Source organism: Halorussus marinus (genome assembly GCF_004521895.1).
GTDB lineage: Archaea > Halobacteriota > Halobacteria > Halobacteriales > Haladaptataceae > Halorussus > Halorussus marinus.
Window position 1 is genome coordinate 1 of the sequence record NZ_SBIR01000009.1, and the last position, 110,967, is coordinate 110,967.

Annotated in this window: 122 protein-coding genes, 1 tRNA gene and 2 pseudogenes (1 of these 125 only partly in view); 74 read left to right on the forward strand and 51 right to left on the reverse strand. The window is 58.5% G+C overall.

Features of this window, described 5'->3' with window-relative positions; genetic code table 11:
- Positions 1-455: pseudogene (locus tag EPL04_RS12200) on the forward strand (site-specific integrase); the annotation flags it as partial.
- 33 nt (positions 456-488) lie between these two features.
- Here the strand turns inward: EPL04_RS12200 and EPL04_RS12205 are convergent.
- The 3 genes from EPL04_RS12205 to EPL04_RS12215 are packed head-to-tail and all read right to left on the reverse strand — an operon-like array spanning position 489 to position 3,310.
- Positions 489-1,142, reverse strand: coding sequence for a hypothetical protein (locus tag EPL04_RS12205; RefSeq protein ID WP_004594625.1), 654 nt, complete (start codon positions 1,140-1,142; stop codon positions 489-491).
- 28 nt (positions 1,143-1,170) lie between these two features.
- On the reverse strand, positions 1,171-3,090 hold the full coding sequence (locus EPL04_RS12210; protein ID WP_004594624.1) for a heavy metal translocating P-type ATPase: 1,920 nt from the start codon (positions 3,088-3,090) through the stop codon (positions 1,171-1,173).
- 4 nt (positions 3,091-3,094) lie between these two features.
- Positions 3,095-3,310 carry a heavy-metal-associated domain-containing protein gene (locus EPL04_RS12215; RefSeq protein WP_004594622.1) on the reverse strand — a complete coding sequence of 72 codons (216 nt, stop codon included), beginning with the start codon at positions 3,308-3,310 and terminating at the stop codon, positions 3,095-3,097.
- Between the two features lie 201 nt (positions 3,311-3,511).
- Between EPL04_RS12215 and EPL04_RS12220 the strand changes: the two genes are divergently transcribed.
- Positions 3,512-4,036, forward strand: coding sequence for an ArsR/SmtB family transcription factor (locus tag EPL04_RS12220; protein ID WP_004048660.1), 525 nt, complete (start codon positions 3,512-3,514; stop codon positions 4,034-4,036).
- Between the two features lie 29 nt (positions 4,037-4,065).
- Here the strand turns inward: EPL04_RS12220 and EPL04_RS12225 are convergent, their stop codons facing one another.
- Entirely contained in the window at positions 4,066-5,532 is a 1,467-nt protein-coding gene (locus EPL04_RS12225) for an amidohydrolase family protein (protein WP_134671632.1), read from the reverse strand.
- A 328-nt stretch (positions 5,533-5,860) separates the two neighbouring features.
- On the opposite strand from EPL04_RS12225, the gene EPL04_RS12230 reads away from it, so the two are divergent.
- From EPL04_RS12230 to EPL04_RS12265, 8 genes are all read left to right on the forward strand, one after another.
- Positions 5,861-7,255 (forward strand): permease, encoded by a 1,395-nt coding sequence (locus EPL04_RS12230; RefSeq protein WP_004594620.1) that lies wholly within the window; start codon positions 5,861-5,863, stop codon positions 7,253-7,255.
- Between the two features lie 125 nt (positions 7,256-7,380).
- Positions 7,381-7,980, forward strand: coding sequence for a helix-turn-helix transcriptional regulator (locus EPL04_RS12235; RefSeq protein WP_011222408.1), 600 nt, complete (start codon positions 7,381-7,383; stop codon positions 7,978-7,980).
- Between the two features lie 168 nt (positions 7,981-8,148).
- A complete protein-coding gene (locus tag EPL04_RS12240; RefSeq protein WP_004594618.1) occupies positions 8,149-8,469 on the forward strand; it encodes a hypothetical protein in 321 nt (106 codons plus the stop codon).
- A gap of 57 nt (positions 8,470-8,526) precedes the next feature.
- Complete coding sequence (locus tag EPL04_RS12245; RefSeq protein WP_004594617.1) at positions 8,527-8,880, forward strand: SHOCT domain-containing protein; 354 nt, start codon at positions 8,527-8,529, stop codon at positions 8,878-8,880.
- 95 nt (positions 8,881-8,975) lie between these two features.
- A complete protein-coding gene (locus EPL04_RS12250; RefSeq protein WP_004594616.1) occupies positions 8,976-9,392 on the forward strand; it encodes a DUF302 domain-containing protein in 417 nt (138 codons plus the stop codon).
- Positions 9,393-9,395: 3 nt separating this feature from the next.
- Entirely contained in the window at positions 9,396-9,749 is a 354-nt protein-coding gene (locus EPL04_RS12255) for an SHOCT domain-containing protein (protein WP_004594615.1), read from the forward strand.
- A 123-nt stretch (positions 9,750-9,872) separates the two neighbouring features.
- On the forward strand, positions 9,873-10,181 hold the full coding sequence (locus EPL04_RS12260; RefSeq protein WP_004594614.1) for a thioredoxin family protein: 309 nt from the start codon (positions 9,873-9,875) through the stop codon (positions 10,179-10,181).
- A 19-nt stretch (positions 10,182-10,200) separates the two neighbouring features.
- Positions 10,201-10,947, forward strand: coding sequence for a plastocyanin/azurin family copper-binding protein (locus EPL04_RS12265; protein ID WP_004594613.1), 747 nt, complete (start codon positions 10,201-10,203; stop codon positions 10,945-10,947).
- Between the two features lie 284 nt (positions 10,948-11,231).
- Here EPL04_RS12265 and EPL04_RS12270 read toward each other — a convergent pair whose 3' ends face one another.
- From EPL04_RS12270 to EPL04_RS12290, 5 genes are all read right to left on the reverse strand, one after another.
- On the reverse strand, positions 11,232-11,984 hold the full coding sequence (locus tag EPL04_RS12270) for an ABC transporter permease (RefSeq protein ID WP_004594612.1): 753 nt from the start codon (positions 11,982-11,984) through the stop codon (positions 11,232-11,234).
- Positions 11,981-12,583 carry an ABC transporter permease gene (locus EPL04_RS12275; protein WP_004594611.1) on the reverse strand — a complete coding sequence of 201 codons (603 nt, stop codon included), beginning with the start codon at positions 12,581-12,583 and terminating at the stop codon, positions 11,981-11,983. Before EPL04_RS12275 ends, EPL04_RS12270 begins: the two co-directional genes overlap by 4 nt.
- A 127-nt stretch (positions 12,584-12,710) precedes the next feature.
- Positions 12,711-13,334: an ABC transporter ATP-binding protein gene (locus EPL04_RS12280; protein WP_004594610.1), complete on the reverse strand. Its 624-nt coding sequence runs from the start codon at positions 13,332-13,334 to the stop codon at positions 12,711-12,713.
- A gap of 216 nt (positions 13,335-13,550) precedes the next feature.
- Positions 13,551-14,153: an AsnC family transcriptional regulator gene (locus tag EPL04_RS12285; RefSeq protein ID WP_004594609.1), complete on the reverse strand. Its 603-nt coding sequence runs from the start codon at positions 14,151-14,153 to the stop codon at positions 13,551-13,553.
- Positions 14,154-14,212: 59 nt separating this feature from the next.
- Positions 14,213-14,353 (reverse strand): YHS domain-containing protein, encoded by a 141-nt coding sequence (locus tag EPL04_RS12290; protein WP_011222411.1) that lies wholly within the window; start codon positions 14,351-14,353, stop codon positions 14,213-14,215.
- Positions 14,354-14,647: 294 nt separating this feature from the next.
- Here EPL04_RS12290 and EPL04_RS12295 point away from each other — a divergent pair, with 294 nt between their 5' ends.
- A complete protein-coding gene (locus EPL04_RS12295) occupies positions 14,648-15,187 on the forward strand; it encodes a universal stress protein (RefSeq protein WP_227262465.1) in 540 nt (179 codons plus the stop codon).
- 264 nt (positions 15,188-15,451) lie between these two features.
- Here the strand turns inward: EPL04_RS12295 and EPL04_RS12300 are convergent, their stop codons facing one another.
- The 7 genes from EPL04_RS12300 to EPL04_RS12330 form a co-directional block, all read right to left on the reverse strand.
- The gene (locus EPL04_RS12300) at positions 15,452-15,739 is read right to left on the reverse strand and encodes a hypothetical protein (protein ID WP_004594603.1); all 288 of its coding nucleotides are present in this window, start codon (positions 15,737-15,739) and stop codon (positions 15,452-15,454) included.
- A 6-nt stretch (positions 15,740-15,745) separates the two neighbouring features.
- Positions 15,746-16,279: a DoxX family protein gene (locus EPL04_RS12305; protein WP_004594602.1), complete on the reverse strand. Its 534-nt coding sequence runs from the start codon at positions 16,277-16,279 to the stop codon at positions 15,746-15,748.
- A gap of 319 nt (positions 16,280-16,598) precedes the next feature.
- A complete protein-coding gene (locus EPL04_RS12310) occupies positions 16,599-17,774 on the reverse strand; it encodes an NAD(P)/FAD-dependent oxidoreductase (protein ID WP_011222414.1) in 1,176 nt (391 codons plus the stop codon).
- 28 nt (positions 17,775-17,802) lie between these two features.
- Positions 17,803-18,804: a DUF63 family protein gene (locus tag EPL04_RS12315; RefSeq protein WP_004594600.1), complete on the reverse strand. Its 1,002-nt coding sequence runs from the start codon at positions 18,802-18,804 to the stop codon at positions 17,803-17,805.
- Positions 18,801-19,025: a DUF7123 family protein gene (locus EPL04_RS19520; protein ID WP_004594599.1), complete on the reverse strand. Its 225-nt coding sequence runs from the start codon at positions 19,023-19,025 to the stop codon at positions 18,801-18,803. Before EPL04_RS19520 ends, EPL04_RS12315 begins: the two co-directional genes overlap by 4 nt.
- A gap of 17 nt (positions 19,026-19,042) precedes the next feature.
- Positions 19,043-21,649 carry a heavy metal translocating P-type ATPase gene (locus tag EPL04_RS12325; RefSeq protein WP_004594598.1) on the reverse strand — a complete coding sequence of 869 codons (2,607 nt, stop codon included), beginning with the start codon at positions 21,647-21,649 and terminating at the stop codon, positions 19,043-19,045.
- Positions 21,650-21,743: 94 nt separating this feature from the next.
- Complete coding sequence (locus EPL04_RS12330; RefSeq protein WP_049938493.1) at positions 21,744-22,334, reverse strand: AsnC family transcriptional regulator; 591 nt, start codon at positions 22,332-22,334, stop codon at positions 21,744-21,746.
- Between the two features lie 134 nt (positions 22,335-22,468).
- Between EPL04_RS12330 and EPL04_RS12335 the strand changes: the two genes are divergently transcribed.
- The gene (locus EPL04_RS12335; RefSeq protein ID WP_049938510.1) at positions 22,469-22,666 is read left to right on the forward strand and encodes a heavy-metal-associated domain-containing protein; all 198 of its coding nucleotides are present in this window, start codon (positions 22,469-22,471) and stop codon (positions 22,664-22,666) included.
- Positions 22,667-22,737: 71 nt separating this feature from the next.
- Complete coding sequence (gene acnA / locus EPL04_RS12340; protein WP_011222418.1) at positions 22,738-25,521, forward strand: aconitate hydratase AcnA; 2,784 nt, start codon at positions 22,738-22,740, stop codon at positions 25,519-25,521.
- An 11-nt stretch (positions 25,522-25,532) separates the two neighbouring features.
- On the opposite strand, the gene EPL04_RS12345 is transcribed toward acnA, so the two are convergent.
- Both EPL04_RS12345 and EPL04_RS12350 read right to left on the reverse strand, forming a co-directional pair.
- Positions 25,533-25,931: an SHOCT domain-containing protein gene (locus EPL04_RS12345; protein ID WP_134671633.1), complete on the reverse strand. Its 399-nt coding sequence runs from the start codon at positions 25,929-25,931 to the stop codon at positions 25,533-25,535.
- A 28-nt stretch (positions 25,932-25,959) separates the two neighbouring features.
- The gene (locus tag EPL04_RS12350; protein ID WP_011222420.1) at positions 25,960-26,520 is read right to left on the reverse strand and encodes a DoxX family protein; all 561 of its coding nucleotides are present in this window, start codon (positions 26,518-26,520) and stop codon (positions 25,960-25,962) included.
- Positions 26,521-26,634: 114 nt separating this feature from the next.
- Here EPL04_RS12350 and EPL04_RS12355 point away from each other — a divergent pair, with 114 nt between their 5' ends.
- From EPL04_RS12355 to EPL04_RS12370, 4 genes are all read left to right on the forward strand, one after another.
- On the forward strand, positions 26,635-26,985 hold the full coding sequence (locus EPL04_RS12355) for an ArsR/SmtB family transcription factor (protein WP_049938495.1): 351 nt from the start codon (positions 26,635-26,637) through the stop codon (positions 26,983-26,985).
- 3 nt (positions 26,986-26,988) lie between these two features.
- Positions 26,989-27,264, forward strand: coding sequence for a DUF7521 family protein (locus tag EPL04_RS12360; RefSeq protein ID WP_004515576.1), 276 nt, complete (start codon positions 26,989-26,991; stop codon positions 27,262-27,264).
- A 137-nt stretch (positions 27,265-27,401) separates the two neighbouring features.
- On the forward strand, positions 27,402-27,797 hold the full coding sequence (locus EPL04_RS12365) for a hypothetical protein (RefSeq protein WP_004594583.1): 396 nt from the start codon (positions 27,402-27,404) through the stop codon (positions 27,795-27,797).
- Between the two features lie 146 nt (positions 27,798-27,943).
- Positions 27,944-28,141 (forward strand): heavy-metal-associated domain-containing protein, encoded by a 198-nt coding sequence (locus EPL04_RS12370; protein WP_134671634.1) that lies wholly within the window; start codon positions 27,944-27,946, stop codon positions 28,139-28,141.
- A 173-nt stretch (positions 28,142-28,314) separates the two neighbouring features.
- Here EPL04_RS12370 and EPL04_RS19190 read toward each other — a convergent pair whose 3' ends face one another.
- Positions 28,315-28,908 carry an ArsR family transcriptional regulator gene (locus EPL04_RS19190; protein ID WP_167599472.1) on the reverse strand — a complete coding sequence of 198 codons (594 nt, stop codon included), beginning with the start codon at positions 28,906-28,908 and terminating at the stop codon, positions 28,315-28,317.
- Positions 28,909-28,914: 6 nt separating this feature from the next.
- On the reverse strand, positions 28,915-29,217 hold the full coding sequence (locus tag EPL04_RS12380; protein WP_134671635.1) for a hypothetical protein: 303 nt from the start codon (positions 29,215-29,217) through the stop codon (positions 28,915-28,917).
- A 295-nt stretch (positions 29,218-29,512) separates the two neighbouring features.
- On the opposite strand from EPL04_RS12380, the gene EPL04_RS19195 reads away from it, so the two are divergent.
- The 5 genes from EPL04_RS19195 to EPL04_RS12405 all read left to right on the forward strand — a co-directional run bounded on the left by EPL04_RS19195 (position 29,513) and on the right by EPL04_RS12405 (position 33,895).
- On the forward strand, positions 29,513-29,860 hold the full coding sequence (locus tag EPL04_RS19195) for a four-helix bundle copper-binding protein (RefSeq protein WP_134671636.1): 348 nt from the start codon (positions 29,513-29,515) through the stop codon (positions 29,858-29,860).
- Positions 29,861-29,903: 43 nt separating this feature from the next.
- Positions 29,904-30,281: an SPW repeat domain-containing protein gene (locus tag EPL04_RS12390; RefSeq protein ID WP_134671637.1), complete on the forward strand. Its 378-nt coding sequence runs from the start codon at positions 29,904-29,906 to the stop codon at positions 30,279-30,281.
- 91 nt (positions 30,282-30,372) lie between these two features.
- Complete coding sequence (locus EPL04_RS12395) at positions 30,373-32,160, forward strand: DUF4396 domain-containing protein (RefSeq protein ID WP_134671638.1); 1,788 nt, start codon at positions 30,373-30,375, stop codon at positions 32,158-32,160.
- Positions 32,157-33,392, forward strand: a complete 1,236-nt coding sequence (locus EPL04_RS12400; protein ID WP_134671639.1) for a cell wall-binding repeat-containing protein — start codon at positions 32,157-32,159, stop codon at positions 33,390-33,392. Before EPL04_RS12395 ends, EPL04_RS12400 begins: the two co-directional genes overlap by 4 nt.
- On the forward strand, positions 33,389-33,895 hold the full coding sequence (locus tag EPL04_RS12405) for a hypothetical protein (RefSeq protein WP_134671640.1): 507 nt from the start codon (positions 33,389-33,391) through the stop codon (positions 33,893-33,895). Before EPL04_RS12400 ends, EPL04_RS12405 begins: the two co-directional genes overlap by 4 nt.
- A gap of 52 nt (positions 33,896-33,947) precedes the next feature.
- On the opposite strand, the gene EPL04_RS12410 is transcribed toward EPL04_RS12405, so the two are convergent.
- The 3 genes from EPL04_RS12410 to EPL04_RS12420 form a co-directional block, all read right to left on the reverse strand.
- Positions 33,948-34,826, reverse strand: a complete 879-nt coding sequence (locus EPL04_RS12410) for a DNA-3-methyladenine glycosylase family protein (RefSeq protein WP_134671641.1) — start codon at positions 34,824-34,826, stop codon at positions 33,948-33,950.
- A 66-nt stretch (positions 34,827-34,892) separates the two neighbouring features.
- Entirely contained in the window at positions 34,893-35,198 is a 306-nt protein-coding gene (locus EPL04_RS12415) for a hypothetical protein (RefSeq protein WP_134671642.1), read from the reverse strand.
- A 37-nt stretch (positions 35,199-35,235) separates the two neighbouring features.
- Positions 35,236-36,780: an FAD-dependent oxidoreductase gene (locus EPL04_RS12420; protein WP_134671643.1), complete on the reverse strand. Its 1,545-nt coding sequence runs from the start codon at positions 36,778-36,780 to the stop codon at positions 35,236-35,238.
- Between the two features lie 105 nt (positions 36,781-36,885).
- On the opposite strand from EPL04_RS12420, the gene EPL04_RS12425 reads away from it, so the two are divergent.
- The 5 genes from EPL04_RS12425 (at position 36,886) to EPL04_RS12445 (ending at position 43,236) form a co-directional block, all read left to right on the forward strand.
- Positions 36,886-37,173: a cupredoxin domain-containing protein gene (locus EPL04_RS12425; protein ID WP_134671644.1), complete on the forward strand. Its 288-nt coding sequence runs from the start codon at positions 36,886-36,888 to the stop codon at positions 37,171-37,173.
- 93 nt (positions 37,174-37,266) lie between these two features.
- Positions 37,267-38,619 (forward strand): MmgE/PrpD family protein, encoded by a 1,353-nt coding sequence (locus EPL04_RS12430; RefSeq protein WP_134671645.1) that lies wholly within the window; start codon positions 37,267-37,269, stop codon positions 38,617-38,619.
- Between the two features lie 135 nt (positions 38,620-38,754).
- Positions 38,755-39,588 (forward strand): phosphosulfolactate synthase, encoded by an 834-nt coding sequence (locus EPL04_RS12435; RefSeq protein ID WP_134671646.1) that lies wholly within the window; start codon positions 38,755-38,757, stop codon positions 39,586-39,588.
- Between the two features lie 265 nt (positions 39,589-39,853).
- Positions 39,854-40,855, forward strand: coding sequence for a potassium channel family protein (locus EPL04_RS12440; protein WP_134671647.1), 1,002 nt, complete (start codon positions 39,854-39,856; stop codon positions 40,853-40,855).
- 365 nt (positions 40,856-41,220) lie between these two features.
- Positions 41,221-43,236 carry a copper-translocating P-type ATPase gene (locus tag EPL04_RS12445; protein WP_134671677.1) on the forward strand — a complete coding sequence of 672 codons (2,016 nt, stop codon included), beginning with the start codon at positions 41,221-41,223 and terminating at the stop codon, positions 43,234-43,236.
- A gap of 321 nt (positions 43,237-43,557) precedes the next feature.
- Here the strand turns inward: EPL04_RS12445 and EPL04_RS12450 are convergent, their stop codons facing one another.
- Both EPL04_RS12450 and EPL04_RS12455 read right to left on the reverse strand, forming a co-directional pair.
- Positions 43,558-44,445: a hypothetical protein gene (locus EPL04_RS12450; RefSeq protein WP_134671648.1), complete on the reverse strand. Its 888-nt coding sequence runs from the start codon at positions 44,443-44,445 to the stop codon at positions 43,558-43,560.
- A 68-nt stretch (positions 44,446-44,513) separates the two neighbouring features.
- Positions 44,514-44,810 (reverse strand): PadR family transcriptional regulator, encoded by a 297-nt coding sequence (locus EPL04_RS12455; RefSeq protein ID WP_004594579.1) that lies wholly within the window; start codon positions 44,808-44,810, stop codon positions 44,514-44,516.
- 362 nt (positions 44,811-45,172) lie between these two features.
- Here EPL04_RS12455 and EPL04_RS12460 point away from each other — a divergent pair, with 362 nt between their 5' ends.
- Positions 45,173-47,545: a heavy metal translocating P-type ATPase gene (locus tag EPL04_RS12460; RefSeq protein ID WP_004594578.1), complete on the forward strand. Its 2,373-nt coding sequence runs from the start codon at positions 45,173-45,175 to the stop codon at positions 47,543-47,545.
- Between the two features lie 63 nt (positions 47,546-47,608).
- Here EPL04_RS12460 and EPL04_RS12465 read toward each other — a convergent pair whose 3' ends face one another.
- From EPL04_RS12465 to EPL04_RS12480, 4 genes are all read right to left on the reverse strand, one after another.
- Positions 47,609-47,791 carry a hypothetical protein gene (locus EPL04_RS12465; RefSeq protein ID WP_225935282.1) on the reverse strand — a complete coding sequence of 61 codons (183 nt, stop codon included), beginning with the start codon at positions 47,789-47,791 and terminating at the stop codon, positions 47,609-47,611.
- 54 nt (positions 47,792-47,845) lie between these two features.
- The gene (locus tag EPL04_RS12470; protein WP_011222425.1) at positions 47,846-49,057 is read right to left on the reverse strand and encodes a hypothetical protein; all 1,212 of its coding nucleotides are present in this window, start codon (positions 49,055-49,057) and stop codon (positions 47,846-47,848) included.
- 128 nt (positions 49,058-49,185) lie between these two features.
- Complete coding sequence (locus EPL04_RS12475; RefSeq protein ID WP_011222426.1) at positions 49,186-49,605, reverse strand: hypothetical protein; 420 nt, start codon at positions 49,603-49,605, stop codon at positions 49,186-49,188.
- A gap of 40 nt (positions 49,606-49,645) precedes the next feature.
- Positions 49,646-49,720: transfer RNA gene (locus tag EPL04_RS12480), tRNA-Glu, on the reverse strand.
- Positions 49,721-49,818: 98 nt separating this feature from the next.
- Here EPL04_RS12480 and EPL04_RS12485 point away from each other — a divergent pair.
- From EPL04_RS12485 to EPL04_RS12495, 3 genes are all read left to right on the forward strand, one after another.
- Positions 49,819-50,382 carry a plastocyanin/azurin family copper-binding protein gene (locus tag EPL04_RS12485; RefSeq protein WP_011222427.1) on the forward strand — a complete coding sequence of 188 codons (564 nt, stop codon included), beginning with the start codon at positions 49,819-49,821 and terminating at the stop codon, positions 50,380-50,382.
- A 103-nt stretch (positions 50,383-50,485) separates the two neighbouring features.
- On the forward strand, positions 50,486-51,238 hold the full coding sequence (locus EPL04_RS12490; RefSeq protein WP_011222428.1) for a DUF7260 family protein: 753 nt from the start codon (positions 50,486-50,488) through the stop codon (positions 51,236-51,238).
- 283 nt (positions 51,239-51,521) lie between these two features.
- Positions 51,522-51,707, forward strand: a complete 186-nt coding sequence (locus EPL04_RS12495; protein WP_011222429.1) for a DUF7333 family protein — start codon at positions 51,522-51,524, stop codon at positions 51,705-51,707.
- Between the two features lie 204 nt (positions 51,708-51,911).
- Here the strand turns inward: EPL04_RS12495 and EPL04_RS12500 are convergent, their stop codons facing one another.
- From EPL04_RS12500 to EPL04_RS19435, 5 genes are all read right to left on the reverse strand, one after another.
- Positions 51,912-53,066, reverse strand: coding sequence for a multicopper oxidase domain-containing protein (locus EPL04_RS12500; RefSeq protein WP_004594571.1), 1,155 nt, complete (start codon positions 53,064-53,066; stop codon positions 51,912-51,914).
- 168 nt (positions 53,067-53,234) lie between these two features.
- Entirely contained in the window at positions 53,235-53,807 is a 573-nt protein-coding gene (locus EPL04_RS12505; RefSeq protein ID WP_225935283.1) for a CPBP family intramembrane glutamic endopeptidase, read from the reverse strand.
- A gap of 251 nt (positions 53,808-54,058) precedes the next feature.
- Positions 54,059-54,475 carry a disulfide bond formation protein B gene (locus EPL04_RS12510; protein WP_049909643.1) on the reverse strand — a complete coding sequence of 139 codons (417 nt, stop codon included), beginning with the start codon at positions 54,473-54,475 and terminating at the stop codon, positions 54,059-54,061.
- Between the two features lie 7 nt (positions 54,476-54,482).
- A complete protein-coding gene (locus EPL04_RS12515) occupies positions 54,483-55,469 on the reverse strand; it encodes a thioredoxin domain-containing protein (protein ID WP_004594568.1) in 987 nt (328 codons plus the stop codon).
- A gap of 104 nt (positions 55,470-55,573) precedes the next feature.
- Entirely contained in the window at positions 55,574-56,191 is a 618-nt protein-coding gene (locus tag EPL04_RS19435) for a COX15/CtaA family protein (RefSeq protein WP_011222430.1), read from the reverse strand.
- Positions 56,192-56,261: 70 nt separating this feature from the next.
- Here EPL04_RS19435 and EPL04_RS12525 point away from each other — a divergent pair, with 70 nt between their 5' ends.
- The 5 genes from EPL04_RS12525 to EPL04_RS12545 all read left to right on the forward strand — a co-directional run bounded on the left by EPL04_RS12525 (position 56,262) and on the right by EPL04_RS12545 (position 59,624).
- Complete coding sequence (locus EPL04_RS12525; RefSeq protein WP_004594566.1) at positions 56,262-57,224, forward strand: transcription initiation factor IIB; 963 nt, start codon at positions 56,262-56,264, stop codon at positions 57,222-57,224.
- A gap of 60 nt (positions 57,225-57,284) precedes the next feature.
- Positions 57,285-57,512: a hypothetical protein gene (locus tag EPL04_RS12530; RefSeq protein ID WP_004594565.1), complete on the forward strand. Its 228-nt coding sequence runs from the start codon at positions 57,285-57,287 to the stop codon at positions 57,510-57,512.
- A 140-nt stretch (positions 57,513-57,652) separates the two neighbouring features.
- Positions 57,653-58,030, forward strand: a complete 378-nt coding sequence (locus EPL04_RS12535) for a winged helix-turn-helix domain-containing protein (RefSeq protein ID WP_004594564.1) — start codon at positions 57,653-57,655, stop codon at positions 58,028-58,030.
- A complete protein-coding gene (locus tag EPL04_RS12540; RefSeq protein WP_004594563.1) occupies positions 58,027-58,305 on the forward strand; it encodes a DUF7521 family protein in 279 nt (92 codons plus the stop codon). Before EPL04_RS12535 ends, EPL04_RS12540 begins: the two co-directional genes overlap by 4 nt.
- Complete coding sequence (locus EPL04_RS12545) at positions 58,302-59,624, forward strand: arylsulfotransferase family protein (protein WP_004594562.1); 1,323 nt, start codon at positions 58,302-58,304, stop codon at positions 59,622-59,624. Before EPL04_RS12540 ends, EPL04_RS12545 begins: the two co-directional genes overlap by 4 nt.
- Here the strand turns inward: EPL04_RS12545 and EPL04_RS12550 are convergent.
- The 6 genes from EPL04_RS12550 to EPL04_RS12575 form a co-directional block, all read right to left on the reverse strand.
- The gene (locus tag EPL04_RS12550; protein ID WP_004594561.1) at positions 59,621-60,004 is read right to left on the reverse strand and encodes a SpoIIAA family protein; all 384 of its coding nucleotides are present in this window, start codon (positions 60,002-60,004) and stop codon (positions 59,621-59,623) included. The two genes, EPL04_RS12545 and EPL04_RS12550, sit on opposite strands and share 4 nt — an antisense overlap.
- Positions 60,005-60,030: 26 nt before the next feature.
- Positions 60,031-60,966 (reverse strand): cation diffusion facilitator family transporter, encoded by a 936-nt coding sequence (locus EPL04_RS12555; RefSeq protein ID WP_004594560.1) that lies wholly within the window; start codon positions 60,964-60,966, stop codon positions 60,031-60,033.
- 21 nt (positions 60,967-60,987) lie between these two features.
- Entirely contained in the window at positions 60,988-61,425 is a 438-nt protein-coding gene (locus EPL04_RS12560; protein WP_004594559.1) for a hypothetical protein, read from the reverse strand.
- A gap of 1 nt (position 61,426) precedes the next feature.
- Positions 61,427-64,111 carry a heavy metal translocating P-type ATPase gene (locus EPL04_RS12565; protein WP_004594558.1) on the reverse strand — a complete coding sequence of 895 codons (2,685 nt, stop codon included), beginning with the start codon at positions 64,109-64,111 and terminating at the stop codon, positions 61,427-61,429.
- Between the two features lie 126 nt (positions 64,112-64,237).
- Entirely contained in the window at positions 64,238-64,426 is a 189-nt protein-coding gene (locus EPL04_RS19525) for a DUF7333 family protein (RefSeq protein ID WP_004594557.1), read from the reverse strand.
- 20 nt (positions 64,427-64,446) lie between these two features.
- Complete coding sequence (locus tag EPL04_RS12575; protein ID WP_004594556.1) at positions 64,447-64,851, reverse strand: DUF7541 family protein; 405 nt, start codon at positions 64,849-64,851, stop codon at positions 64,447-64,449.
- Between the two features lie 481 nt (positions 64,852-65,332).
- On the opposite strand from EPL04_RS12575, the gene EPL04_RS12580 reads away from it, so the two are divergent.
- Together EPL04_RS12580 and EPL04_RS12585 are read left to right on the forward strand one after the other, a co-directional pair.
- The gene (locus EPL04_RS12580) at positions 65,333-65,599 is read left to right on the forward strand and encodes a hypothetical protein (protein ID WP_004594555.1); all 267 of its coding nucleotides are present in this window, start codon (positions 65,333-65,335) and stop codon (positions 65,597-65,599) included.
- A complete protein-coding gene (locus tag EPL04_RS12585; RefSeq protein ID WP_004594554.1) occupies positions 65,583-67,094 on the forward strand; it encodes a hypothetical protein in 1,512 nt (503 codons plus the stop codon). Before EPL04_RS12580 ends, EPL04_RS12585 begins: the two co-directional genes overlap by 17 nt.
- A gap of 60 nt (positions 67,095-67,154) precedes the next feature.
- Here the strand turns inward: EPL04_RS12585 and EPL04_RS12590 are convergent, their stop codons facing one another.
- From EPL04_RS12590 to EPL04_RS12605, 4 genes are all read right to left on the reverse strand, one after another.
- Complete coding sequence (locus EPL04_RS12590) at positions 67,155-68,225, reverse strand: iron transporter (RefSeq protein ID WP_011222433.1); 1,071 nt, start codon at positions 68,223-68,225, stop codon at positions 67,155-67,157.
- A 229-nt stretch (positions 68,226-68,454) separates the two neighbouring features.
- Positions 68,455-69,516, reverse strand: a complete 1,062-nt coding sequence (locus tag EPL04_RS12595; protein WP_004594552.1) for an iron transporter — start codon at positions 69,514-69,516, stop codon at positions 68,455-68,457.
- Complete coding sequence (locus tag EPL04_RS12600) at positions 69,503-70,810, reverse strand: twin-arginine translocation signal domain-containing protein (RefSeq protein WP_011222434.1); 1,308 nt, start codon at positions 70,808-70,810, stop codon at positions 69,503-69,505. Before EPL04_RS12600 ends, EPL04_RS12595 begins: the two co-directional genes overlap by 14 nt.
- A gap of 76 nt (positions 70,811-70,886) precedes the next feature.
- Positions 70,887-71,474: a methyltransferase family protein gene (locus EPL04_RS12605; protein WP_004594550.1), complete on the reverse strand. Its 588-nt coding sequence runs from the start codon at positions 71,472-71,474 to the stop codon at positions 70,887-70,889.
- Between the two features lie 230 nt (positions 71,475-71,704).
- Here EPL04_RS12605 and EPL04_RS12610 point away from each other — a divergent pair, with 230 nt between their 5' ends.
- Both EPL04_RS12610 and EPL04_RS12615 read left to right on the forward strand, forming a co-directional pair.
- The gene (locus EPL04_RS12610; RefSeq protein WP_225935279.1) at positions 71,705-71,983 is read left to right on the forward strand and encodes a DUF7471 family protein; all 279 of its coding nucleotides are present in this window, start codon (positions 71,705-71,707) and stop codon (positions 71,981-71,983) included.
- Entirely contained in the window at positions 71,980-72,498 is a 519-nt protein-coding gene (locus tag EPL04_RS12615) for a winged helix-turn-helix transcriptional regulator (RefSeq protein WP_004594548.1), read from the forward strand. The genes EPL04_RS12610 and EPL04_RS12615 overlap by 4 nt, the downstream gene beginning before the upstream one ends.
- A 71-nt stretch (positions 72,499-72,569) precedes the next feature.
- Here the strand turns inward: EPL04_RS12615 and EPL04_RS12620 are convergent, their stop codons facing one another.
- Positions 72,570-72,863 carry a PadR family transcriptional regulator gene (locus tag EPL04_RS12620; RefSeq protein ID WP_004594547.1) on the reverse strand — a complete coding sequence of 98 codons (294 nt, stop codon included), beginning with the start codon at positions 72,861-72,863 and terminating at the stop codon, positions 72,570-72,572.
- A gap of 133 nt (positions 72,864-72,996) precedes the next feature.
- Between EPL04_RS12620 and EPL04_RS12625 the strand changes: the two genes are divergently transcribed.
- The 4 genes from EPL04_RS12625 (at position 72,997) to EPL04_RS12645 (ending at position 75,408) form a co-directional block, all read left to right on the forward strand.
- Positions 72,997-73,164, forward strand: coding sequence for a DNA-binding protein (locus EPL04_RS12625; protein WP_004594546.1), 168 nt, complete (start codon positions 72,997-72,999; stop codon positions 73,162-73,164).
- 75 nt (positions 73,165-73,239) lie between these two features.
- A complete protein-coding gene (gene xseA, locus EPL04_RS12630) occupies positions 73,240-74,292 on the forward strand; it encodes an exodeoxyribonuclease VII large subunit (RefSeq protein ID WP_004594545.1) in 1,053 nt (350 codons plus the stop codon).
- Positions 74,293-74,295: 3 nt separating this feature from the next.
- Complete coding sequence (xseB, locus tag EPL04_RS12635; RefSeq protein WP_011222436.1) at positions 74,296-74,478, forward strand: exodeoxyribonuclease VII small subunit; 183 nt, start codon at positions 74,296-74,298, stop codon at positions 74,476-74,478.
- A 705-nt stretch (positions 74,479-75,183) separates the two neighbouring features.
- Positions 75,184-75,408 carry a hypothetical protein gene (locus EPL04_RS12645; protein WP_199242302.1) on the forward strand — a complete coding sequence of 75 codons (225 nt, stop codon included), beginning with the start codon at positions 75,184-75,186 and terminating at the stop codon, positions 75,406-75,408.
- A 20-nt stretch (positions 75,409-75,428) separates the two neighbouring features.
- On the opposite strand, the gene EPL04_RS12650 is transcribed toward EPL04_RS12645, so the two are convergent.
- Positions 75,429-75,632, reverse strand: a complete 204-nt coding sequence (locus tag EPL04_RS12650; RefSeq protein WP_004594541.1) for a hypothetical protein — start codon at positions 75,630-75,632, stop codon at positions 75,429-75,431.
- A 139-nt stretch (positions 75,633-75,771) separates the two neighbouring features.
- Here EPL04_RS12650 and EPL04_RS12655 point away from each other — a divergent pair, with 139 nt between their 5' ends.
- From EPL04_RS12655 to EPL04_RS12690, 8 genes are all read left to right on the forward strand, one after another.
- Entirely contained in the window at positions 75,772-76,194 is a 423-nt protein-coding gene (locus tag EPL04_RS12655) for a hypothetical protein (protein ID WP_004594540.1), read from the forward strand.
- Positions 76,195-76,219: 25 nt separating this feature from the next.
- Positions 76,220-77,875, forward strand: coding sequence for a hypothetical protein (locus EPL04_RS12660; protein WP_011222438.1), 1,656 nt, complete (start codon positions 76,220-76,222; stop codon positions 77,873-77,875).
- A 224-nt stretch (positions 77,876-78,099) separates the two neighbouring features.
- The gene (locus EPL04_RS12665) at positions 78,100-78,777 is read left to right on the forward strand and encodes a hypothetical protein (RefSeq protein WP_232508509.1); all 678 of its coding nucleotides are present in this window, start codon (positions 78,100-78,102) and stop codon (positions 78,775-78,777) included.
- Positions 78,770-80,143 carry a hypothetical protein gene (locus tag EPL04_RS12670; RefSeq protein WP_004594537.1) on the forward strand — a complete coding sequence of 458 codons (1,374 nt, stop codon included), beginning with the start codon at positions 78,770-78,772 and terminating at the stop codon, positions 80,141-80,143. Before EPL04_RS12665 ends, EPL04_RS12670 begins: the two co-directional genes overlap by 8 nt.
- 6 nt (positions 80,144-80,149) lie before the next feature.
- Positions 80,150-81,163 (forward strand): hypothetical protein, encoded by a 1,014-nt coding sequence (locus tag EPL04_RS12675; RefSeq protein ID WP_004594536.1) that lies wholly within the window; start codon positions 80,150-80,152, stop codon positions 81,161-81,163.
- On the forward strand, positions 81,160-83,244 hold the full coding sequence (locus EPL04_RS12680) for a VirB4 family type IV secretion system protein (protein ID WP_004594535.1): 2,085 nt from the start codon (positions 81,160-81,162) through the stop codon (positions 83,242-83,244). Before EPL04_RS12675 ends, EPL04_RS12680 begins: the two co-directional genes overlap by 4 nt.
- Positions 83,237-87,607, forward strand: coding sequence for a type IV secretory system conjugative DNA transfer family protein (locus tag EPL04_RS12685; RefSeq protein ID WP_134671649.1), 4,371 nt, complete (start codon positions 83,237-83,239; stop codon positions 87,605-87,607). The genes EPL04_RS12680 and EPL04_RS12685 overlap by 8 nt, the downstream gene beginning before the upstream one ends.
- Positions 87,608-87,646: 39 nt before the next feature.
- The gene (locus EPL04_RS12690; protein WP_134671650.1) at positions 87,647-89,662 is read left to right on the forward strand and encodes a hypothetical protein; all 2,016 of its coding nucleotides are present in this window, start codon (positions 87,647-87,649) and stop codon (positions 89,660-89,662) included.
- A 43-nt stretch (positions 89,663-89,705) separates the two neighbouring features.
- Here the strand turns inward: EPL04_RS12690 and EPL04_RS12695 are convergent, their stop codons facing one another.
- Positions 89,706-91,685, reverse strand: a complete 1,980-nt coding sequence (locus tag EPL04_RS12695; protein WP_004594522.1) for a hypothetical protein — start codon at positions 91,683-91,685, stop codon at positions 89,706-89,708.
- Positions 91,686-92,210: 525 nt separating this feature from the next.
- On the opposite strand from EPL04_RS12695, the gene EPL04_RS12700 reads away from it, so the two are divergent.
- The 7 genes from EPL04_RS12700 (at position 92,211) to EPL04_RS12730 (ending at position 97,029) form a co-directional block, all read left to right on the forward strand.
- Positions 92,211-92,501 (forward strand): hypothetical protein, encoded by a 291-nt coding sequence (locus tag EPL04_RS12700; RefSeq protein ID WP_004594521.1) that lies wholly within the window; start codon positions 92,211-92,213, stop codon positions 92,499-92,501.
- Positions 92,501-92,827: a DUF7558 family protein gene (locus tag EPL04_RS12705; protein ID WP_011222441.1), complete on the forward strand. Its 327-nt coding sequence runs from the start codon at positions 92,501-92,503 to the stop codon at positions 92,825-92,827. The genes EPL04_RS12700 and EPL04_RS12705 overlap by 1 nt, the downstream gene beginning before the upstream one ends.
- Before the next feature lie 156 nt (positions 92,828-92,983).
- A complete protein-coding gene (locus tag EPL04_RS12710; protein WP_004594520.1) occupies positions 92,984-93,334 on the forward strand; it encodes a hypothetical protein in 351 nt (116 codons plus the stop codon).
- Between the two features lie 6 nt (positions 93,335-93,340).
- On the forward strand, positions 93,341-93,670 hold the full coding sequence (locus EPL04_RS12715) for a hypothetical protein (protein WP_004594519.1): 330 nt from the start codon (positions 93,341-93,343) through the stop codon (positions 93,668-93,670).
- Positions 93,671-93,754: 84 nt separating this feature from the next.
- A complete protein-coding gene (locus EPL04_RS12720; RefSeq protein ID WP_004594518.1) occupies positions 93,755-94,012 on the forward strand; it encodes a HalOD1 output domain-containing protein in 258 nt (85 codons plus the stop codon).
- Between the two features lie 587 nt (positions 94,013-94,599).
- Entirely contained in the window at positions 94,600-95,460 is an 861-nt protein-coding gene (locus tag EPL04_RS12725; protein ID WP_004594516.1) for a hypothetical protein, read from the forward strand.
- Between the two features lie 231 nt (positions 95,461-95,691).
- Positions 95,692-97,029 (forward strand): AlbA family DNA-binding domain-containing protein, encoded by a 1,338-nt coding sequence (locus EPL04_RS12730; RefSeq protein WP_011222445.1) that lies wholly within the window; start codon positions 95,692-95,694, stop codon positions 97,027-97,029.
- A gap of 5 nt (positions 97,030-97,034) precedes the next feature.
- Here EPL04_RS12730 and EPL04_RS12735 read toward each other — a convergent pair whose 3' ends face one another.
- Positions 97,035-97,784 carry a hypothetical protein gene (locus tag EPL04_RS12735; RefSeq protein ID WP_011222446.1) on the reverse strand — a complete coding sequence of 250 codons (750 nt, stop codon included), beginning with the start codon at positions 97,782-97,784 and terminating at the stop codon, positions 97,035-97,037.
- A 221-nt stretch (positions 97,785-98,005) separates the two neighbouring features.
- Here EPL04_RS12735 and EPL04_RS12740 point away from each other — a divergent pair, with 221 nt between their 5' ends.
- From EPL04_RS12740 to EPL04_RS19200, 3 genes and pseudogenes are all read left to right on the forward strand, one after another.
- Positions 98,006-98,926 (forward strand): transcription initiation factor IIB, encoded by a 921-nt coding sequence (locus EPL04_RS12740; protein ID WP_049938512.1) that lies wholly within the window; start codon positions 98,006-98,008, stop codon positions 98,924-98,926.
- Between the two features lie 263 nt (positions 98,927-99,189).
- Entirely contained in the window at positions 99,190-100,059 is an 870-nt protein-coding gene (locus EPL04_RS12745; protein ID WP_011222448.1) for a biosurfactant protein 1, read from the forward strand.
- A 93-nt stretch (positions 100,060-100,152) separates the two neighbouring features.
- Positions 100,153-100,313: pseudogene (locus EPL04_RS19200) on the forward strand (transcription initiation factor IIB family protein); the annotation flags it as partial.
- Here EPL04_RS19200 and EPL04_RS19445 read toward each other — a convergent pair.
- Both EPL04_RS19445 and EPL04_RS12760 read right to left on the reverse strand, forming a co-directional pair.
- Positions 100,310-100,798 (reverse strand): hypothetical protein, encoded by a 489-nt coding sequence (locus tag EPL04_RS19445; RefSeq protein ID WP_011222449.1) that lies wholly within the window; start codon positions 100,796-100,798, stop codon positions 100,310-100,312. The pseudogene EPL04_RS19200 and the gene EPL04_RS19445 overlap by 4 nt on opposite strands.
- 17 nt (positions 100,799-100,815) lie before the next feature.
- Positions 100,816-101,367 carry a DUF7342 family protein gene (locus tag EPL04_RS12760; RefSeq protein WP_049938513.1) on the reverse strand — a complete coding sequence of 184 codons (552 nt, stop codon included), beginning with the start codon at positions 101,365-101,367 and terminating at the stop codon, positions 100,816-100,818.
- A 335-nt stretch (positions 101,368-101,702) separates the two neighbouring features.
- Here EPL04_RS12760 and EPL04_RS12765 point away from each other — a divergent pair, with 335 nt between their 5' ends.
- From EPL04_RS12765 to EPL04_RS12815, 11 genes are all read left to right on the forward strand, one after another.
- Positions 101,703-101,891, forward strand: a complete 189-nt coding sequence (locus EPL04_RS12765; RefSeq protein ID WP_004594506.1) for a hypothetical protein — start codon at positions 101,703-101,705, stop codon at positions 101,889-101,891.
- An 86-nt stretch (positions 101,892-101,977) separates the two neighbouring features.
- On the forward strand, positions 101,978-102,358 hold the full coding sequence (locus EPL04_RS12770; protein WP_004594505.1) for a hypothetical protein: 381 nt from the start codon (positions 101,978-101,980) through the stop codon (positions 102,356-102,358).
- 67 nt (positions 102,359-102,425) lie between these two features.
- Positions 102,426-103,088, forward strand: a complete 663-nt coding sequence (locus EPL04_RS12775) for a DUF6735 family protein (protein ID WP_134671651.1) — start codon at positions 102,426-102,428, stop codon at positions 103,086-103,088.
- A gap of 37 nt (positions 103,089-103,125) precedes the next feature.
- Positions 103,126-103,410, forward strand: coding sequence for a hypothetical protein (locus tag EPL04_RS12780; protein WP_004594503.1), 285 nt, complete (start codon positions 103,126-103,128; stop codon positions 103,408-103,410).
- A gap of 61 nt (positions 103,411-103,471) precedes the next feature.
- Positions 103,472-104,221 carry a helix-turn-helix domain-containing protein gene (locus EPL04_RS12785; RefSeq protein WP_004594502.1) on the forward strand — a complete coding sequence of 250 codons (750 nt, stop codon included), beginning with the start codon at positions 103,472-103,474 and terminating at the stop codon, positions 104,219-104,221.
- A gap of 59 nt (positions 104,222-104,280) precedes the next feature.
- Positions 104,281-106,644, forward strand: coding sequence for a heavy metal translocating P-type ATPase (locus EPL04_RS12790; RefSeq protein WP_011222451.1), 2,364 nt, complete (start codon positions 104,281-104,283; stop codon positions 106,642-106,644).
- 120 nt (positions 106,645-106,764) lie between these two features.
- The gene (locus EPL04_RS12795) at positions 106,765-107,187 is read left to right on the forward strand and encodes a hypothetical protein (protein ID WP_011222452.1); all 423 of its coding nucleotides are present in this window, start codon (positions 106,765-106,767) and stop codon (positions 107,185-107,187) included.
- 108 nt (positions 107,188-107,295) lie between these two features.
- The gene (locus EPL04_RS12800; protein ID WP_011222453.1) at positions 107,296-107,796 is read left to right on the forward strand and encodes a hypothetical protein; all 501 of its coding nucleotides are present in this window, start codon (positions 107,296-107,298) and stop codon (positions 107,794-107,796) included.
- Positions 107,797-107,802: 6 nt separating this feature from the next.
- On the forward strand, positions 107,803-108,168 hold the full coding sequence (locus tag EPL04_RS12805; protein ID WP_011222454.1) for a DUF7568 family protein: 366 nt from the start codon (positions 107,803-107,805) through the stop codon (positions 108,166-108,168).
- Positions 108,169-108,240: 72 nt separating this feature from the next.
- Positions 108,241-108,636, forward strand: a complete 396-nt coding sequence (locus EPL04_RS12810) for a DUF7567 family protein (protein ID WP_011222455.1) — start codon at positions 108,241-108,243, stop codon at positions 108,634-108,636.
- A gap of 82 nt (positions 108,637-108,718) precedes the next feature.
- A complete protein-coding gene (locus tag EPL04_RS12815) occupies positions 108,719-109,294 on the forward strand; it encodes a hypothetical protein (protein ID WP_128904646.1) in 576 nt (191 codons plus the stop codon).
- Between the two features lie 13 nt (positions 109,295-109,307).
- Here the strand turns inward: EPL04_RS12815 and EPL04_RS12820 are convergent, their stop codons facing one another.
- Positions 109,308-110,672 (reverse strand): restriction endonuclease, encoded by a 1,365-nt coding sequence (locus EPL04_RS12820; protein ID WP_128904647.1) that lies wholly within the window; start codon positions 110,670-110,672, stop codon positions 109,308-109,310.
- Positions 110,673-110,794: 122 nt separating this feature from the next.
- Here EPL04_RS12820 and EPL04_RS12825 point away from each other — a divergent pair, with 122 nt between their 5' ends.
- Positions 110,795-110,967, forward strand: the beginning of a protein-coding gene (locus EPL04_RS12825; RefSeq protein ID WP_128904648.1) for a DUF6166 domain-containing protein. The gene runs 232 nt beyond the window's last position; 173 of the gene's 405 nt are visible here — the first part of the coding sequence; it begins with the start codon at positions 110,795-110,797; the stop codon falls past the right edge of the window.

Below are 110,967 nucleotides of genomic sequence, written 5' to 3' on the forward strand. Positions count from 1 at the left end.
TGATGGACCCACCAACGGAGCGCTGGCCGGTGTTTCCGACGTTCGACCAACGGACGCTCGCAGGGCTCGTCCGGGAAAACCTCGCCGAACGAGGGGAACGCCCAGAAGCAATCATTGAACGCCGTGCGGAGTACGCTCGCGACCTGCTGCTGGCGCTCGATGTGGACATTCGGCCGCCGTCGATCACGACGGACGGCGCACGGTCGATTCTCCAACGACTCTCGGAGGCCGCGGAGATCGACATCGACCATCCGAAACACGATTATCTTGCTCCGCACGGTGGCCGTCGTGGCATGGGCGAGGTTCTGGTCCGGGCATTCGGATATACTGTGGCGGCCCGATATCTCGATAATTCTGAGGAGATGGTTCGTGAGCGGTACTCGCATATCGAGGCTGGTGAGTTAGGTGATGTCGCTACTGAGGCCCTTGAGGAGATCGATAGTGTACCGCAGTAACTTATTTCGAGTGAGAGGGGTAGACCGTCGCGTTCACACCGCGTCGACGGTGAACAGCGAGTCGTCGCTGAGGACGACCTGTACCCGGCGGTGCCAGGCGTCAGCGAAAGCCTCTCGTTGCTGGTCAGTTGCCGATTCGTCGAGAATCCCTTGGAGGTTCCCGATTGCGGGTCCACCGTCAGGAACGTCGCTGACGTGGTAGGTCACTTCGACGGTCTCGTCCGTGTCGGTTCGCCGGAACCGGAACGTCGGGTCCGCCGTGTCCGGGTCGAACGCGTCGAAGCGCAGGAGGTCGCGGCGGCCGCCATAGCCGCCGGCGAGCCCGCTGAATCCGTCATCGCCGGTCGCGCCAGTCACGTACGAGATGATGCGGCTCATCACGCCGTACGCGGCATCGTCCTGCGGGCCGGCCGTCTGGACCTCGATTTCGCTCCGGACTGGATAGTCGTCGGGATACAGGGCGTCGAGCCCGAGCTGGACGATCCGATAGGCACCCGAGGCTGTCGGACAGGAGTGTCCGGCTTCTTTCACCGCGTCCCGGTAGGTGACGACGAACGGCTCGCCCGGTTCGAGGACGCCGAGGGCCTCCGCGACGGGGTCGCGGATTTCGATCGGGTCGGCGTCGTAGTCGACCTGCCAATTGGTTCTCGTCTGGGTCGTGTCAGTCGCAGTCGAATTCGATGTCATGAGTTGTGGTTGTGATCGTGTCTCGTGGTCAGTAGCGGAGCAGTCGCATCCCGTTGAGGATGACGAGGAGGACGCTGGCCTCGTGGACCAGCATTCCCGACGCGAGGGTGACGTAGCTGGTGAGCACGCCCGCGAGGAGGACGGTCACGGTCAGCACCGCGAGCCCGACGTTCTCGAGGACGTTCCAGCGCGTCGCCTTGCTGAGTTTGACCGCGTACGGGATGCGTTCGAGGTCGTCGGCCATCAACGCCATGTCAGCCGTTTCGATAGCGGTGTCCGTTCCCGCAGCACCCATCGCGATGCCGACATCGGCAGTGGCCAGCGATGGCGCGTCGTTGATGCCGTCGCCGACCATCGCGACGACGTGGCCGTCGGCCTGGTAGCCCTCGATGACGGACTGCTTGTCCTCGGGGAGGAGTTCGGCACGGTACTCGTCGATACCGACCTCCTCGGCAACGGCAGCGGCCGTCCGCTCGTTGTCGCCGGTGAGCATCACCGTCTCGATGCCAGCGTCTTGGAGCGCCGCGACGACCCCAGGAGCGGCCTCCCGGAGCTCGTCCCGCATCGCAATCGCGCCGATGATGTCCCCGTCCCGAACGACGTGGACGACTGTCTCGCCGCGCCCCTCACGCTCGCGGACGTAGTCGGCGACCCGATCGGGGACATCGACGTCGCGGTCGTCCAGCAGCGCGCGGTTGCCGACGACGACTTCCTGGCCATCGGCATGGGCGATGACGCCCTTGCCGGCGACCACGTCGAAGTCGTCGGGATCGGGGACCGACCTGCGCCCCACGTCCGTATCGTCCGCTTGGGCGACCGTCGCTCCACCGTCCGTCGCAGCCGTCTGGCGTTCGCGGGCCATGTCGACGATGGCGTCCGCGAGGTGGTGTTCGCTCTTCTTCTCGGCGGTCGCTGCGAGCGAGAGGACGTCGGCGGCGGCGACGCCGAACCCCTCGATACCGGAGACGGTGGTCTCGCCCTTCGTGAGCGTCCCCGTCTTGTCGAAGGCGACGAGATCGATCTTGCCGGCGCGTTCGAGGTGTTCGCCGCCCTTCATCAGCACGCCCGACCGGGCGGCGTTACCGATGGCCGAGACGATGCTGACCGGTGGCCCGATGACCAGCGCGCCCGGACAGCCGATGACCAGCAGCGTCAGCGACAGGATCGCGTTCTGCGTGACCGCGTACGCGCCGATAGCCAGGGCAATGACGGCCGGCGTGTAGTACTTCGCGAACCGGTCGATGAGACTCTCCGTGGGCGACTGAGCCTCCTGGGCCTCCTCGACGCGACGGATGATCCGTTCGAGAGTCGTATCCGATCCCGCTCCCGTCGTCCGGATTTCTAGCGCGCCCTCCTGGTTGACCGTCCCGGCGTACACCTCGTCGCTGTCGGCCTTGTGGACGGGCGCGCTCTCGCCGGTGACCGGCGCCTGGTTGACTGCGCTCTCGCCGTCGACGACGGTTCCGTCGACCGGGATCTTCCCGCCCGGCTTTACGACGACGACTTCGCCCTCTTCGACATCGCGGGCGGAGACCTTTTGGAGTGTCCCGTCGCGACGGACGGTCGCCGTGTCGGGCGTCATCTCCAGTAGCTCCTGAAGTGCCGTCCGGGTCTTCCGCATCGTCCGGCCTTCGAGGTAGCTGCCAAGGCTGAACAGGAAGACGACGGCGGCGGCTTCCCAGTACTCCCCGATGACGATAGCACCGATGGCGGCCAGCGTCACCAGCGTCTTGATGCCGAGCGTCCGGTTGGTGACCTCGTGGTAAGCGGTCTTGGCGATGTCGTAGCCACCCACGACCGTCGCGAGGACGAGGATGGCGGCGCTTGCCATCTCGAAACTCGTGAGGTAGCCGAGACTCCAGCCACCGCCGTACAGCAGGCCGCTTGTCGCCGTGACGATGGCCTTCCGGTGGTTCCGGTAGTACTGCGTGATCGATTGTTTGTTCATAGTGTTAGGCGGGCTGGGGAGTGTACCCCTGGTTTTCGATGGTCTCTGCGAAGGCGTCGGGGTCAGCGACGCTGTCGTCGTACTCGATCTCGACGCGGCCGGTCGCGTAGTGGACTTCGACGTGCTGGACGCCGTCGACGTTCGACAGGGCGCGTTCGACGGTACTCGCGCAGGTCGGGCAGTCGAAGTCGAGGACGCGGAATTGGGTTGTGTCGCTCATTACAGTTTGAGATAGTGCCCGTACCTCAATAAGTATTTTTTATATGATATGTTTGAATTCGGATACGAGTCGTTGGAACAGTCAAACGGGTCGTCTAGGGCTTTCGCTATCGCGGGTCCATCCTGTACTGGATACCTCGACAGACACCTACCCGACTCCTGCCCCGCTACCTTTTCCCGCGTGCTCGCGCTCAGTCCTCGTATGAGTGATTCCGATACCGACCACCGTCTCGACGACATCGCGGTGCGAGACACTCGGATTTCGGACGCCATCGACGAGCCGATGCGGGCGATGGTCCTCGACATTCTGTCCGAGGAAGCCCTAACTGCGACCGAGGTCCACGAACGCCTCGACGATCGCGGCATCGACCGGACGGAGAACACGGTCCGCCATCACATCAACGAGCTCCGGGATGCGGGCCTCGTCGACGTCGTTCGCTTCGAGGAGGGGCGTGGTGGGACGACGAAGTACTACCACGCGAACACGATCGTCCTCTCGTACTCACTACCAGATTCGGCCGACGCCGCCGTCGAGGAGATGATCGACGCTGCCCAGCCCCAGATCACGGACGCGCTCACTACGCTCACCGACGAGTACGACGACGCTATTGAGGAGATCGTCGAGGATATGCAGCCCTGCGAGCACTGCCAGACCCAGAAGTACGAGACGTACGTTCTTCTGACCGTCCTGCGACGTGCGTTCGTTCGCGCCCACAGAAATTCCTGAGGGGGAACCACCCCTACGCTGGCAGGGTCTTAGAAGGAGAACCGATCACGCGCGGATTGCATCGCGAGGCGAGTCAGGAGTCGCGCAGGGCCACGCTTTGGGAGGTCCCGTACAGTCTCGATGCTGGTCGGCGGTTCACTACCACCAATGTCTAACTCCCAGCCTGTCTCGTCCATGAAGCGTTCGACAGCCTGATTTACTCGCTGTCGCACGTCGTCCGAGTCCATTGTCTCGGGCACACCATTCCGGAGGACGACGTCGCCGTCAACGATCACTGTCTCGACGTCGGCCGGGACCGCGTTGTTCACGACGTGTGCGGGAACGTTGGTCAGTGGCGTGAACTTCGGTTTGTCGACGTCGAGGAGGATAATATCCGCGCGCTTTCCCGCTTCGATACTGCCGATCTCGTCGCCCATCCCCAGCGCGCGTGCGCCCTCGATAGTGAGCATTCGTATCAGTTCCATCGAGTCGAACTGCCCGGCTGAACGCTTGAGATTTGCCGCCAGCCGAGCTTGCCGCGCTTCACCGAACATGCTGTACGAGTCGTGCCAGTAGTGGTCGTCAATCCCTACTCCGACGTCGACGCCGGCGGCTCGAAGCTCGGGAACGGGCGTCCACTGCGTCTCCCCGTCCGGATTCCAGTAACAGAAGACGGACGGGCAGTGCGCAACAGCCGCGTCCGCCTCGGCGGTTCGCTGGATGTCCTCTTCGTCGCCGAGGCGGAAGTGAGCAGCGACCAGTCGGTCGTCCAGGAGTCCAACGTCGTCGAGCAATCCTACCGAGTCCTCGCCACCGTTCGCTCGTGCCATCGTGTTACTCTCCTCGAGTTCGAGCAAGTGCGTGTGGACGAGCAGGTCCGGGTACTCTGCGGCGAGGGACGCGGTCCGTTCCCACAGCTGCCTGGTACACGACCAGTCGTCGTGCGGGCAGATCGTCGCCCTGATTCGGCCCTCGTACGTGTCGTGGTACGTTTCGACGAACTCGCGAGCACGGGAGAACTGCTGATCGACTGGTTGGTCCCAGAAGAGGTCCGAGATCGCCGGGCCGAAAAATCCGCGGAGCCCTGCTTCCCCGAACGCCTCTGCACCTGCGGCAGGCCGTGCGTCCATCGAGTTCACGGTCGTGACACCGCCCAAGAGGAAATTGAGCGCTGCGAGCTCGACGCCTGCCTCGACGAGGTACTCGAATTCGCCGTTCCCTAATCTGTTAAACAAGGCCGTCCCACTCCCAAGCATCTCCGTCAGCTCGAGTTCGCTAAACGCACCGATGAGCGGTGTCATCTCCAAGTGCGTGTGGGCGTTCACCAACCCCGGCATCACCAGTTTCCCGTTCCCGTCGATAACGGTGGACGCTTCTAATTCTCCGTCTCCTGCACGTGATGGTCGGACTTCTTCGATACAGCCATCGGTGATGCATACTGTGCCGCGCTCGTACAGGCGGTTCCGTTCGTCGGCTGTGAGAACGAGTGCATCATGGATTGCCAGATCGACAGCCATCGTAAATTAGGAAGTGGATGTGACAGTTACCGTACTGGACAACCGAGCAGGCCGGCGAAGGCTGTTCTTCCAGGTGGTGTTCCCCTCATTTGGGATATCATCGGTCTCTACTGGTCCCATTAGCCTCTAATACGTCGGCGTGATTTAATCAGATTCCCCTTTTGAATCTGAAGTCGGATTCCGTGGAGCTTGTGGAGGTTTGCAATGTTTTCCCCTCTTCACGATAGATCATCTATGGCCGACGGTTACGATGCCATAGTACTGATACCCTCATAGGCAGTATATTCTAATCAAAACCGCAATAGATGATCCCTACAATGATACACCTATGCAGGCGACGATAATCGACGGAGTTCTTGAATCCCTTCGTATCGGTGTCGGATTTCTCTGGACGGCGGCGTGGGCGATCATCATGGGCCTCACGATTACGAGTCTGGTCCAGGTCTACGTCTCGAAGGAGCGGATGGCACAGGTGCTGGGTGAGGGCGATCTAACTGGACTTACCAAGGCGACTGTGTTCGGAGCAGCAAGCAGTGGCTGTAGTTTCGGCGCCGTCGCCATCGGGAAGGGCCTGTTCAAGAAGGGGGCGCACGCGGTGAACTTCCTCGCGTTCATGTTCGCGTCGACGAACCTCATCGTCGAACTAGGGCTGATGATTCTCATCCTGCTTGGCTGGGAGTTCCTCGTCGCGGAACTGCTCGGCGGCCTGATTCTCATCGCCGTCATGGCCGCCATCGTCCACCTTACGCTTCCCGAAAACCTGTTTAACGAAGTCCGCGAGAAGCTCAACGAGCGCGACCGCCAGGCGGGCGTCACGGAAGATCCCACCTGCGGGATGGAGGGGAAAGACGAGTACACGCTCACGACCGACGGCGGTGAGACGCTCAAATTCTGCTCGGAGGGCTGTATGGAGACCTATCGCCAGGAGACGTCGAGTAGCGGCGGGTGGCGTGACGAGTTGCTGTCGTGGGGTGGCTGGTACAAGGTCGGGAATCAGTACCGCAAGGAGTGGTCGATGATCTGGAAAGACATCGTCGCCGGCTTCCTTATTTCTGGGTTCGTCATCGTCTTCGTCCCGCAGTGGGTGTGGAACACGCTGTTCATTCAGGGCGACGGCCTGCTCGTGACTGCCGAGAACGCCGTCATGGGCGTCATCATCGCCGTCCTCAGTTTCGTCGGCAGTATGGGCAACGTCCCGTTCGCCGTCGCGCTCTGGGGTGGTGGCGTCAGCTTCGCCGGGATCATCGCGTTCGTCTACGCCGACCTCATCACCGTGCCCGTCCTGAACGTCTACCGGAAGTACTACGGCTGGAAGGTGATGCTGTACATCCTCGGCGTCTTCTTCGTCACGATGGCGTTCACCGGCTTCCTCATGGAGCTGCTGTTCGACGCGCTGGGTATCGTTCCAGATCTGGCGGGCGGCGAGACGGCGACTGAACAGACGTACTTCGAGCTCAACTACACGTTCTACCTCAATATTATCGCCTTTGCGCTCTCCGGGTTCCTTCTGTATGTCTACCGGCGGGGACTCGGCGCACCAGGTCAGTATCGAGATCCGGTGTGCGGGATGCGAACCGACGATGAGGGCCCGAGTGCGTCCCACGATGGGACGACGTACTATTTTTGCTCAAAGAAATGCAAGCGTACGTTCGAAGAAGAACCAACGGAATTTACTAATCAAAGCCCGCAAATATCGAGCCACGATCACGATCATGACCACTGATGATCGCACTGTGGTTCATCCGCTGTGATGGGGTTCATCATCACAGTTTCAATCCGCAATTGTCACACCTACTGCGCTCAAATAGACGGTATGAATAGTCAAATCCCGCAACTCGGGGCTGTCATATGAATCGCCGTCGAGCAGATACTGTCGTCGGTGTGCTTCTCGGGTTCGTTCTCCTGGCCGGCGGGGTACTCAGTTGGCGGGCCTATCAACAGCGTCGGGCTATCGAGCAATCGATGGGGTCAATGATGGGTTCATCTATGGGAACGATGCACGGCCCAGACCCCCTCTGGTACGTGGTTGGAACCCTGCTGGTTGCTGGCGTTATCGGTGGCGTCTATTACGTGGTCCGGGGAGAACTCACCGATCCAGAAGTGGCCGACACAACGGCGCCTGTCGATCCTGCACAGACATCGGCGGCAACAGCTACGTCGATGGATGATGACGCTGCACCGGCGACGTCTATCAATCCTGAATCGGACCCCCAAGCACGCGTTCTCGATCTCTTACCGGATGATGAACGACGCGTCCTCGAACCCGTCCTGAACTCCCCCGGAATCACGCAGATTGAACTTCGGGATCGATCTGAGTTCTCGAAGAGTAAAGTAAGCCAGACCGTGAGTTCACTCGAGGAGCGAGGTCTGCTGTATCGGGAACGACAGGGTCGGACCTATCGTGTGTATCCGAGTGATGACCTTCGGCAGCAACAACCGGGAAAATAGTCGCTATCTATCGGGCGCTCTCCCTCTCGAATTCCGTAGGTATGAACGGTCTCCCTCGAGCAAAACGGTTAGAAGATGTTATAGACGTTCTCGAACGTTCTCCTGTATGGATTCACACCCATGTCGATAACTCCCGAGCAGGCCTACGAGTAACCGAGGAGAGAGACAATGACCAACTTCAAACTCGGCCGGTGGCTGCTCGTGGCGCTCGCGATTGTCGGACTCGCGTTCGCCGCACCGGCAGTCAGCGCACACGACAACGCAACGACCGCTGACGACGCGCCTACGGACAATGCCACCGCAGATGAATGGGCCACTTGGATGGAGGCACAGATGACCGAACACATGGGCCCGGGTAGCGTCGAGTGGATGGAGTCGCACATGGGTGTGACCGTCGACGAGATGGCCCAGGACATGGCTGACGGGGAATACCACGACGGGGCTGACGACGGCTACAACGGCGGGATGTACGGGCAGGGCCACTGCTGACGGCTCTGGCCGTTTCGATCGCTCCAATCGAACACCACAACTCACCAACGCAAGATAATGACGCAACTCACCACTCACATCGGACGCACTGCTCGGCGACTCGCGATCCTCGCCGTCCCGCTGCTAGTTGCGGCGACTGGACCGGCTGTTGCCCACGGTAGTGGGAGCTACGGCGGCGGCATGATGGGGGGCGGCTGGGGCCTCTTCGGTGGAGCGATGGGGCTCTGGGGGTTCCTCTGGATGGGGCTCCTCATCGCCGTTCCGCTCTACATTGTCTATGCGCTCCTCAATCGAGGCTCCGGTGGGAACGAAGAGCAGTCGCTGTCGGTTCTCCGTGAGCGCTACGCCCGCGGAGAGCTCTCGGATGACGAATTCGATCGGCGGCGAGAACAGCTCGAACGCACCGGATGACTGGAGCAGCTGCTGTTCCAGCCGATACATCATATTCCCAACGGCCGCCGTTGCGGCACCCAACCGTTAACCCCGTAGACGGGGTATGATACTTCATGGAATACACAATACAGACTTCAGTCACCGGTGAGTTCGACGACGTCGTCGACACGACGATTGCGGCGCTCAAAGACGAAGGATTCGGCGTCCTCTGTGACATCGACGTCCAAGCGACGCTCGAGGAGAAACTCGGCGAGGAGTTTCGACAGTACTGCATCCTCGGTGCGTGCAACCCGGGGCTGGCACACGAGGGCCTGAACGAAGAGATCGAACTCGGCGCACTCCTCCCGTGTAACGTCATTGTCTACGAAACCGACGGCGGCGAGGTCATGGTGAGTGCCGTCGACCCACAACAGCTCGTCGGCATCGCCGACAACGAGGCACTCGACTCGATCGCGAACGAGGTCCACGACCGGTTCGAACGCGTTCTCGCCAGCGTCGCGGACGAACTCGAATCATCGACCGAGATCTGAACCATGACATCATCAAACCAACTCGACACCACAACCATCGTCCTCCTCATCCTCGGGGCGATCATCGTCCTCCCCTTGCTCACGATGGGGATGGGATTCGGCGGGATGATGGGATACGGTGGAATGATGGGTGGATACGGGACGACCAGCGGCTGGTGGCCACTCGTCGGGATGCTCGTCCAGCTGGTCTTCCTCCTCCTCCTGCTCGGTGGCGGATATCTCGTCTTCCGTCGCGTGACGGCATCGCAGTCGTCGCGGAATCCCGCAATGGAGGAGCTGCGTATGGCATACGCCCGCGGAGATCTCACCGAGGAAGAGTTCGAGGCGCGTCGGAACAAGCTCGAACGCTCGGAGTGACGGTCCGACCACCAACCTCCGGCGTTACTCACGTCCGGCCCCTTGGAATCCGAAATCTGTGACCCTCACAGCTTTCGGATGTGAATAGAAGTGTGCTAAAAGCATAAGACCATACTAGCTACTATGACGGAAGTTATCCTGTTCACACAGGAGACTTGTGGAGCGTGCGCAACGCAGCGAGAGAAAAACGAGGGTATCGAAGATGCGTATCCGGATGTCGAGTTCCGGGAGGTCGACATCCAGACCGATCTGGAGACGGCCGAGGAGTACGGTGTCCGAAAGACGCCAACGACGCTCGTGTATGCAAACGGGGAACAGACGGCCGAGTTCATCGGCATCGTCGACCGGGACGAATTGGAGGCTGCCATCGAGAGCGCCGGCCAGCAATCGCCCGGACTCACGAACCGGCTCGCCAGCATCATCCGTGGATAACAGAAGCCAACCAGCTACAATGACAGACTACAGTAGACGCCAGTTCCTGGGAGCGCTCGGTGCTGGCACAGTCGCGAGTGCGGGATTCACCCAACCAGTCGCCGCACAGGAGACGCCCGTCGTGAAGATGGGCAACAACTACTTCGACCCGATCGGGCTCCACGTCGAACCTGGCACGACCGTCCGCTTCGAGATAGCAGCCGGAGCTCACTCGGCGACGGCCTATCCGGACCGCGTTCCCGCCGACGCCACCGCCTTCGACAGCGGGACCATCTCGCAGGGGAGCTTCGAGCACACGTTCGAGGTGCCCGGAACGTACGACTACTACTGCATCCCTCACAAGACGGTCGGCATGGTCGGTCGCATCGTCGTTGGTAGCCCTGGCGGTCCAGCTGAAGACAGCCCGATCCCGGACGGCGAGGTCCCAGACAGCGAAACGATCGTCCAGAACGGCGCCGTTGCCGTCGGCTCGGACGTCGACGGCAGTGGGAGTACCGATGGCGGAATGATGGGTCCAGGGATGATGCACGGCCGGAACGGTGGATGGTTCGGTGGGCTGCCGTTCGTCGGCGGGGCACTCGGGATGCTGGGGCTGGTCGGCGGCTTCCTCTACTGGGCAATGGGTCGAGGCGATGCACCTCCAGAGAGTGACGATTCCGCTATGGAAACCCTCCAACGTCGTTACGCACGAGGCGAGATCGACGAAGAAGAGTTCCAGAAGCGTCGTGAACGGTTGGAGACTGGGAGTGAAGACCCATCTCGGTAAGGCGCGGTGTCGTCGCCATTTCTACACGCCTGAGGTCCCTCGCTCAGGAGTCCTTCGAAGACCTGTTCCTACGCCGCGGCACTTCTCCGCGGAACGTAAGCCGCACTCATCGGTGCCCAGAGAACGAGGGACACAGCAGCAACCAGAGTCCACCGAACCGTTTGCCCGATCAGACGGTCGTAGTGAAATCCGAGTCAAACTATCCAATTGAGCGAAGCTGGATATAGTGCTGTTTGGGTCTTCTCCCCTACAGTTACCGGAGTAAGTAGTCTACTGGCCTGATCTTACTTCTCCTGTGTAATTCGGTAGTAGACGCCGATTGTGAGGACAGCTACGAGGAGGAGGTATCCAGTAGCCCACACCAATGAGAGAGTCGTATCTACGTCCGTTGTGAGTCCGGTATCGACCATCACACGGACGGGCCAATAGCCGGGGAGTAGTTTCATCCACCATTCGGGCTCGGACTGGATGAACAGCGGATCCTGGAAGAGTCCGATATCGAGCATCGGGAGAATCAGCATTAGCCACATCCCGGCTAGGCGGTCGAAAACGGCCCCGACGAGCATCCCGATGAGACCATACGTGACCGAGACGACGAGCATCGCTGCGACGAACCACCAGAGATGCTCAGGCTGGAAATCGACGAGCATCACGCCGACTGAGACGCCGGTAACGATGAGAGTGATTGCTGCGAGGACCCCAAACCGGGCAGTGATTACCTGTCGTGCACGATAGCCGGCGACTGCCAGACGACCGTCTGTGTCTTTGGCTTCTCGCATCAGGAACAACCCGGCGAGTCCCGCGATGAGGGCGCTCGTAATCGGCGTCATAATCACGCCGTGGACCTCAGGCATCCCTCGCATGACCGTCACCGTCTCACCGTCGACGAGCGTCCGAACCGGCATCTCGACGTCCTGGGTGACTGCGAACGCCAACGTGATGAACGAGACCGGTAGGACGACCAGTAGAGCGACGAGGACGTAGTTTCGCGCCTGTTCTTTGATGCCGATTGTGAACGCCGTTGTCGTACGACTCATGCGGACCACCCACCACTGGTGCGCATCGTCACTCCGAACACTGCGGTGACGAGTACAAGCAGGACTAGCAGGTATCCGGCGACGAAGCCGAGATCACCCGTCGTATATGTGCCTTGGAACATCGCCTCCTGAAGGAGTTCCTTTGGATGATAGAGCGGGAAGTATTCCACGAACTCGGGAACGTCGGCGGCCAGCGGACTGTCGCCACTGAGGAACGCATCCATCATTGCAAGGAACACCACGACGAGCGAGCCTTCGAACAGTCGTGGAAGGAGCGCCCCGACGAGTGCGCCAAGAAACGCATAGACGAGGCCGGCAAGTACGAGGAATACGAACGTCAGGACAGGGGCTCCCGGTGAAATCGTCAGCCAGAGAACGCCGTAGTTTACGGCAGCCACGACAACGGTCACTCCTCCGAGCGCCGCTAATCGAGTCGCAAGCAGTGTTCGGGGTGGATAGCCTGTCTGAACGAGTCGCCGATCGGCTGCACGCGCACTAATCATCTGCGCGAGTCCCATCAGGCCGGCAATGATGGCGACCCCGAATATCGCTCCGAGAAGGCGACCTAGCTCGATCGGAATCGCCTCGACCGTCGGCATACTTGGTAACCCAGCCATTGCTTGTCCCCAGCCTTCGATAACGACAATCGGAAGGAGAAGTGCTAGGACAACATTCAGGGGGGTTCTGAGGAAGGTGGAGACGTTCGCCCGAATCCCCGTCCAAACCCTATTCATCGGTCTCTTCCCCCCGTTCACTGGCCGTTGCATCAGTCTCGCCTTCCTGGTCAGTCACGTCGTAGACCTGTCCGTCACGAACCTCATAGATGCGGTCGAGACGACTTTGCTCTTCGATCAGGTGTGAAATCATCGTGACAGCTGTTCCGTCGGCAGCGAGTTCCTCGGCGAGATCCCAGAACGTGAGATACGTTTCCCAGTCGAATCCAGTGTAGGGCTCGTCCAGCATGAGGACGTCCGGATCGTGCATCAGGGCGATACTGAGATTGATTTTCTGCCGGTTTCCACCACTGAGTTGGTCGATTCGGTAGTCAAGGTACTGCTCGAAATCGAGTTTCGACGCCAAGCGGTGTTTGGCCTCGTCGATTTCTTCGGCGGTCATTCCGTATCCGGAACCGAACAGTCGGAACGTCTCTCCGACCGTCAAGCGGTCGTAAAGCAGTGGTTCCTGTGGACACCAGCCAACGGTTCCCGTCCGTTCGACTGTTCCGGAATCCTGTTCGAGGACACCGACGAGGATGTTCATGAGCGTGGATTTGCCCGACCCGTTCGCGCCGACGATCCCGACGATTTCCCCCGTCCGAATTTCGAGATCGGCATCGGTGAGGACGGTCACTGACCGCGTAAATGGAAAACTCGATCCGTACGTTTTTTCAATCTCATTAGCACGGACGAGTACCTTGTTGCTTGTAGCTTCTCCTTTGGTGGTTGTGGACGCTTCCATAGGTGTATACACACGCTTCTAATTCACTGCGATTACTGTTTCAAATCAAAACTATTTGCAGCAAACTCGTAAGCAATCAGGAATTGAGTATACAGCTAATGCTAGACTCTAAGCATCAGATTTCTCTTGACTTTCTGTATACTGTTCCCTATACGTTGTTTCACAGTTCTCACTGCAAAACTGCTGGAGTGAACCACCGACACGGGTGGCTAGTCCGTCTTCACCGACAGTGGTTCCGCAATTTGCACATTTGAGTGCGGATTCAGTCCCCTCGGCATACGCTGATTGAGCAGCGTTCGACAGCAGTTGTACGTCGTATCGCCGCACGTCAGTCAGTGGTAGATATTGCTGCGCCCAGTTTCCGACTGTATTCCGCGGCGGCGTCGCAACAGCTACGATTTCGCCCTCCGCAGTTGTGAATACGTGTTCTACGGCTGGGGTCTCGAGGATCGATTCTCGAAGAGAATCCGTCTTTCCGAGCTCAGGCTGGAGGCGTACCATGACGTGTATCCGGTTTTCGTACTGTGTGAGGTCGAGATCAACGGTGAATCGACGAATGACATCTTCTTGCTCCAACTGACGGACGCGTGCTGAAACGGACGGGGGTGAAAGATTTACAGCCTCAGCAATAGTGCTGTAGGGTCGTCTCGCGTTCTCCGCTAAAAGACGGAGGATTTCGCGATCCGTGTCGTCAAGTTCTGGTTGGGTCATCGAAAGGCGGAATGGGGGTGGGTGTGGGGGAGCTACGACGCAGGTGTGGGGTGTGACGGTTAGACGTACTCCTCCGGTGTCGAGGTGAACGTCTCCTTGCAGCCCTCGGCACAGAAGTAGTACGTCTGACCGTCGTACTCAGCTGTGGCCGCCGGATCACTTTCATCGACGTCCATTCCACAGACTGGATCAGTTGCCATTCGGTTTCACCCCACATCAATGGTACGAGGGCCTGAATCAAGCAATTTGTTCTTAGCAATCCAAAGTCGGGATACATAGCGATTTGAGCCGTGCTGCACGGTTTGGCTTTTCTGACTCCACAATCAACGGTTAGTACCTCACAATCCCGAACTATCGTTCGAGTATACCAACGGATTCCTATCTGTGTCCTATATAAATACTGGAGTCTGAACCAATTCTAAACCTATGGGTCACGATCCACCACACGACAATCACGAGCAGTGAAGACCCTTCCTGTCTTGACGATACCTGATATGGATCCCTCTGATCCGGTAGGAGAGTTATCTACTAGTCAGTTCACAGATATTCTCGTGCCTACGGATGGATACGACGAGGCATCTGTGGCCTTCAAACATGGGCTACAAATTGCTAAACGGTATGATGCAACCCTACATGGACTTTTTATCATTTCCGAACAGTCCTATTCGAGTCGGCCTGGATTCACGTGGGAAGAGGTCACTGACTCTTGGGAACAGCGGGGAACTCGGCTCTTGGAGGACATTACGGAGAAGGCAGCGACCTTGGACGTTCCTGTCCGAACTACGTTGAGCTTTGGTCAACCTCAGCAGGAGATTCTCAAATACACTGAGGTGACTGACATCGACCTTGTTACAATGGGGACACGAGGATTGACTGGCATTCGTCGGCTATTACAGGGAAGCGTCGCAGCTCAAGTGATCGAGGAAGCAGATTACCCCGTTCTAACGATTAACCGAAGGACAGCTGAATTGAAAAAACACCCGTACACCTTTCTTCGAAAGACAAACCAGAATCGGAAGTCAAGGCTATATTGAAATATTATTTGTAATATACTAATTTCAGTCTTAAATTCGGAAATTCTAATTGCGTATTAATCCCCGTTTCTTCTACCAAACCAAAGAGTGTTAAGTTCGTTCTGCTGAATAAAGCGCGCGTACTGACCAGAAGGAAAACCAAGAAACGACAGGGCTACTCCTAAAAATCGTGTTTGTCTTCACGTTTAGGTGCATCAGATGGACGTTAGTGCGAGCAACGCGAAAAGTTAACTGGCAAATGGCTCCACGGACTGAGTTGTTGAACTAGTCGTCCATGCCGGATGGGGTTTGGCCCGTAGTCGATCCCGACGGTGCCGACCCTGCGGCAAACTTGTAAACGGCGACGAGTCCCCAAATCACCAAGCCGAGCAGGATGATGCCCGCCCTAATGTCGATGGGGACCACTGCAGCGTGTTCGATTGCTCCCTCGCTATCGACTGGGTGCCCGGCTCCCAGTAGCATGTCGAGCAGGCCGATCACGACGACGCCCAAGACAACCAGGCCACCGCCGACGTACATGGCGATTTGGTCTGCCGTTGATAAGTCACTCATTGGTAGTCACCCGAGGAGTTTCCGTAATCGCGTGTTCTCGAACAGTTCCATCTCACGCAGGCGGTTATCGACTGCCAGGACGCCGCCCGCTCCAAGTGCCACAATGGTTCCGAAGACCATGATCCCAAGGAGTTCACCCGTGACCATACCGTTGGCCCAGCCGCCACCGTAGCCGTTGATGAAGTAGAAGAACAGCATCATGAAGGCACCAAAGAAGGCGGCGGTCCTCGTGAGGACACCGAGTATCAGCCCGAGACCGATGGCGGTTTGCCCAAGCGGTACCGCCACGTTGACGAACGCCAACAGGATGCCGTCGCTGAACGGCGTGACGAAGGGGGCGAGAATCGTGCCCTGAGCGGCTCCGCCGACGAACCAGCTGGCGTCGAAGGGCCACGCCCAGATTTTGTCAAGGCCAGCGTGGAGCATCCACCACCCGGCGGTCAGCCGGAGCAGCAGGATCCAATACGACAACCAGGCTCCCGAGACCGAGAACGACGTCTCGGTTCCGAGAAAATTCGTACGGATGGATTGAGTTGACATGGCATACTTCACCTCACGGCTGATTTTGTCAGATGTAGTAAAAAAGATTGATGGTGTTCGTGATTTCTAAGAGTCGGGGCTCATTTCAGGAACGCGGATATCCGAGGTGAGTTGGATGATTCTCAAGAAGGAATTCGGTCACCCTCTACGGACTGATTGTGTGCTGGGGCGTGTAAGCGGGAACACTGATGAAGCCGAGCCCACCGAATTCTGGATCTCGGAAAATTCGCTTGAGGGACTCCATTTGCTGATTTAATCCTCTGTACTTACCGATCCTCCCAGTAGCTAACAGATTCTGAGAATTTAACTCGAGCGGATGTCAATTAATCAACTCCCATTGGTTAGTCATTCCTCCATAGACACGGTTTAAAACTCGTCGTCTCGAGAAAATACGGGCAAACAAAACAGGGTGGCGGAGGAGACGCAGTAGAACTGTACTCGGAGACCGGTCAACGTCTTCAATATCGATCCCGGCAGCGGCACGAATTGCTGCTCCCAGAACCTTGGGATTACGAGTTTCAAGAAAGTATCTCACAACTGTGGCGAAAATGTACTCCGTTTTCATCCTCTGATATAAACTGTCAGGAAAATTGTGTAATTGGCCGCTGTTAGCCAACTCTGCGGCCAAGAATCCCGATTCAACGGCCTGTGAAATTCCTTTTCCAGTGAGTCGGTTTGCGATCCCCGCAGCATCACCAACCCGTACGACGGAATGCTCCGGTAGATAGGTTCTGTCGGGATCGAGACTGGGTCCCTCGGGAATGATTGCGACGTTCGTCCGTTCCTGCGACGGGACTGGCCACCCATTCCGCTTACAGGCTTCCCTCAATGCCTTCATATAATCACTAGGCCGGTCACTGACCGTCCAGCCGATACCAACGTTGGCTCGTTGCGATGTCTTCGGGAATGCCCACGAGTACCCTGTATAGTTCTCCAGAATTATCCGGCTGTTCGGGTACAACTCGGTGAAGTCCCCTTCGACATCACTGTTAAGCGCTACCATATATCCTGAATACTCGTTGGTTGTTCCGAGCGCTTTACTAGAGAGTGATGGCTGACCGGTTGCATCAACGACGAGATCATACTCATCGGTGAACTCGTGGAAATCTGTCCGTGTGATAGACTGGTTTTCGTGGATGTCAACACCCTTCTCTGAGAGTTGTTCTGCCCAGGACTGCTCAACGACATTTCGGTCCGTTATATATGTATCCGCAGCAGGAAAGGTGCCGGCTCCAGTGCGGTGGCGATCGGCGTCGATTCCGTCATACACCTCCACTTCCATCGCTGGCAGCGGATTGAGAAAGCCGTTCTCTACAGTCGGCTCGAGTGGGATCTTCGATACCGCTGTCATCGCTTCTCCGCAATTAACGCGTTTGCTATCGTAGGACTGCCGCTCATATAGTTCGACGACGAATCCAGCGTCGTCGAATCCAGCAGCTGCTGCAAGCCCGGCCATCCCTCCACCTATTACCGCAATTTTGGACGTTCGTGTCATCGGTTTTTGCCAATCTTTGAGGCCATCGTTAAGCTCCCAACAGCATCCGAAGTGACCCACGAACGCCCATCGGGAGTCCGATCGCTCCGATGAAGAACGTCATAAGCCACCACCACGTGTGATTCATCTCCTCTTTCGCATCGGCGAGATACCACACGATGCCGACAGTCACGACGAGTTTCAGCACGAACGTCGATCCGGAGAATCCAGTCGCCTGGTACACGAGATTCGTCACGACCAGCTTTGGGGAGTAGCCGAGGAACGTCACACCGATGAGATTCTGCGCAGCGTCCCACAACTGGCCGAAAACGGCCAGCAGAATTAGCGGGTGTCGAAGGTGTGTGATATTGACGAAACTCGCGCCCCAGTAGTAGAGTGCGGTTACGCCGAGCGCTATCCCCGTCGTCGCGACAGGAACCCATAGGCGGAGTGGGGTCGATGTCGAGAGGCCGTGCCAAACAGCCCACCAGACGGCCCCGACAGCCCACACCGACCCGACGAGCCCGACTGTTAGCGGGATAGATCCGATATTTTGGTCACGCAAGAGTGCACCGACACCGAGCGCGAGGATGGTGACAGCGGTGACGACGATGTAAATCGATGGCGTGATGAACCACACCGCGTAGTCCCCGAGCAGCCCGAGATCCTCGAGGGCGCGCATCGCCCCACCTGCGATGATGATCGGAGCGAACCCGTAGGCCAGTCGTGCGTCGAACGTGACGTCGAGTTGGTCGAGATACGCACGTAGTCCGGGGAGGCTGTATACGACTGCCGCGAGGTAGATTACCGTGTTCACCGCGTTGTAGCCCTGGACAGCACGAACCCCCTCGTGCGTGACTGGCTGACCGGCCGCATCGGCGACGACTGGTCCCCAGAGATACTGCCAGATGAACCGGTCGTAGACCAACGTCGGAAACACGAGGATGCCCCCACCGAGGAGGACGAGCGGGGCCAGCAGGTACAGCGCCCACCACTCGCGTGAGCCGGTCTCCGGAAGGACAGTCTCGACGCGGCGGGTGACAGTACTCACGACCCGTTCACCTCCAATCGCCACGTCGTGCTTTTCGAGCGCCCCCACTGTTCGAGTGAAACGATTGTGAGTTCGTCCTGGAGCTGGCTGAGATACTGCGCGACTGCCTTGGGAGATCCGTCGAGGTCGCTGGCAATCTCGCGAGCCCGGAGGTATGTCGGTTCGCTACTGGCTGTCTCGACGAGGTACCTTCGAACCGTGTGCCGGGAAATATTCGACATTGATCTAGAGGTGACGGTTAGCGAAGAAATCCGAAGAGCTTGTAGTCGTGATCGGGGGTGTACCGCCGGAACAGGAGACTGTTCGTCAGCACCGACACCGACGAGAACGCCATTGCTGCTGCAGCGAGCACGGGCTGGAGGAGGCCGAGCGACGCTAACGGAATCATCGCCGTGTTGTAACCGAGCGCCCACACGAGGTTCTGTTTGATCTTCTGGAGTGTCGCGTCTGAGATTCGGATCGCCTTTACCACGTCGAGCGGGTCGTCTCGCATCAGCGTGACGTCTGCAGCTTCGATGGCGACGTCGGTGCCGGAGCCGATTGCTGTCCCGACGTGTGCGACCGCGAGTGCCGGAGCGTCGTTGACGCCGTCACCGACCATCATCGCCTGCCGGCCCTCGTCTTGAATACTGTCGACCGCGTTGGACTTGTCCTCAGGAAGGACTCCTGCGCGGACGTTCTTCGGGTCGATACCCACCTGTTTAGCGACCGCACGGGCAGTTCGCTCGTTGTCGCCCGTAATCATCATCACGTCAACTCCCCGCTCTTGGAGTGCTGTGACAGCCTGCTTGGAGCTTTCCTTCACTGTGTCGGCGTCGGCGACCACACCCACGAGCTCCCCCTCGTAGGCGACCAGCATCGCCGTCTTCCCCTCGTTCTCGAGGCGTTCCATCGTCTCCTCAGCGGGAGAGGGGTCGATCCCGTTGTCCCGCAGCAGCTTGCGGTTGCCGACCAGCACCTCGCTGTCACCAATGACTGCTTTGATCCCGTGGCCCGGAACGTTCTCGAAGTCGTCAGGCTCAGTCACGTCCAGGCCGCGTTCTTCGGCCCCTTCGACGATTGCACGGGCGAGCGGGTGTTCGCTGCCGCTTTCAGCTATCGCCGCCAGTCGAAGCACATCATCCTCTGAGAGGCGCTCACGGGTGCTGAGCTGTCCACCATCTGGGGTCGGCTCGCCACCGTCAGTCACCACATTTCCATCGCTATCAAAGACGACCACGTCGGTGAGTTCCATTTCACCCTCCGTGAGGGTGCCCGTCTTGTCGAAGACGACCGTGTCGACGTCTTTTGCGCGTTCGAGGATGTCACCGCCCTTGAACAGGACGCCGTTCTGGGCACCAATCGTCGTCCCGACCATCGTCGCTGCGGGCGTCGCCAGCCCCAGCGCACAGGGACAGGCGATGAGGATCGAGGACGCGAAGACAATTATCGCGAACTCGAAGACTGAAACGGTCCCACCGACCGGGGCCGGGCCGCCAGCAACCTGACCCCACAGCGGGAGCCAGTCGACGAAGCCAGCGAGAGCCTCGGGGAACAGGAACCAGACGACACCCCAGAGAAGGGCGTTCGCGATGACCGCAGGCACGAAGTACGCGGAGATGCGGTCGGCGAGATTCTGGATGTCGGGCTGGCGCGACTGGGCCTCCTTGACTGTCTGGACGATCTGTTGGAGGGCCGTGTCTTCTCCAACCTTCGTCGCCTCCACGACAAGGACGCCGTTCTCGTTAATCGTCGAGCCGACGACCTCATCGCCCTCCTCTTTCTCGACAGGCACAGATTCGCCAGTGACCATTGACTCGTCGACGGCAGACTGACCGTCGACAACGACACCGTCTGTGGGAATCTTCTCACCTGGACGAATTTTCATCCGGTCACCAGTTGTGACCTCTTCGAGTGGAACTTCTTCTTCACTGCCGTCCTCGCGGACAATGGTCGCCGTTTCGGCTTCCATTTCGAGGAGCTTTCGGAGGGCCTCACCCGCTTGGCCCTTCGACCGAGCTTCGAGATAGTTACCCAACGTGATGAACACGAGGATGAGGGCTGCCGTGTCGAAATAAAGTCCACCTGCAATGAGTTCAGCAAGGACTGCCACAGAGTATAGATAGGCCGTTGTTGAACCGATCGCAATCAGCACGTCCATATTGGCGCGGCCGTTCTTCACGATCGCCTTGTACGAGTTCTTATAGAACGGCCAGCCGAGGATCGCCTGTACCGGCGTGGCGAGGAGGAACTCAACCCAGCCAAGTTCCACACCGAAGACGGCTTCAGGGACGATCGCGCCACCGAGCAGATAATTGTCGATGAGGAAGAAGAGCAACGGTGCCGATAACACTGCCCCAAAGAGGGTCAACCTGAGTTGTTTCCGAGTTTCGGCTTGACGGGCGGCATCTCGTGCGTCCTGGCCCGACTCTTCGTCGGCACCATCTTCGCGGACGGGCGAGTAGCCAGCCTCCTCGATAGCATCGTACAGCGCACCAATAGATACTTCCGCAGGATTGTAGGTGACCTGTGCTTCGTCGGTTGCGTAATTGACCTCCGCATTAACGACGCCCGGAATATTTTCAAGAGCGGTTTGGTTGGTCTCGGCGCAGTTGGCACAGGTCATATCGGAGATGGCAATCGTTACCGTCTCAGAGACTGCGCCGTACCCGGCCTCGTCGATCGCGTCGTAGATTTCTTTGAGCGATACCTCTTCAGGGTCGTAGGTGACGGAACCCTCGTCGGTGGCGAAGTTCGCATCCGCCTCCGATACCCCGTCGAGCGATTCGAGAGTGTCCTGGATCGTCGCCGAACAGTTGGCGCAGGACATTCCCGTGATATCAAGATGGATTGTTTGGCTTGTCATGCTTGTTCTACTATACGGGGTCTAGGTTTAGGCGATTTACTGCTTCGAGAGGCGGGGTTTCGACTGCAGGAAAATTTGGATTCCAAAGACAGCGTTACGCTCCCTCTTCGAGTCGCTGATACCGATCGTCGAACCGTGTGAGACAGGACGGACAACAGAAGTGATAGATCTCTCCGTCGATTCTCGTCGTTTCACCTTGATTATCAACGGTATTGTTACATTCAGCACAGGTGAGTGCAAATTCGACGCCATCAACGGACGGCGTCCATTCAAGCTCGTCAATTAGTGTGACGGTGTAATCTGCTACATCGATCTCGTTAAAGAGTCCATCTACCCACTGACGTACGTTCTGGGCTTCAACACGGGCATAGAACCAAAGATCTCCTTCGGAGGTCGTGAAGACGTGTTCAACGCCATCTGACTCTCGAGCCCGCTCGCGGGCGGCCTCCAACGACGCTGAGCCGATTTCGGCCTGAATAAATACCGGTACACCAGCTCGGAGATGAGCCCGGTTGACGTCAATCGTGAAGTTGTTAATGATGCCAGCTTCCTGTAATCGCTTTACCCGGTCAGAAACGGCTGGCCCCGACAAGTCGACCTCCTCGCCAATATCGCTGAACGGGCGGCGGGCGTCATCAGCGAGTAACGAGAGGATTTCTAAGTCGGTTTCATCCAAATCGCGCATACGACCGCTTCGTCTCGCAGGATACATTATTGTTGCCCACAACACACCTTCGAAATCGGTGATCTAGGGCTGCGACAACATTGGATTCTAAGCAGAAAACCACATAGAATACTCGCCCCTATCTACGAATGGATATGACTCAGACAATCACCGTCGAAGGAATGACCTGTGAACATTGCGAGCAGACCGTCGAAGAGGCACTCGAAGAAGTTGAGGGGGTTACGTCCGCTACTGCGGATCGTGACTCAGAATCCGCGACGGTCGAGGGGTCCGCTGAACGGGATGAGCTTGTGACTGTGGTCGAAGACGCTGGATACGATGCCTCTGCGTAACAAATCCCGATTCTCGTCGAATCGGATTCGGAGAGGGATTGATACGACTGCCAATCCCAGGTGTAGATACTATGACTGATACACTTCCGTTCGATGCCGTCCGCGAGCTCGACGTCGACGGGACGACGTACAAGATGGCCGATCTTCGAGCACTCGAAGAGCAGGGGCTCTGTGACCTCGACACGCTCCCTGTGAGCATCCGTATTCTGCTTGAGTCGGTGCTCCGGAACGCCGACGGCGAAACTGTTACTGCAGCGGATGTCAAGAATGCTGCTGGCTGGAAGCCAGACGTACCGGACGCAGAGGTTCCGTTCTCTCCATCACGAGTCGTCCTGCAAGATCTCACCGGTGTACCCGCAGTCGTCGACCTGGCGGCCCTTCGATCCGAGGTCGACCGCAAAGACCGAGATCCCACCCTGGTCGAACCGGAGATTCCTATTGATCTCGTGATCGACCACAGCGTCCAGGTCGACTACTTCGACTCCGAGGACGCCTACGAGAAGAACGTCGAACTGGAGTACGAGCGAAACGCCGAACGGTATCGCGCGATCAAGTGGGCGCAGAACGCCTTCGAGAACTTCAACGTCGTCCCGCCGGGGACCGGTATCGTCCACCAGGTGAATCTCGAACATCTGGGTCGGGTCGTCCACGCCCGCGAGCAAGACGGCGAGAACTGGCTCCTGCCGGACACGCTCGTCGGCACGGACAGCCACACCCCGATGATCGGTGGCATCGGTGTGGTCGGTTGGGGCGTCGGCGGCATCGAAGCGGAAGCGGCGATGCTCGGTCAACCGGTCACGATGAAACTCCCCGAGGTCGTCGGCGTCCGTCTCGAAGGCGAATTACCCGAGGGCGCGACGGCTACGGATCTCGTGCTCCACATCACCGAACGACTCCGCGAGGTCGGCGTCGTCGACCGGTTCGTGGAGTTCTTCGGTCCCGGTGTGGAGAATCTCACAGTCCCCGACCGGGCCACGATCGCCAATATGGCGCCCGAACAGGGCTCGACGATCAGTATGTTCCCGGTCGACGAGCAGACGCTCGAGTATCTCGAACTCACCGGGCGTGATCCCGACCACGTCGACCTCGTTCGCGAGTACCTCGAAGCCCAAGGGCTATTCGGGGAACAGGAACCAGAATATACTGAGGTCGTCGAGTTCGACCTCTCGACAGTCGAACCGAGTCTGGCCGGACACAAGCGGCCACAGGACCGGATTCCGATGGGGGACGTGAAACAGAGCTTCCGGGGACTTCTCCACGGGGAGTTCGAGGACGACCTCGATGATGTCGACGAGGACGCCTTGCAGCGGTGGCTCGGTGAGGGTGGTGCAGCTGATGCGGAGACCGACGGTGGCGTTCAGGTCGAACCCGAATCGGAACTGCACCCGTTAACCAAACGTGTCGAGGTCGACCTCGACGGTGAGACGGTCGAAATCGGACACGGAGACGTCCTCGTCAGCGCCATCACGAGCTGTACGAACACGTCGAACCCGTCGGTGATGATCGCTGCTGGACTGCTCGCCCAGAACGCCGTCGAGAAAGGCCTAGACGTCCCGCCGTACGTCAAGACGAGTCTCGCACCGGGTAGCCGTGTCGTCACGCAGTATCTCGAAGAATCGGGGCTGCTTCCGTATCTCGAAGAGCTCGGGTACGCCGTCGTCGGCTACGGCTGTACCACCTGTATCGGTAACGCTGGGCCGCTTCCCGATCCCATCGAGCAGGCAATCGACGACCACGACCTCTGGACGACGAGCGTTCTCTCCGGGAACCGGAACTTCGAGGCGCGTATCCACCCGAAGATCCGCGCGAACTACCTCGCGAGCCCGCCGCTCGTCGTCGCCTACGGGCTCGCAGGGCGGATGGACATCGATCTCGAACACGAGCCGCTGGGCACTGACGATGAGGGTAACCCAGTCTATCTGGCGGACATCTGGCCGGACGCAGCGGACGTGCAGGCCGCAATCCACGAGAACGTCTCTCCGGAGATGTTCGAGGAGAAGTACGCCTCCGTGTTCGAGGGCGATGAGCGATGGGCTGCTCTCGACGCGCCCACGGGTGACGTCTACGAGTGGGATGAGGACTCGACATACATCCGTGAACCGCCGTTCTTCAAGGACTTCCCGGTAGAGAAACCCGGCGTCGCCGATATCGAGGACGCACGCTGTCTACTGACGCTCGGCGATACCGTTACGACCGACCACATCAGTCCAGCCGGCCCGTTCGGTCCCGACCTCCCCGCAGGTCAGTGGCTGCTCGATCACGGTGTCGAGCCACACGAGTTCAACACCTACGGCGCACGTCGGGGCAATCACGAGGTGATGATGCGGGGGACGTTCGCCAACGTCCGAATCGAGAACGAGATGCTCGACGACGTCGAGGGTGGCTACACGATCCACCACCCGACCGACGAACAAACCACGGTGTTCGAAGCCAGTCGCCGCTATCGGGACGAGGGGATACCGCTCGTCGTGATGGCTGGCGAGGAGTTCGGAACTGGGTCTAGCCGGGACTGGGCGGCGAAAGGAACGGACCTGCTCGGTGTCCGCGCAACCATCGCCGAGAGTTACGAGCGCATCTACCGCGACAACCTCGTCGGCATGGGTGTGCTTCCCCTGCAGTTCGATGATGGCGACTCGTGGGAATCTCTCGGTCTGGATGGGTCGGAGGTCTTCACGATCCACGGCCTCGATGACGGGCTCGACGTGATGGACGAACTGACCGTTATCGCCGAGCGTGCGGACGGGTCGACTGTCGAGTTCCCGGTCACAGCACAGGTCGGCACGCCGGCCGCCGTAACCTATATCGAACACGGCGGAATCCTCCACTACGTCCTCAGACGCCTCCTCAGACAGTAACACCAACGCGGTCAGAAACGATCGTCGTCGGACACCAGGCGGGCGCGACGGCGATCAAACTCCTCGTCGTCGATTTCGCCACGAGCGTACCGTTCTTGGAGAACAGCGAGTGCGCTGTCATCAGTATGGCCGTCCGTAGGGGACCGCGTTGTCAGCCAGTAAACGGCGTAGACTGGGAGGGCGATCAGAAGTGCCATCCACAGGAGCCCGAACAGTATCATCCCCCAGCCCCAGCCACCCCAGCCGGCCATGTGGCCGCTGTTCCACATGCCGTCGTGCCAGCTCCACATCATTGATTCTGGGACGGTCGCGTGCGTTAGCGCCATTCCGGCGACGACGGCCAGAGTCAGTGCCCCAACGACGATGAATCCCAGAGAACGAATCCCGCGTGCTTGAATTGGATTTTGCATTGTTGTACTCCCAACGGTCTCGGCGTGGTTAGCCGAGGATGTATTCGAGGGCGGGGTAGCGCTCGACGAGCGTCTCGCCGCCGACGTCGTAGTTCTCGATGTACTGGTCGAGGCCCAGGATGCGGCCCGCGGCGAACGCGGCGACCGCGAGGAACACGAGCATGTACGCGAAGTCCCCGTTGATGAACCCGTGACCCATGTCCCAGTTGCCGAAGTAGAACATGAGCATCATCAGCGCGCCGAAGAACGCCGCGAGGCGGACGAACGCGCCGACGAGGAGGCCGAGGCCGATGAACAGCTCGCCGTACGGCACGGCGACGTTCGCGAACTCGACAAACCACGGCGTCGAACCCATCCACGCGAACAGGCCCGCCAGCGGGTTGCCGTTCGTCGCCGCAACGTTCGAGAGGTAGCCGCCGGCCGCGAACTCGCCGGTGATCTTCGTGAAGCCGGAGTACGCGAACGCGTAGCCCATCATGAGACGGAGCGCCAGCACGAACCACGCGCTGAGGCTGTGGACTTTCCCGCCGACGGTCAGGCCGCCGACTCTGCTCTCAAGCTGGTTCATGCCGGAGTCGAGTGTGGACATAATTATTGCACCTTCAACTATCAGTAGGCGGGTAGAGACGATATAATAGCGAGCCGGCGTTCTGAGTCAGAAAACCGGCGGGCTATATTACCCTCCTGTAGCGAGTACGGACGTGTGACTGAGGAGGCCGACCCGTCGGACATCTTCGCCACACTCGACGACGAGTACGCCCGCAACATCCTCGTGGCGACGAAGACCGACCGACTCTCCGCGAAGGAGCTCAGCGAGGAATGCGATATGTCACGCCCGACCGTCTCGCGGCGTGTCACCCGCCTCGTCGAGCAGGGCCTCCTCGAGGAGTACACGCACGTCGACCCCGGCGGACGGCACTACAGCGAGTACGAGGCGCGACTCGAGCGTGTCGAAGTACTCCTCCAAGCAGAGGGCTTCGACGTGCAGATCGATGTTCGGCCGGACCCCGCCGACCGGATTACGTCCATCTTCGAGGAAATGCGGGGAGACTGACTCATGGAACACACGTTATTCGTCATCGGCAAGCTGTTCACGACCGCCCTGGCGCTGGTGATCGCCTACCAGGCCTATCGCGGATACCAACGGCATCACACGCAGTTACTCCTGTACGTCGCCGCCGGCTTCGCATTGGTCGGGCTTGGCGGCCTCCTTGAAGGCGTCCTCTTCGAACTCCTCCAGGTGTCGATCTTCGAAGCAGGATTCGTCGCAGCACTCGTCACCGCAGCCGGGATGCTGTCTATCCTCTACGCCCTGTATGCCCCGAATCCATAAGGATTCAGGACGCCCATTCGACAAGCGGCCTCTGCGCGTCGTGCCCGGTTCGAAGCCGCTACTGTTCGGACTCCCCTCGTTCTCGATAGTGTAGCGTCGCAGTGGGAGTTATATCCATATCGGTCGTACCATATCGTATGATTCGAACACTCGTCGGTGTCCTCGGCGCTATCTCAGCGCTGTTCCCGGACGAAATCGTCGAGCTCTTCGAGAAACTCGCGATTTCGAATCCAGACGAGGGAACAGTGAGAGGGTGGATACGTCCAGCAGTCCGGTCGGAGGGTGTTCTGATAGCTGCGCTTTCACTCTTTAACGGGCGAGCATACGCGTTGCTGATGAATCTTACCGGCGTGTTCGGCGCGATAGTCCTCTTATTTCCCGACCTGTATCAGAGATTTGCCACCGCGTTCCTGTACGAGCGTCCAGAGTCGATAGAATGGAACGAGCGATTCCGCTTGGGCATTCGGGCTATCGGCGCACTCTATGTCTTTTTAGCGGCGAAGACGTACAGGGAGCGTCACAACGATACTTGAGCCTTCTCGCTATTGACACCTGGCGCATCCGATGTCTAGTTCGTTACGGCCGCAGGTATCGCTTTGAATCTAAAGTTTGAGCCCCACGATATCAGTATGATCGAAGGGGAAATCCGCTAAAGAGAGGAGGCCGTGTGTATCCCTGTATGACGACGACGATCATCGTGGAAGGCATGACGTGCGGTCACTGTGAGCAGACGGTCGAAGAGGCCCTCGAAGAGGTATCCGGCGTGACTGACGTGACCGTCGACAGGGAGAGCGAACAGGCGAGCGTCGATGGCGAGGTAGAGGTCACGACCCTCGTGGAGGCCGTCGAAGACGCCGGATACACCGCTCACGCCTGAAAGTAGTTCTCCCCCTCGCCAGGAACCCCAGTTTACTCCCCCATCAAGGAGATGATTGACGCCGTCCAGCCCTAAATTGCGGATTTACTTGCGACGTTAACGGACAAGATAGTCCGGATATTCGAAGCCAAGTACTGAGATATTTCACAGGCAAACTGCAAATCCGTAATGCTTTAGGGTTGTTTTCGGTGGTCTCGTCGCTCCCAAAAACGAGCGAGAGGACCATGGGAAATCGAGCCTTCGATATACTGTCTTCCCAGCTCTGTAATCCGGTATTTTCCGCGCTCAACCTTTATGACAAACCCGCGGTTTTCAAGTTCACTAAGCCGGCGGTTTACTTCCTCACGACTGTAATCAATATTGTACGCTATAATTGTAGGAGTTAGAATCAGCTCCTTTGAGTGGAAGAGGCCGAGAATAGCATCGTCAATCGGCATCATCCATTCATCCTGCTGTCGAACCTGAATCGGTTCTTGGAGAAAAACATCTGCCCACGCGTCTCGGCGCAGGTCGTTTTCAAGTGGATTATAGAGACCAAAAATGACCAAGAGGGCTGCAACTCCGTGTACCCAATGAACCAGTGACGGGAATAATAGCTCAGTGATTGGCCCACCAATCAGGAATAGTATCAGTCCAGCGACAGTGAGTAAGAGGAACCGATGGTAATCTACGACAGTGGGCTTGAAGAACAGAAAATAGAAGACCCCGAAACCTGTTATAAGGCCAACTGCGAGGTTATAATAGGTGAACAGAGAGTTTTCGAGCACCGCTAATCACCCTTCTACCGCGCTATTCTTGATTTGCTGATGGGTTGCGATAACTAACCAAAGAAAGATAGCCACGATAGTATAGAGGGCGCTTCGAATAGTGGCAAATAGTACGGTATCTGGTTCAAGGATGAACAGGATAACGTGATACACGATCGTCGCGGTCATCGTTACTGAGAGAAGCGCAATGACCGTACCAAAAGGGGATTCACGGAGAATGCGCCAGAAAAAGAGCGCTAAGAGCCCGGCTCCTGTTCCACTCATGATCGCAAAAATCGCGCTGAGTGTGTGAATCGTAGAATCGACCATAGTCGGGCTACGGTCCCAACAACCTTTAGTCCAGTTGCAAAATCCGTAGGCTGCCGATCACTTTTCCCTTGGAACGTCAAAGAGACGTCTCTAACACGGTATTAATAGGAAAATCGGATCTGCAGGACCTGCTTCTCTAGATATCACTCCCGACGATGCAGGGGAAATACGATATTACTCTCCGTCTCACCTATTGTGTAAATCAGGGTTACGCAGCAATAGGCCGTCTCACTAGTTCTCGTTAGGGCTCGGGGTGCTGATAACAAAGTGTGGTCGCGTTAGATGAGATAGTGAAATGGCTCTGACCCAGATCGACCACGTAGGCGAGAACGAACAAATGGCTGAATGTATCGATAACTGTCTCGCAGCGGCCCAAGCATGCGAGTGGTGCGCTGATGAGTGTCTCGGTGACGAGGAGATGGAAGAGTGTGCCCGTCTCTGTCGAGACGTCGCTGATCTCACTACGCTGCACGCGCGCTTCATGGCACGGGACTCGAACTACAGTCCGCAGCTCGCCCAGGCCTGTGCCGGGGCCTGTGAAGAATGTGCTGAGGAATGTGAGCGTCACGATGCAGAACACTGTCAGGTCTGTGCTGAGGTACTCCGCGACTGTGCGGAGACCTGCCGCGAGATGGCTTCATAAACGTAGAGTTCCATAACTGTCCATATTTGTTGGACCCGTTTTCATGGATACACCAACGAAGTCTATTACAGTCTTCACCGGGGCCCTCGGGATCTGGCTCATGGCTTTCCCGTTCATAGTGGGCTCACCGTCTCCTGCCAAGTGGAACGACGTAGTTGTAGGTGGAATGATCGCCACATTAGCAGGGTATAATTACTCACGTGAGCGAATACAGGGTGGACCCAGCAAGGGAATTTCTGGGATACTCGTGCTGCTTGGCGGGTGGCTTCTGTTTGCCCCGTTTGTCACCGGAGTCACTGGAGGTCTTCTTTGGAATGACGTGGCTGTCGGCGTTCTAGTGACCGCGTTTGCAGGATACAACGTGTACGTAGCCCCGTCTGAAGAACAGACGGTTACTCATACGCCAACCAATGATACCTGAATTCCCAGCTACAACTGACCGTGTAGATGCCTTTCAGACAATGAGCGCCCACACGGGCAACGTTCGAAAACAGCGCGGGGTGAGCTAGTAAATGGATATCTGGAAATTGGTAGCGATGGGTGTCGCTGCCATTGTCGCGATTCTCGTCGCTACACAACCGGTCTTCGTCGTCGGGCTGACGTTGTTCGACTACGGGCAGGCACCGAGTGAATCGTACACCACGATGCAGACTAAGGACGTGAGCAGATTCCCTGTCAATGATCCACAGCGCCAGAGTGAACTCACTGCCCGGGCTGCACGGCCACCTGACTCAGGTCTCAATTATTCAACTGTGGTTCGTGTTCCCGAGAACGACTGGCAGACGGCTATGGCGGCATCTCGACTACGGGCGAGCGAAGACGCTCTTCTCCTCTTCGGGAACGCCACTCCCCCCAGTAGCGCAAATGGAACGAACACGTCCAGCGTCTCTACTGTTGACATCTCTGGTGGAAACCCCGCTGAGACAGCCGCTTCTATCGCCACCCGTGGGAACGGATCTGACGACATCAGTCAGAACAACGTCATCATTGTGAACTCTGACGAGCCACAGTGGGCACTGCCCGCTGCCGCCTGGAGCGCCTACTCTGGTGACCCAATTCTATACGCGAACGAAGACGGAGTCCCAGATGCCACCCAAGAGGCAATTGAGGAACTGAACGCCTCACACGCCTATGTCCTCGCACCGCCCGGCCTCGTGAGTGACGAAGCGCTCTCTGACCTCAACGTCGAGTGGACACGAGTTTCAGGGGACACCCCACAGGACCACGCCATCGAGGTGGCAGAGTTCCGTGATGAGTCGCGAGACTTTGGCTGGGGAATCCATGAACGTGATAAAGTCGGTTACTACAACTTTATGCTCGTCAATCCCAGTGAGCCCGAGCACGCAGTCTCGTCGACAAATCTTCAGTGGGGGAAAGCTGGCCCAATCCTACTCGTCAACGATGACGGGAGCCTGCCAGCGGTAACTGAAAACTACGCGTGGCAGTCACAGCCGGCCTGGTTCTCGACCCCCGCAGAAGGGCCGTTTAACCACCTCTTCGCAATGGGGTCGACGGATCAGGTTTCCTGGGTGTCCCAGGGCCGGCTCGATTACGCGGTTGAGATCACGCAGTACCGCCATCAGGGGGCCGGCCTCAGTCCGCTAGAATCGCTCGCTGCGATCTGGGCCGGGTTCAGTATCCTCGGGGCGTCGTTTGTGTTCGCCCATGCACGTCACCGGCTACCTGAGATGAACGACTGGACGACGATGGTCTGGCCGCTGCTAACCCTTGTCCTTGGCCCATTTGGGCTGGCCCTCTACTGGCTCTCCTACAGGGGAAGACAGATCGTTACAACTGATCAGGGACCACGCGTCCTCCGCCCGTACTGGCTTCGAGCAGCCACAGCGACTGCAATGGGCGTTGGCTTTGCTGCAAGTACGATGATCGCGACGGGGTTCCTCCTCAACTACTTCGGCATACCGATGATCGTCCTCGACGGGCCACTATTCTGGCTCGGGAACGCGATGACGATCCTCATCGTGCTCGTGTACGTCATTGCGTTCCTCGTATCGTGGCTCGTCTTCCACATCCCGATGCTAAAGGACTCACAAGGGCTCGATACCGGATCGGCAGCGAGGAAAGGTGCGAAGATCGTCGCCGTGAGCATGACGAGTGTCTCTGTCGGAATGATGGGCGGAATGTGGGTACTCATGATGCTCAACCTACCAATGATGCCAGGAGACGACAACATCCTCTGGTTCGGCGTGATGGTGTTCGCTACGCTGGTCGGGTTCCTCATTGCTTGGCCAGTGAACGGACTGCTCGTTCGGAAAAACCTCAAACCGGGTGGTGCACTGTGAGCGACCGTAGTCGCCGGACGTTCCTGCGCGATCTCGCCGCGCTACCAGTTGGAGCAACTCTTGGGGGTGCCGCACTCACGTATCGGGAAGTCCGGTCCTCAGGCGAGCGTAGCCAGGGCGGACCCGCGTCGGCTGACTTCGACGAGGAGACCGTCACGAGCATGACGACCCGTCTCGCCGGGAGTAACGACTACGAGACGGCGACAGCGTTCACACAGAACGTCTATCCCGCCATTAACGATCACACCCGACCGGGGGCAGCGATTCTCATCAGCGACAGCGATCTCGCTGCAGCACTTCCCGGCGTGGCGTTCATCCATCACCCTATCGACGGTGCGGTCCTCCTGACGGAGCCGGACTCCTTGCCGGAGGTAACGCGCGAGGAGATCGAGCGCCTCCACCCGGAAGGCGTTCACGTCGACGGAAACATGCAGGTGTACATCGTCGGGGGCGAGCGCTACATCAGCAGTGACGTTCAGCGGACCGTCGAACAGATGGGGCTGAAGACCAGACGTATTGAGGGAGACACACCGATCGAAGTCGCGGCCAATGCAGATCAGTACCTCAGTACGATTCACGCCAACCACCGGGACACCACGTTTATCGCCGATCTCGACGATCTCCAGACCGCCATCCCGGCGCAGTCCTGGAACGCTCACGGCGGTGACGGCTTCCTCTACATTGACGGGAACCGCATCCCCGAGGCAACCCAGGAACAGCTTGAAGCCCGCTTCGACGAGGCATACATGTACCTCCTCGGCGACGAGAGCAAGATCAGCGAACAGGTCGCTCGCGACCTCGCACGTTTCGGCCACGTACAGCGAATCCCGAGGGGATCTGATCCGTACGAACTAAGCGTCGGCTTCGCCGGGTACAAGGACATCGGACGGAATCAGGGGTGGATCTTCGGCGAGTGGCCCCGTAACATTGGTTGGGGGATCGCTGAAAGCGGTCACAACTTTATCTTTGCGAACCCTGACAACTGGCAGACGGCACTCCCGGCGTGCGTCGAAAGTCATCGCGGGAAACACGGACCAATGCTCCACGTCGAGCAGGATACAGTACCAGACGCCGTTGAGAACTATCTCACAAACCTCACTCGGCCACACGAGTCCGCGCCGTATGACAGGAAGTACAATCACGGATGGATCGTTGGGGACACAGATCAGATTAGTCAACGAGTCCAAGCCCAGCTCCATGCAATGCTCCAAGAACCACGAGGTGACCAATGAGACGAATCGTCGCCACATTCGATGATTCCGAGGAAACAACAGAGGCCAAGCAAGCACTCCGTGAAGCAGGCTTAGAACCCGATGAGCCGGATATCGATAATCCCTTCTTCGATCCAGCCACAAAGATGCCAGAAAGACGGGGACTTCTTTGGGGTGGACTACTTGGTGGACTCATCGGTGCTGTACTGCTATTTATGATGGATCAGAACATGTTCTGGATTCCCCGTATCAGCCCAATTATGACCGCTGGCCAGTACATGCTTATCCTCCTCGGGTTCGGGCTCGGTGCCGCAATCGGTGGATTTCTTGGGGGTGTAGTAGGCACGTCTCGCCAGGTTACTGCACTGGATCAACCGAGAGTCGCTGTCATGGTCCCGGATAATCGCGTGGGTGAAACGGAGGATCTCCTCCGGGATCAGGGTGCGACAGCAGTCGACGGTACCGTCACCCACCACGAGCATCCCCAGCAAACACAGGCAAAATCAAGTACCTCTACTGACTGAGCTTCTCCCTACGTTCGTTCTGTGACTTTCGTTCCCGCTACGTCCTCGGTAGTTACGACCGTTCATAGTGAAAGAGGTAGGTTTGGGCATAACCAGCATACTCGCCGAACCGATCCCGAAACGCAGTAGCTGTGGCGTCATATGAGTCCGCCACATCACCGGGGTAGTAGCGCTCGATAAGTCGCCGTGTCCACGTATCGATTGGAACTGCTTCGAGGTGTCCAAAGGCAAACAGCGAAACACAGTCTGCTATTTTGGGACCAACGCCCGGGAAGGACTGAAGATCTTCATGGACCTCTGCGTACGATCTGTCGCGTAGGAACGCCTCCGTAATATCCCCGTCTGCAACCATCTGAGTCGTCCGTTCAACGTATGGTGCACGGAATCCCAGACCGAGATTTCGGAGGTCGCTTTCCGATGCGGCCATCAACTGGTCAGGGCGGGGAAAGGCATAGTACGTGGACCCATCAACGTGGACGGGACTACCAAACTCCTGTGCGAGGCTACTCTGGAGGGCGTGAATCCGTTTGACGGGCATCCGTGCTGAACAAACAAACGAGATCAGACAGGGGAAGAACGGATCACGAACGACTCGGAGGCCAGGATACTGGCGTTTGGCCTTTTCGAGCGTAGGTTCCTCGGGGAAGCTGGTAAAGATTTCGTCGAGATCGTCGTCGAGTCTGAGTTGGCGACGTAGAATGCCAGCTGCATCCGTTGTTGCTTGCCAGTCTAACCGACCTGATTGCTGCCGTGCGAAGACAAGGTCATCCTCAACGACCGTGTAGTACCAGTGACCGCCACCAGACACAGCTGTTTCCTCGTACATCCCTCCATCAACACGTTGCCAGAGAAATGATTGGGCGCTCTCAAGTGTCGCCTGTAAATCAAGTCGGCCAACACTACCCGGAATTGAAAGTGAGCCCGAATACATCGCCTTCTGGTGAAGTTGATATGGGCAGAACTCACTCGTCGACCAATCGTGGTCTTGAGCTACTACCTAGCTGATCTCCTCAATACTGGTCGTTTCCATCGACCCGTCCTGTTCTTCTCGCTGGACACGGAGTCGTATTCCTTCCTCCGTGTCGCTTCCCTCCACGGTATTCACTATTTTCGGAGTCGCTTCCGAGTCTAGAACAGTCAACCGATCGTCTTCGGTTACGATACCATAGCCACTTTCGACACAGTGACCCATCAGCGCACACTCCCGCGAATGCGTACGAGCCTTTTCGAGGAGCTCATCGCGAGCGTTTTTCCGGATACATCCAACGTCGATAACGTACCCGTCGAGGGTCTCAGAAGCCATGGTGTCCCTAGTGTCCTGCCGCCTTTGGATGTTTGGGCTACTCATCAAGTTCACGTTCTGAGAGGGGGCTATTTGCAGGCCCATTGAGGACTGAGCCATCACAGGCAAATCGAGAGCCGTGACAGGGACAATCCCAAGACTGCTCACCGTCGTTCCAGTAGACGAGGCAGCCCATATGCGAGCAGATCGCTGACACTGAATGAGTGTCGCCATCCTCGTCACGGTGTACTGCGGTCAGTCCGTCATCAAGCTCGAGAACAGCCCCATCCCCTTGCTGGACCGACTCAACGTCGCCGGACTGCGGATGCTCCGTGTAGTCTTCGAGGTAGTGTTTCACGTCGTGTTGATTGTGGTGAAGGAAGGGGTCTGCTGACGCGTTTTCATTGAACCGCATCGGCTGATAGACGTCTTCCCATTCGCTCTGTCCATCGACGATAAGATCTGAAAGCAACATCCCTGCGACGATCCCGTTCGTCATCCCCCAGCCGCCAAATCCCGTAGCCGTGTACACGTTCTCCGACTGGGGTCCGAGAAGGCCGATGAACGGGACTCGATCAATGGAGACGAAGTCCTGTGTCGACCAGCGATACGCAATCTCGTCGACGTTCAGGCGGTCGAATGCTTCCTGTTCGAGTTTCCGGTAGCGATCAACTGTACTATCACTATGGCCAGTTCGATGATTTTGTCCTCCGACGAGGACCATCGATTCCTCGCCAGCAGGGTGCGGCCGAACCGAGAAGTACGGATCTTCCGGTTTGTAGTGCATTCCTGCCGGCGCGTCACCCTGCAAGCGTACCGCCAGCACGTAGGAGCGCTTGGGATACAATCGCTCATAGTACCGTGCACGGTCGAACACCGGGAAGTGCGTCGCGACGACCACCGCATCTGCGGTGATCGACCCGCAATCGGTCGATACCTGACAGGGACTACCATCCTCGACGTCCATCGCTGTCGTGTTCTCGAAGATGTAACTGCTCTCTCCTGGGATTTCTTCGGCCAGTGCGAGAAGGTACTTTCGAGGATGGAATTGTGCCTGATCGTCGAGGCGGATTGCTGCTTCAATGTCAAAAGGCAGGTCCGTAGACTCTTGGAATGAAGCAGCGAGACTCAGTTGCTGAGCGGCATCGACTTCGGCCTGAATTTGGTGGCGGTTGTCGGAGGATTCAGTAAAGGTGTATGCGGCTGTCCTTTTAAAGTCGCAGTCGAGGCCCCGGTCCTCTACCGTGGCCTCGACGTGGTCGATGGCGGCTAGGTTCGCCTCAGCGTACTGTCGGGCCCGTTGCTCGTCGAAATATTCGATGAGATGGTCGTAGATGAGGCCATGGAGAGCCGTCAGCTTCGCTGTAGTATGGCCAGTCACTCCTTCGAGAATGTGGTCACGTTCGACAATTGCGACTGATTTTCCCGCTTCTTGTAATTCAGCGGCGGTAGTGATACCTGCGATGCCACCGCCGATGATGGCGACGTCGACCTCAATTTCTCCGTCGAGGGTGTCGTACTCTGTTTTAGGTGTCGTCTCTATCCACAACGATTCATGTGCGCCCTGGAGTGGGGGTTGGGAAGTACCATCGTTTGAGTCCATCTTGAGAACCTCCGATAAGCCACGACGTATGGCATCCTATAGCACGACCGCGGCGTCAATAAACCTGAGGACCGTCTCTCCTGTATGGGGCGAGCAACTGTTGAAATGAAGGACGAGGCGTTCGATCCAGTTCGGAAGTTGGTAGCACCGGGGACGACGGTCATCTGGAGAAACACTGGGTCAGCCGACCACGTCGTTGATAGTGTACAGTTTCACGATACCGCAGACCAGTGGCAGTTCCGCACGCAAACCCTTCGATCCGGGGATAGCGTCGTCTACGCATTTGATCAAGAAGGGATCTACGAGTACTACTGCGGCCTCCAGGGAGAGGAGATGTGCGGGGTGATTCTCGTCGGCGATGTCTCACTCTCCAATTCACTTCCCTGTGAATGACGAAGAGAGTGGTACGCAGTTTGCTACCCTAAGTCCCCTTATAGATGAACCCTGGGCAAAGGAAGTTTCCCGCGAGCAACCGTACCTAGAGATATGACGACGACCGAAGAGCTTGCCAAGTTTGTTCAAGAGGTCTCCGCTGAGGGACTCTCCGAGGACACACGGGAGGAACTGAAAAAGCGCGTACTCGACTCGGTCGGGATCGGGATTAATGCACTTGGGGCAGATCCGGTGGAGGTCGTCCACCAGACGGTCCAGCGAGCTAATGCTGGCGACGACTGTACGCTCTGGGGACGTGACGAGACCGCATCGGCGGTTGGAGCCGCGATGCACAATACTGCGCTGACGCGCTATCTCGACTTCATGGACTCCTTTCTCGCGCCCGGCGAGACGCCCCACCCGAGCGACAACATCGGCGCGGTCGTCGCTGCTGCTGAGGCCGTCGATGCCTCTGGCGAGGAACTTCTAGAAGGAATCGGTGTCGCGTACGAGGTCCAAGGCGAACTCGCCTGGAATGCCCCAGTCCGTGACAAAGGTTGGGACCACGTGACCCACACGGTCATCTCGGCGACCTGCGGCGTCGCGAAGGTACTTGATCTCGACGTCGAGACTACCAGAGACGCCATCGGCATCGCCGGAACCGCCCATAACGCCCTCCGCGTAACCCGCACCGGCGGCATCAACGAGTGGAAGGGCATCGCCTCGTCCAATGCCGCCCGGAACGCCGTCTACGCGGCCCTATTGGCCAGTGACGGGATGGAGGGGCCCAAGAACCTCTTTGAAGGGCAGAAGGGCTGGAAGCAGACTATCAGCGGTGAGTTCGAGGTCGACCTCGATCCAGGCTGCACGCGCGTTCACGACGTCATGACGAAGCGATACGTCGCTGAAACGTACGCCCAGTCTGCCGTTGAAGGCGTTATCGAACTGGCGGAGCAAGAGAATCTCGATGGGAGTGACGTGGAACTCATTGATTTAGAAACGTTCGCCGGCGCGAAGCTCATAATCGGTGGCGGCGAGGGTGATCGCCACACCGTCGAGACGAAGGCCCAGGCCGATCACTCACTCCCGTATATGCTGGCAGCAGCACTCCTCGACCGGGAGATGGGGAACGCCCAGTACGAGCCAGAACGTATTACTCGAGATGATGTCCAGTACCTTCTCCGGCACGTCACCGTCGAGGAGGACGAGGCATTTACCGAGCGGTTTGAATCCGGGGAGATGCCCGCTCGCGTAACCGTCGAACTTGAGGATGGCACTACTCACGTGGTCGAGAAGGACGCCTTCCAAGGCCATCCAACGAAGTCGATGAGCTGGGATCAGGTCGAAACGAAATTCCACGATACGGCCGGCACTCGACTCGACGAGGATCGCCGAGACAAGATCATTGCAACAATTAAAGACTTAGAGTCGACAACCGTCTCCAATCTCGTCACCCTGCTGGCATAGGGTGCGTGGCATTACTCACTAATATAGCATGATTAGTTTTCCTTGGTCTACGGCAGATCCCGCCCCTCAAGCATAGATCGAACTGGTTGCTGCCCCACTCACTAAGGACTCAGAGACCGAAGCCACAATCGAATTATGGTAGACCGTACGTTCGAGTTCCTACACCACAACGAGCGCGAGGAGAAGCCCAGAGAGAAGGGAATCACGGAGATCCGTGGGCCATATTATGACCCAATGGGCCCGCGCGAGCTGCGCGACCTCTTAGAGACGATGGGGCAGTACGTCGACATCTACAAGTTCAGCGGTGGATCGTTCGCGCTGATGCCCGAGGAGGCGGTGACGGAGCTGATCGACGTTTGCCACGAGTTCGACGTCAAGGTGTCCACGGGCGGTTACGTCGAGAACGTCCTGATCCGGGACAACGACAAGGTCGAGCGGTACTTCGAGGAGGCCGAACGGCTCGGCTTCGACATCGTCGAGCTCTCTAGTGGTTTCCTGGCTATCGGGACCGACGATATGGTGCGGATGACGGAGATCGTCGCGGAGGACTACGAGATCGACCCGAAGCCCGAGATCAACGTCCAGTTCGGCGCTGGCGGCGCGACGGACCCGGATGTCCTCGAGGAACAGGGCCAGCAGGACCCCGAGCAGGCCATCGAGGAGGGCAAGCGCCACCTCGAAGCGGGCGCTGACCTCCTAATGGTTGAAGCGGAAGGCATCACCGAGGAGGTTAACGAGTGGCGGACTGACGTGGCCTACCAGATCGCCAACGGGCTCGGCATCGAAAACCTCGTCTTCGAGGCGCCCGGTCCGGAGATGTTTGAGTGGTACATCAAGAACTTCGGCCCAGAGATTAACCTGTTCGTCGATAACTCCCAGATTGTTGAATTGGAATGTATGCGCTCTGGCCTTTGGGGCAAGGCGACGACGTGGGGCCGGACTGTCACCTGGAAGGGTGATGAAGAGTAACTAGACTAAGAATCGTATTACCGGTTCTTAGGGAACTTTCCCGCTGGGAAATGTATGAGATAACGTAACTAATTCCGTTGAGGCCCAGATACGATGAGTGATACACCTATGACAGAGACTGTGGAAGCACTGTTCTCCCAATGAGGAGACTACCATTGATGAACAACCAACTAATCACAGACCAAGGTGATTCAGGGATAGTCTCTCAGATAAGACCATTCCAGAAGCAAGACATCCCCCGATTCTACCCAATGGGTGGATAGGGATGGAACCAATACTTCTCATAGTCGGTATAATCCTGCTTGCCAGTGTTATCGTTGATCTCCTCTGGACGACACTCTGGGTTGAGGGAGGCGCCGGCCCGCTGACCTCCCTGTTGATGGCAAGGACATGGCAAGTGTTACGACGGGTTGGGGAGCGAAATTCACGAGTTCTCACTCTCTCGGGACCGATAATCCTCACTCTTGGCCTAGCGACGTGGATTACACTGCTCTGGGGTGGATGGGCGTTCATCTTTGCGAGTGGTGAGAGCTCAATTATCGATACCGTGAACCGAACCCCTGTTTCCTGGTCAGATTGGATCTATTTCTCTGGATACACAATCTTCACATTAGGAAACGGGGATTTCGCCCCACAGGAGGGTGTCTGGCAGATTATGACGACTCTCGCGACGGCGAGCGGGATGCTTTTTATCACACTCAGTGTTACGTATATTCTCAATGTTCTGAGTGCAGTCACGCAGAAACGATCTTTCGCCAATGGCGTAAGCGGACTTGGTGAACACAGTACCGAGATTCTACTTACGAGCTGGAACGGCGAGGAGTTTGAGGGACTCGAATTACCTCTTAATACTTTTACTTCCCAACTGAACACACTTACGTCGAATCACAAGGCGTACCCGATACTCCATTACTTCCACAGCAGACAAACCGGCCAATCACCGATTGTGAGTGTTGCCATCCTCGACGAGGCATTGTCAATGCTCCAGTTTGGGCTTTCCAAGCGGTCTCATCCAAGCGACACAATTCTCAAAAACGCCCGATCGAGTGTCGAGAGCTATCTAGAAACGCTCCGAGAAGCATACATCGAGCCTGCTGATCGTTCCCCACCGTCACCAAACCTTGATACACTCCGAGAAAAAGACCTTCCGACTGTCTCTGACGAGGAGTTTACTGCAGCACTTGCAGATACAGATAAGCGGCGACGAACCCTGCTCCGTCTCGTAGAATCTGACGAACGTGAATGGCCCTCCCAGGGAAATAAGTGATGGAGTGCTGTCGGTTTTGTATATTGACATAGCATAAAGAGGTAGTCTACCCAATGAGATCCGAATTGCCCACACACCCAACTCCCTGCAGGTTAAACTAGTACCTAAGAAGCCAATCTATGGACGACCACGATCACTCAAAGGACTCTGAGAAGTCGTCGGATCAACCACCTGCTGGCGGTAACCACCACGACCATAATCCTGAAAGTGATGCCGGCTCGGATGAGGAGGTCTCTCGGACCGAGCAGTCACTGCTTGAGGAGGAAGCCGAGGACGCAGATGAGGCCGAACAGGAACTACATGAACGTACCGAGCACCAAGTGGATCACGGAGATGAGGGACACGACCACGGCGACCACGGTGGAATGCACGAAGGGCACGAGCAGATGTTCCGTCGGCGCTTCTTCGTCTCGACACTCCTGTCGATTCCAGTCCTCTTGTACAGCGAAATGCTGCAAGAGTGGCTCGGGTTCTCTGTCCCAACGTTCCCAGGTAGCGAATGGATCAACCCCGTCTTCGCGGTCATCGTCTTCGCGTACGGTGGGATGCCGTTCCTCCAGATGGCGGTACCGGAGCTGAAAGATCGGTCGCCGGGGATGATGACGCTCATCTCGATGGCGATCACCGTCGCGTTCGTCTACAGCCTCGCGAGCGTGGTCTTCCCGACGCAGTCGGCGTTCTTCTGGGAACTCGTCACCCTGATCGACATTATGCTGCTGGGGCACTGGATCGAGATGCGGTCGGTGCGACGGGCCTCGAGTGCGGTCGACGAACTGGCGAAGCTGATGCCGGACACCGCCGAGCGGATTACCGACGGCGGCGACACTGAGGAGGTCCCGGTGAGTGAACTCTCCGAGGGCGACCTCGTACTCATCCGGCCGGGTGCGAGTGTCCCTGCTGACGGCGTCGTCGAAGAGGGAGACTCCGACGTCAACGAGTCCATGATCACGGGCGAATCGAAACCGGTCTCGAAAGACCCCGGCGACGAGGTCATCGGTGGGACGATCAACGGCGACGGCAGCCTCCGCGTGCGCGTCGGTGCGACGGGCGAGGAGACGACGCTCGCGGGAATCATGCGCCTCGTCGAGGAAGCCCAGCAGAGCAAATCCAAGACACAGGTACTGGCCGACAGAGCGGCAGGCTGGCTGTTCTACGTCGCCCTCGCGGCGGCAGTCGTGACAGCAATCGCGTGGACGCTCGCGGTCTCATTCGACGCAACGGTCATCGAGCGCGTCGTCACAGTGCTCGTCATCGCCTGCCCGCACGCACTCGGGCTCGCCATCCCCCTAGTGGTCGCAATCAACACGTCATTGGCGGCTCGCAACGGGATGCTGGTCCGGGACCGTATCGCGATGGAGGAGGCGCGGAACCTGGACGCCATCATCTTCGACAAGACGGGGACGCTCACCGAAGGCGAACACGGCGTCGTCGACATGGCGACCGTCGAGGGCGTGGAAGAAGACGACGCTCTCGCGCTGGCAGCAGCCGTCGAAAGCGACTCCGAACACATGATCGCGCGAGCCATACGCGAGGCCGCCGACGAGCAGGACCTCACCGCACCTGACGCGACCGACTTCGAGGCGATCAAAGGCCGAGGCGTCCGTGCGAACGTCGACGGAAATGAGGTGTACGTCGGCGGGCCAAACCTGTTAACCCAACTCGATAGCGAGATACCCGACCATCTCCGCCGCTTCGCTGACGAGGCGGGACAGAACGCTCAGACGGTGGTATACCTTGTTCGTGAAGGCGAGCTGATTGCCGCGTTCGCGATGGCTGACGTAATCCGTGAGGAGAGTTTCCGTGTCGTCGATACCCTCCACGATCTGGGCATCGAGGTGGCGATGTTGACTGGGGACTCCCAGGATGTCGCCAAAGCTGTCGCCGACGAACTGGGCATCGACACGGTGTTCGCGGAGGTCCTCCCCGAAGACAAGGACAAGAAAGTCCAGGAACTCCAGGACCAGGGGAAGCTCGTGGGGATGGTCGGCGACGGTGTGAACGACGCGCCGGCACTGACGCGGGCCGATGTCGGCATCGCGATCGGGAGCGGCACCGACGTCGCCGTCCAGTCGGCCGACGTCATCCTCGTTCAGAACAACCCGATGGACGTCGTTCGGCTCGTGAAACTCAGTAAGGCGAGCTACCGGAAGATGCAAGAGAACATCGTCTGGGCGGCCGGCTACAACGTGTTCGCGATTCCGCTCGCAGCAGGCGTCTTGGCACCGATCGGGATTCTGCTCTCCCCCGCTGTGGGTGCGCTCCTGATGTCGTTGAGTACGGTCATCGTCGCCATCAACGCTCAGCTGCTCCGCCGCGTGGACCTGTCCATCCCCGAGCTTCCAAGCGGGACACCAGCGACTGACGCACAACCTGCAGACTGAACCGCTCCCGATCGCTTCGGAGCTTCTTTCAATTGAGTTCGGTTGATGGACAGCAAATGGCGACACTGCGTAATTTCGGTGGGTATCGCTATGCGGTCACCGATTCCACAGTTTTCCCGAGGGGTACGTAGTTTGGTATACACAGACGCTTTCTCTGATGGGCTATATTGTTGCGCCAGCACTAGGTTTATACCGTTAGACGGACTTCTTTCCAATATGAGCCTCGAAGAGACGGTTGACTACCTCGCCGAGGAACTCGACCTCGAGCGAAGTGAACACGTCCGTGAGGTTGGTCAGTCGGTCGCCGAGCTTCGCGACTGATCAAAACATTTCTCTGAAGTCTCGTTCGACCAGTCCGTTCTCCAGATACGTGATGAACTCTTGTTTCGTTGGTCCTTGACGGTCAAGTAGATCGTCCCGTCCTGCTCGTTCGAGAACTGCCTGCGCGAAGTCCGTACAGTGAGATTCGTGCTGCCCAGCATACTCTGTGAGGGCTTCTCGCCAGTGCATATCCAGCTCGAACTCGGCTAATCGGATTTGGATCCCATCTTTCCGTTCGACGAGGTCGACGTCCAGCTCTTCGAGTTGCTTGAAACGGAGGTTGTTTCGGCGGACAGTAATGAGCCGCTTGGAATCGACGATGTAGGGATCGACCCACTCTCGCCAGGTATCGTCGTCGACGTGTGTTCGTGGCATCTCAAAATCCGGGTCCACACTCTCAATACAGAACTGCAGCATCGCGATGCCAGTTCGATGATTCGCATTCGGGAGGGAATGTCGGAGAATCAAATTCGACATCACCTCTCCAGCGACGGTCGGAAGTGGTGCTCCCCAGGAGACGTGATCGAGTGCCTGCTGGATCTTTTGCGGTTCGAACTCCTTGTAGAGCCGGAACTCATCCTCATCTCGAACATCGACCGCGGCTTCGAGCAACTCTACTAATCGGAATGCGACAACCTGCCCAGCACGGGGGAGGTCACGAATACGATCGCTCAGCCATTCCTGATCAAAGTCGATATCTTGCGCTGATTCGATCTCTGAATCGCCTTCATAGAGCACATAGACCGGAGCTTCGAAGGGGTACCCGATGAGCTTTGTCGACTCGTCGGATTGCTCTTGCTGAGACCGGATCTCTGCTACCGATGCCGAGCTATATTTGAGTGAGAAATTCTCGGCCTGTGGGTGATGATAGAAGACGAGCCGAGCCATCTCAATGCGTATTCGTGGGAAGTGGGTAAAGCAGTCCCGCTTTGATATTGAGTTCTACTCGCCTGGTTCTACGACGTAGTGGGTGCGTTCACGTCCTCTAAATACTGGCTTTCCCACTCACGTCGCGCCTCGATCTCCCGCACTCCGCGTTGTGTGACCGTGTACACGTTCGTCCGTTTGTCGAGTTCACCTTTCTCCAGGAGGCCTTTGCCGACGAGGTCGTCGAGGTTTGGATAGAGCCGCCCATGATTGATCTCTTGTTCGTAGTAGTCGTCGAGTTCGGCCTTTACTGCGAGCCCGTGTGGTTCCTCGAGCCCGGCGATAACGTACAAGACGTCCCGCTGGAACCCGGTTAGATCGTGCATCCGTCTGCTCCCTATTTTTGAGGGATGGCATATGTTCTCTCTGGTACTCAGAAGCAGAGCTTCGGATCGAGGATATCTACCAGTACACTCGTCTCCAAACAGCGCTTAATACCCATGCCTCTGTATCACCGGTAATGGCGCTTCGGCCGAGGTCGCCGTTGAGGTTCCATGGCTGTGCTCGGTCAGCTGTCAGCCGGTGGTAATCAATTGTGTCTTCATCTCAATCCTCATCTTCCACGTGCGCGCTTTGTGGTAGGGCTGTCCCTGACGATAGAGTCGTGGGTGAGAACGACACCGTCTTCTGCTGTGATGGATGTCGAAACGTCCATCGAGTACTCGGTGGCGATGGAGTCCACAGTCGGATGGACCCGACAGACGACCCCATGCGCGAGTCCGGTGCTGGGGCGGGCGAACGCGATGCGGATACCCCTCGATTAGGGTCTGAGGAACGAGCTTTCTTTCAGGTCGACGGGATGCACTGTGCGACGTGTGAAGCATTTCTTGAATCAGTCGCCGAGGACTGCGAGGGTGTTGTAGACGTGGCAGCAAGCTACGTCACCGAGACGGTTCGTATCACATACGACCCTGATCGCGTCTCGAAGGAAACTCTCTGTGATACCCTGAGTACACTCGGCTATTCGGCAACCCTCCGTGCTGGAGGGAGCGATGACACACCGACTATAATCGGACAGTCGCGCCGGTCGGACGAGCCGAATGAACGAGGGATTGACGAGGTGCTGGGATTCCGTTACGCTGCTGGCGTCATTTTCGGGACGTTCATGCTCCTCCCATATGCGGTCCTCCTCTATCCGGCGCAGCTCTCGTCGTTCTTTGGTGAGGGGACGCTCGATATGTACGCGAGTACGTCCGGGATCGGCGGTGGAGATGGCCTGTTGATCCTCCCGCTCTTTCTCGTTCTGACGGGTGTCGTCCTCGTGTTTACCGGCCTGCCGCTGTTACAGGGTGCGTATGTCAGTCTGAAGATGCGACAGCCGAATACGGACTTTCTCGTCGCGATCACCGTGGTGAGCGCCTACGTGTACAGCACGATTGCCTTTCTCCTCGGTCGACTCGACGTTTTCTACGACCTCACGATCGTGGTTGCCGCGAGTGTGGTGGCCGCCATCTTCTACGAATCACTGAGCAAGCAGCGAGCGATGGATCGCCTGACGAATCTCACTATCTCCCACGTCACCGAAGCCAGGCGGTATGGCGCCGATGGGACGACGATGGTCGACGTACACAGTCTGGAACCCGGGGAACGGGTTCTCGTCCGTGAGGGCGAACGCATCCCAGTCGATGGTGTTCTCGCTGAGAGTGAGTGCACGGTCGATGAAGCGATCGTGACGGGCGAGTCGCTCCCGGTATCGAAACAAGCTGGGGACGAGGTCGTCGGCGGGGCGGTCGTCACAAATGGGGCTGCTGTCCTCACGGTGAGCGATGGGACAACCAGTAGTATCGATCGCCTCGTCACCTCTGTCTGGAATCTCCAGAGTGGGGATCACGGTGTCCAGCGGCAGGCCGATAAGCTCGCGTCAGTCATCATCCCGGTCGTCGTCGGTGGGGCGGTACTCGCTGGATTGGGGTCGCTTCTGGTGGGGACTGGTATTCCCGTCGCCGTCCTGACGGCGCTGGTAGTTCTCTTAGTGGGATGTCCGTGGGCACTTGGCCTGGCAACCCCGCTCTCGGTGGCAACCAGTATCGAACAAGCGGTAGAGCGGGGCATCGTCATCTTCGACGAGACAGTCTTCGAGCGCCTTCGGAACGTCGACGTCGTCGTCTTCGACAAAACAGGGACTCTCACGACCGGCCAGATGGATGTCCTCGAGGTGGATGCACCGTCGGATCTCCTTGAAACCGTCGCGGCCCTCGAACAGCGAGCATCCCACCCAGCGGCCGACGCAATCGTGAATACGTTTGCACAAAGGAATCAGGAGGGCGATCGCTCAAGAGCCGATGGGGGGGTTGCCGATGGCAGTGACCACGAGTACGCAGCGGACATCACCGAATTCACGAGCCACGCGACCGGCGTCGAAGGAGTCGTCGAGGACACGCGCGTTCTCGTCGGGAATCTCGATCTCTTCGCGGAACTTGGGTGGTCGGTGAGCGAGCAGATCGAGACGCGTGCCGCAGAGGCACGAACGGCCGGTCACCTTCCGGTCGTCGTCGGTCGTGACGGTCATGCAGAGGGCGTCGTCGTCGTGGGGGACGAACCACGGGCAGGTTGGGATGACACACTCACGCAGCTGAATGACCGTGATATCGAGATCGTTGTTCTGACCGGTGATGACGAGGCTGCTACTGACTTTCTCGACAGTCATCCTGCCGTCGATCACGTGTTTGCGGGGGTCCCGCCGGCAGGCAAGACCGCGACGATCCGGCGGTTACAGTCCCGGGGACAGGTTACAATGGTTGGTGATGGAACGAACGATGCACCGGCTCTTGCGACCGCAGACCTGGGAATCTCGCTCGGTGGTGGAACGGCACTCGCGTCCGATGCCGCGGATATTTCTATCGTCGATGATGACCTCGCGGCGGTGGAGACGACGTTCGATCTCGCAGATGCAGCTCGTCGGCGTGTCAAACAGAACAACGGGCTAGCGCTGCTCTATAATGGGGTCACGATGCCACTCGCAGCGACGGGGTTGCTGAATCCGGTGTTCGCGATGGGTGCGGTCGTGGCGACCGGCGGTCTCCTCGCAGCGAATTCGTTTCGAGACCTGCTTCACGAGTAGCGGCACCAACCCAGCGAAGCGGCAGATACCTGCTGTAACCGGGTGAAGACGATTCCTATCGCTTCATTCGAGCAATTCAAAGGCACCGAGCCCCGCGTACCCGACCGCAAAGCCCGCAACGATGATGCCTCCGGAGAGGACTTGGTAGAACGGCGTCGACGGGAGGAAGCCGGTTGCGAAGGTGCCGACAACGATCAGTACCGCTGCCAGTTCCAAAAACACGTACTGACGACGTTTTCCCCTCATATATTGAGGCATTTGTCCCCCTAGGTACCGTGAGATCACAGTAGATACCTTACCTCAGTCCGCCGGGATGATGGCAGCCGATTGATCGGGCTGTCGGGCTGCTTGGACCGAGTAGATTAGGCTCCCCGTGAAGAGGACGAAGCTTCCAACGATGAATACTGCACTGAGCGGCGAGGCCGAATCGACGAACACCCAGTAGAGAGGGGCGGCAATCGATGGCCCGGCAGCAAGTACCGCGATCTTCGCGACGAGTGGCCCACAGCATCCACAGGTACACGTCCCGACGATTGCAGCGCTTCCGGCGGTCCCTTCGGTCATGCCGGCTCGTTCCTCGACGCGCCAGTGACGGGCGATGAGAGCGGCGTTTAACCCGATGAGTGCGCTTAGCATCCCGACGACGATGACCTGGCCGGGTGACAGGGCTAGGAAGAACGGGATATGTATGAACGGGAGATGCGGAATCGCGATTTCGAGCGTCGGCCACGATACTAGCTGATAGATTGCGGGTAGAACGACGACCGTCACCTCTTCGGGGAAGCCCTCCTCGGGGAAAAACGAGAGGTATCCTGTTATAGAGACGAAAAAGAGTGCTAACACGACACCGACGCCGATGCCGAAGCGACGCGCAACCGGATCACGCATGACTGCGCGAATGACACTCCCTGCGTCCTTCCAGACAACGTAGCCGACTAGAATTGGTGTTCCGAGGACGATTGCGTACCCAAGTGGGTGTGTATCACTTGCCAGTCCAGGAATGAGGTAGGGGTACGAGATCCACAATCCCATGAGGATGCCGAGGAACGTGTATCGTGGGCGGGATGGCCAGCGGAGCCACCCAACGATGAAGCTCGCGACCATGATGCCCAAGCCACTCAGTAGGGCCAACGGCTGATACCACGACCGGGGGAACGGCATCGAACTCGCAGTATATGTCGGATCTGGGGAGAGCCCTTCGAAGAGAATTGCTCCGAGTGCCGTGATGGAGATCCCGACAAATACGCCGTAAAGGGCGGTTGTTGAGGTGATGCGATCGGTCCGTTTGAGAAGGATGAAGCCGCCGAGAATAACGGCACCAACGAAAGCAAGAAGTACACCGTGTCCTTGCGAGAGTCCACCGCTTCCGGTTGTACCGTGGGCGGACGCGACGGGAACCTGAGTGAGCGTAACAATTGCGGCAAGAAGTACAGAGAGTGGCCGAACAGACCCGATTCGAGTGGTCTGTCCACGGGAGGGATCTCCACGTGGGTGACGCTCTTCCGGTGACATTATTCTGTCTTGGACAGAGAGGCACTTCTACCTGACTGATTTACCTCTGATATCCTGGGCTTGACTGTCGTTAGATCCTGCTGGCTGTGGAAATATCCCCCTCCGAAAGTACGATCGGCACGGTGAATTCACTCGCCGTCCAGAAATACGAGGAACTGTATATGCTTGAAGAACCAGACCGGAAGAACGGCTCCAACCCCTGCAGCGAGTAGGAGACTATTCGATGCTGTCCACACGATCTGTCCAAGTACGGTGCCAATAATCAAGACGCCGTTGTATGCAATCGCATTCACCGCTAAATCGCCTCTTGACTCAGCCCGGGGCCATTTGATGAGACTGGGCCTGATTGCTGACGTCCGGCCGGATACTACTGCGATGAGAAGTCCGAGTAGGCCGGATACAAACCAGCCGAGTACAGCCGGTGGCCAGTTGTATACAACCGTTGCGGTGGCAAGAACAATCAGACACGGACTGGTGATTGTACCGATCTCTACGGAGGCATAGCGGGTCAAAATGTGTTCCTCAGTCCCTTGTTGTGCGGTAGCCATCTGTGAGGGTTATGGGTAGGGCAGTGGATCAGATCGGGGATGCTCCGTCGAGGATTTGAACCTCGGTCCTCGACGTGAGATGCCGAGATGGTTGGCCGAGCTACACCAACGGAGCAGCTTCAACTTGGAGCTTCAGTACTTCAGGTCTGGTCGGTGTCCTATTCAGTGGGAATCCGCCGTTTCCCCTTATGTTGGGGTCTTTGATAATGTGGTATGGAGCGTCGACAGGTTCTCAAGACAGCCGGAATTCTCGCAACAGGTGGCGTAACTGGTCTCGCTGGATGCAGTAGTTCGGGGAACGGAGACGGTGGCGGTGAGCCGACCACGACTGAAACGCAGGAGACAGCTGGTGGGTCTGGAGACTCGAATACTGTTATGATGGTCACTGACGGGAGCGAGTATTATTTCGATCCCATTGGTCTGTTCATCGAATCCGGGGAAACTGTGACATTCGAAATCCAGAGCGGCAGTCACTCGGCAACCGCCTACAAAGAGGGAACGAGCTCAGCATCAGTTACCCGGATTCCCGAAAGCGCAGAAACGTTCAATAGCGAAACGCTGAGTGAACAGGGCGCAACGTTCGAGCACACGTTCGAGACCACGGGGACGTACGATTACTTCTGTATCCCGCACAAGACTCTGGGGATGGTCGGTCGGATCGTCGTTGGCGAACCCGGCGGTCCCGCGGAGGGGAGTATGCCGCCGGACGGAGACGTCCCCGAAAGCCAGACCATCGTTGATCAAGGCAGCGTCTCGTACAGCTCGTTCTCCGGGTAGGCGGCCGCGTATACTGCGAGCTGTGCGCTCCGGAATCGCTTGTACACCATATGGCCGACATTGACTGTGCTTCGGACCGACAGTATGGAGACATACGCTGTCGATGACACTCGCACAAGGCCCGTGGCCGACATACACGGATGCTGCCCTCGATAGTGTTCTACGAGAACGACGTGAGGTTGAGCGCGAATGTCAAGCCTTCCAACGGTTTCGCCAGCGTATCCAGACCGTCGACACACAGACTCCTCGGTTCGAACGGTCCGTTGTTGGAGTGGATCAGAACCTTACATCCGAAGAGAAGTCGGTCCGTAATACCATCGAGCCGTGGTATCATGATACTGTGATGGCGGTCGACCACTACGGCGACGTGTACGGTGATTCGTTCGAGGCGAGCCTCAGTGCCGAATTCGGGGCCGATGTGTTGCTCCTGATCTCAGAAGCGACTACGTTCTCACCGCTCATCAAACAACGGCTCCTCGAGGCCGCACAGCAGTGTATTGACAACCGCCGAGTCTTTCTGGAGAGCCTCCAGGATGAATTCACTACCCTCAAAGACGTGCAATCTACAGTTCAAGAGATTCGAGAGGCGATAGCAGAACTTGATTCTACGAAATTACAGGGGAACTCAGATATTGAACTAACCGACCGATACGAGACGCTTCATACGTTGAATGATGAATGTAAGAGTTGGATCCAGCAACGGCAGGAGGAAATCCACGCTCATCGAATCGATCGGTCGGCAGACGTGGATGCCTACACTGACCTCTGTTCATATCTCTATGAGGGTCTGGAGGTTGATTATCCGGTATTGGCGACGTTTGTCGATATCTTGGAGATCATCTCCCAATATGAGTAGTCCTCTCTTTTACCTCCTACTCTGTCTTGACGTCGTCCTATGGCTGAACAGTAGTTGCTGATTTGGCTGCGATTAGTGCTGGCAAACTCAGCGATGGAATCGAGGAACTCCGTGCACCGGGTGCACGGCTTTCAGAATCGGCGTGAGTGGGCGTCGAACATGTTAGATAATCGACTCCGGCAATGACTGTGAAAGGGTGGGCTTCCGCTCGCACCGTGTCAATACCGGCTTCCAGCAAATCTACTTTGTTAACGGTTTTGTCTATCCGGTCACAACTGTACATATGGAATTCGACTTTGTGCGCTCGGTGGCCCCCCTTGTCGTAATTGTCGCCGTCGCGGCGATTGCGCTCACGACCGTGATGACCTCCTCGACGGTCTTTATGATGGTTCTGCCCTCGATGATTATCTTCTCGGTCATCGCGTTCTTCCTGGGAATGAAACATGGCGAGTTCCGCGCCAGTGCATAATAGGCCGACCCAGTAGCCGGAATCCGCTGTGTTGCGGTCCATGCTAGCCCCCAGCTGTGTTGATTCAGATTATTTCGATGACCGGTTCGCAGTCCTAGCGACGGCTGTTTTAGCGGGGTGATGTCGAACCAACAGGAGTCCACCTGGGTTGGGTAACCCCTATCGTTCAGTTAGATCCTGTCCTGGTCGTGGTGTAGAGGGTCTCTACGTGGAGTAGCCAGCGTACTCCATAAGTTGGTTGAAAATGTCAGTATCCATGACGGACCGATAGACCACGCCGGTGAGCATCCCGCCGGGATAGAACGTGCCGTTCATCACGTGGTTGACCTTGTGGCAGTGCATCAGGTAGATGCCGGGGTCTGCATCGGCAGTAAATTCGATCGTGTGTCGTTCAGCGGGGGCGACGTTCGTGACGTCCATGTCGTGGCGGGCAGCCTCTGGAATCGTCCCGCCGTCCTTTTCGACACGCTGGAAGCGGTGGTTATGGATATGCATCGGGTGCGACATGTATCCACCGTTGACGAGGTGGATGCGAACTGAGTCGCCCTCGTCGACGATGATCGGTGAGCCTTCTTCGGGGTGCAGCGTTCGGGGTGCGCTCTTCCCGTTGACGGTGAACACGTCCGGATTGCGACTGGCCGAATTGTATGTGAAGTCCGCCTCACCGGCCCACTTCCGCGGAACCCGCGAATCCCAGTCCTTGATCGTCATGAAGTATTCGCGGTCCGCCGGTTCGTAGCCTTCGGGATCAACTCGGTAGATCCCGTACATGCCCATGTCGATATGCCGGTGGGTCTGGAAGTGGCAATGGTAGAAATGCGTTCCAGGGACGTTAGCGGGAATCTCGTAGGTGTGTGTCTCCCCTGGCGGGACCTGAATCCCGGTCGTCGTCGGGACGCCGTCGTTCTCCCACGTCTTGCGAATTCCGTGGAAGTGAATCGTGTGGGGACGTCGGCCATCGGTGTTGTCGAGTGTCACCTCCATCGCGTTACCCTCGGTCGTTCTGAGAATTGGGCCTGGGACGCTGGGGTCGTTGTCGTCGGCCTGGAACGCCCAGACGCGTGGGAATTCGACGGGCCCACCCATTGTATCGAGCGGGTGGACGGCGTGGCGGGCCTGTTGAGTCCGCATCGTCACTCCACCACCCTGCTCGTCGACGTTGACGACTGTTGGAGGGCTGGTGTAGGGGAGATTAGGCGAGTCAGTTTGTGTCTGCGTGGCCGTATCGCTCGTTGCTGCTGGCTCGTTAGCTCCGCCCGCCGAACAGCCTGCTAACGAAGCGATACCCGTCGCGCCAGTTGCCGCGAGAAACTCACGCCGGGACAGTCCGGTTCCGGGTGCGCCGAAACGTGTGGTCATGATACACTCGGCATTTTGGTTGGCCTAAACATAGGGCGACTGCGGTGTCCCAATTCACGGGACAGTGCGTGGATATGTTCGGCAAAAGGCGAATGGAGATGGCGGCTTTTTATTTATACTTGTTCGCCGTTAGGAGTCTGAAATTGAGACGACAAAGTGGTCAGATTTTTAGAGTCCGCCCGTCGCCGTCAGATAGGCCCCTGCAAACTGCACCGCGTTATACGTCCCGTGAATCACAGCCGGCACTGTGAGGTTGTCCGTATACTCGTACGCTGCTCCCAGTACTAAGGCCAGGACGAATGCGATACCGATGTACACCAGTTTGCCTTCCCCTGACAACGAGAAGAGATGGATCGATGCGAACAGAGCGCTTGCGAGGATGATTGCACGAGCCGGATGGAGACTTTCACGGAGGGTGCCCTGTACGAGGCCCCGGAACAACAGCTCTTCTCCCGGGCCGACTAACAGGAATTGAAGGGGGATCAGAAGAAGGAATACACTCGGATTTTGTCGCCCGACCTCGACGATCTGATTCTGAGCCGAGTTCAGACCGAGGGCTGTGATTACTGAGGACGCCACAAAGAGCAACCCCAGGATCGCTATACTCCCGCCAACAATCACTGCTCCATCACGCTTGTCAGGTGAACGAACTGGAACGAATCCCAATCCGAGATCACGGCCTTTGAGATAAAGGATGGCGATGCCCCCAAACGTCACTCCTTGGAGGAAGAACGTGCTCACAACCAGTCTGAGGGCTGGGCGCGACGCGAGGTCGACTCCGAACAACCCGACTACCGTCGCGACGGCAAGGATTACGATAGCCCCCGCGACGTATGATCCATACGTGAGACCAATCGCCGAGGCGACAGACCGGAAACGAGATATCGACGACATTAATCAGATGTGAGCGTAGGGCTCCACCCTACAAGCTGGCTTCGATAGGTCGATTCCGGCGCTATTCATTCCAAGACATCCCGCGGTAGTGATTTTGTTCATAGCTGACGTTCAGGTTCGACGAGGTTGGATCCAGCGAGGACTGTAATTATCACGAGCACGAACGCGATGAGTGAGAGATTCGGAATTGTAAGTCCGAGCACCGGAGCCTGCCACTGGACAACTGCACAGGGGCCAGCAAAGGTGCATGAGGCCGTCGTTGCTTGGAGTACGGAGTGATATCCCGCGATTGAAGCTCCCACCACGGATAGTGGCACGACTGTTCGCCAGATTGTGTTGTGGCTCTCGAGGGCGGCAACGCCGAGAACGACGACAAGCGGATACATGAGGATACGTTGGTACCAGCAGAGGGTACACGGAACGAGACCGAGGCCGAGACTGAACCAGAGGCTTCCCAGGGTTGCAATCGCCGCGACGCCTGCCCCGCCTGCAAGCCAGAATCGTCCGTCGGACATCCATGACTCAGTTTGATCCAGCTGCATCTTCGATCAGCTGTCTTACTCGCTCTTCGTTTCCGAGTGGATTGACCGTCATGCCATCGATGAGGAGCGTGGGTGTGGCATCGACACCGACATCGCTCGCAGCCCTGTCAGTCGCCCGCAGCGCGTCGTCATACTGATTTTCTTGGATGGCCGTGCGGACCGACGCTGTCTCGGAGACGCCTGCGGCCTGAGCAAACTCGACCAATCTCTCGGCGGTCGCCCACTGGTCGCTCTCGGGTGGTTGATTCCCGAACACGTATTCGTGAAACGCCCAGTATGAGGCTGGGTCGGTGTTCCAGACGGCTAATCCGGCCTGACCGGCTGCCGGTGCATCGGGGCCCAAAAATGGGTCGCCACCGATATATGCCAGATTGCGGAACTCGAGCGCAATTGTTCCTGGTTCCACGTAGTCCGTCACGAGTTGTGAAAGCATCTCCGTACTGAACTGGGCGCAGTACGGACACTTCCAGCTCCCGAAGTATGTGACCATGACATCGGCATCAGCAGACCCCATCGTCGCATAGCGGAAGTCTCCAGGCGAGTCGGGAATCGGGGCAGTGGTAACGGCACCCGTATCACCTCCAGCAGTCGCGCCGTCATCCGGCTCAGTGCTCGTATTGTTAGAGAGAGCGGTGGCGCCGATCACGAGACCGGCAGTGGCGGCACCACCACCGCCGAGGAGAAGCTGTCGGCGGGTTAGTCCTCCGACAGCAGCTCCAACACCTCCCTCGGAGAGCCGCTCTGAGAACGTGAGTGAATCAACGGCTGTCTCAGCCCGTTTGTAATCCACACCTGAGAGGTCGTCGGGGTGCGCGACGAGCCAGTGTCTGTAGAGCTGCTCGTCAGTCTCGTCACCGAGTTGTTCGCCACAATAATGGCAGGCGCTGTGAACGTTCCATGTGTGGTCACGCGCTGCTCCAGCTGTTTCGAATTGATCTGTACAGATCGGGCAGGTATGGGCAGTCATTCGTGATCACTACTCCAAGTGTAGATTTCATAGGCTCCGTGTTCTGCTCTCATAGTGAGCTGAATCGTCGGTATCTGTGGCATTGTGTTATACGCAAGGGGTCATCAGCGGCGGAGATATGCGACGAGGCAGGTCGTCAGGAGACAGAGGAGAATGAGAATTGCCACGCCCAGATGCGTCGTCACGATGGTCGGTTGGAGATCTTCCGTGACGGTCAATCCTCCGAGGATAACCTGTAACGGAAGGAGGACGAGAGCGGCCGTGGCCGACCATTTGACAATCGGGGTATTACGGTGTGTCACCCACGCTCCAAGGGTCGTGCCGACGATCAGAACCCCGGCCGTCATCGCCAGTCCACGGTGAGCCCACTCAGCGAAGATTTGGAGTGCAGAGTATGGCGAGTTAGCAATGATCTCGGGTTGAAGGAAGGGGACCCACGTCCCGTAGCAGGTCGGCCAATCGGGACAGGAAAGTCCAGCACCGATTGCACTGGTGTAGGCTCCAAGAAGCATCACAATATACGTCACTAGTAGCGTCAAACTGGCGATATGCCTGTACTCGACCGGAATCCTTGAAATCGCGGTTCGTATATCGTGCCTGCGGAGTCGGGCTTGAGACATAATATTGGGTAGGGACGTTGACTTGCGGTGTGACGAGTTGATGTCTTGGAGACAAAGTGTTAAGCCGGATTCCCAGCGAGTGGGACACCGCCTGCTATTCATTGAGGAGCCGTCTCATGATACTGTTAAGAAGACACACGGTTTGTAGGGAAAACCCCTATATGCCAATAGTATGATGGCTCAAGAACATACCCAGGAACGGTCAATAGATGAACGCGACCGCGAGGTGAAGTCTGCCAACGACAACATCTGTCCCGAGTGTCAGGGTCATATTACACGGACTAGCGACAGCGGTGAGGCGACCTGCGAAAGCTGTGGGTTGGTTTTTGAAGATAATCCAATCGACCACGGTCCTGAGTGGCGTGCGTTCACTTCAGAGGAACGCGATGAAAAGAGTCGGGTCGGGGCTCCGACGACGCAGCTGATGCACGATAAGGGTCTGAGTACGACTATCGGCTGGCAGGACAAGGATGCCTACGGACAGGCTGTCTCTGGTCGCAAACGTGCTCAATTACAGCGCCTCCGGACGTGGGACGAGCGGTTCCGTACGAAGGATGCTCACGAGCGGAATCTCAAGCAAGCGCTCGGGGAGATCAGCCGCATGGCGTCCGCTCTGGGACTTCCTGAATCGGTTCGGGAAACTGCAGGCGTCCTGTACCGGCGTGCTGTGGAGCAGAACCTGCTCCCCGGTCGCTCGATCGAGGGTATGTCGACGGCGTCGTTGTATGCGGCTGCTCGACAGCACGGAATGCCACGGCCGCTGACGGAGTTCGCCGATGTCAGCCGTGTCGAGAAAATCCGGATCCAGCGAGCGTACCGATATCTGTCCCGAGAACTTGGGCTGGAGATCGAGCCGGAGGATCCCATGCAATATATTCCACAATTCGCGTCATCGCTCGACGTGAGCGACGAAGCAGAACGGCGCTCTCGAGAACTGCTTGAGGTAGCTACAGATAATGCCGTCCACAGTGGAAAGAGTCCAGCCGGGTTGGCGGCTGCCGCTCTGTATGCTGCGACCCACCTCACGAACGAACAGCTCACACAGGAGACGGTGAGTGAGGTCGCCCACGTCAGTCGAGTCACGATCCGAAATCGATACCAAGAGCTTCTCGAGGTGTACGCGCAGTATGACTGACCGGATAGCCCCTGCCGGGCGAAATCCAGCTACTGAGTGGGTCATGATACGATATTTACCATGAGCGAGTTCTCAATACAGACCGAGGTCGAGATATTGGAGCTGCTCGTTGATGAGTCACCGTGCCATGTGATGGAGATCACTAACGCCGTCGATGGACACCCGATCACCATTGACCAAACGTGTGCTCACCTCCATAGTGAGGGCTGTATTGTTCCACTGGGGAGGGGTCTCTACGAGATCACAGACGCAGGCGAACAACGACTCGAAATTCAGCACGATTCATAATTGTGTCACCATGTCTCCCCTCTTTCGATGGATCGACCGTCATGACTCTGGAACCACGATCCCGACTGAGTTCGTGGGACCAATGGGATGCCTCTCCAGCAATCGGACACCATATCCCGAGGACCACGTATTATCGAATAATGGGAGATGATTCAGTGTCGTCCGAGGACACTCCGGAGGTACAGGATGTCCTTGATGCGCTGGATGATCCCGCGTGTCGGGCTATTCTCCAGGAAACTATCGAACCAATGACTGCGAACGAACTCCTCGACGCATGTGACATCCCCAAGTCGACGCTGTATCGAAAATTAGAACTCCTCAGTTCCGCTTCCCTCGTTCGAGAACAGGAGACGATCAACCCCGGAGGTGGACGGGTTACCTACTACGAGCGGTCGTTCGAGGACGTCACGATCTCTATGGACGACACAGGTACGTTTTCGGTGAGCGTCGATCGGCCGCCGAAATCTACAGACGAACGGCTTGCAGATATCTGGTCGATGATGGGGGACGAAGTATGAACGGCGTCATCACGGCGATTGCAGTCGTCAAGTTCGTAATCCTGCTTCTCGGTGGCGGGATTACCTATATTGCATTTAAAGCCTATCGACGTACGGGTGCGGATTCGCTACGTGTCCTTGGTGTCGGGTTCGGTATCATCACACTCGGGGCAATTCTAACTGGCGTGGCCAACCAGTTCTTTTCTGTCGGATTGGCCCTCGGCGTGCTCATCAACAGCCTGTTCGTCGCCCTTGGCCTCGCGGTCATCATGTACTCGCTGTATATCCAGAAATGAACCCCGTTCCGAATGTTGCCGTTCCTGATCTCCGTCGGGGTAGCTACCTAATCCTTTTCGGCGTTGTTCTGTTCGTTCTCACGCTTGTTAGCAGTGCAATGCTCGCCCCTGCGATTGGGACGGCTTCGGAGACAGACCAGACGTCCCGAACCTTGGTCGGGTCTCAGGGGGGTGGCCCAGGCTGGCACGAATACGGCAGCGTCTATCTTCTCAACGGGACGAACACTACCTGGCGTGAATCGAGTGCTGATAGCTATTTTGACGTCACACAAACGGAGAACGGAACAGTGTTAGCCGGGTTCATGGACAGCGGGTACGCTTCGTGCGGACCGTACGAGTCTCCCTGTACCCGAACGGGATTCCGAGTCATTGACCCCGGGAAAGACCTGCAGGTGGTTTCGGAGTATAGCTTCCCGGTGCGAACGAACAAGAACAGCGAAGTCCACGATGTCGAACGACTCGAATCGGGAGAATACTTGGTCACCGATATGGAGTACGAGCGTATCTTTACTGTCAAGAACGGCGAAGTCACGTGGCAGTGGAATGCGAGTTCGTTCTACGACGCCCCACAAGATCCGACGACGACCGACTGGCTGCACATCAACGACGTGGACGTCATCGGCTCTGGGCGCTATCTCGTCTCAGTACGGAATGCCAACCAGCTACTCGTTATCGAGCGCGGCGAGGGCGTCGTTGAGGTTATCAATGAGGATACGACCGATTCGAACGATGCCAATTGCCGGAAATCCGGCCAGTTGAACGACTATGACAATGATGGCGATATTCGATGCGGTGACCCCGACGTGCTCAACCACCAGCACAACCCCCAGTGGCTCGGGGATGGTGCCGTCCTCGTTGCCGACAGCGAGAACGACCGAGTCGTGGAACTGCATCGAACGGAGGGCGGTAAATGGGAGCCAGCGTGGGCTCTTGATCGGGCAGCGGGTGTCGAGCTCGATTGGCCCCGGGATGCGGATCGCCTCCCGAACGGAAACACGCTTATCACCGACACGCTCAACCGGCGACTCGTAGAGGTCGACGAATCCGGGACTGTCGTCTGGAGCGTTCGAACAGAGCGTATCCCATACGAAGCCGACCGACTGCCCTACGGTGAGTCTGTCGGAGCCCCGAAGTACACGACTAACGGAAGCAGCGTCGACAGCCCTGACGCCGGCGTGCCGGTTCTCTCACTACTGCTGGTCGGGCTTCGGGCAGTCGTTCCGTCAACGCCATTCTGGTTCCGGGAACCACAACTTGGACTGACGCTTGTCTCTACACTCCTCATTGTCGTCGGCGGAGTTGATCGTATTCGTAACTAAATTTCCTCTCGAAGCCAGTCGAGAGCTCGCTCGCGTTTCTTGATGTCGAAATATCGCATTTCGTTGGGGGCGACTGGCCAGATCGGTCGGATTGCATACCACCAGTCGAACAGGAGTTTTGCCCATCGTGTATCGCCGACTGCGGCGTACCGGTCGATATCGAACTCAGGGCCGTACCGGAGATCGGGAACCACCCCGTGGAGGTGTGTGAGAAACGCCCTGAACGTCCAGTTCGGAACTTCCTCGTACACGTGGATGTACCCGTGCTTATCGCTCTTTTCGACGAGGAGTGAGTACAGCTCTTGATAGCCTGTTCGCGTGCCCTTCCCGACGCGAATCGCAATGAGGTTCTCGTTCGTCTCGTCCAACACCTCGAACATTTGATCGGGTGCTGTGTGGGACATCGTTAGTGGGAGTGATTCGTCGTACCGACAGGGTCAGTATCGGGATCGGTACGCCCGACGAGCTCCACGGTTGCGTGGTCGATTCCTCGATTCGTGAGATAGTCGTGAACCCGTGACTGGATTCTCCGTTGCTCCTCGAGTGTGGTCGACGTATCTGTCAGTCGGACGGTTGCGACGGTGAGTTGACTACAGACTTGCCAGACGTGGAGATCCTCAATCTGGTCGACGCCATCGAGTGTCGTCAATTCATCCCGGAGTTCTTCGGACGACACCGGGCTCCGTTCCAACAGGATCGAGGTGCTTTCCCGGAGGACGTTCCCGGCCGACGCGAGCACCAGCAGCCCAATGAGTACGGCCGCCACAGGGTCTGCGATGGGGAGATCGAACACTGCGACGGCGGCGGTCGAGACGATTACCGCAACAGAGCCACCGGCGTCACCGAGCAGGTGGTAGAACGCCCCGCGCTCGTTGAGACTCATCTCACCACCCTGCAACACGTACACGGAGCCGATGTTTACCAGCAGGCCACCCGTAGCGATGATCAGCGTCAACTCGGGATTGATCGCCACTGGCTCAAGGAACCGCTGGTAGGACTCCCAGACGATGTATCCGACCATTGGAAGGAGCAAGACGCCGTTCAGGAAGGCCGCAACCGGCTCCAGTCGGTGGAGACCGTACGACCACGCCTCGCCACCCTCGAACCGTTCGGCGGTGTAGCTCGCGCCGAACGCCATCGCGTACGCCAGCATATCGAACAGCATGTGGAGTGCGTCGCTGATAAGCGCGACCGACCCGAACAGGAGTCCACCAGCCAGTTCGATGACGAATCCAAAGAAATTGACGACCGCGACGAGCGCAAGCCGACGCGTACTGCCACTTGATTTAGACGGGAGGTTGTGCTCTGCGGTCTCCTCATCAGTATGCTCGTGAAGGGTCATAAGTTCACATTAGAGGGGGTTCTATTTCGAATCTGAGGATTCCGGTTGTTCCTGGGTAGATTCCTGGGCCCCGTCTTCACTCGTCACCATCGAATCCTGCGCCGTTGATTCAGTGCTATCCGAAGAGGTAATCTCCTCATCGGCTCCCTCCGGTTCTGGTTTGGACCGCTCCGATTCTTCGGAGAGTGATGTATCTTGGGCGGAGGAGCCCGCGAAATCGAGCGGACGAAGCCAGATGAACCAAACCACAAATACGGTTGTGCCATAGCCGACGATCCACACGAGGTCAGCAACTGCAGAGAGGTTCGCCTGTTCGAAGGTGTATACCAACAAACCGGGCCCGATGAGCCCAATGAGCACAACGAGGACGGCAAACTGCGGAGACGAGAGTCCGAACGGGTATCGTTGCTGATCTGCCTCCGTATGGGATGTTGCGTTTCCCTCATTCTCTGCACCCATCTTACCCCTCCGAAGCGCTGGTTTCGGTGTCTGTCTCCGGCGTGATTCGAGAGAGTCGCATCGCGTTCCCGGTGACGGCCGTCGTCATTCCGGCATCGCCAGCGAGGACGGCGAGCCAGATCGGGACGTATCCGAACGGGACTGCGACTGCCAGCCCGGCTTTGACAGCGAGACTCGACCAGATGTTCTGTCGGATGACCCCGTTCGCATCGTGTGCGAGTTCGTAGAGGTACGGGAGCTTTGCGAGGTCATCACCCATCAAGGCGATGTCGGCGGTCTCCAATGCGGTATCAGTCCCGGCAGCCCCCATCGCCACGCCGACTGTGGCGGTGGCGAGCGCCGGTGCGTCGTTGATGCCGTCACCGACCATCGCAACGCCGTCGTACTCCTCGACGAGCTCCTCGATCGCCGTCACCTTGTCCTCGGGGAGTAATTCGGCCTGGTACTCGTCGACGCCGACCTGTTCGGCGATCGCGCGGGCAGTCCGCTCATTGTCACCCGTCAGCATCACCGTTCGGGAGACGCCGAGTTGCTTGAGTCGCGTCACTGTTCGCTTCGCTTCGGGTCGGATCTCGTCGGCGACTGCGATGACGCCTTCGAGTTCGTCTTCGGTTCCAACGAGGACAACGGTCTTCCCTTCTGCTTGGAGTTCGGGAACGGTCTCGTCGAGAAGGTCGAGGCAGTTGTTCCGGTCGCATATCTGCCGAGCTGTCTGGGTGACGACACCGCCGTCAGTGGTCGCGTGGACGTGTGATAGGTCGAATCCCAGCTCCTCGAACAGCCCCGGCTTGCCAGCGAAGTGGGGCGTCCCGTCGAGGTCGGCCCGGACGCCCTTGCCGGTGATGCTCTCGAAATCATCGATCTCGCGCTCGGCGACTCCCATGCTGCCGGCCTCAGCGACGATCGCCTCGCCGATGGGATGTTCGCTCCGTTGTTCGAGCCCGCGGGCACACCGGAGGACGTCTTCCTCCGAATTTTCGTTTAATGGAACGACGTCAGTGACGGTGAGCTCACCTTTCGTGAGCGTCCCCGTTTTGTCGAAGGCGACGACGTCGACGGCCCCCATCGCTTCGAGGTGGTTGCCGCCCTTGATCAGGACGCCGTTCTTCGCGGCGCTCGTAATTCCCGACACGACGGACACGGGTGTCGAGATGACGAACGCACACGGGCAGGCCAGTACCAGTAACGTCAACCCGTAGACGACGGCCGTGGGCCAGGTCGTGCCGAGAACGTACGGGCTTCCCACCGTCGTCAAAATGGCGAAGGCAACGACGACTGGCGTGTAGTACGTTGAGAAGCGTTCGACGAATTGCTCGCGCTCGGTCTTGTTCGACTGGGCATCCTCGACCATCTCCACGATTCGCGAGAGCGTGTTATCACCGGCTTCAGAGGTAACCTCTACCTCAAGATAGCCCTCTTCGTTGATCGTGCCGGCGTATACCTCATCTCCCATCGTCTTGTCGACGGGTACGCTTTCGCCTGTGATGGGTGCCTGATTGACGGCGCTTTCACCGTCGACGACGGTTCCGTCCATCGGGATCTTCTCCCCCGGTTTGACGACGACCACGTCGCCGACAGCGACCTCGTCGACAGGAACTGTCTCCGTGGTATCGTCCCGTTTGACGGTTGCCTCATCCGGTGAGAGGTCCATCAACTCCCGGAGCGAGTTCCGAGCGCGATCCATCGAGTACCGCTCCAGCAGCTCGGCGATACTGAACAGGAACGCGAGGGTGGCCGCCTCGAAGTAGAGCGCCTCACCGAAGGCGAGGCTCGCAACGAGTGCTCCGAGGATAGCCACCGACATCAGGAAGTCGATATCGAGGTTCAGATTCCGAGCGGAGTAGTAGCCGTTGCGGAAGATCTCCTGACCACCGGACGCGACGGCAACGAGGAACAGTACGTCGGCGACGAGCAGCTCCGTTCCGAGAAGGCTTGCAAGCTGTACATTCTGCCCGGTCAGGAAGAACTCGAAGAGCAAGCCGAGAGCGACGAATCCACCGCTGATCCACGTCTTGAGTGCTCGTGGACTCGTCCAGATGCTCTCGCGTTCCTCAGTCGGGTCCTGCCGTCCTGATTCGTCGCTCGACGTGTCTGTAACCTTGTACCCGGCACGTTCGATAGCGCCGATGATATCGGCTTCTCCAGTCCTCGAAGAATCGTACGTGACGACGACGGTTCCGGTCGTCGGCTGGGTTTCGAATGTTGTAATTCCCTCGACCCTCTCGAGAGCGTTCTCGATTTTGCCAGCACACGACGGGCAATCCATTTCCGGAACCGTGAATTTCGAGGACACTTCGCCGGTGTCCTCCACGGTGTACCCGGCCTTTTCGACCCGATTAGCAATCGCGGTGGCACTCGTTTGTTCGCCGTCGTATGAAACGGTCAGCGTCCCTTTCGTCACTTGCGGGTCGACGCTGCGGATTCCGTCCAGTTTTTCGACGCTGTTCTCTACCTTTCCTGCACAGGATGGACAATCCATCTCCGGGACCGCGAATTGTGCAACGTCCCCTTGGTCTATGGGTGGAGAAACGTCGTCGACGCCCTGTTCTGTGTGTTGGGCGTGTTCGTGATCACTGTGGTCGTGGTCATGCGTGTGACTATGCTCGTGGGACCCTTCTTCGTGTTCGTGGGCGCGATCCGGTGGCTCACCACTCCTGTTGTGGGAATCGTCGTCGGGGGAGGTCATCACTCTCCCCTAGCCACTACACATTTATTAAATCGACTGCTATAAAACACCCATTTTCTGCCAATACCTAATAAATACTTTGCCCTATATTATTAACTCGGCCGTTGTCTCATCTCAAATGCAGACCTAAGTATGGTTTGCTCGATACTCACCGTGTTTGACCTCGAGGAAGAGCGTAAAGACTCCAAACACGACGAGGCCGACGCTCACCATCATGACTGTACTTTTGCTCGTCGGACTCATCATCGTCCCACCAATTATGAGGGTGAGCAGGACCCCGAACGCGATTACCGTTTTCGTGTTATCGAATTCCATCGATAGTTTGTTACTGAAACTCAATCAGATGTTGTTTCCGACGTCTCTGCTGTCGATACCGTTGCGCGGGTCTTCCTTCGAACGAAGCCTACCCAGACAAGTGCACCAACGAGACACAGGATACCAGCGATCGCAATCGATTGACCGCGGATTGTCGTCCCGGTCTGGTTCTGTGTGATCAGCAAGATACCGATGCCGAAGAGGACGAATCCTTGAACACCTGCTGCTTTCGCTGGTTCAGTAATATACTCCGCCTCTGTGAGAATGCCAGCAACAGATCCGACGAACAACAACAGTCCCGCAACAGAGACAGGACGAAGGCCGAGAACGACACCGACCTCCGAGAGAGCAAATCCAATAGCGACAAAGAGTGGCCATGGACTCGCTCCCGTGAAGGTTGAATCCGTGTCTTCGGAATCGCTCATTATCTCGAGTTGAGCTTCACGATATAATAAATCGGCTGTTATTGATACCCCTATAGTTAATAGAAAATGGCTGTAATTCAGCCGTTAGTTAATATTGGTGCGGTATAACCTCACAGTCTGAAGCTGGTAATACTGCTTAGTCCCGATTCTCCGCGCTATCCCATCTTACGGTCAAATGGTTTTATAGAGACGCTCTGCCTACTCTTTTTTATGTGCATCTACTGCGACGCCTACGAAGAAGAGCGAGAAACGGAGAGTCAGTCTCCAGTCGAAGACAACCACTCTGAACAAAAGACTACTTCCACGCTGTCAAAGGGAGCGTTTGGACAACTTCGTTCTTCGCTAGCAGATCTGTTGTAACCGACCATTCTGGCCATTGATGACGCCACGTAGGTCGATACGCGAGCGGAGAAGTTCGAACGTCGAACCAGAACGGTTTCAACGCTGACTGGCCTACGGCCGAATAACAGCTTTCGAGAGTATGTCATACGAAGGCACTACGGTTCCACGGCGTGACTCACCTGCAGGGGAGTGTGATTACTGTGGGCATCCGTTCCCGACGACCGACCGCCTCGTCCTCCACAAAGGCTTAGAACATCCCCAAGAGCTGGATGACGACGAGGAGGACGCATTCCTCTCTGCCCGAGCAGACGAAGAAGACGAGTTGCGTACACTCCGTCTGAAAGCGCTTGGAGCCCTCGTGCTCCTGTACTTCGGTCTTCTATTCATGTATGCTATCTTTGCCTGACTCAGATACGAACACCGGGGCAAGCGAAGAGGTACACATAGAGTCAGGTCCAGGGTCGAGGCTTCGTCATTGGGTCGTCTCGAACACGAAGCTCAGACTCTTCGTACAGTTTGTACTCTGGGTCTCGATACTGACGCTGTTTACCGAAACAGTCGCTGCCGGTAACGGGATGACGCTCTCGAAGCAGCCTCGGGATACCCTTGCCGTTCCCCGATGGCTGTATCTTGCCACTGGCGGCGCCACGATCGGCGCCTCTGCCCTACTTGCGAGCTTCGTTACTGATCGAGCCTTTATCCGCTATCTCCACAACTGGTCACTCCCCGGTCCGACGGTCGACGACTGGTGGACACCGATTCGATGGATCGGACGTAGTTTTGGGATTGTCGTCCTTGGACTGGCAGTGTATCTCGGACTGACCGGACCGCAGCTCCCGACAGCAAGCTTCACCATTCTCGTCACATTTGTCGTCGTTCGAGCGGGCTTGCCGATGCTTACGTATCTTGGAGGGAACGTTTGGCCAGCACTGAACCCCTGGCGAGGGATCGTCTCGCTTCTCCCAGCTGGACACAGAACGTATCCAAGAGAATTAGCCCGATGGCCAGCTGTCGGTGGCCTATTACTCCTTGTGTGGATTGAGGTGATTTTCCCTGTCAGCACGATTCCGTCAATTCTTTCGCTTGCGATCCTCGGCTACAGTGCCGTCACAATCGCAGGCGCAGTACTCTTCGGTCCTGACGCGTGGTTCGAGAACGCAGATCCGTTATCCGTCCTGTTCCGATTTTTCGGGGCTGTCGCCCCTGTAAAACGGCGGGACGGGAAGCTCACTGTAAAACTGCCCGGTAGCGACCTGACTGACTCAGACTTAATCACGGACACCTCCGATGTTGCGTTCGTCATTGCGCTGATTTGGGAGCTCACGTACAGCGGCTTCATCACGACGCAGACGGGCGCAGCAACTACCGAGGCACTCGTCAGCCTCTCCAATATTGGAGTGGGAGCCGTACAGATTCGTGCGATCCTCATCTACACACTCCTTTTCGTCAGTGGCTACGTCGTTTTCTTCGCCGCGTATTGGTATGCGGGCGTACTCTCTCGGCGACGGACCGGGACATACATCACAGCGAAACGTATCGCCTTTCGGTTTGCACCCTCGCTATTGGCCATCGCAGCGGGATATCACCTCGCCCACTACACCGGACTGGCTGTATCCCTCAGTCCGGCTCTAGGCATGGCAATTCTCTCTCCACTGTCGCCCCCAGCGAATCCCCTGACATTGTCTCCACCTGGGTGGTTCGAGGGTTTGAGTATCGCCTACGTGCTCATCGGGCATCTCCTCGCTATCTGGGCAGCGCACGCGACCGCCTACGAACTCTTCTCGAGTCGTCTCGTCGCAATCCGGAGCCAGTACCCGTTCATCGGTGTGATGATCGGGTACACCGTTATTAGCCTCTGGATTCTCTCACTTCCAGGAGCGACGCCCCCATATCTACCCTGATTCTGGTGGTTTCGAGAGAACAACGGATCGCACACTAAGGTCAGAACTCAACCAGAAAGATCACTCGGCAGTGAACTCAATCGGGTCCATGTCGAGAAACGCGGTTTCGTAGCCGTCGTGGCGCGCCAGTTGGGGTGGTGTCTCTACAGTGATTCTGACCGTATCGCCAGTCTTGAGTTCATCAATACCCATCCCATAGAAACTCCCGAGGTCAGGATCAAGGGACGCTTGGAGTGTCCCTTGTGTGATTGTATCCCCTCCACGGTCGAGTGTTGCTGAAAGAGCCATCCTCGGGAGCATCACGCGATTGTAGGGTGTGCGTGGAGAAACGATTAGGAAGGGTCCTTCAGTATCACTAAACCGATGGTCACCGTCAACGAGAGCAACCAGCATCGTTGCGTCACCGGATTGCCCTTCGTGGAGTAGTCGACCGGGAAGCTCGGATTTTGTCGGCACGACCGGTTCAGGAATCATTTCCATATCCATTAGATCGACTGTCCCACGGGTGCCTGCTTTGTCCCCTAACCGGCGAATCTCCAAATTGTACGTCTCATCCGTATCGAACGTGAACTGCATCGTGGCAGACTGTCCCTCTGTAAATCGCCCGTTGAATGGACTCGTACGAGCTGTCTGCAACGGGCCAACCTGGAGCGTCACATCGTACTGTCCTTCCCCCGGGAGAGCGATATTGTCGCCGTAGTGGAACCCCATATTCGGCGAGATCATCGGCCAGAGGTTGGTCGAGGACACTCGACCGTCGCTGTTACTGATTTCGACAGAGACGTCGACCGGGAGGATCGTCTCCGTCTCGGTGTCCCAGACACTCGCCATCAGATGCACCGAATCATCCGACTGAACGACGACTTTCGTCTTTCGTGAGCCAGTGAGGTTCCAGAAACGGTGCGGGAAGGAGTGCATCAGTGCAAATCCGAGACTGCCTGCCGTCGTCGTTCCGTACATTCCCATCCCTTCGATGATTGCCGGATAGTAGACCGCGTCAGGTCGATCCTCCACGATCGGTGGATCACGCCATGCAGACTGCGTCTCGAATCCGAGCCGCCCCAGGCAACCAGACAGTACCAGGCCCCCCGAGAGAGCAGTCCCCTGTTTGAGAAACGTTCTCCGATTCATGTTCTCCTCTGAGATACTATGTTTGGTAGATTCATTGAGTCGACCTCGCTGTCGTCAACCGGGGGTTTCTGTAACTGCCAGCCTCGGCCATTCTGTGACTGTCTACGCTAAGCGAACGACGAATCCGGTGAGTACCAGGAGTGAGACAACGCCAAGTAACGTCGCCAGTAGGAGGTGCTTCTCTTCCATAGATTTGGCTTCGGTTGGAATTCTAAAGACACCTTTGGAACTACAACGTCACCTGCACATCTGGCATATCAACGAAGGCTGTCTCGTATCCTTCATGGCGAGCTGTTTGTGGGGGCGAATCGACCGTGATCGTCAGCTCATCTCCCGTCTGTACATCTGCGACCGTCGCTCCGTAGTGATAGCGGAGCTCTGGATCGATGGTTGCCTGTAGAATTCCGTCGAACACTGACATCCCGTCACGGTGCAGTGTTCCCGAAAGCGACATCATCGGCAGCATCGTTCGATTGTAGGGTGTGCGCGGAGAAACAGCGAGATACCTCTGCTCCTCGTCCCCACCGAAACGTGACGCGTCTTCGAGGATCGTAACCACGAACTTCGCGTCCCCACTCGTCCCCGAGCCACGAACGTCCCCCGGGAGCGCGTCCGGTGTCGGCACTTGCGAACTCGGTAACATCTCCATGTCCATCAGGTCGACAGCACCCTTCGTGCCTTCTCTGTCGTCGGGAATGTCCGTATACGAGATCTCGTTGAGCGTCGATTCGCTGAATTCGAACTCGAACGTGAACGAGGCGTTCCCCTGATTCTCGGCCAGCGACCCCGTCCGTCGCGTCGACGGCCCGCCGATGCTGACCTCGACAGTGTATGTGCCGTCGCCCTGGAGCTGTGCGTTATCGCCGAAGTGAAACCCCATCGGCTGGGAGAGCATCGGCCACGGTGCGAACTGGTCGACCTGCTCGCCGTCCTGTGTAATCGTGAGCTGTGGATTGATATCGGGTGGGATGATCCCCGTCTGTGTCTCCCAAACGACCGGCATCAGGTGAATCGAATCTTCGGATTGAATCTCGACCTTCGTGATCCCATTCGGCTTCATCAGCCAGAACCGGTGCGCATACGAGTACGTGAGCGCACAACTGTACCCGCCCTGTTCCTTCATTCCGGGCATTTTCATGCCCTCGTAGTGGGTCGGATAGTAGACTGCGTCCGGGCGGTTCTCGGGGAGCGGTGGTGCCCGCGCTGACCGCGTCTCAAACAGGCCGGTACACCCCGCGAGCCCCACGAGTGACGTGCCCCCGACCGCCCGAAGCACGTCACGACGATTCATGCGTCACCTCCTGTGCGTTCTCGACCGGTCGCGCAGGCGGCAGCGAACGCAACGACCGTGGGGGGACGAGGAAATTACCGCGACGCTCCGTTCGGATGTACTGCAGGATGCCGTTGTTGTTTCGCTGACCGACGGCCGACTGCTCGGTGACGTCAGTGCCATTCATCGCTTCTCTCGTGTCGACGAAGTCGGTGATCCGTCGCTGGAGCGCAAGGAAGTGGAGGCTGGCGGTTTCACCGTCGGTAGAATCGAAGTCGCGCCGAAGGATGAGAGGCGAGTCATCGTCATCGCGAGCGCGGGCGGATTTCTGGGAGTGACCGACGACGCCCATCTCGCGGGCCGTCTCATCCGTTGGCTGACAGTCGTCGATTTTGCTGCTGGTTCCGAGATTGTCTCCAGCGCCCTCGATTACGTCGTTCTCGGCGTGGTACGGACAGAACATCTTCGCCTCACGCTGCCAGCGATCGTCCTGATTGTACCACTGATTGAGATTGAGCTGGAGCTTGGAGATGTGCTGGGTCGTTCCACCGGCGAACGGCCCCGACTGGATTGTCACGCGATCTTCACTGGCCTGGTTCTTTTTGAATCCCGATTTGAATCCCATAAACAGCGGCGCGTCCTCTGGGACCTTATCTGCCGGAACACCCTCTGCATCGTCAGCATTCTCCGCCGGCAACCCGTCCCCAATAAAGCCCGTCCGCCGGTCGGCGATTGAGAAAACATCGGTCAGTGTAGCGTCAGGCTGATCGACACCGTTGAGGGTTGATTTGTTCCCTTTGAGGGCTTCTTCGGCACCGAGCACCACCTGTGCCGTGTTACTCGCGAGATGGACGACTGCATCGGGCGTATCGAACTCGGGATCCTCAAACGGCGCAAGTGCTTCTGGATCAGGGAGGTCAACGTCTTCGGGAAGCGATTCGTCGAATCGGTCGAAGTATGCCGGAGAATAACTCACCGTGAGCAATAACCCGCCCCCGCTTCGCTCGTAGGCGTGTTCGATCCCACGGAGAGCTGTTTCAACTTGGTCACGGTCGTCTTCGTTCGGGGGCCCGTCTCGTCGGTAATTTAGATAGAGGAGCACACGATGGCTCGGAGCGACGACGTTCCCGTGGTCGTCCCGTGGGAGGGCCTCATTCCAAGCGTGCTGACGTTGTGGATACGACGAGAGATCATCCGGCCCTGTTGGGACGTCAACATCTTCACGGCCTAAACAGGCACTGAATGCCGCTGCGCCTCCGATAGCGACGGCCGACTTGAGGAATTCTCTGCGAGGGATACCTCTCTCATCAGTCATTGACGACAGTTAGGAAGCCAACGGAAAAGGCGGTTCTGGTAGAGTTCTTGAATCCCCGCTCAAGGTCGGTAGTAGACTATCTGGTGATGAGCTTCTTCACCAAGTTCCACCCGATAAATCGGGGGGCCCGCTTGCGGTATTGCTCGTATTCCTGGCCATACTGCTCTCGCAGCCACGGTTCTTCGGCAAACGGGAACAGTGCGTACACGAGGATGGTCAAGATGCCGTGTACAGCCAGTTTCCGGGAGTTCACTGCAATGATCGCGCCGACGATGAACGTAATGAATCCCACGCTCTGAGGGTTGCGCGTGTACTGGTAGATACCGTTCGTCCGAAGTTCCCCTTCTCTTCCACTGCTTTCCATCCACCCAAGTTCGAAGAGTGCTGAGAGGGCAAATCCCATCCCGAGTGCGGCGATACCGCTACCCGTGAGTTTGCTCCAACGTTCGGTGAAAATGAAGGAGTCCCGATCGAGCGCGCCCAGCACGGGAAACCCAGCGAACACGACGGAGAGCGCTGACCAATTGAACCACCACCGCCAAGAGCTGTCACCGATGGGCCACACTCGACGGTCAGGATGAACCGCACTGATGGCGTACCCGAGAATCAGCGTGACATCCGCGACGACCGCCGTCAGGAGCGCACGATCTGAGAACGAGGACATACGTGTATGTCGTGATAGTGAAGGACAAAAAAGTGAGACAATCTTGGGTTCGCATCTGGGTACTGCTCCCTCTGAAGAGGTTTGGAACCACCAACCACTCTCTACAATTCTAACATCCGGAGTAACTCGAATCGACGTTCTCAGGTAACTGCGTTTCAAATTCAGCCCACATGGCGGGATTTGTCCCACTCCATAGCGGGTTTACCGGTTCGCAGTCCCTTCCGTTGCTCGTGGTGATCACCGCCGCGGCTGCGGGTACAGCGGTACTTCTGGGACTTGCGATCGGCGCGTTCGTTCAACGCCAATCCCGTCCATATCTGTTAATCGTCGCTGCATTGGCTGCCCTTCTTGGACGCTCTGCGGTTGCGGGGATCTCCATCGTAGGCCTGTTTTCACAAGCCGAGCATCACCTCCTCGAACACGGGCTTGATGTCATTCTTGTAGCGCTCGTTATTGCTGCAGTCTATCACTCCCGAACCATTTCGAACGAGACCAACTTCGATACATGACACACCAACGTGACCGAATTCACGAGTATATTGCCACCCACCCTGGAGAACACTTCAACGCGCTCACGCGGAGACTCGACCTCGCACCAGGACAGGTACAGTACCATCTCAGGAAACTCCAGAATCAAGAGAGAGTGGTCAACCTACCTCTCTATGGCCGGACCCACTATTACACACCGGAATATGATGCGTGGGAGCGGGGAGCAATCGCTGTCCTTCGCCGGGAAACAGCACGCGACATCTTATTCTGTGTTCTCGAACAGGGAACATCCAGCCCGAACGCTGTCACAGAGTCCCTCGGGATTGCTCGGGGAACCCTTGAGTGGCACTTGGATCATTTGACGGAACAGAATCTCATCGAGAAACACCGAGATGTCAATAATCACGTGACGCTGGTCGCAGCCGAGCGGACTGAGACCGCTCGCCTCCTCGAAGAGATCTCCCCCTCGCTGTCCGATCGGATGATCGACCGGTTCACCCGCCTCGTCGATAACCTATTGGCGGATGGATCGTAACGAGCCCTCGGATGTATTTCGTTGAAACGAGAACTTGATTGTTCGATTACTGCACCCACTTGGATAGAACGCTATGCAGTCCCTGAGTCCACGGTTCCCAGATACTGGGTTTCCCACTCACGACGTGCCTCTATTTCACGCTGACCGCGCTGTGTAACTGTGTATACGTTCGTCCGCCTGTCGAGTTCACCCTTCTCGAGCAGTCCTTTGTCGACGAGGTCGTCGAGATTCGGATAGAGGCGCCCGTGGTTGATCTCCTGTTCGTAGTAGTCGTCGAGTTCGTCTTTGATTGCGAGCCCGTGTGGTTCCTTGAGCCCGGCCGTTACATACAAGATGTCCCGCTGGAACCCAGTTAGATCGTGCATCCGTCTGTTCTCTATTTTGAGGGGTGGCATATGTTCTCTCTGGTACCCCGAGGCGATTTTGGCTTGACTGGGTCGGGATATCGCGTGAAAACTTCGAACCTTTATATAGTGGACAGGTGAATTCCGCGATGGAATGTCTGACCTAATCGTCAAAGCAGCCGTGAAGGACGCACTCTCGGACAACAACGTCTCGGCAGATTTCTACGACACGCTCAACGAGGAGGTCGCCGAACTGCTCGACGACGCCGCAGAGCGTGCCGAGTCCAACGACCGGAAGACGGTCCAGCCCCGCGACCTGTAGGCCTGCGTAACGCAGCCAAGCCCGTCACTCGAACGTAGCTTTTTGAGGTTCCTGTACAGAAGTTAGGAAACGAAGATGGCGGACGCACCGGATACTGAACGGCAGGCGGTCGAGCCTGAGGCAGGAGACGTCCTCAGCGTGTCACAGCTGAACGACCGAATCGCCTCGGTCGTCGAGGATGCGCCTGCCCTCGACGGTGTCCGCTGTATTGGCGAAGTCACGGATCTCCATCAGAACAGTACAGCGCTCTACTTCACGCTTACCGATGGCGACGCCGAGCTCCCCTGTATGATCTGGGCAAACCGCTATCGGAAGATGGACGCCGAGCTCGAGGACGGGACTGAGGTCATCCTGGAAGGCGATATCGACTACTGGACTGAAGGCGGGAAAATCGACCTCAAGCCGTGGGAAGTGATCGTCGTCGGCGACGGCGACCAAGCGGCCGCGGTCGAGCGACTGCGCAGCGAGCTCGAAGAGCGTGGCTGGTTCGACGACGAGCAGAAACAGCGCCCGCCAGCGTTTCCGGAACGGGTCGGTGTTGTGACCTCACTCCGAGGGGATGCTCGGTACGACATCCAGAGCGCGATCCACGAGCAAGACCCTACAGTCGACATCCTGGTGAAGGATGCGACCGTCCAAGGGTCAGAGGCACCGACGTCTATCGCGAACGGGATTCACCATCTGGACCGCTCCGAGGACGTCGATTCAATTATCGTCGGCCGCGGCGGTGGGAGCGATTCGAACCTTCAGGCGTTCAACACCGAGCGGGTCGCGGAAGCGATCTTCACCGCGAACACCCCGATCGTCACGGCAATTGGCCATACTGACGACCGGCTAATCGCGGATCGGGTAGCGGATATGGCCGCGATCACACCGACAGCGGCCGGCGAGTACATCGCGAAGTCTCGGAATGACTTCCTGGCTAGCGACATTGGCCCGCTTGAGCAACAGCTTGAGGCCGCGTACGAGACCTTTGAACAGGAGCACGAACACGAACAGGAACTGGCCGAGGCAGTCGAAGAGGCGACCGCGCCTGAGGGCCTGTCGCCAGTTTACTACAAGGTTGCAATTGTCGTGCTCCTAGTGCTGTTGCTGCTCATTACTGCACTCTGGCTGGGGGTGATCTAATCGATGGCAAAAGACACGGACATCAGGAGTCGGATGAACCGAATCGAAGAGATTATCGACCAACTCGACGCGGATGAGGTGTCACTTGATGAAGGGAGTGAGCTGTACGAGGAAGGGCAGGAGTTACTAACTGAAATCCGCGAGCGACTCCACGAAGGCCAGGGCGAGGTCATCGAGATCAAATGAGGAACGGCAGCGGTATCGACTGTCTCTCCGCGTTAACCAACAGCCTGCCGTTGTTCACGAGCTTGTTGGTTAAGGTCGCTAGCCACGGTTACCCTTCAGGCTTATCTGCGATGTCCTCCCATTTCGAACCGTTCGACGGTAGTTCCAATGTTCCATGAGACGGTTCTGATATTCGGCGTCTACCTACTCGCGTGTGGTGTAGCGTGGATCCTCCATGAGTCCGCACACTACGCCGTCCACAGGCTCTATGCGGAATCAGTCTCGTTCGGTGTCAATCGACGTGGCCCATACGTTGACGCCGTTTACGCCCCGTCTGCTCCGACGGTCGCTATCCGACTCGGTTCGATCGCGCCGACTCTCCTCTATACCCCTATTGTCGTACTCGGAATTGGAGCCTATCTCTCGTCGAATCCGGTTCCACAGTTGGATCCAGTCGGGTGGTCGCTTGTCGCCGTTCCTCTCGTGATTTTGACTTTTCCGACTGGTGCTGATATCCAAGCGTGTCTCAACGCCTCAGAATAGCGTTTCTTAACGTGTATTCGGTCGGCGTCAGACAAACACTTCATTAGTTACATAGTCAGATTTTAAGAAAGTCATTGGCCGTCAGTATTTAGTAGATAAGACGCAAGTATGTGCAAATGTATCATGGCACAAGCCAGTCCCCGCAGTACCCCCCGTGAAACTGATACGGACGAGCGGTCCTCCGTGTCAGTTGAAGCGTGGTTGGAGGCGGTCAGTAGAGAACTGGATCCCGCCGAGTGTGAGGACCTCTCCGAACTCGGCATCTACTCGATCCACGAACACAGCAGCGCCCGCACGATCACCCTTCCTGAGGATGCGGACGAGTTCGAGGACGCGACGACGGTAAAGCAGTACTATTTCGAGGGCGAGGATTGCCCGCTTCTCATCGTTGCTCCGCTGCAGGTCTAAGTCGCCCTGTGGGTCGCAGATCAGCAGTCGGTGTCATCTTCTTTGTGGTCGGAATAGAACTGGATGAGGTACTGGAATCGGCCTGTATCACTCGTGAATGAGTCGAGTTCTTCCTGTAACCACTCGTATTTGTCCTGCGGGATTCGCATATTGATTCGGGCCACATCGTCGCTAACATCCGAGTCGGAGTTGCTGGCGCTGGTTGCTGTGTCCGCGTCTGACATTAGTTCGACCCAGGCTATGCGGTCGCATATATCCCAGTAGAATGAGAACTTCTCTAGAGAACTTGGAGAACTTTGAAGATCTACAAATTCATTCAAATTTTCTGACCTCTTTTGGTCGTGCTATCCTTTCCCACAAACGATGTGTGCTAAGGTCCCCTCCGGCGAGACGCCGGCCAGTACTGAGGAATCGACGTCCGTCATTCGGATCATCCACAGGTCCATCGGCCCGATTCTGCTGGCGCTCCTCCCGCTGATCCTGTTCGTGGGGACGGCGGCCGCACAGTCGGATCCGGGGAGCGCATTCTGCGACTCGAACATGGCCGACACCATCCAGAACATCTTCACCATCATCCAGTTCGGTGGGCCGCTCATCGGCGGCGTCCTCGCGCTCGGCGCGACGGTGGCGATCCCGTTCACCCGTCGCTCGGACTGGAAGAAGGAGATGAAATCTGTCCGGAATCAGGGCCTGCTCTGGGGCGTGATCGTCGCCCCCCTCGGGACGGAGATCGTCCAGTTCATCCTGAACAACATCGTGGTCGGTGGCACGAGTTGTGGATTCTAACCACGCACCAGGATTCGCACTCGTCATGTCCGCCGTCCTCGTCGCATCGACAGCCGCCGTTCCAGTGGGCGCCCATCCCCCGAATAGTACTGACCACGGCGTTCCGGAGGAGACCTTTCACAAACTGTGGTCGGGGGATCAAGACGGTGCGACCGACGGTGCGAATCTGAGTAACGGGTCGGCGGTCGAGCAGCTTGGCGAGGGGACCGATGTCCCGTTCGATTCGCCCCCGCGTGCAGTTGAGCGATGGAACCGTGGCGACCACTCGGAGTTCCCGGCGACCAACAGCTCCGTGTCGATCCATCCACCAGATGCGGACCTCACCAGCGACCAGTTCATCAAGGAAGCCTATACTGAGGTGTTCGCCGTTCAGCCGTCCACCCGAGCGCGCCTCTCGTCGTCTAGACAGCCGCTTTACGTCGCTCCAGACGGGACGCTCCGCGGGACCGTCGATTACCGGGTGGCGGTGCCGCCTGACGACACCTCCGGCGATCGACGTGTCTACTGGAGTCTGGAGAGCCATCAGGTTGAGGAGACGAGACTCCTCGTCGACGGCGACGAGGAGACGACGGCTGGTGGTTCCCACACGCCGGCACTGTCGTACTCCTTGGATGGATACGCCGGCGAGGACCACCAGCTCACGCTCCAGGCGAATATCTCGGTCCGACTTCGGAAGGAGGTCGAAGTTTGTACCGCTCACAACGACGAAGGCGATTGTACCAACTGGGAGAGTTCCGTTTCATACCCGACCGAGACCGTCACGGTAACCGATTCCATCGAGGTCACGAAGTATGACCTCGCGGTATCAGGGTTCATCGCGGAGTATCCGAACGGTGATCTCGGCCTCGTCGTTTACAAGAACCAGCCGTGGCTCGGCTACCAGTTGCCCAACGGTGATGTCCGAGGTGTCTGGCGGTTCTACTCAGCCCGAGACAAGGACTGGGATACGCTGGTCTACAGCTCGGACGACGGACAGCGGACCGCCCACTCACCGCTCCATCCACTCCAGGTGAACGCGTACCCCATCGAGACGGGGCCGACGCCGTCGCCCCGCCGGAACGTGACGATACTGGATGTGTACGGGACGTCGACGTCGCCGCCGACGCTCCCGTCGAACGTTCACCTGGATGTTCTCACGGAGTCGTACACGGCCAGCTACGGCATCGCGACGCGGGCCACGACCGACGAACAGCCCGAGACTGTCCGTGCGTGGGGGCTCGTCAGAGGGGTTGAGGCAGAACGGCCCGCCGATGAGTTCGCTCGAATCCAGATCGACGAGAGCAACCTCTCTCTGGAGGTGGTGAACCAGACCGAAGATACGGTCACCGTCCGGGTGACCCTCCAGAACGCGAACACCGGCGCACCAATCAATACCGACGAACGGGACGGCTACGTCGTCGTCAACGGGCAGCGGGTGAACACGACCGGGAACGGAACCGTCACGACGACGATTGAACGTTCCCCTGGCGGTGTGTCGGCCCGATACGAACCCGGCCACTGGTGGCTCAATCCTCCCGGCTATACCGGCGACTCGGATACTGTCCTGCTGCAAGGCTCAGTGCTCCAGTTGGTGTCGACGCTGTTCCGGATCGGCGTTCCCGTCTCGCTGTTCCTCCTTGCAGTGTTCTTCATCGATCGGATTACAGGGTGGCGTATCTGGCCCCCGTGGAGGTCACTATAATGATCAGAGAACATTCAGAATCCCATGACCGGAATTCGGAACGGTGGATTAGTCGACGCCGTCTTTTGGCTTCGTCTGGAACAGCCCTGCTTGCAGGAGTAGCAGGGTGTTCCGGAACCGATGGTCCCGGCAACCAGACTGAATCCCCAACAGGTTCGTCCTCTACGTCGCCGTCTACAGATTCGGTATTTGAGGAAATCAGCTTCGCGGGACCCAACCTTGTGGTGACGCTGGCTGATGATCACGATGTCGACCAACTCAATCTGATTGGTCCAGATGGTACTACGTTCGAACAGTCAACCGTTGCACAGGGAGCTACAAGAGTCGAAATACAGATTGTCTTCAAGACTGGTGGGACGTACTCTGCCGGCGAGTACGAGTTAGTCGCCGTTTCGGGCGAGACATCTGAGTCGATGTCCCTGGAGCTTCGGCCCGATATCCAGATCGTCGATGTCGAACCGGAGTTCGATGAAGATGATGGCTACAGTAGCGGTCGGCTCTTTGTGACGGTCGAGAACGTCGGTACTGGTCCCTCTTGGGTGTATAATATTGGCTTCCGGAATGCGCCGTATCGGAACGCACCTGAGGTAATCGAAGGAGACGGCGTTGCTGATACCACGTTCGAGCGTCCGGAGGCGAGCGAAGAATTCCTCAGCCCCGGTACTGAACGGGAATTCCTGAAACAACGGGGTGTTCTCGTCATCGATGACAACGACGATGTCTCATGTGAGAGTGATACTGCAGAATTAACCGTTGTTGTTCAGACCCCACACGGAGATATTGAGCAACCGATTCGGGCGGAACTGTCCGGTGGATACCACATCGACGATCAAGGCGCAATCCAACACCCGTGTAAAGACGTCCAGATTGAACTACTGGACGGGGGTGGAGACAATGCGTAGTCCCGTCCGATTCCTAGTTCGCTCTATCTTCGTCTTTTTCGGGCTACTGACTACGGGCACTGCTCCGGTTTTAGCTCAAAGTGACGGAGGCAGCGATGGAGGTGCTCTTGGAGACATTATCATCAGCGCTATCCAAGAACTCCTTGAGATACTCTTCAGCCCTATAGAGACCGTCATAGAGAATCACGGTGATGCAGTCTTGCGGACAGTGGTGGGTACTCCCCATCCAGATTCGGTGTTCAATCAGCCGACGAACGCAGCGTGGCCCGGAATTTATGACTACTACTGGGAGATGATTATCCCGCTTTCGCTATCGCTGTACGGCCTCTCGATTGGAATCGTCATTTTCCTTGAATCGACGAGCCACTTGTTCAACGGATACCATCGCTCGAAGCTCAAGAAACGCGCCTTCGCTGGACTGCTCGGTATCTTGTCGTGGTGGTGGATCTCAGCGCTATCGTTGCGGTTTATGGATGCATTGGCTGGGTTCCTCGTCCCCTCGGTGTCAGAAATCTCGCTATTCCAGACGCTGTCGTTCACTGGGATGGGCGTGCTCGGCACGGTCGTCGCTCTCTCAACGAATTTGCTCCTATTCGTGTTGATCGGCCTGATTTACCTAGCGAGACAACTGGCACTCTACCTATTTGTGTTCCTGATGCCACTACTCATTGTATTCTGGATCCCTGGCGTCGGGCCGTTCGCCCTAGTCTCGAAATTCATGAAGAAGTTGGCCGGGTTCTACGTCCCTTTCCTGTTTATGACGGTTCCAGTTGCTCTCCTGTTCCGTCTCGGGGACATCTTGGGGACGAGCTTCGGCCCCTCAGCCGGTGAGTTCGGGGCTTGGTTGACGGCACTCGTTATCCCGCTTCTCGCCGTTGCCTCTCCGTTTGTTTTGTTCTGGCAGGCCGGGGCGTTGTTCTTCATCGCCGACAGGGCGGCCAGGCATATGTCTGCTGAGAAGGCCCGTAGTCGGTTGTCTAGAGGGCGTGAACAAGTCCAATCGGCCAAACAGGGTGGGAGAAACTTCGTTCGAGGAGTGCGCGATGAGCCCGCAGTCAAGAGCGGTGGCCAATACGTCTTGAACTCTGGTGATTCGAGAGCCCACTCTACCGGCCAACGACTCAATACGACTGGCTCTCGCCTCCGTGAAGCGATCACCGACGGCAGCGGTGGAGGGGGAGGAAACAGCGGAGGCGGAAACCTCGGCGGCGGAAATGATGATTCTACGGCCGGCTCCACCACCAGCGAGGATAGTAGTGGGAACGACGGAGGCGAGGAATTCGATCGAGACGATGCGTTCCGGGACCCCCAGACTCGGAACCGGAATCCAGATTCAGCAGATGACCCGCCACGCTATATCCACTAACAACCCATGAGCTCCGCAACTGACCCCGCGAAACGAATTCCGAAGTCACTCGGTACCGACACCCAGTTCCTCGGGAAGTACTCGCTGACGGACCTCGCCGTCGCCGGTCTTCCCGGTGTACTGGTAGTCCTGGTGACGCAGGTCGTTATCCCACCGTCACTCACCGTTCGTGGCATTCCGGTGTCCGCCCTCACGATCCCCCTCGCAGCGATTGCGATCGCCTTCGGTGGGCTGTTCGTCTACCTCACGCCCGGCTACACCAACAGTCTCGACTGGCTCGGTCTGTTCGTGAACTTCCACCGCAGCGAGACGGAGATCGCCCACGAGGAGGCGAAGGAGTACACTCACGTCGAGCGCGTCTACCCGCGACAAGACGCCATCGAGCGGACGGACCGGGCTCTTGTCGGAGCCGTTCAGGTGTCGCCACCGACGATGGCGCTCGCGACCGACGAGGAGTGGGCCCAGAAGGCGGAGGCCTTCCAGGACTTCGTCAATACGACCGTCGAGTTCCCGATCCAGATTTACTCGACGACGCAGGCGTTCCCCGCCGACGAGTACGTCGGGCGGTACGAAGACCGGTTGAGCGACCCGGACGTCAAATCGAACGAGAAACTCCAGGCGCTCATCGAACACTACGTCGACTGGTACGACCGGGAGCTGGCGCAGCGTCAGATGACCATTCGCGACCACTACGTCCTGATTCCGGTACGACCTGAGGAGGTCCGATACGAACGGGCCAGCCTCCTCGAAAAGCTCGCTAGGATCCCCGTACTGGGCATCCTCATCCAGATTGTCACGGCGCCGCCGGAGGAGGAAGAGCGAGCCGCGATGCTCGAGGAACTGGACGAGCGGCGCCGGCGGGTCGAGCGCGGCCTCCGCGGCATCGAGGGGTGTGACACGCGCCCCGTTGATGCGGCCGAACTCACCCGCCTCATCGCGGAATACTGGACCGGCACGGAAATCGAGTACGGCGACCCCGAACAGGTGCTTCGAACGTCCCCCGTCATCAACAAGTCATGATTGGAAACCTGCTGCCCTTCACCGGCTCGGATAGTTCAGAAACTGACGACGAGGCGACCGCAGACGAGGCCCCCGACGAAGAGGGGGAAGATGCTGAATCACAGTTTACCGTGGACTACGAGGCCGACGGTGAGGCAGTCGACGGCATCCCCGAGATCCATCAGACCGTCGTCTCGCCGTCGAGTATCGAGCGAACGCCCAGCGCCCTCCGGACTGACACCCAGTGGGCGCAGAGTCTGTGGGTCGGTGAGTATCCCGATGCTCCGATGGATGGCTTCCTCGAAAAACTGTACGCGGCCGCCGAGACCCAACAGACAGATGTCAGCATCCACATCGATCCTCGTGATACGCGAGAGACGTTGGATTCGCTGGAGAACAAGATCGAGGACCTCGAAGCCGACTACGAGTACCTGACCGAGAAGCATCGTGCGAGCGCCCGGGGCGTCGAGAAAGACCTCGAGGACCACCAGGAGATGTACGACGTCCTTCGGAACACGACGATGCAGGCGTTCGACGTCTCGATGTATCTCACGGTCAGGGGCAACGATCGCGAGAACATCGACGCCGAGTCGGTGTCGACGACAGCCCGACAAGCGCCTGCGAATCTGACGCCGGTGACGCCCCGGTGGTCACAGCTGAAGACGTTCACCTCAGCGAGCCCGATCGCCCTGGATCAGTTCAACGAGACGCTCGACAGCAAGACGCCGATGCTCGGCGGGGCAGTCGGCGCGATGTTCCCCTTCGTTTCCGGTGCGTTTGCGGAACCCGGTATCGAATACGGGACGTACGCGCTGAATTCGAGTCCACTCATCCTCGACCGATTCAAACGGCAAACCGGCTACTGTATGATGGTTATCGGCCGGCTCGGCGCAGGCAAATCCTTCGCGACGAAGCTCCGGCTCGTGCGGCGGGCGATGTTCGACGAGGATACGGTCGTCATTATGCTCGACCCGATGCGGGGGTTCGCCGGCGTCAACGAGGCGCTCGATGGCGAGCGGATCACGGTCGGTGGCCGGCGGGGGCTGAACCCGCTGGAAATCAAACCGACGCCCGACCACGTCCTGCAGGAGGTCGACGACATCGACCCGTGGGGCGAGCAGATCAACTGGGTGATGACCTTCTTCGCGACGTTCTTCGAGCACGTCGCAGACCATCCACTCGGCGAGCGCAACCAGACGCTCCGGCGGGCCGTCCAAGAAGCCTACGAGAAGCGCGGGATCACCCGCGATCCAGAGACGCACACCCGGGACTCGCCCACCATCCACGACGTCATCACGGTCCTCGAAGAGATGGTCGAAGACCCCGAGGAGTACGGCTACGTCACGGATGGGGAGCAGGAAGCCGTCCAGTCCGATGCTCAGTCGCTACTCAAGGACCTCCGACCGTCATTCCGCGAGGGCGGTGAACTCGAGAATCTGGCTCGCCCCTCCGAGTTCGACCTCGATTCGAAGGTCATCTACCTCGATCTCCACCAGGAGGAGGGGACCCGTGGCCGGGCGGAGACCAGCCTGATGATGCAGGTGCTGTTCAACAGCGTCTACGAGCGGGTCAAACAGACCGACAAGCGCGTCGTCTTCTGTATCGACGAGGCGCACTACCTGATGAACGACGCCGTCTCGTTGGACTTCCTGGAGACAGCCGTCCGGCACAGCCGCCACTTCGATCTGAGCCTCGAATTCATCACGCAAACGGGGGGTGAATTCGCGCTGACGCCGGAGGCACGCACCATCGCGAACCTCTGTTCGTTGACCGTCCTCCACCGCGTCAATGAGGAGAAAGAGAAGATCGCCAAGTGGTTCGACCTCAGCGAGCGGCAGGTGAACTGGGTTACCTCCGCGAAGGCCGGGGAAGACGAGGACGGCTACTCTGAGGCGCTCGTCGGTATCGACCAGGAGGGATGGTTCCCACTCCGAATTCGGGCAAGTGACTACGAGGCTCACGTTATCGACGGCGGCGCTGCGGACGTGGCCGAGCTTGAACCCGAGCCGACGACGAGCGTGACGAATCCAGATAGCCGACCCGCCGGAACGCGTGCCGACGGCGGTGAACCAACTAGCACTACCACTCAGGAGGATGACTGAACAGACCCCGTCAGAAATCCCGTCAGTGGCTAACGGCGACGAGTACATCCGGATCACTCCCTCCCGGAGCGATCTCGCGCCGGAGACCGTAGTCCGTCAACTGGCCGGCCTCCACGGCCTTGACGCTGGCAACGACGGACTTCTCGCAAGTATCGGTCCCTTCGGCGATCCGCCACCGGTGTTCGAGTTCCTCGCAGTGAGTGAGGGGGCAGACGAGCCGGTCGAGTTCTATTACGGGGCCGACCGCCGGTTAGATGCCTTCGAAGAACGCCTCCGGACGCTGTATCCTCCGACCGTCACGTTCGAGCGGGTCACCCTTGACTTGGAAACGAAGCTACTCCCATCGACAGCAGACCCGTCTCAGGACCACAGTGCCGGAGGTGACGATAGCCACGGAATGAACCCCAGGACAGCTGAGGAATTCTCCGGAGACCCGAATTCGGATTCAGAGCCCGTGACTCTCTTCGATTCGACGGGGCAGGAACCGGTCGGTGATGGCGGAAGTGTGCTGTCGGAGAGCACTATGTCGCAGGACGAGGACGAAGTCTTGTTCGAGGCCGATTCGAGTGACGAGTCCACAGCGGCTGGTCCGTCCGACTCCGAACTCGATGCCGATCACCAGCCGGCTCATACGCAACCGACCGTCGATGAGACGACCCCACTCGGAATCAGTTGGCACGGGCAGGCTACCCGGCGGGAAGACTGGATGACGACACTACCCCAATTCACGAATACGGAAGACGACGATGACGATCACGCTCGGGCCCCGCTCGCGTCACTCATCGATCAGCTGACCCGGGCCGAACACCCGATCGCGTTCCAGGTACTCTTTCAGCGGAAATCGGACTGGACGCACGAGGCACGAGAGCGCCAGCGGAAGCTCCGTGAAGGCGAAGACCGGGTCGTCGACTGGTTCTTCGGAGAACTCCTCGGAAACACAGAGAACGAACCACAGAGTCCGTCGAACACCGGGCGACAGCGTCGGTATCTCGACATCGGTGGGCGAGAGCGGGTCGAGGCTATCGACGAGAAGGAGCCACAGCACACGTTCACGGTGAATATGCGGGCACTTTCGCTCGTGACCTCCGACCGACAACGAGAGCGGGTTGACCATCGTCTCGATGATATCGGGTCGGTATTCGATCACCTGAACGGGCCGCACTATCGGCTCCGACCGAAGCGCATCCGCCGTGGGCTTCGAAAGGGGCGGCGAGCCAAGAAGCACGCCGACCGGGTACTCAACGCTACGTTGGCTACCAAGAGCGACTGGCGGAAGACCCGCCCCGATCTCGTCCTCGGGCCGGCTGAGTTGGCGAACTTCGTGGTCGTTCCGCCGGCAACTGACCTCACGACCGAGGGCGGGCGGGGGTCCGACGCCGAACCCGAGAGCCGGACGCCCCTGCCACTCCCGGCGCAGGACCACATGGATGCGTTCACGGACGCCGGGATGGCGATCGGCCGCGGTCTTGGGGAAGACGGTACGCCCACGTCGGAGCCGATGCGGATTCCCCCGCATCTACTTCCGTTCCACGTCGGCCGGTTCGCGAAGAGCGGCGCCGGCAAATCGGTCGCGCTTGAAAACGACGCCCTCTCGCTGTACGACCAGACGAACGGGCCAGTGTTCATCATCGACTCCAAGGGCGGGAATTTCCCCGAGAACTATATGCGGGCTCACGCGAAGCGCTTCGGCACCGACGACCTCGAGGAGAACGTCCTCCACTTCTCGGTGCCCGACATCCTGCCTGGCTTCGCGTTCTTCGACATCACGCCGGCATTGGAGGACGGCGTCCGACGCGTCGACGCGATTCAGGACAAGGCCGACCACTACGAGGAGCTCATCAAGCTCGTGATGGGGCCGGAGCGGTACGAGGACGCCATCGCCTCGCCGACGCTCATCAAGTACCTCATCAAGGCGATGTACGACGAGGAGTACGGCCTCGAAAACGGACACTTCCGGCAGGATACAAACTACTTCACCCACGACCAGTTTGAGCAGGCGGTGACCCAGTTCCACGCCGCCGGGCCACCAGATTCGACACCCGAAGATGCACCGCGAGCCAGCGACCCGCAGGTCGCCGAGAAACTGGAGCGACACCTGCGCTCGAACCCGGCGACGTTCTCGAACGTCGTGAGCGGCATCAGCAACCGGATGGACTACATCACGCAGGACGCCCATCTCCGGCGGATCTTCAACAATACCGAGTCACAGTTCGACTTCCGCGACCTCCTCGACGAGGACAAAGTAGTCATCTTCGACCTCGGCGATCTCCGCGACGAGGCCGCCCGTGTGATGACCGGCGTCATTCTGACGCAGCTCTACGATGCTGTCAAGCGTCGCGACGGCGACGAGCTGGCCCGCAAGCCAGACGACTACGTGGCGAACCTGCTCATCGACGAAGCGTCGTCGGTCGTCGTCTCTGATACGCTGACGACGCTGCTCGAAAAGGGGCGGGAGTTCCGGCTATCCATCGAACTCGTGACGCAGTTCCCTGAGCAGATGAAGGAGGCCGGCAACCGCGAGGTCTACCTGAACGTCCTGAACAACATCGGCAGTCCGCTCGTCGGGAAGATCGCCGTCGACGCCGACATCGCCGAGGCACTCTCACACGAGGCAATGGATCCCGTCGAGTTCAAGAATCGGATCAGTTCCCTCCCGCGTGGCGAGTGGATCGCACAGCTCCCGAGCCCAGAGTTCGGCGAAACCGGCCCCGACCCGTTCAGTATCGAACCCCTTCCGATTCCACCCGGTCATCCCGATAGCGAGCAGCCACTGACCGGGACGCAAGAAGAGCGATTCCAAGACGCCTTGGACGCCGTCCACGAGCATACCCGCGAGGAGTACGGGGTCGCCGGCGGGACGACCGTGGAGAGCCGTGACGCTGCGACTGACGTCGCTCTGGAGAACGCGGATGACCTACCGTTGGAAGTCGCGATGGCCCGTGCGATTCGCGCCGTCCAGCTGTCGAACGACGTACGTGAGACGAACGGCTGGGTCTCCGTCGAGGACGTCGATGAGGAACTGCTCTCGCGCATCGAGGAAGACACCATCGAGGCGCAGGGCTACGAGACACTACCAGAAGTGAGGGAGGCGTCCTCGCTCATCAAGGTCGATCTCCCGGACGGTGGTTCGTCGGTGCAGTGTCGGCTCACAGACGAGGGTGAGCAAGCAGCCGCGCCCGACACGTCGACATCACCGACCGGCGGGGGCGAGCACCACGATGCAGTCCTTGAAACGGTCGAGCAATCCCTCGCAACTGCGGGGTTCTCCGTGGAGGTCCTCGATCAGAACGGGGAGTCCCGCCCCGATGCCATCGCGACGCATCCGGATCTCGACCGGGAGCTCCAGGTGGAGGTCGAAACCACCACCCACGTCCGGCCGGCGAAGGTCCTCACGAACCTCCGGAAGGCCCAGGAACAGGAGCGAATCCCGCTGTTCGTCGTCGCAGACCACGACGATCAGCCGGCTGACGAGATTGCCGACCGGCTTGCGAAAATCCTCAGCGAGCCGCGAAATCAGCTCTCCTCCGGGGAAACACGGCTGTATACGATGAACCACAACGTCACATTCAACGGTGGTGCGCGAGCCGCGGATGGAGTGACGGCCGTCCGACCGGCCACTGGTGGTAGTCGCCACACCCGCTGGTTCGAGCGGGACGGTGCGTTCGTCCTCGAGGATAGTGCCGGAGACCAGCACGCCCGGATCGACTCCTTCGACGCTGTGTCGAAAGATCAGTTCCCGGCGACGTACAGCTACGACGCCGAGAGCGAGTCATACACCGTCTTTAGGCCGGGAGAACTTCCCGAGTCCTACGAGTCACGTGAGGCGTTCGAAGCGGATTGGGTACCTGTCAAGCGCCCGTTCGTGCCCAGTACCGACCTACCCGTTCCGGAGTACACGGATGATTCGTATGCGATAGGTGTCATCGAGGATGAGCAGAATCTCGAGCTCTACACTCGAGACTCTGACGCGACCAAAGACCTTGCTGGGCTCATTGAGGCGATCGAAAACAATGAACTCCATCTGGCAGGTGTGGAGCCAGACGAACCTGCCGATAAGCAATCTATGAAGCAGGAAGACCACGAGAACGATCCGTTCGGCATCCAAGCATTCGTCCGCGATAGCATCGTTAAATCCGGCGACGGGGTCGTCGCGGTCGCTGAGGTCTACGATGCGTACGAGCAATATGCGACGGCCGAGGAGTACGAGGTGAAGCCAAAAAACCGGTTCACACGTACGCTTCGCGACCACGTTGCGTTCGAGCGTGACAAGAAGTGGTTGGACGGTCAGACGCGACGCTGTTACGTCGGAATCGAGCTGGACGACGCCGGCGACCAGGAGGAACCGAATGATGCCAGTGCGTAGTCGTTTCGCTCCCGCTCAGGAGGTGCAGGAGCACACGAAATGACGCTCTCCGAGGCAGCCATCCGCGAGCACTACCGTCGTGCCAAACCCATCTACGAGGCGCTGGCGACTGTCAAGAACTATCCAACCATCGGGTTGAACGACTTCGTCGGATGGTACATCAAACGCGACCACGACGACGTCGAGGCGATTAAGGCCGGGTATCCGCAGCGCGGACGGGTTGCCCGCCTCGATCGTGACTACGACGAGATTCACGACCGCCTCAACCGGACCCTCTATGCCGTCACCACCTACAAGACACCGACCGCCTTCCAACAGTGGGAACCCTGTCGCTACGACGAGTCTGAGGGGACGACCGTTTGGCAGGATGAGCCCCCAACCCCCGGGTATGCCGACCTCCGGGCAGTTCCCACCTGGGGCGATATTGACCTCGCCGACGACATCAAGCCGCAGCGAGGCGACCTGGATGGCGAGACGCGTGCCCTCGTCGAGCGTACCCTCGACGCCTACATCGACGAGTATGCAACGCTCTACGGCACGCGGAAGGCGGTGTATGCGCTGGACTCCGTCGGGGGCGCGTACGTCTTTGGGGCCCCGGAGGCCACACTACCAATTGCGGACCACTTCAATGACGATCCGGATGCGCTCGAACGGGTGTTCAACGAGTTCCTCGACCGCTCGAACGCATGGCTCCAGAAGGCAGAGGCCCGCGTGAACGAGCGCGTCGACGGCGCCGGCGACGTCATTCAGCCCGATTGGGTGAACAACAAGAACCGCCAGTACAAGCCGCCACTCTCGATCCACGCCGACCACGATGCCGTCGTCACGCCCATCGCGACCGACAACGTCCGCTACGAACTCCGTCCGTTCGAGGGTGTCGACGACGCACTCCTCGAGCAGGCGGTCAGTTGGGCCGATGACCTCACGCGAGTCGAGCACACGGACTGCGTCGACTCGCTTGTCGCGACGCTCTGGCCGGACCTGTACGAGGACCACGGGGGGTGGCAGGCCACGCTGGAGGAATGGGTGGAAGCGGAGCGTGAGCGGGAACGGGAGCGCCAGCGACAGCGTGAGGCAGCGCTCCAGCGACGCGAAGAGCGAATGGCAGAACTCGACGGTACCCTCGAAGGCCGTCCCGTTACGCCGTTCAAAGAGGACGTCTACGAGGCTGTCGAGGATATCGACATCACCGAGATTGCCCGTCACTACGCGAGCGATGCCTACGATACGGATCCGAACCAGCCGCGGCCGCAGTTCGACCCGTGCTGGCGCCACAGTGAGAGCGGGCAATCCTGTTTCGTCGACGAGCAGGCCAATACCTTCGGCGATTCGAAGGTTAACGCCGGGGGCGGGCCGGCGAAGCTGATGGCGCTCGCGACGGGGATTATCTCCGCCGCCGATGCGGACCTCGACGGGGAGGACTACTGGGCTGCCGTCGACGAACTGCGGAGCGCCGGCTACGACATTCCGGTGTGGGTTCCAGAGGCCGGATCGGACCGCGTCGACGGCGGGACCTACGACCAGATGCCGTTCTGGGCCGTTCGGAAAGCGGCTGTCGCGCTCGAGATTTGTCCGGAGAATGCGTTCGTCGATCGTGAGGGCGAGGAAGGAACCTACGAGGGATTCCCCGGGTACGAAACCTACAACGAGACGCTAGAAGCCATCGAAGACACGGACCTGAACCACGGGCGCGAGCGGGTCACGCCCGAGGAGAACGCAGCTGACGATGAATCGAAGTCACCCCCCGAATCTCCTACGAGTGACGATCGACCTGGTGACTTGGACCGGGCTCACCTTCGCGAAAAGAACCGTCTGTTGACAGCGAAAATCAAGCGTCTCGAATCTGAACTGGAGGAGAAATCGGAGCAAATCGAGGGGCTGGAAACAAAGGTCAACCATCTCCAATCGGAGCTCGCTACCGTCCGCTCTGAACGTGATCGGCTAGAGGCTGCTCTCGAAGAACGTGAGTTCGAGCAAGAGCCAAATCAGGGAAACCAGGACGAGAATCGATCCCCACTTGACAGGGCGAGAAGGTTCATTTCATCCAATCGGTAGACATCTCACTCACTCAGCATCAAATCTTAAACTACCTCAACAGTCACGTCTCCGGCGAATCCTCTCTATCAAACGCCCCCTCAGACACTGGGAAGATATCGATAACGTGCTTATCAAAGGTTCCCCACATAGTCTCGTGCCCGAAACGAATCCGATGACTAAACTCCGATTCAGCCTCCTCCCTATCAACCTCCGAACGCTGGAGCTCACCGACCGTCTCCCCATACCCTTCTCGCAGCTTATCAAGTAACTCATCAGGTGTATACTTCGTCGACTCAGGGTGTGTCCAGCGTACTTCCCCAGGAAAACGTTCCATATCATCCGCATCCTGAGATTCGCTCAAACCCATTATAGCACGGAGCTCGCCTAAATCCTCAGCGTGTGCCGGCTCATCCTCATCAACATCTACATCCGAGAAATCACCCTCCCAGACAGCAACACCCACTAATGACCGCCGAACCTTTTCACCTCGCTCCTGAAGCTCAGAAAGAATCTCCTCTGCTGTATCAGAGTCCAAATCGGAATCCTTGTAGTCATCGTACACCTCCCGATGCTTCTCCGTGATAAACTCCGGAAGAGGAATCCGAGTATCCGTCGCCAACCCCACACGTTTCACAAACTCGAGGATATCACGATCCTCGGGCTCAGGTAAATCGATACCTTCGAAAGGCTCCTCAAGCCGCTGCTGATACGTCTTATCCGAATCTGGGAATTCAAATTCTACCCTCCGGATATCATCCTTATCCTGGATTTTGAGCATCTCAAAGTATTGCTCAACACTCAGATCATCAGGATCAACATTAAAATTGAACTGGCCTTCTCCGAATTCGTGGATATCATCGGCAGTCTTCTCCCAATTAATCTCAACGTGGATTGGATGCTCAGGTGTAGGCTCCGAACCAAACTCTACCTCAAACTCCAGCGTGTCGCCGGCAAGAGACCAATTACCGATCCACTCTACTGTTGACTTTTCTGGAACCTGCAAATCCTCAATTACATCCGGCATTACATTTCTCGGCAATAGAATCCGAGAATCAGGATTAGCGATATGTATCAAATCATTCTCATCCTGGCCACCACCACCGGTGGACTTCCAGAAGCTGAGATTAATCTCTTCACCCTCATCTAAAGTCGCCACATCATATGCCTGGGTATAGAGAGTATACACATCTTCGACGACATTCAGAGTCTTCTCTTCCAGAATCGATCGAGGAATAGTCAGCAGATACGGCTCACCATCCTGTGAATCAGCAGAGTACTTACACAGGAACTGAATGACTTCATCATCGAGAACAATTCGATCATCGAGTAACTCGTCATTCCCGAGCTCAAACCCAGTACTGTCACCAACCGTAACCCGATTGCCGTGTTTAACGGCGTTGTACGCCTCTCGGAAATTCAAATAGAAGACAGCAATATTCTTGAGTTTATTTCTCAGATTCTCAATCGAATCCTCGACTAACAACTCCATCTCCATCGACTCAGGGATATCCTCACCCTCACCTTCGTGAATCTCTATATCAGCCAACCCAACATCAACTGGAACATCTTCCAGTTCTTCCTCTGAGAAACTAATCGCTCCCTCTCGCACCGCCTGATACCCAAAGATCAAACTCAGAACCTCATTCGAGTCAGCCTCAACATCTCGTTTATCAAGATACCCATCAAGTTCCTCCTCCAGAATAGCCTCAAAGAGTGGCCGTATATCTCCGCTTGAAGTCCGGATAATCTCATTAATATAGGATTCCTTATTCAAAATGAGATATCTGAAATAGGATCCAAACTCCTCGATATACTGCATCGTTGCTCGGAAAAGATCCACGACCGAGTACACCTTTACAGTATCCCGCTGGTCCTCAGGTACCGCATCCAACCCTGCGTTGATTGTCCCTGCGATTTTACATATGTGAGCGTACGCTATCTCCGGGTCTTGACGATCCTGAATAACCTCTTCGGGATCCTGAGTCTCTGAGTCAGAATAAAACTCGGTATACTCGAAGAAGCTTTTCTCATTTTCAGACATACTATACAGTATATAAAAGAGGGTGAAAAGCGTTTGTCACCAGAATTTCTTTCACTTTCTTCAGAGTTCGACAGGGCCATTTCGGTTAAATCGTCCGAACAGTTAACCTGACACCAGCGACGACCTCCCCTAGACACCAGGTATGCTGAGAGTCGTGCTGAGTCAACAAATCGTAGGACGGCAGCACTAGACACCAGACTCACCGACGAGGGAGTTCCCGGACAGCCCCCGAAATCTGGTGTCAGGTATTGCTGTCTTGCGATTTGGAGGCGAATTGTGCCACTAGACAGCAGGAAAATCAACCGATATGTGGTGGGGGTGGCGGCCCAAAGTTATGTTCGCGGCCACCAGGGCCGAGATGCCAGGCCGCTGGCCAAGCGAGAGTAGGCTGCCACCCGGACGATGGCGTGGGGCGTGGAGGGTGAAGGAGCAGATCGACATCGTGACTGAGAATGGTGACTGTGGCGACTGTTTATTGTGCCCCCGAGTGGGTGCGGGGCGGTTCCTGTGCTGCCCCTGATTTGTATGTCTGGTCCGGATAGATACGACGATACGGCAGACGATCACGAACGGTTCGAAGCGGAATTGCTCGCTCAGGATCGGGATGCGCGGTCACCATCGACGGCGGATCTTGACGACGAGACGGCCCGCCAGCTGGTTCGAGAGCTACTCGATGCCGGGACAGTCACACCGGTCGTCGACCAGCGGCTCCTCGTTCACGAGCCCAGCAACACAGCGTTCGAATCGATGCAGCAGCTCGCCGTCTTCCACACAGGCTGGACGGCCGCCCGGGACGCCGGCGAGGGTGATGGGTGATGCAGCAGACGCTGGCCGGCTGTGCCTTCTGCGAGGCTCCATCCGGGATAGAGACTGGGATCGCCTACACGTGGGGGAAGGAAGAGCGGGTCAACCACCCGATTTGCGTCGACTGTGCGATCCAAGAGACGCCGGATCCCGATGATCGTGATCACTACGCCTGTGACAGCTGTGGCCTCGTCGTCAACGCGCTCGCAGCGCTCACACGGTTTCGAATCGAACTCGGCCATCTCGAAGGCCCGATACAGGTCTGTGCGCGGTGTAGTCCAGGCGGGCCAGCAACGTACTGGACACGCGACCTCGAGGCACACATCGTCTCTGACTGACCCGCCGAGCGGTCGTCGACGCGAGTGGTACGGCGACCACTGCGGGAGGGTCACAGTTGTCCGTAGCTGTCCCACCCCGCGAACTCAGCAGCGCTGGTTGTGTCGCTGTCTCGTTGCTCCGCTATCTTCAACAGACGGGCGCTCCTCGGGATGACTATGGACTGCCCCGCGTGCGGGTCCCCCGTCACCCTCGAGGTCGGACCAGACCGGCCCCTGTCGACGTCGCTGTCCGACGCCGTCCTCGCAGCGGAAGAGGACGAGCAGATCGAGGTGACCCGCGATTGTTGGGACTGTGGCTGGCACGAAACGCGGGCGCTTCGCGTCGCATCGATCGACAGGACCGCCGGCGACGAGACTGCCGTCGAGCGAGCCGCACTCATCGACGAGATTGCCGATGAGCTCGCAGCGATCGGCTGTGTGGGTACGCTTGAGGAGACGCTGGCTGCAATCCGTGAGCAACGAGAAACCGACTCGGCGACGACCGATACGGACGACGCGGCGGAGTGACTCGCAATGCCTGATACAGAGGCCAACTATAATGTTCGTGAGCAAACCGGGAATCCCGAGCACGCATCGGTCGACGATGTGGTTGACCTCGTGATCTACCGGGCGCAGAACCCGCGAACCGAGCACGAGGATGCACATTTCGATACGGCGGTCGCGGCTCTCGTCGACAGATACGGAACGGAGTCGGTCCGGACAGTCATCAACCGCATCCTCGTCGACGACGAGCCGTTCCGGACCGCCACGAACGGCCTTGAGATGCGCAACGTCGACGGCGTTCGGATCGGAACCGCAGCCAGCTGGTTTCTCGAGGAGCTAAACGCACAGGACGACCACTGAGGGACCGGTTGAAAGGCCGCAGCGACAGGCCGTCGAGCCCCCATTTTTAACTCCTGTTCGTCCTATCTACCCGTCGAGGCCATAATGGCACCCTCCACCCCGAGAGACTCAGATCCATCCCCCGATCTACTCGTTGAAATCGTCGAGACACTGGAAGCCCACGGGCTCCCCACCGACTCGTATCAGCTCCACGACGCTGTTGACGTCGAGGCACTCGAGCAGCTTCTCGCATCCTCAGCCGGGGACGTGGAAGTCCGGTTCACCGTGGAGGGGATCCAACTCGCCGTCACCCACGACGGCGTCGATGTCCTTCTCGACGAGCCAGCCGGGGCACCGGATTAGTAGCGCGATCGAATTCGTCGACAGCGACACTCCCTGAAAGCCCTCGGCCGCTCGGCATCCCGCGACCACCGCTGCGCTCCTCGTCCCTGCGGTGCTTGCGGGGTCGGGGGACGACCGAGGCGGCCTCGCCCTTTCTGAGTCCGCCAGGACGGTGAATGACCATCCGAGCGGCGCAGCCGGGTGGACAGGTGTGTCCGTACCGGCCCGCCCCGCTCGCCGCTGCCGCCCTCCGCGTCGCTCGCGACCGACCATTCCGGGCTGCCTGCCTGCGGTAGCGGGCGGGCTGCCGGGCTAAAGTGAATGTGCCCTCGGCGCCAGCGGGAAAGCGCGGGGGGTTGCGCGGCGTGGCTGCTCACCCCCCACGCTTTCTCCGCTGGCCGCTCGCTCCGGGCGGGTCGGCGCGCGGTGCTGGTTGGGGTCGCCGCACTCGGGCGCGCTCTCGCTCGCGCCCGGTAGGGCGCTCGCGAAGGCGCGAGCGAGAGCGCGCAGTCGGTGCTATCGGTCGTCGACGTCGTCGGAAAACCGCGATGTTAGGGGCATCGCGGTGGCGGCGCACGAGCGCCTTCAGTGGTATCTGGAGGATACCAATGTCAAGTAACAACTCGAGTCGCAAGGTCGTTACGGTGGATGAACAGGCATTCGAACGAACCGAAGACGCCGGCGTCGACGAGGACGGCTTCAAGGTCGTCGACGACAAACCGGAGTTCCGAGCGACGGTTCAGCAGGAAAAGCAGGCGAAGGTGGATTCCAACCACCCAGACGGCATCGTCCAGGACTTCTCGCACCTGCCCCTCGCGCAGGAAGAGAAGATTCGCGCCCGGGAGGCCGAACTGGACCACATCAGCGCCCAGGCGGAACTCGGCACCCAAGACGGGCGGGCGAAGCGAACTCGCAAGGTCGTCACCGAACGGCGACAGCGTAAGCGGGCGGAACGCACCCCGGACCGGACGGATCCGCGAGAGCGTCTCTCCCGGATGGAGCTGGCGAAGGTGAACCAGGAAGCAGACCGGATGGCACAGCGGCTTCGCACCGGTCACAGTCGGGCGGCCGTCTCGCGGGCGCTCGCAAAGCGGGTCGCCAAGGGGCAAGACATCACCAAAGCAGTGTTCGACACGATGGATGCACTCAAGGCGGCCCCCGGCGCCATCTGCCCGATCGAGGACGTCCCGGACGTGCAGACGGATGAGGTGAGCATCGAAGGAGAAGTCGTTCAGCTCTGGGATGCTTCCAGCCGGAAGATCGCTCAAGTGGGCTTGGTCGCGGACGACACCGGGAAAATCAAGTTCACCTCGTGGCGAAAATCGGAGCCTGCCTTCGTCCAAGAAGGGGACACCGTCCGAATGCGGGCGGTTAAGAAGAACTGGTACGAGGGACGATGTTCACTCGCCGTGACCTACGACAGTATGATCGTCTTCCCAGAACGCGACCGCCGCTGGTGGGAGGAGTAGGGGCAACGCCCTTTCTTTTTTCGTGAGTGCCGGACCGGCCCAGGCCCCACCGCCCCACCCACCGCTCCGTGCTCGCTCCCGCTGGTCGCTGCGCGCGCAGCCACAACCTCAAGAACCGAGCTGAGATGTATGTCAGAATTCGGGAATTCGCTAACCGCGTGTATCCGTCCGAAATAAAAAGCAACTACCGCCTAGAGAGGTTTTTAGGCTGACTAGAAACATAGAGGGAATATGGTTAAATCGGGAGACGTGGATCAGCGGTGGCAGGATCTATTGCGTAATCCACGAGAAGAGGTCCATCGTGAAATCAAAAGCTGGCTTGATCTGTCTGATAATGTGGACAAGGCAAACGTAGCAAAAGCGATGCTCGCATTAGCGAATTCTGGTGGGGGTCAGATTTTGATTGGATATGAGGAGGTCGGTGAATCATGGGAACCGGATCCATCTCGACCACATCCGATTGACCACTACGATCAAGATACGATTAATGGGATCGTTGAGAAGTTTGCTGAGCCCCAGTTTCACTGTGAAGTATACCATATTGAACATCCAGAATCTGGTGAAGTCTTTCCAATTATCGATGTACCGGGAGACCATCGGGTGCCGATTCGATCAGACAGTGCTGGCCCTGAAGACCAACACGTTACCTACAACACATATTATATTAGGCGGCCAGGGCCAGAAAGTGCAGCACCGAAGACAGGACGTGAGTGGGACGAATTGATTCGGCGGTGTGTCACTGCCTCACGTGATGATCTGTTAGATCGAATGCGAACCGTACTGACGGGGTTCGAAAAAGGAGCAAGTGAAGAAGAGATTGATCCGCTGGATCAGCTTGCTTCGTGGACTGAGGCTATGCGGGAAGACTGGGAAGCCAACGTGATGGACGAGTACGGAAATATGGATAATTCACCCTATCGTCACGGGTACTGGTCATTTGCTTACAGTCTGGATTCTGAGTTTGATCAGCCATCTCTCTCTGAGTTCTTAGATCTACTACGGGAGGTGAAAGGTCATGAAACGGGGTGGCCGGCGTGGCTGATCAGCGAGGATCAGGTACATCCCCGCGATGAGACAATCGAAGGGTGGTATACCGGCGGAACATTCGATGACCCAGCGCACGCAGACTACTGGCGTGCATCCCCAGACGGGATGCTGTTCTTGCTTCGTGGCTATCAGGAAGACAGCAAAGATGAACTTGAGCCAGGTACAGTTTTGGATTATATTCTCCCAATCTGGCGAGTCGGTGAATGCTTGCTACATGCGAAGCGGTTGGGGCGAGAACTCGGTGAGGAAAACACGTCGGTCACCGTGCAAGCCCGATGGACGGGACTAGAGGGACGAACACTGGGCTCAATTGAAAATCGCCGTGGACTTTTCCCTCCGATTGAAAGAGAATCACATCAAGCGACAGTTACGGCCAGTCAACGCTTCACTGTTCAAGATTTTGAAGACGCTCTACCGGAAGTGGTTGAGACCTTGACCCAACCGCTATACCAGATCTTTGATTTCTACGAGCCGCCATCCGATCTAATCCAGAATGAGCTGGACCGGATGCAAAGCCAGTAACAACGCTACTCTAGATGTTCATCCAATTCCCACGCACCTTCATCATCGTAATAGAAACCGGGATGATATCCGAACTGAGAGTTTGATAATGGTCGGAAAAGCGGTGTGAGTTGGTCACGGATACCGTCTTCATCGGACAGACTGAGAGGTGTGAGGCGCGAGGTGCGGTTAGGTTCAGGAAATGCTTCAACCCGGTCAACCTGCCGATGTTGGTCTATTGTCGCGTTCGTGAGATTTGTCCCACTGAGGATTGCATACACCTTCTCGCTGTGTTCATCAGGAAGGACGTCACGATAGAACTGGAGGACGGTGACGAGACTTAATTCAAGATCCTGTGAACTGACTGCATAGTCACAGTCGTATGAATGACCGGTTGGATAGCAGAGCCCGCTCCCCCGGGCCTCATATATGCCAGTATCATACAGAGTTGCCACTGAACTCAGGTCTTTTCGATTCTCGTAGCGAGCGACAATATGGTTCCATGTCGGATCCGCGTGTTCAAACAGTCTATCGGGCCGAAACGATGGTCGACACGTCGCGGGAACAGGCAGTTCCTCAAGTTCTGTGATATCGACAAGACGCGATCCATCAAGAGCACTTTCAGGAACAATATGGAACAAGAGCTGTGGAATTGCATCCTCTGAATTAAGCATATCGAAGCGCTGAAGGTGGTATTCGCGATATAATGTCGACCGATCAACCGCCGGATATTCACGGTTGAGTTCATGGAGACGCCGAAGATGTGAATCACTCATATGCTCCCCCTCTCACCTTAGATAAATATGTATTCGGTCCCCTGTTGTGGCCTTGAGTGCCGCCCCAGTTCCTGCATAGCCAGTTCATTGGTATAAGAATCAGACTCGGTCGCTGTACGCCATCGGTTCCGAGATATCTGAACCGTCTTGTAGAGGTTTATTCCACCCATAATGGGTGAAGGATTCGCTGTACTGGCGAGTTCCTGAACATGGTGAGAACGATGACTACCAGAGACATCTACGAAACTGGCTTCGACGAAGACGTCCAAACAGAGTCGAGCGCTACCCAGTGTCCAGAGTGTGACGGCCGGGTCACTACGAATGCGGTCGAAACGATCTGCGAGGACTGTGGACTTGTTATCGAGGAACAACGTATCGATCACGGGCCGGAGTGGCGGGCGTACGATGCAGACGAGCGCGAGCGAACAGGCGCACCACTCACTACAGCCCGTCACGATCGAGGCATCTCGACCGAGATCGGCCACGGAACCGACGCACACGGGAACGAACTCTCTGGTCAGAAACGCCGGCAGCTGGCCCGGATGCGACGTGAGCAGACCCGTGGTCGCTGGCGGTCCAAAGCGGAACGGAATCTCGCACACGGGTTGGGCGAGGTACGCCGGCTGGCGAGTGCGCTCGAGCTCTCTGAGTCGATTCGTGACCAGGCGTGCCAGCTCTTCCGGAGCGCTCAGAGCGAGGATCTGCTTCGAGGCAGATCCATCGAAGCCATCGGTGCAGCGAGTATCTACGGTACCTGTCGATGTAACCAACACCCGCTTCTCCTCGAGGATGTCGTCGACGCCGCCCGAGTCGAGTCCGCTCGTGTCACCAACGCCTACCGAACACTGAATCGCGAATTAGAGCTCCCAGCACCACCAATGCGCCCGACGTCGTTCATTCCACGCCTGATCTCGGCGCTGGAGTTAGACCACGACATTCGTCGGCGCGCGAACGAACTCGCAGAACGCGCCGAGGGGACAACCCTCACGAACGGCTGTCAGCCATCGGGCGTCGCGGCCGCCTGTGTCTATCTGGCTGCCCAAGAGCAGGGCGCGTTGATTACCCAATCCACCGTCGCGTCGGCAGCAGAGGTGTCAGTCGTGACGCTCCGAAGCCGGCGAGACGAACTCCAAGCGATCTGAGACGCCTCCGGTAGAGGAATACCTACATACAGGCAGAGAGTCTACAAGGGGGTATGGATCTGGACGAGACTGTCGAGTATCTGTCGACAGAACTCGATATCGAGCGGAGTGAGCACGTTCGCGAGGTCGGTCGAGCGGTCGCCGAGCTCCGTGACTGAATCGGTCTCAGGCGGTCAGATTTATCCCGTCGTCGCCGAATCCGTCCCCGCATTTTCTCACCCCTGAGTTTAAATACCAAACCGGGGGAAACGCGGAGCGAATCGATGACTGACCACAACTCAGACCGAGAGGCGTTCCAACCTGTCGGGGAGGGCGCTCTGGTGCCGGACCCAGCGCTGGATCAGCCAGCAGACGGCCAGCCAAGCCGCCAGCGTGAAGCCTCGCATTCGGGTGGGTATCCGGACGGAACAACCGACACAGACCGATCCTGTGTCTCCTGTGGCGCATCGATCCCGGCGTCGCAACGAAAATGCCGGTTCTGTCTCGAACACGAACTTGACGGCGCGTCGGAGTCGGGTGCTGCGAGTTCCGAGCAGACACTGCGTGGTGTGATCCACTTCCTCGTCGAATCGGGGACGTTCTACGGCGCCGTGGCAAGGGGAGCAGCAGCAGCGACACTTCTCTCGTCAGGTCACGACCAGCCCATCGACGACTGTACGCTCATCTACGATCTCGACGACGAGCCCGCACCCCAGCTAACCGAGCGCTGGCCTACGCTCCCCGCTGCTACTGAGGTGACCGCAGCGGCTGGCGACGCGTTACTAACAGCGGCCCGTGAGCGGACAGCGTGGAACGAGAGGAGCGATCGTTCTCAGACGGAGATTCCACGCGTCTATGACGAGCGTGGCCAGGGAATTCGCGATGAGTCGTCCCTCGAGCACACGCTCGACGACAGCGATCAGCTGTGGATCGTCCCAGCAATCGCTGTGGAAACAGTACCCCGCGAAACGAAATCCTCCAGTACCAGAGCTGAAATCCCGACCGTAACAGCCCTCGAGTGCCAGCACTGTACGAAAGAAACAGAACATCGCTTCAGTACACGCGAGTCGCTCCCTGACGAGACCTGGACGGGCCAACCAATCTGGGAGTGCCAAGTGTGTGGCACAGGTCGCTACGGGCCTGCTCCCGAATAGGGCAGTAGGAATCTCACCGTTTAACCAACAGTCTCCGATGGAGATGGCTTCTGTTGGTTAACACGGTGAGTACCCGCAAGTCCGACGTCAGTCATAGCGGGCGTTCATTCGGCAGGTTCGCAGCGGCCTGTCTCTACAAAGCGGGGCGGGAACAGGGGGTGTGGGTAACGCACCGTGACATCGCCAAGTCCGGAAACGTCACGCCGACCACGGCCTGGACGCATCACCAGAGGTTCGATGAACTCGCTGTCTAGACGGGCCAGGTAGGGAGCGAGGGCGCTCCATTCTTCCAGTGGATCGCATCTAGCGCGGGCGGGAACTGCTGTAGTCGGTCATCGAGGACGGCGAGTGGGTGCGCATCGAGAAACGTCGCCTTGTGCCGATCAACCGGCGTGTCTTCGTGATTGAGTTGGATATGACAGGGCCCAAGGTCCGGATGGTCGGCATCTTGGTGGAATCCGAGCATCAGATTTCGGTCCGGTTCGACCCAGTTTATGCGGTAGTATTCGTGGTCGACGCCGGCGGGGTACCAGAAGCGAATCTCCAGTCGTGCTGTCGCCGCGTCGTACGAGTCACTCAGGAACGTCGTCGGATCGACACCCGCGATGACGTACCGGGGTCGGCGTCGAGACGGGCGATAGCGGACCTCTTCACACCCTGGCTGGTTCGTCAATCGGTCGTGAACGTCGCGGAGGAGGGTCCGCTGTGTATAGCGGTCGCGACCGGCAAGAAAGATCATTCTGTGAGAGAGGAGGGTTAGCTCGTGGCGCGGTCAGCCACGTCGGTCATCTGCTCGCGGGCAGCTTCGACGTCGGAGTAGAGTTCCAGTGCGTGCTTGATGAGGCGGCGATCCTCCTCGTTCTCACGCCAGAACGCGATGACGTCGCGGCGGTCCCGGAGCTCCGCACTTGTGAGGTCGCCGTCGGCGAGCGACTGTTCAAGCTCTTCCCACGTCTCGACGTCGTAGGTCGCCTGCCACTCCTCGATCTCCTCGGTAATCGCGGCCAATTCACTCCGCAGCTCCTCGCGGGTATTTTCCTCGATGAGCGTGCGGATCTCCTCGAAGAGCAGTCGCGTGTAGTCCGGTTGGTAGCGCGTCGTCTCGCCGGCCTCGACGCGACGCAACTGGCCCTGGTCGACGAGGTCCTGAAGTTCCTCGTTGGTCGTGCTCCAGGCGGCGTCGGCCTGCTCGCTGATCCAGTTAACTGAGCGGGGTTCGCGAAGTGACTCGGCGACCGCCCGAATGCGGTCGCGGGCGCTCATCGACTCAGTCCACGATTGGACCCCATCTCGCGAGGATTCGGTCATGGTTGGCACCTCTTGGGACAGTGTTCGCGCCCTACTCCCATATATGTTTGTACTGTCTCGCATAATCAAGAATGCCTTGCGGGCGAAGGCGTCCGGACGTTGAAATGCGATACCGACAGAAGGTATGGCCAACCGATGTACGACCGATATTCTGACGTTGAGGAACTACGGCCGACCGGCGAGGCATCCCACAGCCCGGACACAATGTTGGACGACGGGTGTGAGAGTGACCTCCTGGCGGCAACGCGTCGCGACGAGCACTGGTGGCGACCTGATGCGACGACGACAGTCACGTGGAGTGTCTATCCGCGCCGGCGAGTGGTGAGGCGCTACCGATGAATCAGCAAGTCGAACAGGGCTACTGGATGCATCGTGTACTCAGCAATCTCAGCCGCCTCGACGTCGAGCGGTTGGACGACGCGGATCGAGAGCGAGTCGAGACTGCAAGAGACCTCCTGGAAGAAGTGAGCCTACTCACGGGACCAGAGGACGGGAGCGGACCAGACGCCCCAACAGACGACTGATCGTCATCGCCGTCGACGCCAGGGGCACTTCCAGTGTCGGTTTATCGCCCCCCAAGAGGGGTGCGGGGCTTCCCGCGAGTCCAGACATGGCGACACTACAAGCTGCGACGACGTCAACCGGCGCGATCGTATCGGATCCACAGGCTGTCCGCGAACTCTGTGAGAGCTACTGCTTCGGGACGCTCGACTGGGAGGTCACCGACAAGGGCGAACTCACCATCTGGGGGTACGATGACTTCGAAGTGTACGAGGCGCGGGAGAACGGCCTCCCGGACTACGAGGGCGGCATCGTGACCCACGAATTCTTGCGAGAACTTGCCGACCACCTCGAAGCTGACGAGGAACTCGACATCCAGACAGCGGGGTTCACGAAGTGTCGCTTCCCAGTGCTGGCGAAGCGGTACGTCGTTCGCGACGGCGAAGTCCTCTACGCGGATCTCAGTTCCCCCGAACCAATCGAGGAGTAGCGTTGTTCGTCCCCCGAGAGGGGTGCGGGGCGATCCAGTAGCGGTCGCCCCGTGAGGTGATTGCTCGATGGGCCACCGCGCACTCGTTGCGTACGAACGCACAGACGGACAGTACACGCTCCACTACAGCCATTGGGGCGCAGCGAACCTCAAGCTCAAGCACCGAATTTCGGCTGAGTCGCCGTTCGGTGGCGACGACACCAACTCCAAGTGGGCGAAACAGCTGCTGGCTGAACTGGCCGATGGCCTCGAGGCAGATGCGGTCGACGGCTACCTCGCTGACGAGGATCGACCGTCGACGGTCGTCGAGCCGAAGCCCCGCGCCACCGGGCTCACCCTCGACGAGATCATCGCTGACCATCTCGACTACCTCCACCACGAGGCGTTCTACGTGGTGTCACCGACCTTCGAGGTGACCGCCTACCGGACGCTGTGGTTCGGCCTGCAGTACGATTCAGAGACAATCGACAACGGTGAGACGGTCGGGAACGGGGCGCTCGCGACCGTTCGGTGGCACGACGGCGAGCCGGTCGGCGACGGCCATCTGAAGGGGCAGTTCCGGGCGCTGAAGGACGTCGTCGGCGATATGGTCGACAAGGGGGTGTTCACGCCGTCGACGGCTCGCCAGTACCTCACACAGAAACTCGGCGAGTGGGTCGGCGAGCGCCAGGAACTGCGCATCCCTGGTGGTGAATCACCGTCGAAAACTGCGTCAGTCGACCGATTATAACGCCAATCCCTTTCTGAGTCCCCACGAACGTCTGGATATGTCAGATCGGGCTGATGACGAGGTGCGAGTATGGCTCGTCGAACGTACCTACTCCGATGATGAACAGAACCTAATCATCCTCACCTACGCGACACCCGACGGCAAACAGTATTATCGGAAAGAGCGGGCACTCACGTCCTTCACCGATATTCGAGATACGACAGCGGCAGTCGATGCGGGGCCCGGCAATCTCGGCACGGTTGATGACCCCGATCTCCAGGACCAATACGCGGCCGAAGCGCAGCGAATGCAGGAGGTCCACGACCCGAACGACGTGATCTGATGCTCACCAGTAGACGTAGTCCCGTGCCATTGGTTATGTCGGAGGAGGCCGTAGACGGGGTATGCGCGAACTCGTCTTCGCCCTCGAATACGAGCCGGGGTGCAATAGGGTGGCGGATGCCCTTGCCGACTACCCCGACGCCCGTGTCCGCTCGCTTTCGTTGCACGCGACTGCCGACCAACTTTGGCGAGTCGACCATGCCACCGGCACTCCGGACGCACTCGACGCCATCGAGGACGCGTTTCGAAACAGCGACTACTACGCCGACTGTCTCGCCACCGAGGACTGCGGCGCCACCCAGACCACCCGCGTCCTTGACCGCACGGACGACACGCTCGTCCTCTACTCCGACTGGGAGCGAACCCCCACCTGCGCCTCGGTTCCCCACATCGCCCGCGACCATCTCGGGGACGGCGTGCTGTTCGAGACCCGTCATGAGGGCCGCCACTACACGTGGCGACTCATCCACTCGGGCGACGGCGACGTGGCGGCATTCTTCGACTCCCTCGAGGTTGCCGTCGAAGAATGCGCTCAGATGGAGATGCTCCGCACCGCGGACACGACGACAGCAGCTGGAGGAAGCGACGAAACACCGAGCGGATTACCCCCGGCGCAGGAAGCCGCCCTCCAAGCCGCCGTCGAACACGGCTACTACGAGTCGCCCCGCGAGGTCGATGTCGGCGAGTTGGCCGAGCATCTCGACGTGCCTCGGTCAACACTTACCTACCGGCTCCGTCGGGCGGAAGAACATTTGGCGAAGCAACACGTCGCCGGCGAGCGGGTAGCGGAAGAACGGCTGGCATCGCACTGACACCGCGGTTGGAATATTCCAACAAAGACATATCGAACTCCCGCTCCTACCGTGAGGTGATGACAGAGAATTCCGATGTGGATACAGCGGGACCACCGAACGGCGGCGGGCAGCGGGAGTTGACTGCCCGTCTCACGGTCCCCGAGATGGACTGTCCGTCGTGTGCGCAAAAAGTCGACAAGAGCCTCCAGCGCGTCGACGGCGTCGTTGAGGCCACGCTCCAGCCGACCACCGGGACAGCTACCATCAAGTACGATCCGGACCGGACTACCAAAGCCGACGTCGTCGCGGCGATCGAAGCCGCCGGCTATGACGTGATCGGCGGAGCAGACGACGAAACCGACGAGTCTGCCGACGGCGTCGATATCGCGCCACCTTCGGAGGTCTGGACGAGTTCTCGCGCGAAGAAGACGTGGCTCGGCGCAGCGTTCGTCATCCTTGGTCTAGTCTTCGAGTTCCTTCTCACCGGCCAGAACGTCGCGATAGCGAGCATCCTCGACTACCCGCTACACATCGCAGATGTCCTGTTCCTCGGTGCCGTCGCGGCCAGTGGCATCCCGGTCGTCCGCAGCGGGTACTACTCCGCGAAGAACCGAAGCCTCGACATCGACCTCCTGATGGGGACAGCGATCATCGCCGCAACCGGCATCGGCTACTTCGTCGAGGCCGCGACGCTGGCCGTCCTGTTCAGCATCGCCGAACTGCTCGAGGACTATGCGATGGACAGGGCACGGGATTCTCTGCGCGAGCTGATGGAACTCTCGCCCGACGAGGCGACCGTCCGTCGCGATGGTGAGGAAGTGACCGTTTCCGTCGAGGAGGTCGACGTTGGCGAGACCGTCGTCGTCCGCCCTGGCGACAAGATTCCGCTCGACGGGACGGTCATCGAAGGCGAGAGTGCAGTCGACCAGTCGCCGATCACGGGCGAGAGCGTCCCCGTCGACAAGACCACCGGCGACGAGGTGTACGCCGGCGCGATCAACGAAGAGGGGTACCTCGAGGTAGAGGTCACCTCGACCGCTGGCGATTCGACGCTCTCGCGTATTATCGAAATGGTACAGGGCGCACAGGCGAAGAAGACCGAGTCTGAGCAGTTCGTCGACAGCTTCTCCGGCTACTACACACCCCTCGTCGTCGTGCTGGCAATCCTGACCGCCGCTATCCCGCCGCTGGTTATCGCTGATCCGGTGGCGGTGGACCTAGCCGGTTACGGGTTCACCTTCGCGGGCGACTGGCAGACGTGGTTCATCCGTGGGCTCACGCTGCTGGTGATCGCCTGCCCGTGTGCGTTCGTCATCTCCACACCCGTCTCGGTGGTGTCGGGCATCACGAGCGCCGCGAAGAACGGCGTCCTGATCAAGGGCGGAAATTACCTGGAAGCGATGGGCGAGGTCGACGCCGTCGCCGTCGACAAGACCGGGACGCTCACCAAGGGCGAACTCGCCGTCACCGACGTCGTTCCGGTGGGTGACACTACGGAGGACGATCTGCTCCGTCGCGCCGCTGGGCTGGAGCAGCGCAGTGAGCATCCCATTGCTACGGCGATTCTCGCCCGTGCTGAGGAGGCGGGCGTGGGCAACCTGCCCGACCCGACGGGTTTCGAGAGCCTCACTGGGAAGGGCATCCGCGGCGAGATCGGCGGCGAGACGTACTATGCGGGCAAGCCCGCGCTCTTCGAGGAACTGGGCTTCGACCTCGCTCGGGCACGCCGCGAGACGGACGGCGGCGTTATGACGGAAGAGGCGACCGAGGGCGAGAACGGGGCGTTCGCCGAGGATGCCCTCTCCGCGCTGGAGCGGGAGGGCAAGACTGTCGTTATCGTCGGGACGGAGTCGAAACTGCTGGGTGCGATCGCCATCGCCGACGAGGTTCGCCCGGCCTCGAAGCGGGCCGTCGAACGCCTGCACGAGCTGGGCGTCGAGCGCGTGGTGATGCTCACCGGCGACAACGAGGGCACCGCCCGCGCAATCGCCGAGCAGGTCGGGGTCGACGAGTATCGCGCAGAACTCCTGCCCGACGAGAAGGTCGACGCTGTCGAGGAGTTACAGGCAGAGTACGGTGATGTCGCGATGGTCGGTGACGGCATCAACGACGCGCCCGCGCTCGCCACCGCGGAGGTCGGCATCGCGATGGGCGCGGCCGGCACCGACACCGCTCTCGAGACGGCCGATATTGCGTTGATGGGCGACGACGTCGGGAAACTCCCGTACCTGTACGACCTGTCGCATACGGCCAACGGGGTGATCCGGCAGAACATCTGGGCGAGTCTCGGCGTGAAGTTCCTGCTCGCGCTGGGCGTGCCACTGGGGCTGGTCAGCGTTGCGTTGGCGGTCGTTGTCGGTGATATGGGGATGAGCCTCGGTGTCACCGGGAACGCGATGCGGTTGTCGCGAATCGAGCCCGATCGGTTCTCCGACACCTGACTCTGCGGCGGGAAGTGCGGGCAGGACGCTCCTCTTTCGCGACTTTCCTGCGCTCTATCGAGACAATTTGCAGTTTGTCTGGGGCAGTAGAGACTGAGCCCCACCGCAGGCTCTGATTTGATGCCCGAGAATCCAGACGACGATCCACTCCACGATTGCGAGTTAAGTCCCGACGCAGTCCTCGGGACGCGCACCTTCCACGATGTCCTGTTCACTGACGATACCGAGACGCCGGTAAACGTGCTCACCGGCGAGACACCCGCACATTCGCAGGCGACCGTCGAGGAAGCGAAGGCGTTCGCTACGAGTATCGATACGGACACACCACAAATCGCGCTCCCGGCCTCTGTCGAGACGCAGATCGAAACCCAGAGCCAACCCTACACGGCGGCCGCGTTCTTCCACTTCAAGGCGACCGGGTCGCTCGAACTGCACCGTGCCTACCACGCCGCCTACGACTCCGACGCGTTCAGCACCGACTTCGAGGCCGACTACGAGTCGGGCGACCTGACGATCACCGTCGAGCAGACTGCCGATTCCTGAACGCGGTCTCCCGAAGCGAGGTTTTTCGAGCGCCGGCGATGGGTGCCGGCGCACCGAGCAGACAGCGCCGAGCGGCGCCCGGTGAGTCGGCACTCCGAGGTGAACCAGATGCATATGGTCATCTACGCGCTGGTGGAAGCACCGACACAGCACGACGCCCTGGTCGAGGGGAAAGCAGTCTTCGACCGTCTCGTCGGCGCGAATCCCCACGGCTGCGCCGTGTTTGATTACTACGTCACGTTCGATGAAGACGACACGACGGTCGCCGGGAAGGCCCGCTGGGGTGACCTGCCGACGGCGGCCCCCATCAACTCAGAGGAGGGCGGTGAACTGCTCGACCGGGCTTGGAAGGCCACGAAAGAGGAGTTTCAGCGGAATCTCGACCGCGTGAAGGAGGCGCTCGACGAGCTCAGCGACGAGGCGATCATGCGCGACGAGGACCTCGCCCGCCACGCGTTCCACCAGGTCGGCGCGTACGAAGGGCCCTCAATCCCGATGTACGACCAGCACGCCCAGGGGATTCGGCATCGAGGCCAGCTCGACCGAGTCCTCGAGGAAGACGAGGACAGCCAGACGCTCTGGATCGTCCCCGCAGACGTTCATTTCTGACCAACGATGCCACGAATCACCAACTGGTCACGAGAGAGTCGCTCACCAACACTCGCGTATCGAAACACCGAGACTGGAGCGCGAGCTGTTCTACACCGGGCGCCGGATTCATACCGGTACAAGTGGCGCGGAGCGATCCTCGTCGACGGCTACCCGATCTGGTCGCGAGGCTTCGAGACGAAGGAGGCGACAACGTTCCGGGATGCGCTTCGGGAGCGGCCAGCGCCCGAACTGAACTGTCCGGAGTGTCCAAACGACGACGTCCTCGTCGGTGAGAAGACAGCTGATGGAGCGACGGTACAGCGCTGGTACGACTGTCCGGACTGTGGGTACGAAGCCCCCTCGCGCATCGTCTACGGCCCTGAACGCTGAGGACGTACACACGCAGGGTGTTTTTCGGCCGGGGCGGAGAGAGTGACCCGGTCGAACCGGGTCGGTCCAACAATGAGTCTCGAAGTACTCGACCGACACAGCGAGGCACTGTTCGAGTTCCTCTGGTGTCCCGTCTGCGGGCAGGAAGTGTTCACCCACATTCCCTTCGAGGGAGTGTTCTGCAAGAACTGTAACACGCAGGTCGTCCTCCAAGAGTCTCGAGAAGACCGTGGCTACGAGGAGGCTGTGCTCGCGTGCTTCGACACCGACTCAACGTGGAACCTTCACGTCGACGAGAAGCTCCGCCGCGACCTGCCTGACGGCTCGGCACGGGCAAAAATCCTCGGTGCACCGGGTGCCTATGAGATCGACTGGTGGAGTCCAGCACCTGGGGAGGATTGGGAGCCGGTCGAGCGTGGTGAATTCGACGACGTGGAGGAACCAGACGAGGTGTCACATCTCGCGTAGCGGATTGCAATCCCGCTACGACTGTGTGGTGTTGTTTCAGCGCCGGCGATGGGTGCCGGCGCACACGCGCCGGCGAGTACCGATGTCGACACGGAGCCAACTCCGATTCGTCCAACGAGTCGAACAGACCGGTGAGACAGATGGCAGCGCCGACCGCGTCGCGCAGGTGTACCGGCATTCGGACGGGTATCCCGGGAGCGTCCTCCGGGATCTCGCACAACTGAAAGAGCTTCTCGATGCGACCCGCGCAGAGCGGGGACCGGGCTACACGGCGGCGACCTTCGTGTTCCTCGACAAGCTCTCGACGGTCGACCTCTACCTGGATGGCGACCCAGAGCGAACGATCGACGCGGCTCAGCCAGCGGATCTCCTCGAGCCGTCCAATATGGAGCACCTGGACCAGCCGCTGTTCCTGCTGGGCCACGGCGTCGAGAATCCGGCCGACGGCATCCACGGCGACGAGGAGTACCTCTACGTCGTCGAACTCCCGACGGAGAACCCGTTCGACGAGCCGACCGAGTGGACAGTCAAAGTGAGCGGTCATTCCGCATTCCCGCGCTGGGATGGGCCGACCGAGGAAGCCTTCGAGCGGGCTAGCTGGCAGTTCCACGGCCCGCTTGAGCACGCGCTCGAAGAGCTGGTCGCTGAGCCGGCGTGAACACCGAGGCCGCTTAGATGATGCCGCCGATGACGAGTAGTCCGACGATGAGCAGCAGCGTCGCGACCACGCTCCCCCCGGCCAGCCACTTGTTCTCCATCGCCTTTTCGTGAAGCGGCATTTCGGCGTACTCCTCGCGGAACGCCTCGAGATTCTCCTCGTCGTAGAAGTACTTCGTCTTCAGCGCGAACCGTTCCGTCACCGCACAGCCCGTACAGATCGACTCACCTTCCAGCCGCTCCGTTTTCGTGTGGCTGGTGCAGGCGATCGCCCCGCAGTTCGGACAGTACGTGTACGTTTCGTCGATGCCGCTCGTGTCACAGTGGACGCACCGATGGATGCCGTCCTCGGCGGTCATTCGTGAGGGGCCCGCCGCGTAGTACTCATAGGGATAGGTGTACTTCTGGTGGTCGGTGGTGTGCCGAACCTCGGGAAGGTACACCGGCTCGATCGACTGGACGGAGATGTCCGAGCGGTTCGGCTCGCAGGTCTTGTTGTAGGTGACGTTGTTGTCGCCGGTGTAGGTGACCGTTTTCGTGTGGTGCTGCTGGAGCCGCTCGACGGCCCACTCCTTGTACTCCGTCTGAGTCTGGCCGAACCGCCGCTCCTCGACGTCGTCGAACACCTCTCCGAACTGCTCGGCGTCGAGATCGACCGTCGCGTGGAGGTTCTCGGTGACCAGCGTCGCGACGTCCTCGTCGACGACCTGCGGCTGCCCGCGTTCGGCGTGGGCAACGAATCGCGTCCGATCGTTAATCCGGTGGATGACGCCCACCGACGTCTCGAAGACGACGTTCGTGTCCGCGGTGACCGCCACCACCGGCCGGAACGTCACCGATGAGTGTGGGTCTGGGAGGTCGGCGGCCTCGATGTTCTCGACGTCGCGGAACGCCTCTTCGACGGCCGCGTCGACGTCGGCGGCCGGGTCGTAGGGACGTAGCGTTTCGTCGCAGAGAATCTCGATGCGACCGTTGTAGAGGTCGAGGCCGATCTCGTCGGCGATCTCCCGGAGGTCCTCGCCATCGAGCAGCTCGATTGGATGGGGGTCGTCGTTCTGCTGGAGGCGGTCGGCGTACTCCTGAGCCGGGTTCGTGAACCGGCCGGTCGTGACGACCATCCCGCGTTTGGGGCCGTCGAAGTCGAAGGTCGCGATTGCTGAGTGGAGCTTCTGGACGACCGGCCGTCCGACCGTCCCCGTGTGCTTGCACTCCACGATGATCGCGCGCCGGGTGCCGTCGACGACCTCCTCCATAATAACGTCGCGACCCTCGTCGGCGGTTCGGTCGGCCTGACGGACGTTCTCGTAGCCGAGATTGCGGAAGACATCCTCTATTACGTCCTCGAACTCGAACCCTGAGAGGTCGTCCAGTACAGCCATTCCGATATACCTGGACAGTACGTTGCAACTGTCAAATACGTTGCCGAACGCTTCGCCGTCCTGTTTATGAACCCCCGAGAGGGGTGCGGGGGTGATCAAACGAGCCTCCCGCGAACCAACCTATGAGTGGAATCAGCGACCCACGCTCACACGTACAGTCACGGACCACGGCTGATCCCGACGTCATTTACGTCGGTTACCGTCGTCGAGGCCGCGCCATCGTCGAGAAGCAATCAGACCAACAACAGCTCACGCCAGAGCGGAGTCTCGAGCTGGCAAATCACAGTCCTTCGGG

Excerpts from the sequence above, each read along its gene's own strand:
- EPL04_RS12205 (WP_004594625.1), bottom strand. The coding sequence starts at position 1,142 with ATGACATCGAATTCGACTGCGACTGACACGACCCAGACGAGAACCAAT.
- EPL04_RS12210 (WP_004594624.1), bottom strand. The coding sequence starts at position 3,090 with ATGAACAAACAATCGATCACGCAGTACTACCGGAACCACCGGAAGGCC.
- EPL04_RS12215 (WP_004594622.1), bottom strand. The coding sequence starts at position 3,310 with ATGAGCGACACAACCCAATTCCGCGTCCTCGACTTCGACTGCCCGACC.
- EPL04_RS12220 (WP_004048660.1), top strand. The coding sequence starts at position 3,512 with ATGAGTGATTCCGATACCGACCACCGTCTCGACGACATCGCGGTGCGA.
- EPL04_RS12225 (WP_134671632.1), bottom strand. The coding sequence starts at position 5,532 with ATGGCTGTCGATCTGGCAATCCATGATGCACTCGTTCTCACAGCCGAC.
- EPL04_RS12230 (WP_004594620.1), top strand. The coding sequence starts at position 5,861 with ATGCAGGCGACGATAATCGACGGAGTTCTTGAATCCCTTCGTATCGGT.
- EPL04_RS12235 (WP_011222408.1), top strand. The coding sequence starts at position 7,381 with ATGAATCGCCGTCGAGCAGATACTGTCGTCGGTGTGCTTCTCGGGTTC.
- EPL04_RS12240 (WP_004594618.1), top strand. The coding sequence starts at position 8,149 with ATGACCAACTTCAAACTCGGCCGGTGGCTGCTCGTGGCGCTCGCGATT.
- EPL04_RS12245 (WP_004594617.1), top strand. The coding sequence starts at position 8,527 with ATGACGCAACTCACCACTCACATCGGACGCACTGCTCGGCGACTCGCG.
- EPL04_RS12250 (WP_004594616.1), top strand. The coding sequence starts at position 8,976 with ATGGAATACACAATACAGACTTCAGTCACCGGTGAGTTCGACGACGTC.
- EPL04_RS12255 (WP_004594615.1), top strand. The coding sequence starts at position 9,396 with ATGACATCATCAAACCAACTCGACACCACAACCATCGTCCTCCTCATC.
- EPL04_RS12260 (WP_004594614.1), top strand. The coding sequence starts at position 9,873 with ATGACGGAAGTTATCCTGTTCACACAGGAGACTTGTGGAGCGTGCGCA.
- EPL04_RS12265 (WP_004594613.1), top strand. The coding sequence starts at position 10,201 with ATGACAGACTACAGTAGACGCCAGTTCCTGGGAGCGCTCGGTGCTGGC.
- EPL04_RS12270 (WP_004594612.1), bottom strand. The coding sequence starts at position 11,984 with ATGAGTCGTACGACAACGGCGTTCACAATCGGCATCAAAGAACAGGCG.
- EPL04_RS12275 (WP_004594611.1), bottom strand. The coding sequence starts at position 12,583 with ATGCCGACGGTCGAGGCGATTCCGATCGAGCTAGGTCGCCTTCTCGGA.
- EPL04_RS12285 (WP_004594609.1), bottom strand. The coding sequence starts at position 14,153 with ATGACCCAACCAGAACTTGACGACACGGATCGCGAAATCCTCCGTCTT.
- EPL04_RS12290 (WP_011222411.1), bottom strand. The coding sequence starts at position 14,353 with ATGGCAACTGATCCAGTCTGTGGAATGGACGTCGATGAAAGTGATCCG.
- EPL04_RS12295 (WP_227262465.1), top strand. The coding sequence starts at position 14,648 with ATGGATCCCTCTGATCCGGTAGGAGAGTTATCTACTAGTCAGTTCACA.
- EPL04_RS12300 (WP_004594603.1), bottom strand. The coding sequence starts at position 15,739 with ATGAGTGACTTATCAACGGCAGACCAAATCGCCATGTACGTCGGCGGT.
- EPL04_RS12305 (WP_004594602.1), bottom strand. The coding sequence starts at position 16,279 with ATGTCAACTCAATCCATCCGTACGAATTTTCTCGGAACCGAGACGTCG.
- EPL04_RS12310 (WP_011222414.1), bottom strand. The coding sequence starts at position 17,774 with ATGACACGAACGTCCAAAATTGCGGTAATAGGTGGAGGGATGGCCGGG.
- EPL04_RS19520 (WP_004594599.1), bottom strand. The coding sequence starts at position 19,025 with ATGTCGAATATTTCCCGGCACACGGTTCGAAGGTACCTCGTCGAGACA.
- EPL04_RS12325 (WP_004594598.1), bottom strand. The coding sequence starts at position 21,649 with ATGACAAGCCAAACAATCCATCTTGATATCACGGGAATGTCCTGCGCC.
- EPL04_RS12330 (WP_049938493.1), bottom strand. The coding sequence starts at position 22,334 with ATGCGCGATTTGGATGAAACCGACTTAGAAATCCTCTCGTTACTCGCT.
- EPL04_RS12335 (WP_049938510.1), top strand. The coding sequence starts at position 22,469 with ATGACTCAGACAATCACCGTCGAAGGAATGACCTGTGAACATTGCGAG.
- acnA (WP_011222418.1), top strand. The coding sequence starts at position 22,738 with ATGACTGATACACTTCCGTTCGATGCCGTCCGCGAGCTCGACGTCGAC.
- EPL04_RS12345 (WP_134671633.1), bottom strand. The coding sequence starts at position 25,931 with ATGCAAAATCCAATTCAAGCACGCGGGATTCGTTCTCTGGGATTCATC.
- EPL04_RS12350 (WP_011222420.1), bottom strand. The coding sequence starts at position 26,520 with ATGTCCACACTCGACTCCGGCATGAACCAGCTTGAGAGCAGAGTCGGC.
- EPL04_RS12360 (WP_004515576.1), top strand. The coding sequence starts at position 26,989 with ATGGAACACACGTTATTCGTCATCGGCAAGCTGTTCACGACCGCCCTG.
- EPL04_RS12365 (WP_004594583.1), top strand. The coding sequence starts at position 27,402 with ATGATTCGAACACTCGTCGGTGTCCTCGGCGCTATCTCAGCGCTGTTC.
- EPL04_RS12370 (WP_134671634.1), top strand. The coding sequence starts at position 27,944 with ATGACGACGACGATCATCGTGGAAGGCATGACGTGCGGTCACTGTGAG.
- EPL04_RS12380 (WP_134671635.1), bottom strand. The coding sequence starts at position 29,217 with ATGGTCGATTCTACGATTCACACACTCAGCGCGATTTTTGCGATCATG.
- EPL04_RS19195 (WP_134671636.1), top strand. The coding sequence starts at position 29,513 with ATGGCTCTGACCCAGATCGACCACGTAGGCGAGAACGAACAAATGGCT.
- EPL04_RS12390 (WP_134671637.1), top strand. The coding sequence starts at position 29,904 with ATGGATACACCAACGAAGTCTATTACAGTCTTCACCGGGGCCCTCGGG.
- EPL04_RS12395 (WP_134671638.1), top strand. The coding sequence starts at position 30,373 with ATGGATATCTGGAAATTGGTAGCGATGGGTGTCGCTGCCATTGTCGCG.
- EPL04_RS12405 (WP_134671640.1), top strand. The coding sequence starts at position 33,389 with ATGAGACGAATCGTCGCCACATTCGATGATTCCGAGGAAACAACAGAG.
- EPL04_RS12410 (WP_134671641.1), bottom strand. The coding sequence starts at position 34,826 with ATGTATTCGGGCTCACTTTCAATTCCGGGTAGTGTTGGCCGACTTGAT.
- EPL04_RS12415 (WP_134671642.1), bottom strand. The coding sequence starts at position 35,198 with ATGGCTTCTGAGACCCTCGACGGGTACGTTATCGACGTTGGATGTATC.
- EPL04_RS12420 (WP_134671643.1), bottom strand. The coding sequence starts at position 36,780 with ATGGACTCAAACGATGGTACTTCCCAACCCCCACTCCAGGGCGCACAT.
- EPL04_RS12425 (WP_134671644.1), top strand. The coding sequence starts at position 36,886 with ATGAAGGACGAGGCGTTCGATCCAGTTCGGAAGTTGGTAGCACCGGGG.
- EPL04_RS12430 (WP_134671645.1), top strand. The coding sequence starts at position 37,267 with ATGACGACGACCGAAGAGCTTGCCAAGTTTGTTCAAGAGGTCTCCGCT.
- EPL04_RS12435 (WP_134671646.1), top strand. The coding sequence starts at position 38,755 with ATGGTAGACCGTACGTTCGAGTTCCTACACCACAACGAGCGCGAGGAG.
- EPL04_RS12440 (WP_134671647.1), top strand. The coding sequence starts at position 39,854 with ATGGAACCAATACTTCTCATAGTCGGTATAATCCTGCTTGCCAGTGTT.
- EPL04_RS12445 (WP_134671677.1), top strand. The coding sequence starts at position 41,221 with ATGCACGAAGGGCACGAGCAGATGTTCCGTCGGCGCTTCTTCGTCTCG.
- EPL04_RS12450 (WP_134671648.1), bottom strand. The coding sequence starts at position 44,445 with ATGGCTCGGCTCGTCTTCTATCATCACCCACAGGCCGAGAATTTCTCA.
- EPL04_RS12455 (WP_004594579.1), bottom strand. The coding sequence starts at position 44,810 with ATGCACGATCTAACCGGGTTCCAGCGGGACGTCTTGTACGTTATCGCC.
- EPL04_RS12460 (WP_004594578.1), top strand. The coding sequence starts at position 45,173 with ATGGACCCGACAGACGACCCCATGCGCGAGTCCGGTGCTGGGGCGGGC.
- EPL04_RS12465 (WP_225935282.1), bottom strand. The coding sequence starts at position 47,791 with ATGAGGGGAAAACGTCGTCAGTACGTGTTTTTGGAACTGGCAGCGGTA.
- EPL04_RS12470 (WP_011222425.1), bottom strand. The coding sequence starts at position 49,057 with ATGTCACCGGAAGAGCGTCACCCACGTGGAGATCCCTCCCGTGGACAG.
- EPL04_RS12475 (WP_011222426.1), bottom strand. The coding sequence starts at position 49,605 with ATGGCTACCGCACAACAAGGGACTGAGGAACACATTTTGACCCGCTAT.
- EPL04_RS12485 (WP_011222427.1), top strand. The coding sequence starts at position 49,819 with ATGGAGCGTCGACAGGTTCTCAAGACAGCCGGAATTCTCGCAACAGGT.
- EPL04_RS12490 (WP_011222428.1), top strand. The coding sequence starts at position 50,486 with ATGACACTCGCACAAGGCCCGTGGCCGACATACACGGATGCTGCCCTC.
- EPL04_RS12495 (WP_011222429.1), top strand. The coding sequence starts at position 51,522 with ATGGAATTCGACTTTGTGCGCTCGGTGGCCCCCCTTGTCGTAATTGTC.
- EPL04_RS12500 (WP_004594571.1), bottom strand. The coding sequence starts at position 53,066 with ATGACCACACGTTTCGGCGCACCCGGAACCGGACTGTCCCGGCGTGAG.
- EPL04_RS12510 (WP_049909643.1), bottom strand. The coding sequence starts at position 54,475 with ATGTCCGACGGACGATTCTGGCTTGCAGGCGGGGCAGGCGTCGCGGCG.
- EPL04_RS12515 (WP_004594568.1), bottom strand. The coding sequence starts at position 55,469 with ATGACTGCCCATACCTGCCCGATCTGTACAGATCAATTCGAAACAGCT.
- EPL04_RS19435 (WP_011222430.1), bottom strand. The coding sequence starts at position 56,191 with ATGAATAGCAGGCGGTGTCCCACTCGCTGGGAATCCGGCTTAACACTT.
- EPL04_RS12525 (WP_004594566.1), top strand. The coding sequence starts at position 56,262 with ATGATGGCTCAAGAACATACCCAGGAACGGTCAATAGATGAACGCGAC.
- EPL04_RS12530 (WP_004594565.1), top strand. The coding sequence starts at position 57,285 with ATGAGCGAGTTCTCAATACAGACCGAGGTCGAGATATTGGAGCTGCTC.
- EPL04_RS12535 (WP_004594564.1), top strand. The coding sequence starts at position 57,653 with ATGGGAGATGATTCAGTGTCGTCCGAGGACACTCCGGAGGTACAGGAT.
- EPL04_RS12540 (WP_004594563.1), top strand. The coding sequence starts at position 58,027 with ATGAACGGCGTCATCACGGCGATTGCAGTCGTCAAGTTCGTAATCCTG.
- EPL04_RS12545 (WP_004594562.1), top strand. The coding sequence starts at position 58,302 with ATGAACCCCGTTCCGAATGTTGCCGTTCCTGATCTCCGTCGGGGTAGC.
- EPL04_RS12550 (WP_004594561.1), bottom strand. The coding sequence starts at position 60,004 with ATGTTCGAGGTGTTGGACGAGACGAACGAGAACCTCATTGCGATTCGC.
- EPL04_RS12555 (WP_004594560.1), bottom strand. The coding sequence starts at position 60,966 with ATGACCCTTCACGAGCATACTGATGAGGAGACCGCAGAGCACAACCTC.
- EPL04_RS12560 (WP_004594559.1), bottom strand. The coding sequence starts at position 61,425 with ATGGGTGCAGAGAATGAGGGAAACGCAACATCCCATACGGAGGCAGAT.
- EPL04_RS12565 (WP_004594558.1), bottom strand. The coding sequence starts at position 64,111 with ATGACCTCCCCCGACGACGATTCCCACAACAGGAGTGGTGAGCCACCG.
- EPL04_RS19525 (WP_004594557.1), bottom strand. The coding sequence starts at position 64,426 with ATGGAATTCGATAACACGAAAACGGTAATCGCGTTCGGGGTCCTGCTC.
- EPL04_RS12575 (WP_004594556.1), bottom strand. The coding sequence starts at position 64,851 with ATGAGCGATTCCGAAGACACGGATTCAACCTTCACGGGAGCGAGTCCA.
- EPL04_RS12580 (WP_004594555.1), top strand. The coding sequence starts at position 65,333 with ATGTCATACGAAGGCACTACGGTTCCACGGCGTGACTCACCTGCAGGG.
- EPL04_RS12585 (WP_004594554.1), top strand. The coding sequence starts at position 65,583 with ATGCTATCTTTGCCTGACTCAGATACGAACACCGGGGCAAGCGAAGAG.
- EPL04_RS12590 (WP_011222433.1), bottom strand. The coding sequence starts at position 68,225 with ATGAATCGGAGAACGTTTCTCAAACAGGGGACTGCTCTCTCGGGGGGC.
- EPL04_RS12595 (WP_004594552.1), bottom strand. The coding sequence starts at position 69,516 with ATGAATCGTCGTGACGTGCTTCGGGCGGTCGGGGGCACGTCACTCGTG.
- EPL04_RS12600 (WP_011222434.1), bottom strand. The coding sequence starts at position 70,810 with ATGACTGATGAGAGAGGTATCCCTCGCAGAGAATTCCTCAAGTCGGCC.
- EPL04_RS12605 (WP_004594550.1), bottom strand. The coding sequence starts at position 71,474 with ATGTCCTCGTTCTCAGATCGTGCGCTCCTGACGGCGGTCGTCGCGGAT.
- EPL04_RS12615 (WP_004594548.1), top strand. The coding sequence starts at position 71,980 with ATGACACACCAACGTGACCGAATTCACGAGTATATTGCCACCCACCCT.
- EPL04_RS12620 (WP_004594547.1), bottom strand. The coding sequence starts at position 72,863 with ATGCACGATCTAACTGGGTTCCAGCGGGACATCTTGTATGTAACGGCC.
- EPL04_RS12625 (WP_004594546.1), top strand. The coding sequence starts at position 72,997 with ATGTCTGACCTAATCGTCAAAGCAGCCGTGAAGGACGCACTCTCGGAC.
- xseA (WP_004594545.1), top strand. The coding sequence starts at position 73,240 with ATGGCGGACGCACCGGATACTGAACGGCAGGCGGTCGAGCCTGAGGCA.
- xseB (WP_011222436.1), top strand. The coding sequence starts at position 74,296 with ATGGCAAAAGACACGGACATCAGGAGTCGGATGAACCGAATCGAAGAG.
- EPL04_RS12650 (WP_004594541.1), bottom strand. The coding sequence starts at position 75,632 with ATGTCAGACGCGGACACAGCAACCAGCGCCAGCAACTCCGACTCGGAT.
- EPL04_RS12655 (WP_004594540.1), top strand. The coding sequence starts at position 75,772 with ATGTGTGCTAAGGTCCCCTCCGGCGAGACGCCGGCCAGTACTGAGGAA.
- EPL04_RS12660 (WP_011222438.1), top strand. The coding sequence starts at position 76,220 with ATGTCCGCCGTCCTCGTCGCATCGACAGCCGCCGTTCCAGTGGGCGCC.
- EPL04_RS12670 (WP_004594537.1), top strand. The coding sequence starts at position 78,770 with ATGCGTAGTCCCGTCCGATTCCTAGTTCGCTCTATCTTCGTCTTTTTC.
- EPL04_RS12675 (WP_004594536.1), top strand. The coding sequence starts at position 80,150 with ATGAGCTCCGCAACTGACCCCGCGAAACGAATTCCGAAGTCACTCGGT.
- EPL04_RS12680 (WP_004594535.1), top strand. The coding sequence starts at position 81,160 with ATGATTGGAAACCTGCTGCCCTTCACCGGCTCGGATAGTTCAGAAACT.
- EPL04_RS12685 (WP_134671649.1), top strand. The coding sequence starts at position 83,237 with ATGACTGAACAGACCCCGTCAGAAATCCCGTCAGTGGCTAACGGCGAC.
- EPL04_RS12690 (WP_134671650.1), top strand. The coding sequence starts at position 87,647 with ATGACGCTCTCCGAGGCAGCCATCCGCGAGCACTACCGTCGTGCCAAA.
- EPL04_RS12695 (WP_004594522.1), bottom strand. The coding sequence starts at position 91,685 with ATGTCTGAAAATGAGAAAAGCTTCTTCGAGTATACCGAGTTTTATTCT.
- EPL04_RS12700 (WP_004594521.1), top strand. The coding sequence starts at position 92,211 with ATGTCTGGTCCGGATAGATACGACGATACGGCAGACGATCACGAACGG.
- EPL04_RS12705 (WP_011222441.1), top strand. The coding sequence starts at position 92,501 with ATGCAGCAGACGCTGGCCGGCTGTGCCTTCTGCGAGGCTCCATCCGGG.
- EPL04_RS12710 (WP_004594520.1), top strand. The coding sequence starts at position 92,984 with ATGGACTGCCCCGCGTGCGGGTCCCCCGTCACCCTCGAGGTCGGACCA.
- EPL04_RS12715 (WP_004594519.1), top strand. The coding sequence starts at position 93,341 with ATGCCTGATACAGAGGCCAACTATAATGTTCGTGAGCAAACCGGGAAT.
- EPL04_RS12720 (WP_004594518.1), top strand. The coding sequence starts at position 93,755 with ATGGCACCCTCCACCCCGAGAGACTCAGATCCATCCCCCGATCTACTC.
- EPL04_RS12725 (WP_004594516.1), top strand. The coding sequence starts at position 94,600 with ATGTCAAGTAACAACTCGAGTCGCAAGGTCGTTACGGTGGATGAACAG.
- EPL04_RS12730 (WP_011222445.1), top strand. The coding sequence starts at position 95,692 with ATGGTTAAATCGGGAGACGTGGATCAGCGGTGGCAGGATCTATTGCGT.
- EPL04_RS12735 (WP_011222446.1), bottom strand. The coding sequence starts at position 97,784 with ATGAGTGATTCACATCTTCGGCGTCTCCATGAACTCAACCGTGAATAT.
- EPL04_RS12740 (WP_049938512.1), top strand. The coding sequence starts at position 98,006 with ATGACTACCAGAGACATCTACGAAACTGGCTTCGACGAAGACGTCCAA.
- EPL04_RS12745 (WP_011222448.1), top strand. The coding sequence starts at position 99,190 with ATGACTGACCACAACTCAGACCGAGAGGCGTTCCAACCTGTCGGGGAG.
- EPL04_RS19445 (WP_011222449.1), bottom strand. The coding sequence starts at position 100,798 with ATGATCTTTCTTGCCGGTCGCGACCGCTATACACAGCGGACCCTCCTC.
- EPL04_RS12760 (WP_049938513.1), bottom strand. The coding sequence starts at position 101,367 with ATGACCGAATCCTCGCGAGATGGGGTCCAATCGTGGACTGAGTCGATG.
- EPL04_RS12765 (WP_004594506.1), top strand. The coding sequence starts at position 101,703 with ATGAATCAGCAAGTCGAACAGGGCTACTGGATGCATCGTGTACTCAGC.
- EPL04_RS12770 (WP_004594505.1), top strand. The coding sequence starts at position 101,978 with ATGGCGACACTACAAGCTGCGACGACGTCAACCGGCGCGATCGTATCG.
- EPL04_RS12775 (WP_134671651.1), top strand. The coding sequence starts at position 102,426 with ATGGGCCACCGCGCACTCGTTGCGTACGAACGCACAGACGGACAGTAC.
- EPL04_RS12780 (WP_004594503.1), top strand. The coding sequence starts at position 103,126 with ATGTCAGATCGGGCTGATGACGAGGTGCGAGTATGGCTCGTCGAACGT.
- EPL04_RS12785 (WP_004594502.1), top strand. The coding sequence starts at position 103,472 with ATGCGCGAACTCGTCTTCGCCCTCGAATACGAGCCGGGGTGCAATAGG.
- EPL04_RS12790 (WP_011222451.1), top strand. The coding sequence starts at position 104,281 with ATGACAGAGAATTCCGATGTGGATACAGCGGGACCACCGAACGGCGGC.
- EPL04_RS12795 (WP_011222452.1), top strand. The coding sequence starts at position 106,765 with ATGCCCGAGAATCCAGACGACGATCCACTCCACGATTGCGAGTTAAGT.
- EPL04_RS12800 (WP_011222453.1), top strand. The coding sequence starts at position 107,296 with ATGCATATGGTCATCTACGCGCTGGTGGAAGCACCGACACAGCACGAC.
- EPL04_RS12805 (WP_011222454.1), top strand. The coding sequence starts at position 107,803 with ATGCCACGAATCACCAACTGGTCACGAGAGAGTCGCTCACCAACACTC.
- EPL04_RS12810 (WP_011222455.1), top strand. The coding sequence starts at position 108,241 with ATGAGTCTCGAAGTACTCGACCGACACAGCGAGGCACTGTTCGAGTTC.
- EPL04_RS12815 (WP_128904646.1), top strand. The coding sequence starts at position 108,719 with ATGTCGACACGGAGCCAACTCCGATTCGTCCAACGAGTCGAACAGACC.
- EPL04_RS12820 (WP_128904647.1), bottom strand. The coding sequence starts at position 110,672 with ATGGCTGTACTGGACGACCTCTCAGGGTTCGAGTTCGAGGACGTAATA.